This window comes from uncultured Bradyrhizobium sp., assembly GCF_947648125.1.
Classification (GTDB): Bacteria; Pseudomonadota; Alphaproteobacteria; order Rhizobiales; family Xanthobacteraceae; genus Bradyrhizobium.
Genome location: NZ_CANSMR010000015.1, coordinates 113,949 through 207,008, shown reverse-complemented (window position 1 = coordinate 207,008; position 93,060 = coordinate 113,949). Strand labels below are relative to the sequence as shown.

Below are 93,060 nucleotides of genomic sequence, written 5' to 3'. Positions count from 1 at the left end.
GGTGGTCGTCGCCGCGGATGATGTGGGTGACGCCCATGTCGTGGTCGTCGACCACGACCGCGAGCATGTAGGTCGGGTTGCCGTCGCCGCGGAGCAGGACGAGGTCGTCGAGGTTTTCGTTCTGCCATACCACGCGGCCCTGGACCTGATCCTCGATCACGGTCTCGCCGGTCTGTGGCGCCTTGAGGCGGATGGTCGGCTTGACGTCCGAAGGCGCGGTGGCCGGATCGCGGTCACGCCACATTCCGTCATAGAGGCGGGTGCGGCCCTCGGCGCGCGCCTTCTCGCGCATCGCGGTGAGCTCCTCCGGGGTGGCGTAGCAGTAATAGGCGCGTCCGGCGGCGAGCAGGCCCTCGGCGACCTCGCGATGGCGGGCGGCGCGGCTGAACTGGTAGATCACGTCGCCGTCCCAATCGAGCTCGAGCCATTTCAGGCCGTCCAGGATGGCGTCGATCGCCTCCGTGGTGGAACGCTCGCGGTCGGTGTCCTCGATCCGGAGCAGCATCTTGCCGCCGAGCTTCTTGGCATACAGCCAGTTGAACAGCGCGGTGCGGGCTCCCCCGATGTGGAGGAAGCCGGTCGGCGAGGGGGCGAAGCGGGTAACGACGGAATTGGTCATGATCGAACGCGTATGCTGGAATGGGCGGTGGTGTATATCAGGAACCGAACATAACTAAAGCCCCGGCTGACCTTTTGCCGGCCAAACCAGGCTCGTCGCCGGCTAAACCAGACTTGGCCGGACGGCGCGAATTTGGCAGAAGGTTGAGCTGACTCCTTCAGGGAACCCTTTGATGACGACTGACACGATGGCAGAGGCAGGGCGCGACTTCATCCGCGACATCGTCCAGGCCGATCTCTCCTCCCATAAGCACAATCGGATCGTGACCCGCTTTCCGCCGGAGCCGAACGGCTACCTGCATATCGGTCACGCCAAGTCGATTGCCCTGAATTTCGGCATCGCGCAGGAGTTCGGCGGCCAGTGCAACCTGCGCTTCGACGACACCAATCCGACCAAGGAGGAGCAGGAGTACATCGACTCGATCCAGGCCGACGTGCATTGGCTCGGCTACGATTGGGGCAACAACCTCTTCTTTGCATCGGACTATTTCGAGCGCCTGTACGACTGGGCCGAGGGCCTGATCAAGGCCGGCTACGCCTATGTTGACGATCAGTCGCAGGAGGAGATCCGCACTTCCCGCGGCTCGCTGACCGAGCCCGGCAAGAACTCGCCGTTCCGCGACCGTTCGGTGGAGGAAAACCTCGACCTGTTCCGCCGCATGAAGGCTGGCGAGTTCTCGAACGGCGCCCGCGTGCTGCGCGCCAAAATCGACATGGCCGCCGGCAACATCAACCTGCGCGATCCCGTGCTGTATCGCATCCTGCACGCCCACCATCCGCGCACCGGCGACAAATGGTCGATCTATCCGAGCTACGACTACGCGCACGGCCAGTCCGACGCCATCGAGGGCATCACCCATTCGATCTGTACGCTGGAGTTCGAGGATCACCGGCCGCTCTATGAGTGGCTGCTCGACAAGCTGCCGGTGCCCTCGAAGCCACGCCAGTACGAAATGGCGCGGCTCAATTTGACCTACACGCTGCTGTCCAAGCGCGTGCTGACGCAGCTCGTCCGCGACGGGCACGTCTCGGGCTGGGACGATCCGCGGATGCCGACCGTCGCCGGCCTGAAGCGGCGCGGCGTGCCGCCGGCTGCAGTGCGCGAATTCATCAAGCGCATCGGCGTTGCCAAGGCCAACAGCGTGGTCGATGTCGGCATGCTGGAATTCTGCATCCGCGAGGAGCTGAACCGCACGTCGCTGCGCCGGATGGCCGTGCTGCGGCCGCTCAAGGTGGTGATCGAGAACTATCCGGAAGGGCAGGTCGAGGAGATCGAGGCGATCAACCATCCCGACAATCCGGACGCCGGCACCCGCAAGATCGCGTTCGGGCGCGAGCTCTATATCGAGCGCGACGACTTCATGGAGAACCCGCCGAAGAAGTTCTTCCGCCTCTCGCCCGGCAATGAGGTGCGGCTGCGCTATGCCTATTTCATCAAGTGCACGGGCGTGATCAAGAACGATGCCGGCGAGATCGTCGAGCTTCGCGCCACTTACGATCCCGCGACCAAGGGCGGCAACGCACCCGACGGCCGCAAGGTGAAGGCGACGATGCACTGGTTGCCGGCGGCGCAGTCGAAGCCGGCGGAAATCCGCATCTACAATCAGCTGTTCGCCAACCCGAGCCCGAACGCAGCCGATTTCGCCGCCGATCTGAACCCGCAGTCGCTGGAAGTGCTCAGCGATGCGCGGGTCGAGCCAGCGATCGCCGAGGGCAATTCGCCTGACGCGATGCAGTTCGAGCGGCAGGGCTATTTCGTGCGCGACGCGGATTCGACGCCGGACCGGCTGGTGTTCAACCGCACCATCGGCCTGCGCGACACCTTCGCCAAGGAAGTCGGCGGCAAGGGTTAGCGCAATCCGGCGCGGACAACGGACGGAGGCGATCGATGCCCGATAAAGCCGGCGATATCGCCTCCGCCATCATCGCGCGATGGTCCGCGGGTTTCAGCAAACTTGATGCGGAGGCGCTTGCTGCGCTCTACTCGCAGCACGCGTTCTTCTTCGGCTCGAACCCGACGCTCTATCGCGGTCGCGACGGGGTGAAGGCCTATTTCAACGGCCTGCCGCGCTGGCACGCGCCGCGCGTTCAGTTCAGCGACGTCAGGACCGCGCAAGTGAATGCGGATCTCGTCAATATGGCTGCTATCGCGTCCTTCTTCCTCGACGGCGATGCGCCCTCGCTCGCCGTCAAGATCACCTGGGTGATCGCGCGCGAGGACGGTGACTGGAAGATCGCCTGCCATCACGTCTCGTCGCAAACGCCATTGATCTAGGCTTCGCGCTGGAACGTGACACAAAAGTCGAGGGCCGGCGGGCCCTCGTAGTCAAAGGAGGGACCATGGTCGTAGGCTGTGGAGAGCGGCTTCCGGGTGTTGGACCGCCCCGACCGCACGGGCGACTCCGGCATCCGACGCCGTGGTGGCGGGAGGCGAGCCCCCTGATTGAGCACTAGGTTGGTCCGCACAGAGCGAGCGGTCGCCGCTAGCTAGATGTCGTAGTACAAATGGAACTCGTAGGGATGAGGTCGCAATCTGATGGGATCGACCTCCTTTTTCCGCTTGTAGTCGAGCCAGGTTTCGATCACGTCGGCGGTGAAGACATCGTTGCGCAGCAGGAATGCGTGATCGCGTTCGAGCGCGTCCAGCGCTTGGTCCAGCGACCCCGGCGTCGACTTCACCTCCTTCGCCTCGGCGGGCGGCAGGTCGTAGAGGTTCTTGTCGATCGGGCTACCCGGGTCGATCTTGTAATGGATGCCGTCGAGACCTGCCATCAGCATCGCGGCAAACGCCAGATAGGGATTGCAGGAGGGATCTGGCGAGCGAAATTCGACGCGCTTGGCCTTCGGGTTCGGCGAATACATCGGAATGCGGCAGCAGGCTGAGCGGTTGCGCTGGGAATAAACCAGGTTGATCGGAGCCTCATAGCCCGGCACCAGACGCCGATAGGAGTTCGTGGTGGGAGCGCAAAGCCCGCACAACGCCCAGGCGTGGGTCAGCAGGCCGCCGATATAGTGGCGGGCGAGCTGGCTCAGTTCGGCATAGTCGCCCCTGTCGTAGAACAGGTTGGTCTCACCCTTCCACAGCGACTGATGAACGTGCATTCCCGACGCGTTGTCCTCGAACAGCGGCTTTGGCATGAACGTTGCGGTCATACCATTCCGGCGAGCGGTGTTCTTCACCACGTATTTGTAGATCATCAGATTGTCCGCCATGCGCGTGAGCGTGGTGAAGCGCATGTCGATTTCGTTCTGCCCACCGGTCGCGACTTCATGGTGATGGGCTTCGATCTGGATGCCCAGCTGTTCCATGGTCAACACCATTTCGGTGCGGAGCGCCTGCATGCTGTCCGTCGGGGGCACCGGAAAGTATCCCTCTTTCGGGCGTGGCTTGTGTCCCAGATTGGGCACTTCATCTGTGCCCGTGTTCCAGCTGCCTTCACTGGAATCGATTTCGTGGAAAGCGTAATTGATGTCCTGTCCGTAGCGCACGCTGTCGAACACGAAGAATTCCGCCTCCGGACCGAAGTAGCTGATATCGGCGTGGCCCGTGGCTTTCAGGTGGGTTTCGGCTTTCTGGGCGATGTAGCGGGCATCACGGCTATAGGATTGACCGGTCACGGGGTCGCGGATGTTGCAGATCAATACCAGGGTGGATGCAGGGGAATACGGGTCGAGGAAAGCGGTGGTCGGGTCCGGGACGACCAGCATGTCGCTTTCCTGAATTTCCTGAAAACCGCGGATCGATGAACCGTCGAATCCAATCCCTTCGCTGAGGGCGTCGATGCTCGCCGCGCTCGGAGGGACAGAAAAATGTTGCCATAGCCCCGGCAAATCAGTGAATCGCAGATCGATCATCTGCACTTTCTCGTCCTTGATCGCCTTCACGATATCTTGGGCTGTTGCGCACGTCGGAAACATAGCTTCACTCCTGTCATGGAGAGCCGCCTCGTTGAGATTGTGCTGCCGTTCAGCCGCCACAAAGCGGCTTGAGACGGATCCTGCTCCACGTTCTGCGCTGCGCGCTGGCGGCCTCAGCTTTGGTGCGGCCCGCGCATCAGCTTCATGGCGTCTTCGATATGCCGCCAGGTTCTGGCCAGTTCGGCCTCGCCTTTTGCTTCAAGTTCGATGGCGTTTTGGGCAGCTTCCGCAATGGCCCTGACGCCATGTGCCTCAAGCAACTGCCGCGCATAGTCGTGGATTTCGGTTTCTCGCATGGCGTCATACTCCTCTCGTCCTGAGCGCAACCGTGGGACACCGGTCGGGCCGCGAACCGCAGACGTTGACACCTGGTCAAGCGCGCACAGTGTGCATCTTGATGCCGCGCGATTGCAAGAGCGCTTTCCTGGTGGCGACACGCCGGAGGGACGTGGCTTTGCGGATCAGCAGCGGCAACACATCGCAGGTCGGACAGATGCTTTTTTGTCCCCGCCACACCATGTCTTCGGAAGAAGGAGGTGAGGATTATGCGCATTCAACACTGGCAGGATGCTGCCAGCCTGTTGGTGGGCGTCTGGCTGGTCGCGTCGCCGTTTGCACTGGGCTTCTCCGGGGCAGCGCTCTGGATCTCCATCGCGCTCGGATTGGGCGTCGTGCTGTTTGCCTTGGAGGCATTCATCATTCCGTCCTATCTGGAGGAATGGGGCGAGATGCTGATGGGGTTGGCTCTGGTGTTAGCACCTTGGACGTTTAGCTACCAACAGGGACCGGTCACGACGAGCAGCGTGCTCGCCGGCATCGTGGTGATCGTGCTCGCTGGCTGGGAGCTGGCGACGGATCGTGATTTCACCACCTGGTGGCACGATCGCTGGCATCACCGAGCTGGCTGAGAGAGAGCCGACTGAAACGCTGGTCTGACCGCCGACCACCGGCGGCCGGAGAGGTTGGAATTGTGTGGAGCAGGATCCCCTCCAGGCCGCGTTGACGTGACGCGGATGCAGATTCTGCGGAGAAATCACGCCAGAGACGGCGAGTACGGGACGATTCAGAAGCGTCGTCCCGCACTTGGCGGAAGGTGGCCATGACACTTGCCGCAGGGTTAGCCGCCCTCAGCAAGGTCACCCCGTCACGATGCGACTCTCGCCTCGATCTGCTCCCAAATCCTGGTCTTGCGTGTCTCCGGCATAATGAAGAGGGCGATCACGAAGCACACCGCGGGAACGGCAATTGGGTAGATCAGCGCGTAGCCGACGCTGCCGGTCGCTGCGAAGGCGGCTGACGTGATGAACGGCACCAATCCGCCGCCCCAACCGTTGCCGATATGATACGGCACCGAAACCGAGGTGTACCTGATCCTGGCCGGGAAGAACTCCGCCAGGAACGCGCCGACCGGCCCGTACACCATCCCGACGTAGCAGACGAGGATGAAGATGATGAAGACGGCGACCGGATAGTTGATGTGTCCCGGCTGCGTGACCATGCCGAGCCACAGATACAGTGGATAGTAGGTGATCGCAGCAAGCAGCATTCCTCCGAGGATCACGGATTTGCGGCCGATCTGATCCGACAGCCAACCAAAGAAGATCAGGCTCGGCGTTGCGATCAGCAGCGCGGTTCCCACGATGTAGGCCGAGGTAACCGGATCGACCTTGGAGACCTGCTGCAGGAAGTACAGTGCCCAGAATTGACCGCTGTACCAGACCACGCCCTGTCCGATCAGGACGACGATGGCGATCAAGATGTACTTGATGTTGGTGCTGAGGAAAGCTTCCCGCCAGGGATTCCTGGTCATCTGTCCGCGTGCCTTGATCTCCTGGAAAATCGGCGTCTCCTGGAGCTGGAGGCGGATGTAAATGGCGATGGCCACCAGCAGGAACGAGACCAGGAACGGAACGCGCCACGCCCATTCGTCGAAGGCCTGATTGCCGGCCCAGGTCCGGGTCAGAACGATCACGGCCAGCGACACCACGATCCCGAGCGTCGGCGAGGTTTGTAGCCAGCCTGTGTAGTAGCCCCGGCTGTCGTCCGGAACATGCTCGGCGACATAGGTGATGGCGCCGCCATATTCGCCGCCCAGGCATAGACCCTGGATCATCCGCAAGCCGAACAGGATGAATGCGGCCGCCAGGCCGATCGACTGATAAGTTGGGATCAGTCCGATCGCTCCCGTTCCCAGGCCCATTCCGCTCAGCGTAATGAGGAATGTATATTTGCGGCCGACCCGATCGCCCATCCATCCGAACAGGAAGGCCCCCATCGGACGGATCAGGAATCCAGCAGTGAACAGTGCGATTGTGCTCAGCAGGGCTGCAAGGGGGTGGGATTGCTCAAAGAACTTGACCGACAGAACTGCGGCCAGGCTGCCAAAGATATAGAAGTCGTACCACTCAATGATGTTTCCCACTGACGCAGCGACAATCACGCGACGAAAATCGCTCGGTACTTGAATTGCCATGTGCTGCTCCTATCAATTGCAAACGCTACGCCTCGCGTTTTTTCAGCGATCTATCCGCTCGCGGCGTACGCGTGGTGCGCGGCGTTGCAGGCGAGATTTGCGAGTTCGTCCGCAACGCCTGGTCTCAGGGGAGTTGTGATCCACCTGAGAAGAGCTCCAGCGGTCTTCAGGTTGCCGCGAGCCGTCACTGCCTCATCCCCCGTCTGTCCGGGAGTGGAGGCATCAGGGTAGTCTAATCCCAATGGCATCGGTACCTAATGAGACTTTCGGCTCGATCGGTTTGACGCAGGCCGCAGCTGTGGCTCGGCGCGAGAAGCCGCGGCGCAGGTCGATCCTGGTATGCCCGCCTTGCCGGTCCGTATTCTGCATCCGTTCCGCTAGCGGTGAGGTCACAGCTTCCGGTAGCTTCGCGTCCCGGCAGGGATCGCGAGCGGAATGGCGGAGCAGGGCACGACGCCGGGCGGCAGACGCGGCTACGCGGGGACGTGGCCGCCGCGCGCGGCTGCGCCGGTCGGCGGCTATATTCCGGTGCGCGCCAGCATCTGGCGGCCTCTCGTCGACACATTGCGGCAATGGGCGCGTTCGGAGACGGGGGCCGGGCGGCTGTTGCCGTGGGTGCCGGTAGCGTTCGGGACCGGTATCGCGTTCTATTTCGCGGCCGAGCACGAGCCGGTGCTATCGGTCGCGGTCATCGTCGCGATCGCGCTCTGCATGCTGGCGCTGCTGCTGCGGCGGCGCCGGGTGTTTCCCGCTGTCGTGATGCTGGCTGCGGTCGCGGCCGGCTTTGCGACGGCGACATGGAGGACCGCGCGGATCGCCCATGGCGTGCTGGCGCGGCCGATATTTTCCGTGGCGCTGACCGGCTTTGTCGAGGCACGCGACGTCAGAGAGAAGACCGACCGCTTCGTGCTGCGCGTCGCGTCGATGGAAAGCCAGCGCGAGGTGCCGAAACTCGAGCGCGTCAGACTGTCGGTGAAGAAGGGCACCGCGCCCGAGGTCGGCAGCTTTGTCGAATTGAAGGCGCGGCTGATGCCGCCGCTCGGGCCGCAGCGTCCGGGCTCCTATGATTTCGGCCGCGACCTCTATTTCCAGGGCATCGGCGCATCCGGCTTCGTGATGGGCGCGGTCAGGACAAAGGAGCCGCCGGCGACCGGCGGCCTCGCGTTGCGTTATGCCGCATTCATGCAGTGGCTGCGCGACGCCATCGACGCACGGATCCGCACCACGCTCGACGGCGACCAGCGCGCGATCGCAACGGCACTGCTCACCGGCCGGCGCGATGCGATCACGACGCCGGTCAACGACGCGATGTTCATCTCGGGGCTCGGCCATGTGCTGTCGATCTCCGGCTACCACATGGCCGTGGTCGCGGGCGTCGTGTTCTTCACCATCCGTGCGCTGCTTGCGCTGTTTCCGGCGCTGACGGCGGGACACCCGATCAAGAAATGGGCGGCGGCGGCCGCGCTCGTTGCGGCGGCGTTCTACCTCCTGCTGTCGGGGGCGGAGGTCGCGACCCAGCGATCGTTCTTCATGACGGCCGTGGTGCTGATCGCGGTGATCGTCGACCGCCGCGCGATCACCTTCCGCACGTTGGCGGTGGCGGCGCTGATCGTGCTCGCGATCGCGCCGGAAGCGCTGGTGCATCCGAGCTTCCAGAGCTTCGATGCGATCAGAGCATGTGCACGTTGTTTCGGATAAATATCTAGTAGTCTCAATGGCCTGACGGTCTTGTGCCATTGACGGACCCAGAACGAAAACCGCTCAAAACTCGGCAAAATCCCAGGATTAGCGGCGTAGAGTCCCGGACAAAGTCCCGGAATGCCTAGCGGCGTTCCTCATGCGTTCAGATTGGTGCGCCAAGGCCCTAGAACCGGCCTTCCATGCGGTGGCTGGCCCAAGGGGCCCGCCTGCTGGTCTTGATGCCGCGCGCGGCGTCGATGGCCTGCTGCCGCTGCTCGTCGGTCATGAGTGCGCGTTCGGGCGCCGTGCCCATGTGTTTCTCGATAAAGGCAAGCTGGCTGTCATCAAGAGCCCAGACATACTCCTGAGCCTGAACGACCACGGCCTTGTTGATGGCCTTGACCACCGCCGTCTCCTGGCCGGGCCTGAGCTGTTTGAACCGGTCAGTATGGGCGGCAATGAACAGCTTGGTCGGCGAGATCGGCAGCGCGATGTGGCAGTCCGGGTGACCCAGCCCGAGCGGCATCACCACGGGGCGGTCCGAGGTCATCAGCGGGATCTTCGACGCGGTGACATCGACGACCACCCACTTCATGTCGAAGATGGTCGGCCCGACGCGGGTGTTGTCGATGATGTCGGTCAGCATGTTGGAGGCCGCGATGCTGGTGTAGGCCGGGTCCAAGGTGATGACCGTGCCCGGGTTCTCGGCCTGAACGCCTTCCACGGCGATGCCGTGCATCTCGCCGAAATGCGCCTTCAGGGTCTCGACGGCCGCAGGATGACGGAAGAGCAGGGAGATGACAAACCGGGTCCAGGCGCTGCGCTCCTCCGAGGTGCGGATGCGCGGGTCGCCAGCCAGCATGCGCCGCAGCTCACGGGCCGCGTCATTGTCCAGCGGGGACATGAAGGCGGTCTCGACGCGGTGGGCATCGGCCTCGGGGATGTGGTCGGTCTTGTAGCCGTCGTGAACGTAGCCGGTGCCACCCGGCGCCCTGCGCTTGGCGACGATCTTGCCGTGGACCTTGCGGATGCAGCAGAGCTGGCCATCGCGGCCGACCCAGCCGCTCAAATAGAACTCGGGACTAAAATGGTGCTTCATCTAGGCCTCTGACGCCATGGTGGCACATCATATAGGGGTGTCGCGTCACCTAAGCAAGCTCTCCTTGACTCGATGTTCTTCATTCGTTCTTATAGTGCTTGCCGCCAATTCAGAGCAAACCATGCCAACACTCGATTATCTCCGTTCGGAGATTGAGCGCATGCGCGTCCAGGTCGGACGCCAGAGAAAGGAAATACTGACCCTCCAGCGGGCAGGTATTCCAACGGCCTCGGCCGAAGCCCTGCTTCAGCGGATGCGCGACAAGATTGACGCCCTCTGTGCCCAGCGGGATGCGCTGAAAAAGGATCTGCCCAAGAAATCCAAAGTTCTGGGAGGCCGTTCTTGGTGAGGTACTTCGCCGACGAGAAGGAACTGTCACCATTCCTCGCCGCGCTGAATGAAGTGCGGCACCGGGCGCCACGGGAGGGATACTGCTATCAGCACGTCCAAGCCATCATCGTATCCATCGACCAGTACGCCGAAGCCGCAACAGGTAATCGGGAGTACTTTCTGAATAGGCCGGTTTCGATCGGTGAGCCTCGCAACGACAAGCGATCTTAGTCCAAGCGCAAGCCCGCTCCCACGCAGTCACGAATTGTTAAAAATCGACTGCAAGTGGCTCAATTGCTGAAAATCAGCACGATAGTCGCTGTATAATTTAGGTCGCGATGCTGAGTCACCGATTTGGAGACGGCCCCAGCTCGCACCCGGCACGATCGGCCCTTTAGCCGAGTGCACCGCCCGGTAGGGCAACCCCAAATATATTCGCCACCGCCTTTTAGCGAGTGTGCCGCAAACTCGTACTAGTCCATTACGGCAGTGGGGGGAGAACATGGTTTTTCGCGATGGCAGCCATATCGACGACGTCTATTACACAGGCGGACGCGACATCACCATCAAGACCTATTTCGGTCGCGACGATGAGCCGGATTGGCGCAGAGTGCCGGTTGCCGAAATGCCGAAAGAGTGGCTGCTGGAAGTAAAGGCCGCAGTAGACGGAGCGCTGCGCGTTGGCTGAGGAAAGAAAGCCAGAGCGAAAGACCGAACCCGGAAGTCTCCTATCTCAATGGTGGACCGTACTTCGCGTTCTCTACGACAGGCGGACGAAGTCACGACACGCGACAGTGACGATGGTCGTGGTTGAGGCATTCAGGCGGGATTTTGGAAACGGCCGCGCCAGCATCAGCTACATCAAACGCGCAACCCGCCTGGACGACAAGACCATCATCAAGACGTGCCGCGAGTTGGCCGATTGGGGATTTGTGGTGCGGCACGTCGTCAGCGGAAGGGCGACGGAGTACGTGCCGGCCTGGGCAACAACTAAACCGTACCCGATGAGCGCCTCTGGTGATTTTGCCACTAGCGAAAACACCTCTGGTGATTTTACGGGAGGTGCCTCTGGGATTTTTACCGGAGGTGCAGCCCAAACCTCCCCCGTTTTTTCCAGAGAATCCTACTTACTATTACCGGCTGACTCTAAGACAGACGGTAATAGTAATGTATCCGCTTCCGCGTCGGGCGTGGCCATGCCGGCCAGCCCTAGCGGCGCGGGTAGTAAGGCTCCTGGGGACGACTTCGAACGCGTCTGGAAGGCCTATGGCAAGCTGGGCAACAAGCAGGCCAGCAAACGCGCCTTCGCAACCCTTCAGAATCCGGACGTTGAGCACATTGCAGAGCGTGCCGCGTCATGGGCGGCTAGCGCGAAAGGGAAGCGCATGCCGCTCGAGAAATGGCTTGCCGAGGAGCGCTATGACGAGGCCGACAGGCGCGCGGCAAAGCCCCATGCAAGCGATCACGATGACGAGGAGGGCGATGACATGGCTAAGACCACCAGGGCCGACAGGCACAGGGCTGAGATTGACGCTGCCAAACGGGCAGATGCTCTCGCTGAGCAGAAACGGCGTGAGAGCATTCGCTGTCAGGTGCCATTCGGCACCACCTTCGTGGCAAATGCCAGCGAGTTTGTCCAAGAGGACGGCACCTCGCGCCTCATCCTGCATACCAGTCACGGCGAGGTGAGCGTCATCTTAGAGTCGCCCAACTCGGAACTACAGGATGCCGGGCAACGTCATTTGTCGCAACTGACTACAGCAGCCGGCCTTGGCGAAATCGACGACAGCGCGGAGCTGCACGGCATTCCCATCGTCTGGACCAAAAAAGGGTTCGCCTCGGCGAGAGAAGTAGCGGCATGACCAACTCAGCGAGCGCTAACGACAATAGCCCATCAGCCGATACACCCGCCTGGGACTCGGTGATGCGGATCCGGCCCAGCCCGACAGAGCTTGTTGACTTGCTTCGGCACGTCGCTGGCGTTCCAATTGGCCCGTTGCGGCCCGAAGCGCTGGATGCATTCGTGCCTGAAGTGCTGCGCGGCAACGAATGGCGAGGCCGCGATGGCCGGTGGCGTCCTTGCGAGAGCTATGAGCAACCTCGCGGCTCAAGACGGGCAGGCACGTCCAGCAAGCCCACCAGGCCGGTGCTGCTGGATCGGCTGCAGGACGTGGGTGCGCCTTGGTCGCGGTGGTCCCCTGCGGTTGCGGATGGGGCGGAGTTCATGGCCGGCCGTACTGTCCCTGCGCTCGGTGGGCGACAGATCAGATTCGGGGCGGTCGAGGATGCCATGATTGCATTGATCGATGCCCAGCGAGCGCCGCCTGGCGCGGCCAATGACAACGAGCCTTCCGCAGGGCGACGTCGCAGATCAAGGCGCAAGCCATCATGGTCGGCAGCCAAGGCTGCCTGAACACAATCTAATCACATTCCGGGACGGATAGAGGACGTGGGCATCAGCGATGCCCGACGTGACTTCGGCGCGCCGGTTTCGGCCGGTGTCCCCTTTTTGCCAACCATCTCAAAATTTCAGGAATACAAAATGCGCAAATCCGAGTGCGTGAACATGCTTGCGCGTCACTTGGGCGTGCGATCCACCCGCCTTACTTCACTTACGCAGCGCCTCGCTGAGGCGGGACAGCTGCCCGTGTCGTCCGGACCGCCGTATCCGGACCTTGCGCCAGTCGAGGTCGCCAGGATGTTGCTCATCGGTATCTGCGATGAGGGGATTGGCGCTGCACCGAAGACGATTGAGCGCTACTGCGGACTCCGTTGCGGCGCAATCGATTTAGAAACCGCGCTCGCTCACGCGCTCAGCCGGCCTGAGAGCGTATTGGCTGCCCATGCCAGCTTGAGGATCAGTACAGGCGACCATCCGCAGGCGATTCTTATCACCGTCTCGCCAGATGGATTGCGGGAACAGGTGTTCGGAGAGCCATCGTTCGGCAGCGTTGAGCGCATCGTTACTGTGTCGGGCAGTGCGCTCGCTGCCATAGCCGACGAGATCAACCAACCCGCGCAGGCGGCGCAATCAGGAGACTAAAGAATTTGCCAACCGGCAGAATTGAAAGTTGGATTCACGGGAAGGGTTACGGATTTGTTCGCTCCGACGAGCCAGACGGCGGCGTCACATTCATTCACGTTTCCAGGCTCGATAAAGCCGGAATTCCGTTTCCGGAGATCGGGATGCGCCTAAGCTACGCTACCGAATTGCACGAAGGCCGCCGTCGCGTGACGCACTGTTGGCTGCTCAACGACTAGCCACAATCATCACCACCCGCGCCACCACGGCGCATCCATGGAGTCATACTTGGCTAAACAAACCAAACCAACCACGCAACTCGACCGCATCCGCGAGGTCAGTCCGCGCTACGCGGATTTGCTCGAGGCCTGCGAGAAGTACACAGCGCGCTTTGACGAAATCAAGCGCGAAGTCGGCGGCAACGCTTCCACCTGGCTAACCCAACTAGATTCCGCGAACAATATCGTGTCCCAAGGCTGGGAGGAGAGTCTCGGCGCGCGAGCCGTACGAAACCGAAGTTGGGTCGATGAAACGCCACGACAAAACCAGCCGAAGCCGAGGCCTGTCGTGCGTCACGCGGGCGCCGTCGAACTGTTGGGCGACTTGTTGCCGCCGCAGCCGGATAGCGAAGTTAATCCGCCGCCGTTGCCGCAGGCATGGCCCGAACGAGATCGATATCAATCGCTCGCTGCGGAACAAGAGTCGATAAATGAGGCGCTGAAGCTGCTCTCGATTGAGATCGAGCATGAGAGGAAGTCATACAGCAAACAGGTCGCAGAGCAACGCCTCGCTGCGTACTCCGAGCGCGTTGAGCGGGCAGTTGATGCCGCGCGATCGCTGGGAGATGCGATCGTTGAGATTTATGCTTACCTCAACCAAGCGAGGTTTGACGGGGTCGAGCTCCGTCACTTCAAGCCGGTGAACCTGGAACAGTTCGGAGACCTTCGAGGTGGCTCACCGTTGTACGAGATGATCGCCAACGCCGTCCAGAACGGCCACGTTGGTGGCGGAAAGCTGCCGAGTTGGAAGGTTCCCGGGCCGCTGGCGCTTTTGAATTGAGGAAATCTACATGACGAACAAATCTAAAACCGACGCTATGCGCCAGCGATACGAAATGAAGGGCATGCTCGCGGAGCTTGAGCAAAACGCGAATGCCGAGGCCGAGCAGCACAGGGCCAAGACTCGCGGCAAGCGCTTGCTCGCGGCCGAGGCCGAAGTCGAGGCACAGACGAGAAAGGATGCCCATCTGCCGTGGCGCGAGATGCAGCCTGCGAAACCGCGCGCAGCTAAGCCCACCGCGAAGAAGGCGGAGCCAAAACCGCAGCGCGCACGCATGAACCGCGCAGCGCTGCGCAGCAAGTAAAGCCGCACGGTGGGCACCGTCCGGGAACGCAGTGTCCACCACCATTCATCATCATAAGGAATCATTTCACTTGAGAGACATTACCCAAAACATCGGCACCGTCCTGGCCATTGCGCCGGCTGTGCAGACCGCGACCGTAAACGGTGCACCGATCGATACTACCAATTTTGAATCAGCCGCGATCGTAATCAGCACCGGAGCTATCGTTGGTGCTGGTAACTTCACCGCAAAGATTCAAGATAGCCAAGATGGCACCAACTTCGCCGATGTTGCTGCGCAGTTCTTGGTCGGATCGCTGCCCGCTGCACTCGCGGCATCTAGCACTTACAAACAGGGCTACCTAGGTGCCGCACGTTACATCCGTGCGGTGTTGACGCTGAACAGCGGTACGTCGATTGCGGCAGGAGCGGTCGCCGTGCTTGGCAATCCAAAGGTCGCGCCCGTCGCATAGCGCGGCGCGCATGTTGATGGGTCGGCGTGGCGGGAACAGTGCGCCGGCCCATCAACAGCCGCTGACCCCCGGCACCCCCAAAAAGTGTAGCCGAGCCACCTTCAAACACCGCCGCCCAACCTAAACGCTCGCGCGCGTTGCCCCAGAGTTTAAAAAATTTTGAGATCACACTTTGACCACACCGCGACCACCCGGCCACCTGTCGCGCACCGCCAAGGCATGGTGGCGACAAGTCCACGATGGCTATGATCTGGACGAGCATCATAGGCATTTGCTCCGCCTCGCCTGCGAATCCCTTGACGAGGCCGAAAAGGCCCGCGCCGCGCTGGCGGAGCAGGGTCACGTAGTGCTCGACCGGTTTGGCTGCCAGAAATCCTCGCCGTGGTGCGACATTGAGCACAAGGCGCAAAACAGGTTCCGGATCCTCTGCCGCGAACTCGGTTTGGATGTGCAGCCGGGCGAAGGACCGCGAATGCCGCGAGATACGACGTATGGGAGCCGCAGGTAATGCCGGTTCGAAAGCGTAACAACAAGCGCCGTAGAGCGGACACCCTCGATGACTGGGAGTGGACGTTCGATATGGGCTGGCCGTGTACCGGCGAACTGTGGGGCATTGTCGAACTAGACGAAAGCGGCCAGCCTCCACGAGATGCGGTTGAGGGTGCCTGGCGACGGTTCGGCAAGCAGTTCATGGAAGAATTCGAGGCGCGCAATGAACCGTTCACGCCGTGGGCACTTGAGCAATTCGGCGATCCGCGATGCCCGCCCGCCTGAAGCGCAACAAGCGCCGCCATTCTGTGCACGTGACGCCAGAGGCAGTCGCTCTGTTCTGGCAGGGTCTGCGCGACCCGAGCAATCAGAGTATCCGAATTAAGCTCGCCGCCGCGCTTGGCCGGTCGAAGTTCGCCGCCAGTCCGCTAGACCTTGAGCCAAGGTCGTTAGTGGGGTGCGACACGGAACCGGTTGAGGCGGTGCTGGAGCTTCGGGAGCAACTGCTCAACGCTGTTGAGGCTGATCACCGACCTAGATCGGTGAGGGCATCTTTCAGCAGTAGGGCGAGCCGGCTCTCGCACTCCGAAATAGCTGCGGGATCGGATGTATCATCGACAACTATTTGTCCGCTGACATAGCCATCACGCGACCTGACGTCGAAGTTCCGGCAGATCACGCGTTGGCTTGCAGCGTTGGTCGCTCTCTGGAGCGGTCCCCATTCGATAATTGAAGCCATCTTAGATATCCCCGACTCAAGTCTAGCCGGCAAATTCTAGCACCGTTTGGCTTGCCGTGGCGGGGATCAGTCTCGCGTATCCAAGGAGATCTGCAGCAGCGACGCTTTGACCATCACCGCCGCAGGAGTGCGCTTCAACTTCTTGGCGATCTTCGCTACACCAGCCTTTTGCCTGGCGAGCGCCTTCAAAGTTTTCACGTCGTCCTGCGTCCACTCGCGACGCTTGACGCTCTTCTTCTTGGCCTTCTTCGCCATGTTGGCTCCTTTGAATTAGGAGCGGCTTTTAGCACGTGTTCGTAGCGAAACAATGATCGCGTCGTACTCAAATAAGGAAGTAAATTGTCCAACGATCTCGTCGTCCAACTCGGCGCCAAACTCGACCAATTCCAAAGCGATATGAATCAGGCTGGGAACATCGCGGACAACGCGGTAGCTCGCATCGAGCAATCATTCGCCAACCTCAACCCAACTGCTGGCGGCTTCGCGTCGCTTGGTGTTGCCGCCGCTGGCGTGACCGGCCTGGTTGGCGGGCTCTTGGCCGCTCTTACCAACGTGAACAGCCAGCTTGCAGAACTGCAGAGGAACGCTGAATTCACTGGCGTGACTGCCGAGCGATTTCAGCGGATCCAATTTGCGGCTGGGCAGGGCGGCGTTTCCACCACGGACTCGGCTACCGATCTCCAGAAGGTCGCCTCGCTGCTGGCTGACGCCAAGGAAAACGAGAATTCGTTGACGCGTCTGCTTGATGCTAACAACATCAAGTATAAGGACCGCAACGGCCAGATTATCAGCATGAACCAGCTGCTTGCGATTGCTGGCGATCTGCTGAACAAGTTCGACTCTATACCCGAGAAGACAAAGGCCGCGCAGATGCTCGGCCTGTCTCAGGGCTGGGTTGAGGCGCTTCGCAACGGCAGTCGGTCGTTCGAAGAACTCGCGCAGAGCGCGGACGCTGCAGGTGCCGTGATTGATGGCGCGACGGTCGCGAAAGCGGCTGCATTTGATCGCGCCTGGAAAGCATCGTCAGCTCAGCTGGCTGCTCAGTTCAAGTCTGTAACTGCGGACATTGCTGGCTGGCTTGATGGGTTGATTGATAAAGCCAACGATCTGGTGAAGAAGGCGCTCGAGTCGCAGAACATCCAGCCTGGTAGTGGTCAGCAGAAGTTCAATGCTATAGCGGATGCTTCTGCGATTTTTGCCAAGGACGCGGTTGGGGCTGCGCAAGACGTTGACCAGCTTACGCGCGCAATTGAAAATTTGAACGCTTCGGGGAAGCCAGAGAATCTTCAAATTGCCGCTGGACTTGAGCTTATCCGTGCCAAAGCGCAACTCGCCGCAGACATGGTCAAGTCTGTCGCCGAGCAACAGTCAAGGGCCGATTTTCCAAACGGCGTGCCCACTCCTCAGGCGCGCCCGGCCGCGGCGAACAATGCCGACCCGAATGCCGCACATCTTCCAAAGCGCAAGGACGGAGAAGAGGCGGCAGACGCGTACGATCGCGCAACGGAGTCGCTGACCAAGTACATCGCAACGACCAATGCCGCTGCGGAATCTGAGGGTAAGGGCGCTGCTGCTACGGAGGAGGCGAAGGCCGAGGCTCAGCTTCTGAACGCTGCCCGCCTGGCTGGCATTCCAATCACGGATAAGGTGCGCAATCAAATTCAGGATCTTGCGCAGGATGCTGGCGCCGCTGCCGAGGCCCTGGCCAAAGCCAAGGCTGCATCTGATATTCAGTTTGGCGGCAAGTCCGCGTTTCTATCCCCGCAAGACCTGGCGATTGCCCAGCAGCTGAAGAGCATTTACGGCAACGACATTCCAGAGGCGTTGCGCAGTGCCGAGGCGGCTGGACTGCGTTATAATGCCACCATCAAAGAGCTTGCAACCCTTGGCCAGCAGGTCAACAGCGGCTTCTTGGTAGATTTTGAAACCCAGATCCGCAACGGCGCATCCGCCATGGACGCGCTAAAGACCGCTGGCCTCAATGCGCTCGGAAAGATTGCGGACAAACTTGCCCAGATGGCGGCCGATAACCTGTGGTCGTCAGCCTTCGGCGGCTCGTCTGGCGGCGGGTTCAATCTGTTCAGCCTGTTCGGCGGTGGCAGCAAGGGCATCAATGCGACGGATGGGATAGGTGGGTTCGGTCCAACGGTGCCGGCATTCGCAACCGGTACCGACTTCGCGCCTGGCGGCATGTCGCTGGTTGGCGAGAACGGTCCTGAATTGGTCAACCTTCCTCGCGGTTCTCAGGTCGTTCCAAATGACGTGCTGCGGAATGGTGGTGGGGCGGTCACCGTGAACGCTGGCAGCAGCATCGTGGTTCAGGGAAGCGCCGACGCAAAAACGCTGGAACTGATGCGGGCCGAATTGGCGAGGCGGGACGCTCAGTTACCCATGCGGGTTGTTGCCGCCGTTCAGGACGCTAAGGCGCGTCGTGTTTTAGCATAGGGCGCGCGTATAGTGGCAATCACCTACCCCATAGACATCCTGCAGAATGGCGAGTTCTGGACCACGGAATTCGATTTTCTGTGGGCGCAATGAATGTCGATCGGTCCTAGGGCGGTCAGCGCCCCCTGTCACTCGAGCCTATACTTCCTGCCGTTGGTGTTTGGGTCGGTGTTGTCGCTCGATGAAAACATCAGGATCGGCGCTGTCTCATCGGCTTCTTTGTAGAGCCGATAGAGGCCACGGCCTTTCGCGGAGATATCTTGCGGATCGCTGTTCGCTGGTCCGACCAGCACGTCGTCTTCATAAAGCTTTGCCTCCCGCAGCTGCCGTTGCGGGTACTTGATGACAATGACCCACGCTTCGCCCTGCCAGCGACGGAACACACCGTGCAGGCTGTGATCGACCGGCTTTGCAGGTATCATGTAAAGGAATGCGCTCGACGCTAGAGCAAGGAGCGTCGAGCCAATCGCGACATGCGTGCTAGAGACATCTCGCGTGATCTTCGATCGAGCGTTGTCCTTGATGGCGCCGGCCGACACATAGAGGTTGTAGGCCTCCGACATGCCCCGTTGCCGACCTTCTTCAAGGCCAAGCCGATAGGCGATGTAGGCGCAGGCGCAAAGGAGCGCCGCACAAGCAAGCGGAACAAGAATGGAAATCAGCACCGCCACAATACTTTAAATTGTCGCCCAATCGTCGGGCAACCGTACAGTCTTTACGAATAGAAAGAAATCACTCGCGTTATTGTTTTGTGCAGATTTCTTTTCATACTTTCGGATGGCCGATTGCCGCATATAGCCCCCGACTCCTGGCCTCCGCCATAAGGCGAGTGAACCGGGGAGGGCAACTAGGATTTGGGAAATCTTGAGATCGCGCAGCGATTGTCGGGCAGGCTAGTCTGGCTTTGGGGGCCGACCTTTCCGTGGCCTTGAATCGAGTAGATCGGGCAGCGGTGCCATCCTTGGACGTGGCGCGCTTTCCAGATCGTCCTCGGCCTCATCATCCGATTGCCTCCGACTGATCACACGTCCGATTACCCCGACGACAACTAGCAACGAGCCTGCCGCAATGAGCCAGTGCGGCAATTGCATTGAGCCTATCGCTGTGTTGATGAAATCCACTTATTTCTTCGCCTTAAGTCCGAGTTCGACGAGGCGGCGGATTGCTTCCGACCGCCTAGCCACGTTGTCGTCGCCGTGAAGGACGCCGAGGCGCGTCGGGTTCTTGCTTAGTACAGGAGCGGCGAAAAATCATGGAACCAACCGTCCGGTGGGTAGTTTATCAGGTCATCCACAACCGGGGAAATCCATCATGACTGACGCCCATCCAACGTCTGCGGATGCACGGCCGCGATCGGCGCTGCTGCTGCTAGTCGCTCTACTCGCTCTCGTCGTCGCTGGCGCTGCGCTTTGGGCGAGCTACAGTAACACAGCAAGGCCTGCCCCACGGGAACATGCTGCGGCGACTCCACAGCAGGACCCTGCCATTGCCCAGATCAAGGAAACTTTAGCGTCCGTCCAGCAGGCCGTGCAGGGGATTCAGTCGGATCAGCAGAAGCTCGCCGCCCAATTGAATGACGTCCAGCAAAAGTCATCTACACAGCATAGCGAACAAAAGCTAGTATCTGATCAGCTCGGCACGCTCAGCGCGCGAGTCAATTCGTTGGAATCTGCGAGGGCTGAGAGCCCCGCTGCGGCGCCCCAGGTCGCTCCAGACGCGCCAAGGGCCAAGCGCACCAAGCGATAGTTGCTTTTAGGTAATCGGCGCGAGAAGGGCACGCCGCGCACCAAGGAAGGTGCGCGGTCCGTGATCTCCGGGGCTGGCGGATGAACCATCACGGACCGCGCACCGCGCCGCTGGCGGGTGTTTCATAAGTAGCGAACAGGCTGAAAGGTTCCAGCCGAATTGAAAATCGTCGCCGCATAAAGATTTAGCAGTTGATCCTTAGTTGGTTCCGGCCTGCCGCTTTATCTCGTCCACGCTCCGATAGTCCGCAGGAAAAACGCTATTCACCGCCAGATTTCGAAGTGTCAACGATATGTCTGCCGACTCGCCATATGCGAATTCCTTGAACCAGGTAATTTCGGTGAGACCCGGATCCGGGTTGTCCCCAGAGGTCGAACAAACCAGATTGAAGGGCGGAAATGATATCTCTGAAAAAAGTTGAATGCCATGACCATTGATTCTGCCGGTCAAGCCAGATTGCCGAGTGGCTTTGGAATTCCTCAGATCGTAGAGCCCTAGATATATCCGCTCTTGTCCGGAATCTCGCGATTCCGGGTTCAGAAGATAGCGCACTAATTCGGGATTCTTCTGCGTAACAGCTGGCGGGGAAGCGCTGCAGAACATCACCAATATCTGCTTATAAACGTTGAGCGGCTTTATCGTGCACGGGATAATCCCGACACGGTCGGGCGGCATCCAGCAATAAGGAAACAGCTGTCGGGCGAATGCCACATAAGGTTTGCCGTACCAGCCACCTGTTTTGCTATTGCACTGCTCGCAAAGAGTATACGCGCCAGCCCCGCGTTGCTGTGTCCTGCCCTTCGGATTGTCGAGATGCTCGAGCATGTCTCCAGCTAGAACTTTTTCGATGTCCGACAGCAGAACCTTCTGATCATTAAATGCGGCCTCAGGCGGGATATGCTCAAAGCTGAGCGGACCGCTGCACCCGCACAGGTGACATTGTCCGTAACGCCTCAGTTTCGCCATAGCCTCTTCCGCGAATCGATTGACTACCTCGCCACCCGAACGTCGCCGTAATCTGCTTCCATCGGCCGCTCACCGTCAAAATCGGTATGAGCGAGCAGGGCGCCTATACCAAACAGCACCATTCCGCCAATCCAGACGAGACACGTTGCTGTCAGATAGGCTGACGTTCCGACGCCAATATTGCCGGTGAGACCGAACAGCGTGCCCGCGTTGAACAGCAGTCCGATGACGCCCCAGAGCCAAAACAGTACGGCAAGAAATCCTTTTGAAGCGCCGTGGTTGCTTCTGAGCCGAAAAGTTCGTTCCCACGCATCTTTGCGTTTAAACAGTTTCATTAAATCCCCCAAGCCAGTCGCAACTGTAGATCGATGGGATTGGGTGGAGCAACTAGTCTTTGGAGTGGATCGGGGGCTATTAACGGGATTACTGAATTGTCTTTCCGGTCGTCCATTGTGGCGGATTAGTTTTTGTATTCAGTGAGAATGGATCGGATTCTGATTGGGTATGCACCCAGAGAGTGTCGTAGTTCGTGATGAAGATGATTGTCGCTGCCGTCAGTTTGCTCCCTTCGGGGAACTTGAACATATTTGGAAAGGGGCAGCCGTAGCTCGCCGACTGCAGGGGCCGTAGCGAAGCTTCGCCGTCCGATGCTGTTATCGGAAGTTGCGCAATTTTGACATTGGTATCGGTGCTGACATTCTCCAGTCTGCAGGTGATTTTCAAATGATCGAGTGAAAAGAGCGCGCTCTTGTTGGTTACGGAGAAAGGCACGTCAAACGCATTGCCGGAAGAAGGGAAGCCGGGGACGAAAGTCGGGGCGACGGGCCACGGTGGTCCACCTGCGATCTGGTACACAGACGCAACAAATCCGATCGTTCCAACGATTGCTGTCCCGACAATAAACTTGATTGCCCGCCGTCTCCAGGGCGCGCGTTCTTTTGCCATGCTTTCTGACGAGGCTGGCAATTGTGCGCGTTTTGCTTGAGCTGCTTTACGCCTCTCAGCTCTTTTAGAGAGGTATCGTTCGCTTCTCTTGTTCACGGAAATCGCCACGGTCTAGCTGGTCTAACGCTGCCCGAAATTGAGCGGCGAAATCGCGGATGCCGTCTGTATCAAGCACCTGCACCGTCATAGCGCATCGTCGTCCACGGTGGAGGAAAGTCTGTAGTTTTCAACTTGTGCCCTTCCAGTACCACTCTTCAGAACCCGCATTGTTAGATATCTATATTTTCCCGCGATCAGCATTTGGAGTAACGGCGAGATAGCGTCGGGCGCCACGTCAAGATAGGCCGTATAGTCCTTGCCGCGATAGAGAACGCCACCAACGTTCTTGACCCTCTTCTTCCAACTGGGCCTGATCACTGGATGGAGAAGAGCCCGCACCGAAGTCGCCTTGATGTTGGCGGGGAGCATGAGCTTTCCTTTGATCTCTATAGGGCGGTACTCGTGGTGATCACCTGCCTCGACCGATAGACTGTAATTCCAATCCCAGTCTTCTATCTGAATGAGGTGATTAATTTTCTCGCCGACGATGACGCGTTTCGCTGCTGCCATCCTTTCATAACCTCAACCTTTGGTCTTGCTGCGCAGCGCCTGCCGCATCAGCGTCCGGATTGCTTCCGGCCTCGTTTGAGCGGTGTCTTGCTTTGCTATCCAGTCATCGACCGCCGTCAGATCGTCGGGCTGCAGACGCACCTGAATCTGGGTGCCTTGGCCGGTGGCCGGTGGCCCGCGTTTTTTCTTTGGTACCAAGGTTTGACGTTTCATGGAATCTCTGGTACCACAGTTTTGGGGCCGGTCAAATGAGCCGGTTCGACAGGGGAATAGCAATGTCTCATCTGAATCTTAATGCTAGCGCGGGCGTTGATCCATCCACGCCTTTTTTCGCGGGCACCTACTATACCGGCCTGCGTGCCGAGGGCTGCGACCCGGTTATCCGTGACGGCGGCCTCCACATGCTTCTCAATGGGGCCTCCGAGTTTGGCGCGTGGGCCGCGCTCCACGACCCTGACGGCTCGGCACGACTCGAATACGCACGCGCCGCATGGGCCGCGCGGACTTCGAATGACGAGATCATCCTGCTGGGCGCCGGCTAGCGGGTTGGCCCGAGCGGGTACGGTATAATTCGCTACGGTGATTTGAGTCGCCTCAGCGACCAACCATCCGCCTCGGAGCGTCGGCTGCCAGCCGGCGAGGTACGAAGAGCAATTTTCTTAGGGGCACGCTCTTGCCCGATCCCGCCAACGACAACAGCCGCTTGCTCACGCCCGAGCAGGCGGCTTTGAGGCTCAACATCACCAACGACCAATTGAGCGCGCTCACCAAGGATGGTGAGATCGCTTACATCAACGTCGGCCGAGGCAAGAAGCGTCCGCGACGCCGCTACAAGGAAGAATTTATCAACGAGTTTGAAGCGCGTCGCACCAGGAGAGAAGTACCGTGTCAGTATACCGGGACAAGCGTTCGCCGTACTATCAGTACGACTTCCAACACGCCGGCAATCGGTTTTCTGGCAGCACGAAATGCACGACGCGACGCGATGCTGAAAGGTTCGAAGCTGCAGAACTAGAGAAGGCCAAGGCGCTGATGAAGGCAACGGCGCGCGCCAAGGCGTCGTTGGCTATCGACGACGTCGCCGCCCGTCTCTGGAACCATAGCGCTCAATACGATTCGGAGCCGAAGGCCACTGAGACCAACCTGGCGCGTCTGGTCGAATACTTCGGGCCATCGAAGCCGCTGACCGAGATCGACAACCAGGCCGCCAAAGACATGGTGGCGTGGCGGCGCGGGCAGCGCGTCAAGCGGCGCGGCAAGCGGACCAAGGAAGCGGAGCGGGCATTACCACTGGTCTCCAACGCCACCGTGAACCGGTCGGCTACTAAGGTGCTACAGCGACTGTTCGCCTTCGCTAAGTCCGAGAAGGCGGTATTCGAGAACGAGCCGGATTGGGAAGACCTGTTGCTGGACGAGCCAGAGGAGCGTGTACGCGAACTAAAGCTCGAGGAAGCCGACGCACTCGACCAGGCCATGCGCGACGATTACGGCCCGTTCTTCGACTTCGTGCGGGCTAGCGGCATGCGGCTGAAGGAGTGCGTCACCCTGCGTTGGGAGGAAGTGGACTTCGGCGCTAAGCAGATTGTGCGCCTCGGCAAGGGCCGCAGGCGGGTGGTGTTTCCGATCACGGCGGCGGTGCGTGAGATCCTGTACCCGTTGCAGGGACAACACCCGGAGTTCTGCTTCACCTACGTGGCAGTTTACGGCAATAAGAAGCTGGGTCGGGTGAGGGGGCAGCGCTACGCTCTGTCTTATAACGGAGCCAAATCAGCTTGGCAGCGGATGCGGGCGCTCTCTGGGCTCGCAAACTTCCGCTTCCATGACTTCAGGCACGATTTCGGCAGTAAGCTTCTACGCGACAGCGGAAACCTCAAGCTGGTTCAAAAGGCGCTCAATCACCGGGACATCAAAAGCACGCTGCGCTATGCGCATGTGCTGGATGAGGATGTTGCTGTAGCCGTCGAGCGGCTTGCAAAGTCCCGGAGGAAGTCCCGGAGTGGTATTAAGAAAGCTATCTAAGCTGTTGAATTAACGAACGATATTTGACTTCGAAAACGAGCTTCCAGATGTCGTTTGCGGCGACGCTCGGGCTGGTGGCGCTGGTGCAGATCGGGCTGCCGAACCTGCTGGCGTCGCCCGATCATTCGGCGACCGCGCGGGTCGCGCTGTGGGGCGGGCGTGAGCTCACGATGCTGATGTTGGCCTCGCTGGTGGCGGGGCTCGCGACGACGCCCTACGCCGCGTTCCATTTCCACCGCGTCACGCCCTACGGGCTGCTGGCGAACCTCGCGGCGATGCCCGTGGTGTCGGCGGTCGTGATGCCGGCCGGCCTGCTCGGGCTCCTCGCCATGCCGTTCGGCTTCGACGGCGTGTTCTGGGCGATCATGGGGTTTGGCATCGACTGGATGATCCTGGTGACACAATGGGTCGCGGCGCTACCCGGCGCGGTCGGCCGGATGGCGGCGTTCGGGGTCGGGCCGATGATCGTGGCAAGCGCCGGCCTCATCCTGCTCGGGCTGTTGCGCACGCCGCTGCGCTGGTCGGGTGCGGTGCTACTGGTGGTCGCCTCGGTCTGGGCGATCCTAGTGCCGCAGCCGGACGTGCTGGTCTCCGCCGACGGCCGCAACGTCGCGGTACGGGGCGGCGACGGGCGGCTGCATCTGATGCACAGTGCGAAGGACGCCTTCCTCGTCAAGGAGTGGCTGGCGGCCGACGCCGATGCGCGGACCGCCACGGACGCGTCGCTCGGCGAGGGCGTCTCCTGCGATCCGAGCGGCTGCGTGACGCAAGGTCCCGGCGGCGCCTTCGTCGCGCTGGCGACAAGGCCCGAGGCGCTGACTGATGATTGCGAGCGGGCGGCGCTGATCGTGACCGCGCGGCCGGCGCCGCGGGGCTGCGCGGCCTCGGTGATCGATGCGGAGCGGTTGCGGCGCCACGGCGCGCTGGTGCTGCGGCGCATCAGGGACGGCTACGCCATCGATGCGGTCAAGCCCGGCGGGATCGACCGGCCGTGGTCGCCGGCGGTTCCCGGCGATCGCGAGAGCGAGACCACGCTACGCACGCCCGCGACGGCGCAGCGGCCCGCGGTCGACGCGACGCCGGCCGAGACCGATCTGCAGGGCGAGGATTAGCGGTTGTCGGGCGAGGGGCCGGTCGGCAATTCAAACAGGCCGAGATGGTATTCGTCGGAGTCGGGGCCGGCGTCGGGCTTCTTGACGAGGGTGAAGGAAGCCTCGGGAAACTGCTCCCAGACCTTCAGGTCGTCAGCCGTCACCGTCAGCCAGCCGAACCGGAACATGTAGCGGCCCGGCTCCGTGACGCGTCCAGCCTTTTGCCATGTGACCTTGTCGACCACCACGCACGTCCTCCGTGCCCGATGATGCGCCAAGGCGCGCGCCGACGCAATTCTCCAGCTGCGCCCCGGAACCCTGCGTCCGGGGTCGCTCGAAATCGCTTAGGTCACTCGCCGCCGGACAGCTCATTCCGCGGCGACGATGCGTTCAACCCAAAAACAGCGACGCAAATGCGGATGGCCGCCGCTCCACAACCTTCGGCTTCTGCTCGACCGGCGGATGTAGTGCCGGCAATTGCAGCACGCTGACGCGTTGTCCCTCGACGAGCTGGGTCACCAGCACATGGCTGCCGTCGGGGAATTCGACCGCGTCATGATGGCGATCGGGAACGTCGGGCTCGACTTCGTTGAACACGCCGACGCGGAAGTTCATCGTCTTGGTCCAGATCCAGCGGCTGTCGTAGCGAACGTTCTCGGTGAAGGCGAGCTCGGTGCCCGGCAGCATGCAGACCGCGACAGTGGGATCGTTCTCCGAAGCAAAGCCGCGGGTCGACGTGCCGCGGAAAGTCGTGGTGATCAGCGTCTCTCCAACAATGGCGGGGCGCGACGCCACGGCGTGCAGACTATAGTCACACATCGGATGGCTCCTCTGTTCGAGGGTAGCGACCCGTGCCTCTCCTTGAGGCATAGGGCCTCTACCAGAGTGGACGATAGCGAACGAGTGTCTCCTCGTTTCTGGGCGATTGTACGACTGGCGGCCGAACGCCCCAATCACAAACACGCGACGCTGCGTGAGAGGTATCGGAGCGCATCGGGCAAACAGCACGTTACGCTATCATTCAAGGAACGATCCGATGTGTTGCTCGTTCCCTGCCGCCGCAAGTATTTGAAATTCAGTATTTGCGGTAGAGGCCGATCAGCTTGCCCTGGATGCGGACCCGGTTCGGCGGCAGGATGCGCACTTCATAGGCGGTGTTGGCCGGCTCCAGCGCGATCGACGCGCCGCGGCGGCGGAAGCGCTTCAGGGTGGCTTCCTCCTCGTCGATCAGCGCCACCACGATGTCGCCGGTGTTGGCGACGTCGTTGCGCTGGATCAGCGCCATGTCGCCGTCGAGGATGCCGGCGTCGACCATCGAGTCGCCGCGCACTTCCAGCGCATAGTGCTCGCCGGCGCCGAGCATGTCGGGCGGCACGCTGATGGTGTGGCTGCGGGTCTGGAGCGCCTCGATCGGCGTACCGGCGGCGATCCGGCCCATCACGGGGACCGCGACCGGACGGTTGCCGTCGTCCTCGGCGATCGGCGGTGTGCTGGTGCGCTTGCCGAGGGTGCCTTCGATGACGCTCGGCGTGAAGCCGCGGCGGCCGTTGCCGCCGCCGGCCGAGAGCTCGGGCAGCTTGATGACCTCGATGGCGCGGGCGCGGTTGGGCAGGCGGCGGATGAAGCCGCGCTCCTCCAGCGCAGTGATCAGGCGGTGGATACCGGACTTCGAGCGCAGGTCGAGCGCATCCTTCATCTCGTCGAAGGAGGGCGGTACGCCGGCCTCTTTCAGGCGTTCATTGATGAAACGCAGAAGTTCGTACTGTTTGCGCGTGAGCATCTCGAGTATTCCCCCGGTTGATAGCGTCGTTCGATTCCGAGACTTTCAGGCGGGGCCTGACCTCAGGAGCACGGTGCTCATGACGAGCGCTCCCTCGCGGCCTCCCAATTGTAGACACCAGTACTCGAAACAAATCATGAACGGACACTATATGTTCGATATGTGTTCCGCAACCACTTAATTTCCGGTGAATGTAACCGGCAACGCGCAGTCGGCGGGCCGTGAGAGCCTCACTCGGGCAGCGTCAGGATCTCGCATTCGCTGCCTTTGACGGCGGCAGGCGCAAACGGCGGACGCACGAGAAGTGCCCGTGCCGCAGCGAGATTCCCGAGCAACGACGAGTCCTGCTGCATGACAGGCGTTGCGATCAGCGTGCCGTCCTCGCGCTCTTCGAGGCGTGCGCGCAGATAGTCCTCGCGCTGGTCGTTGGCGGCGAGGTCGCGGCCGAGCAGGGCGCTCGCGCGGACATGATGGACGGCTTTTCGGCCGCTCAGCGCCCGAATCAACGGCACCAGAAACAGGAAGGCGCAGATATAGGAGGATACCGGATTACCGGGCAGGCCGATCACCCGCATCGCGCCGAGCCGGCCATGCATCATCGGCTTGCCGGGCCGCATCGCGATCCGCCAGAACGTCATCTCGACGCCCTCGGCCTCCAGCGACTGCTTGACCAGGTCGTGGTCGCCGACCGAGGCGCCGCCGGTCGTGATCAGGATGTCGGCGCCGGTCTCGCGGGCCCGGCGGATGCCGGCGGTGGTCGCTTCCACCGTGTCGGCGGCAACCCCGAGATCGACGGTCTCGGCGCCCTCGGCGCGCACCAGCGCCCCCAGCGCGTAGCCGTTGGAATAGACGATCTGGCCCGGGCCGGGCTGCGAGCCCGGCATCACCAGCTCGTCGCCAGTCGCCAGCACCGCGACCTTCGGGCGGCGGTGCACCGCGAGGTCCGGATAGTTCATGGCGGCCGCCAGCGACAGCGCGCGGTCGGAGAGGCGGCTGCCGGCGGCGAGCAGCACGTCGCCCTCACGGAAATCGACGCCGGCGGGGCGGATGTGCCGTCCGGCGGCAGCTGGCTCGGTGATCGTGATGTGGTCGCCGTCGACCGCGGTGTCTTCCTGGATGATGACGGCGTCGGCGCCGTGGGGGATCACACCGCCGGTGAAGATCCGCACCGCTTCGCCGGCGCCGACCGGGCGCTCGAACGGCCGGCCGGCGGCGACTTCGCCGATCACTTTGAGCCGGGCCTTCAGATCACCAGCGTCGGCCGCGCGCACGGCGTAGCCGTCCATCGCCGACATCGGCTGCGGCGGCTGGGTGCGCCGGGCGGCGAGGTCGCGCGCCAGGGTGCGGTGGTAGGCGGCATCGAGCGCGACCATCTCCTCCGGCAGCGGGTCGGCATCGGCGAGGACGGCGGACAGGGCATCGGCAACCGGCATCAGGGCCACGCTCAGAGCTCCTCAATTCCTAATCACATACCAAGTGCGGTCAGAGCCCTCGCCACGTCATCCGTCGATGTCACGTGGATGGCATGAAGGCCGCGCGCCCGCGCGCCTTCGATATTAGCGGCCAGGTCGTCGAAGAACAGGATCCGCGACGCCGGCACGCCGATGGCTTTTACCACATGATCGTAGGCTTCGGCGTCGGGTTTCCGAAAGCCGATCGTCGAGGACAGGAAGACGTTGCGGAAATGGCTCAGCAGCTCGGCATGGATGACCGAGAAATGCGCGACATGGGCCGGATTGGTGTTGGAGAAGGCGTAGAGCGGCATCCGCTTCGCGGCGGTCGCGAGCAGGGGGGCGATCCCCGGCATCTCGCCGGTGAAGATCGCATTCCAGCCTTCGAGGAACTGCGCATCGGTGATGTCGATGCCGAGCGTCCGGCGCAGGTTTGCGAAGAACGCCGCGTCGTCGATCCGGCCGATCTCGTGATGCTTGAAGCTGTCGTCGACGACAAAGCGCGTGGCGAGGTCGGCCGGAGCGCAGCCGGCATGCTGCGCCCAGTGCGCCATCACCTTCTCGAAGTTGATGTCGAGCACGACGCGGCCGATATCGAACAGCAGCACGTCGACGGAATCGGGAGAGAGTTGCGAGGTCATTGCGTGAAACCGTGTACGAGAATTGCGGGCGGGCGGCAATGTCCTCGATTTGTGCGGCAGGCATGCGACGATGGCGGCGGGGTGTCGTCCCTGCGAAAGCAGGCTCACGGCCACGGCCAAACTTTCAATTCCGCGCTCCTCCGGGTGACGGTGATAGAGACGAACTCGAGATCTCCCCAATAGTCGTCCTGGCGAAAGCCAGGACCCATAACCACCGCGTTCGGTGATGAACGGGATCGCGGCCCCAGCGTCGCGCAACAATGGGCACTTGGGGTAATGGGTCCTGGCTTTCGCCAGGACGACGATGAGGACGGTTCTCGCGCGATGCGACGCGCCGTCACTGCGTGGTGTCATCGCCCATGGGCCCTGAGCGATGAGTTTGACTTCCGATAAAGCGAAATATTTTTGCGGTGGAGGTTTGCACCGGCGGGCAAATCAGTGATTGGGCCTTACGGGCTTTCGATGCGCAGCGACTTGGCCGCCGGGCAGACCTCTCATATCCTGGAAAGCGCTAGGCCGAGGTAGGCGATCAGCGCGCCGGTGCTGAGGATGACGACGACGAGCGCCTGCTCTGAACGTGCCTGCAGGGTTTTTCGGCTCACTGTGATGACGCTCCATCCTTCAAGATCATGCTGTCCAACTCACGTCGGCTGATATCCGTTCCGGTTCCTGTCGGGAACTCTCATCAATATCCAGCTGCGTCGGCACGCCAGGGTCGCGTCTCGTTGCAGGCCGGAAACGCACAACGCCGCCCGCATTGAAATACGACGGGCGGCGTTGGTTCTAGCCCCAGGAAGAATGGCAAAATCCTGACGTCATGGATACGCGCGAGAGAGCAATAAGGTTCAGTCTTCGGCTCCGTATGAGTCCGGTACTCCGAAGGAGCAAAGCAAAGTGCCGTGGCGAGGTCTAGGATCGCGTGACCAAGTTGCTCTGGCCTCAGCGTGTACCCCCTCGCTGGGGCCCTTTGTTTGGGCCGCGGAGCTCCCGGCACAGCGGACAACGCGCAGCGAGTTCACTCGGCGTTCTGGCCCGGACGAGCACGCCGTCGAAGCGCCCGGACCGCGTCAGCCAACGGCAAAACAGAAACGGCCCCGACGCGCTCGCGGAGGCTCACGGTGCCCTGTTGCGCTTCACGCTGCCCGACGACGGCCACCACAGGAATACTCGCCTCATGCGCGGCAACGATCCGTCGCGACAGCGTGTCGGCGCCGGCGAACAGAACGCCTCTGATGCCTTGAGCTTCGAGTGCATCGAGAACCTTGACCGCGTAATCGTAATGATCACGCGAGATCGGCGCGACCGCAACCTGGTCGGGCGACAGCCAGAACGGCAGCGCGCCGGCGTGATGTTCAAGCAGCATCGCGATGAAGCGACCGATCGAACCGAACACTGCATGGTGGATCATTACCGGGATCGCGCGATTGCCGTCCGGTCCGACATACGACGCGTCGAGACAGCCCGGCAGAACGCTGTCGAGCTGAACCGTTCCGCATTGCCAGGATCGGCCCAGCCGATCGCGCAGCGCAAACTCCAGCTTGGGCCCGTAGAAGGCGCCTTCGCCGGGCTGGATCGTGTACGACAGGCCGCATGGGCGCGCGGCCGCGGCAAGGGTCGTTTCCGCCCAATCCCATAATTCGTCTGAACCTGCGCGCGCAGCCGGCCGGGTGGAGAGCGACACCTCAGGCGCCGGGAAGCCGAACTCGGCATAGACTTCCGACAGCAGCGCAACGAAGCGGGCGACTTCATTGGGCACGTCCTGCTCGCGGCAGAACACATGGGCGTCGTCCTGCTCGAAGCCGCGCGTGCGCATCAGCCCGTGCAGGGAGCCTGACGGCTCATCGCGGTGGCAGATGCCGAACTCGGCGTAGCGCAGCGGCAGGTCGCGCCAGGAGCGCAGGCGCTTGTTGAAGATCTGGACGTGGCAGGGACAGGACATCGGCTTGAGTGCCATTGCGCGCTCGCCGTCGGCAAAGCCGAACATGTGCGCGCCGAATTTCTCCCAATGGCCGCTTTGAATCCAAACCTCGCGGGGCAGCAGCTGGGGCGTTCGCACCTCTGCATAGCCCAACCGGCGCATTTTGCGGCGGATGTAGTCCTCCAGGACACGATAAAGCGTGTTGCCACGCGGATGCCAGAACACCATCCCTGGCGCATCCTCCTGGATGTGCCAAAGATCGAGACGCGTTCCGAGGCTTCTGTGATCGAGATCGTCCATAGCATGCTCTCCTGATTGGAAGCAGCGCGGACGAGTTTTGCGCATGAAAAAAGCCCCGTCCGTCGCCGGCGGGGCCTTGTCTGGTTGTGCAGTCTGTTACCGCATGCGACCAGGAGACGACCCGCCAAGGCTGGTCGTCGCGGTGGTCAAAGACATGGAACAGATGTTGCGCATGTTGCTATTCTGGATTGTCTGTCCGGTCTCGTCAACCTGCCCGCAAGGCGGGAACGGTCGTGGCGCAGCCTCAGTCGTTCGGCGATGCGGGCTCACCGTTCGCCCAGATCGATCTGCGTGAGGATGCCCTGCCGCAGCGCGAGGCGGACCAACTCGATGTCCGTGCCAACGCCGAGCTTGTCCTTGATCAGGGAATGCAAGTTCGCGACCGTCTTGGGGCTGAGGTGCAGCGTCTCGGCGATCTCGTCGGTGGTCTTCTCCGCGAGCAGCATGCGCAGCACCTCGAATTCCCGCGCAGTCAGGAGGTCGGCGGCTGCGCGCTCGCCGGCGAGGTGGCTGAGCGCGAGTTCGTGGTCGATATCCGGACTGATCGCGATCTTGCCGGACAGCGCATCCATCACGGCATGCACCAGCGTCTCCGGCGGGCTGGTCTTGGTGACATAGCCGCTCGCGCCGGCGCGGATCGCTTGCACGGCAAACGCCGCGTTCTGGTGCATGGTGAACACCAGGATCTTTGCGCGCTTGTCCCACTGCCTGAGGCGCCGGATGGCCTCGATGCCGCCGATGCCGGGCATCGACAGGTCCATGATGACGAGGTCGGGCCCGGTCTCCTTGTAAAGGCGGTAGGCCTCGACGCCGTCGGAGGCCTCGGCCACGACGGCGAGGCCCGGCTGCTTCTGCAGCATCGCCCGGTAGCCTTCCCGAACGACGGCGTGGTCGTCGACCAGCATGATGGTTCGCGCCGTATTGCTCATGCCGCGCGTTCCACAAATGCGGCCTCTCGGCCGGCCGCGGCGGGAACACTGACGCGGAGCGATGAGCCGCTGGACTGCCCCGCCTCGAAGCTCAGCTGCCCGCCGAGCGCGGCGACCCGCTCGCGCATGCCGAGCAGGCCCATGCCGGACTTCACTTGAGGATCGCCCTGGGGATCGCCGGGCCTGCCATCATCGTCGATCGCGAGCACGATTTCGCTGTCGCCGCCGGTCGAAGCCGCCTCGCGCATCTCAAGCCGCAGCATGACGCGCGTGGCGCCGGCGTGCTTGGCTGCGTTGGTGAGCGCCTCCTGCACGATGCGATAGAGATTGGCGCCGGTGGAGGCGGGGATGCGTTCGAACGATCCCGATATGGCGATCTCGAACCGCGGCTGCCCCCGGCTGCGGCCGTTCCAGCCGGCGACCAGGCCCTCCAAACTGGCGGCGAGTCCGAGTTCGTCGACATCGGGCGGCCGCAACCTGAAGAGGGCGCCGCGCAACGTCTCCATCATGTCGGTCGCGGTCCGTGCGATGCCGTCGCATTCGGCGAGCAAAGGCGGGCAATCTTGCGCCGCGGTGAGGCGCGCCGAGGCGGCCAGCGCGCGGATCGCGGCCAGCGATTGCCCGAACTCGTCATGCAGCTCGCGCGCCAGATGTCGGCGTTCCTCGTCCTGCACCACGATCAGTTTCTGCGTCAGCGCGTTGCGGTCGGCAAGCGCAGTAGCGAGGCGCTCGGCGAGCTGATTGAAGACGTCGCCGATCGCCGACAATTCGGCGAGATCGAACGGCGGCAGGCGCGCGGCGAGGTCGCCTGCAGCGATCCGCTCGAGCCCGTCGCGGATCAGCCGCGTCGGACGCAGCGCACGCGACAGCGCCGCATAGACCAGGGCGCAGAGCAGCGGCAGCGCGATCATGAGCACCGCCATCAGCCGGCCGGCGTCGTGCCAGGCCTCGGTCGTCAGCACCGCCGGATCGACCCAGACCACGGCCTCGCCGATCGCCTGGCCGCGCGCAATCACAGGGCGCACAGTCTCCCGGCCGGGATCGAACAGGCGGCGATAGAGCGCCGCGAAAGCCTGCGGCGGCGCGGCCGTATCGGTCTGCGTGCCGCCGCAGAAGCGCTGGCTGATCTCGCCGTTATTGTTGCGAAACGCGAGGCACAGGCCGGGCGCCATGACCGAGGCGGCAACGCTGTCGAGATCGGGGAAATCGGAGCGTGGATTGTTCAGCCACTGGATCTTGCTCTGCTGCAACTCCAGCGTCCTGGCGGCGACATCGGCAACGGCAGCGATCCTGGCGCGCACTGAACGGTCGGCCTCGATCAGGAAGTAGCCGGAGATCGCTGCAAAGCAGAGCATCGACACGGCCGCCACACGCAATGTCAACCGCAGCTTCAGATCGCTTCCGGACCAATTCCACATCGGCGTATCCTCAGAGGCTGCAGACGACCTTGGGCGCGTGGTTGCGGGCAGGGCCGTCATGCCCATTAAACGGCAGAACGGAAGCATCGAGAAGCGCCGCCTTTGGGGGCGGACCACGGTCGTGAAATTTTCCCGGCACCGGCCGGGAGGCGCTCCGCTGCGGCGCGGAGGCCAGCCGGCCTAGGCTGCGACCCAACCGACCGCAGCAGCACCTGAAAGGCCTCGATTATGCGCCAGTCCCGCCTCGTCGTGTACGCCCTCGCGTTGATCGGCCTTCTGGCCGGACCTTGTCCGCTGCGCGCCGAAACGGGCGCCGCCGTGGCATCCTCGCTTGGCGTCAGCATCGATGATTTCAGCTATATCGACACCTCGGGCGAGGTGATCGATCAGACCGCCGTGCATCAGAAGCGGCTGGATGCGTTCATGGCTGCACTGCGCGCCGATGTCGCCGCCGAGCCGCGCTATCGCTTGGTGCCGTCAGCGGCGCCCGCAGGCGAAGCCCAAATCAAGGTGGTCGGCGGCGTGCAGAAGATGAGCACGCTGGTGCAGTGGGCCAAGGTGGCCGTCATCGATGTCGGCGCGAGCCGTGTGCTGTACGAAAAGCTCTACACGTTCCGCGGCGACAATGACGAGGCATGGGACCATGCGCGGATGTTCGTGTCGCGCGAGGTGCGCGCCGCGCTCGCCGCGGCGCTGCCGACGGCGCAGACCGCCGCCGTGGCGGCGATCGGGCTCGCCGTGTTCGAGTTCGAGCTCGAGGATAATTCCGCGGCACCGTCGTCCGGCCTTGCCGGCTCGGATGCCGCCACTCTGGCCGACGTCACCCGGGGTGTCCGCGACCGGCTCGCGCAATCGGGCCGCTACCGCCTGGTCGATACCGCCGGCGCAACGGCCGAGCTCGTCAAGGCGCGGGCGCTGCGCGACTGTGACGGCTGCGAAGCGGCGATCGCGCAACAGCTCGGCGCCGATCAATCGCTGATCGGCGTGATCAGGCGGGTCAGCCGGACCGAATATACGGTCGGCTTCCAGGTGCGCGACGCCCGCAGCGGTGCGGTCGTCTCACGCGGCGACAGCGGCTTGCGGATGGGCGCAGATTATTCATGGACCCGCGGCGCGGTTCACCTGGTCGGCGACCGCCTGCTCGCGGGCGCGGCGCAGCAGTAGCGATCCGGACCATCGCAAAGCGCGATAGCTGATAGACACATCATCTTCTATCGCCGGGCTTGTGTGTGGGCTATCACCGCCATCCGATCACCGCACAGGAGCCGCCGATGCGTTTGCCCGCCGTCCTCTTCGCTCTCACGCTCGCCGCAAGCCCCGTGGCAGCCGAAGAGCTGTCGGGCACGCTGCAGAAGATCAAGGAGACCAGGAAGGTCACGCTGGGCTTTCAGGAGGCCTCCGTTCCCTTCAGCTATCTCGACGACAACCAGCGGCCGATCGGCTTCGCGCTCGATATCTGCCTCAAGATCGTCGATGCCGTGAAGAAGGAGCTGGGTATGCCCGACATCGCGGTCGACTATCTGCCGGTGACCTCGTCGAACCGCATCCCGCTGATGGTCAACGGCACGATCGACCTGCATTGCTCGGCGACCACCAACAGCGCCGAGCGCCAGAAGCAGGTGACCTTCACCAACTCGCACTTCCTGAGCGCGACGCGCTTTGCTGCCAAGAAATCGTCCGGCATCAACACCATCGACGACCTCAAGGGCAAATCGGTCACCGCCGTTGCGGGCTCGGTGAACCTCACGCAGCTCATCAAGGTCAACGCCGAACGCAAGCTCGGCATCAACGTTCAGCCGGCCAAGGATCAGGCCGAGGCGTTTTTGATGCTGGAGACCGATCGCGCCGAGGCCTACGCGCTCGACGATGTCCAGCTTGCGGTGGCGATCGCACGATCCAAGCAGCCCGCGCTCTACATGATCAGCGAGGAGGCCTTCTCGAAGGCCGAGCCCTTCGGAATCATGCTGCGCAGGGAGGACGCGCCGTTCAAGGCGCTCGCCGACCGCGCCACGGCCGAGCTCTACCGGAGCCCGGAGATCGATGTCATGTACAAGAAGTGGCTGGAGCAGCCGACTCCGCCGAACGGCATCAACTACAACGTCCCGATCTCGCCGGCGCTGCGCAATGCGTTCGCTCATCCGAGCTCGAGCTTCGATCCGGATGTGTACGAGGTTGCGAAGTAGCGCGGCTGTAGTAGCCCGCATGAGCCAACGGGTCGCGCGAACACGCGCCCGATCACAGGCTCCGCGACATGCGGGGACGTCACCGTGAACTGAGAGAACAGCCGTCGCGGCGCTCATCCGGGCTACGTTTCGTCGTCGGATATGGTTTTCCGCGCCAAGCCGTCAATCCTTGGAACGGCTTTTCGCGCGCGCGGCCAAAAACGAAATAGCGTCTCATATACATCGGCAGTTAAGCTTGCGGCAGTTGTGACAGCTGATCAGGAGCCTGCGCCGGTGACCACGCCATTCCTCTCTCGACGTTCTGCGCTCGGCGTTCTCGCCGGAGGTCTGGTTGCGGGCCGCGCGCGCGCAGAAACCGGGGCGGGTGGGGGCGCCGATCTCGGCGGTGTCACGCTGCGCGTCGCCTATTACAAGGGCGGCTGGCGTCCGCTGCTGCAGGCGGCCGGCGAGGACAAGACGCCCTACAGGATCGAATGGAAGGAGCTCAACAATGGCGTGCTCCACATCGAGGCATTGAACGGCGATGCGCTCGACGTCGGTTCGGGCAGCGAGATTCCGGCGATGTTTGCCGCGCGCCAGAACGCCAAGGTGCGCTTCATCGCCGTCACCCATGAGGATCTCAACATCCAGGTCACGGTGGCGGCGAAGGATGCGCCGATCCATTCGATCGTCGATCTCAAGGGAAAGCGCGTCGGCTATGTGCGCGCGACCACGGCACATTACTTCCTCGCCAAGCAGCTCGAGGAAGCCGGACTCGCGTTCAGCGATATCGAGGCGATCAATCTGACGCCGTCGGACGGCTACTCGGCGTTCGCCTCCGGCAAGCTCGATGCCTGGGCGATCTATGGCTACAACGGGCAGCTCGCCATCGCAAAGCAGGGCGCCCGGCTGCTCAAGACCGGCGTCGGCTATCTCTCGGGCAATTTCCCGATCTACGCCAATCCGAAGGTGGTCGACGATCCGCTGCGCCACGCGGCGTTGACCGATCTCTTGCTACGCATCCAGCGCGCCTATGCGTTCGCCAACAAGAGTTTTCCTCTCTATGCGGCTGCGCAGGTCGCTGAGACCCATCTGCCGTTGCAGGACATTCTCGACCAGTTCGCCCGCCGCAGCGACGACTTCTCGCTCGCCGGCGTGAGCCCTGACGTGCCGGAGACCCACCAGAAGGTCGCCGACACCTTCCTCAAGCTCGGCGTGCTTGACGCGCGCGCCGAGGTCGGAAAATTCTGGGACAGGAGCTTCAACGACGCAATCGCCGCCGGCGCAGCAAGGCTCGCGCGGAGTTGACGGTCGCCGTGAGGACGTAGCCCATATGGGCTAGGCGATGGACGGACAGATTCCCGGAGATCGCGGCATTCTTCGCGATAAAATTCCAGACCGCTTGGAACTGCAGAGATTTACGACCCCAGCGTGACGGCTGGGGCCGCGGAAGGTGTTGTGTGCCTCTGGGGCAATGATCAGAGCACAGCCACCGAACGGCACACAGACGAGAAAGTTCCAGCATGGCCGCGGCCGGCTGTGCCGTGCTGCCATGCAGAGCGGAATGCTTGCAGGTCGCGCCAGGTCCGTACGATGATGGTGACCAGATCGAATGCGGGGTCTGGTAGACGGGCCGGGCACGGCCTCCGATGGGCTGGACCACTTTTTGTTTGCAGTTGGTGATTGTCGCTTATGCGGATTGTTGCTCGGAGCTGAAATTGAATCACGACACGTTGGCCAAGCTCACCGTCACCATCATTGTCCTGGTCGCGCTGCTGGTCTGGCGCGTTGCCGACCAGAAAAAAGCGATCGCATGCGGGGCAGACTGCCCGACGGACGTGTCGGCGAACCGGAAGCCGGCGCAATAAGATCAGAGCAGCTCGTCGATCGATGTCGCGCGCCGCGTGCCTCTATCGGCCGTCGCGCGATGCGTATATCGTCGACACCAAATACAAGATCGATCCCGCGCGCCGGGTAACGACCTCTATGAGGAAGCGATGTCCGACACGCTGCTGTTTTCGCCGATGACCATCCGCGGCGTCACGTTGAAGAACCGCATCGTGGTGCCGCCGATGCATCAGTATTCAGCCGAGAAGGGCTTTCCGACCGACTGGCATCTGATGAACGCCGGCAAGTTCGCAGCCGGCGGCGCGGGCCTCGTGATCGTCGAATCGACCAAGGTCGAGCGGCGCGGCTGCGGGACGATCGGCGATCTCGGCATCTGGGACGACAAGTTCATCGCGCCGCTCAGCCGGCTGGTCGGCTTCATCAAGCAGCAGAACGCAGTCGCCGGTATCCAGCTCGGCCATTCCGGCCGCAAGGCGCGCGCGAGCCGTCCCTGGGAGGGCGACCGTCCGCTCGAACGCAGCGCCGCGATCGAGGATTGGGATGCCTGGACGCCGGTGGCGCCGAGCGCGATCGCCCATAGCGAGCGCTGGCCGGTGCCGCGCGCGCTGGAAACGCATGAGGTGAAGGACCTCGTCGCGGCCTGGGGGCAGGCGGCGCGGCGCGCGCATGAGGCCGGGTTCGAGGTGCTCGAGCTGCACGGCGCCCATGGCTATCTCGTGCACGAATTCCTCTCCGCGCGCGCGAACCAGCGCAGCGACGAATATGGCGGCTCGGAAGCCAACCGGATGCGCTTCCTGATCGAGGTGACGGAGGCGGTGCGCGCGCACTGGCCGGATCACAAGCCACTGTTCGTGCGGCTGTCGGTCGAGGACAATGCCGGCTGGGGTCCGGAGCAGAGCGCGCGGCTGGCGGCGATCCTGAAGGGGAAGGGCGTCGATGTGATCGACTGCTCGTCGGGGGGAATCAGCGAGATGGCGCCGATCCTCGGCAAGGAGATCAAATACAACTATCAGGTGCCGCTGGCGGAATATGTCCGCCGGAATGCCGATATCATGACCATGGCGGTCGGCCTGATCATCCATGGTGACCAAGCCGAGCAAATCCTGCGTGACAAACAAGCAGATTTGATCGCGGTCGGCCGGGAGATCCTCAATAACCCCAACTGGCCGATGGATGCCGCGCTGAAACTCGGGGTTGAAGGGCCATTTCGCCATGTTCCTCCACAGTTTGGCTATTGGTTGGGCACGCGGGCCAAGCGCGGATTCGGGACCCAGCCGTCGACCTGGCAGAACGGGTTGCGGGAGGCTGGGCCAGAGGCCGACCGGGAGCTGACTTGAGCCTGACGTGGTGCTGACTAAATGCTGATTTGGAGCTGACCAGGGCATCGTGACAGGACCGTAATGGTCCGGTGACAAGGCGGCCTTGATCCGACCAAAAAGCCGTTGTGTGGTGCCCCCGTCGGGGTGGGGCAGGCGAACGTTGCGGAACGTTGCCGGCCGATAGCGAAAAAGGATCGCGGATAATGCGCAAACATGTTGGCTTCTTCCTCGGGACGGTTGCGGGAGCGTGTCTCACCCTGCTCGTGGCCTCGCCGCAGGGGGCGCATTTGTTCGCCGTCGCCAATGCCGCCGCGCATGCCGACAACACCTATTCGCAGCTCAATCTGTTCGGCGAGGTGTTCGAGAAGATCAAGACCGACTACGTCGAGAAGCCCGAGGACTCCAAGCTCGTCGAAGGGGCGATCAACGGCATGATCTCCTCGCTCGATCCGCACTCCCGCTACATGAACGAGAAGGGCTGGGCGGAGATGCAAGAGACCACGCATGGCGAGTTCGGCGGGCTCGGCATCGAGGTCACGATGGAGGACGGCTTCGTCAAGGTGGTGGCGCCGATCGACGACACGCCGGCTTCACGCGCCGGCATCATGTCGGGCGACGTGATCACCTCGATCGACGATGAGCAGATCCAGGGCCTGACGCTCGACCAGGCCGTCAACAAGATGAAGGGCGCGCCCAACAGCTCGATCCGGCTGAAGATCGTCCGCAAGGACGCCGACAAGCCGATCGAGGTCTCGATTGTCAGAGAGATCATCCGCGTCCGCCCGGTGAAGTATCACGTCGAGGGCGGCGACATCGGTTATATCCGCATCACCTCGTTCAACGAGCAGACCACCGAGGGCCTGCGCAAGGCGATCGGCGAGATCCAGAAGGAAGTCCCGCAGGACAAGCTCGCCGGCTACGTCGTCGATCTCCGCAACAATCCGGGCGGCCTGCTCGACCAGGCGGTCTCGGTGACCTCGACGCTGATGCAGCGCGGCGAGGTGGTCTCGACCCGCGGCCGCAATCCGGAAGAAACCCAGCGCTTCACCGCCCATGGCGGCGACATGACCAAGGGCAAGCCGCTCGTGGTGCTGATCAATGGCGGCTCGGCCTCGGCCTCCGAGATCGTCGCCGGCGCGCTGCACGACCACAAGCGCGCGACCCTGATCGGCACCCGCTCGTTCGGTAAGGGCTCGGTGCAGACCATCATTCCGCTCGGCGCCGGCAATGGCGCGCTGGCGCTGACCACGGCGCGCTATTTCACCCCGTCAGGGCATTCGATCCAGGCGCTTGGCATCAAGCCCGACATCGAGGTGCTGCAGGACGTACCGGACGAATTCAAGACCCGCTCCGAGATCAAGGGCGAGGCCTCGATGCGCGGCCACCTCTCCGCCGAGGGCGCCGAGCAGACCGGCTCGCAATCCTACGTGCCGCCGGACGAGAAGAACGACAAGGCGCTGGCCGCGGCGTTCAATCAGCTGCGTGGCGTCACTGTGAACGCCGACGCCAAGAACGCGGACAAGGCCGCGCAGAAGCGGCCGGTGCCGAACTAGAACCTGAGCCATGTAGCCCGGATGGAGCCATCCGGGCTACGCCGCCGTCAAAATATCGAAAACAACCCCATGCAAAGTAGCCGGCGGTGGCTGGCGCTCGACCAGGCAATTTGACACGTCGGGCAATTTCAGGGTATTCTTCCAATATTCCGAAATTGTACAGGCGCCCGCTTCAGGCTTCCGACGTCTGAGAAGCCTTACGCCGCGCCGGCGACAGGCCTCCGCCGGCGCGTGGCGGTCGGACCTGCAGCGGGGCCGCGGCGATGCCCGGCCAAGAGCTCGCGGATCTGGGCGGCCGGCTTCGGTGGGCTGAACAGATAGCCCTGCATCTCCGAGCAGCCGAGCTCGCGTAGCAATTGCTGCTGCTGTGCGGTCTCGACGCCTTCCGCCGTCGTGGTCATGCTGCGCTCGGCGGCGATGTTGACGACGGCCTCGACGATGCCGGCCGAACCTTGCGGATCGGCGATGTCGGTGACGAAGCAGCGGTCGATCTTGATCTTGTCGAACGGGAAGCGCTTCAAATAGCTCAGCGACGAATAGCCGGTGCCGAAATCGTCGAGCGCGATCCTGATGCCGATGGCGCGGAGCTGGTGCAGCGCGGCCAAGGCCGTCTCGTCATCGCGGATCAGCACGGCCTCGGTGATCTCGAGCTCCAGCCGGCCCGCCGACAGGCCCGATGCCGCCAGCGCGGCGATCACCTTGAGCGCCAGCGTGCCGGTCCGGAACTGCACCGGTGAGACGTTGACTGCGAGCTTGACGTGGTCGGGCCAGTTCACGGCTTCCTTGCAGGCCGTCATCAGCACCCATTCGCCGAGCTGGTTGATCAGGCCGGTCTCCTCGGCGATCGGCACGAAGTCGGCCGGCGAAATCATGCCGCGCACCGGATGGCGCCAGCGCACCAGCGCCTCGCAGCCGGTGATCTCGTTGCTGCGTAGGTCGACGCAGGGCTGGTAATACACTTCGAGCCCGCTGCCCGCGGCGATGGTCTGCCGCAGCTCCATCTCGAGCTCGCGGCGGGCGCGCGCGTCGGCATCCATCGCCGGTTCGAAGAAGCGCGAGACGCGCCGGCCGGCCGACTTCGCCGCATACATCGCAAGGTCGGCGTTCTTCATGATCTGGTCGAGATCGGTGCCGTCCCTCGGCGCCAGCGCAATGCCGATGCTGGCGTCGGTCGTGACCTGGTGGCCGAGGCATTGATAGGGCGAGCGGATCACCTCGTAGATGCGCGCGACGAGGTCGGTGACCTCGACCTCGTTCTTCACGCCGGTCTGCACGATCGCAAATTCGTCGCCGCCGAGCCGCGCGACGAAATCGCCGTCGCCGATCACGCCGGATAGCGTCCGCGCAACGGACTTGAGCAGCTCGTCGCCGACCATGTGGCCGAGCGAGTCGTTGACGCCCTTGAATTCGTCGATGTCGATATAGAGCACCGCGAGCTGGCTGTCGGGGGTGACATGCGGCAGCTCGCGCTTGATCTCCTCGTGGAACAGTGCGCGGTTCGGGAGGTCGGTGAGCGCATCGTAGTGGGCAAGGTGCGTGATGCGCTCCTCGGCGCGGCGGCGCTCGGTGACGTCCTCGTGGGTCGCAAGCCAGCCGCCGTCGGCCAGCGGCTCGTTGACGACCTGGATCGAGCGCCCGTCGGGCGTCGCGATCACCATGGTGTTGCGGATGCCGACGTCGCGCAGCACGAGGTTGACGTAGCGCTCGACGTCGCCCTGGAACGAACCGGTCAGGTGGCGATGCACGATGACGTCGCGGAAGCTGCAGCCGGGCCGGATGACGTCGGCGGATAATCCGTACATCTCGATATAGCGCTTGTTGCAGATCACCAGCCGCTGCGCGGCATCGAACAGCAACAGCCCCTGCGTCATGTTGTTGACGGCGGTGTCGAGCCGGAGCTTCTCCAGCGTCAGGCGCTGCTGTTGGGTGCGGTGCTGCTGCAACAGCTTGCGCACCACGAGCGTCAGCAGGATCGCGATCGCCAGCACCGATGCTGCGGTCACTGCGATCAGCATGCCGATCTGCTCGCGCCAGTTGGCGAGCGCCGCTTCCGTGGTGGTCGTGGCGACGACGACGATCGGGAATTTGGTGAGCGCCCGCGACGACACCAGACGGTCCCTGCCGTCGACCGGGCTGGTCAATCGCGAGGTGCTCTGCGGCAGCTCGAACACCTGCTGCTGATTGGCGGGGCCGGTGCGGAAGTTCTTCCCGATCATCTCCTCGACATGGGGATAGCGCGCCAGCAGGGTGCCGTCGCGATGGTGCATCGAGATCGCGGCGCCTTCGCCGAGCGCAACGGTCGAGAGGAATTTCTCGAAGGTCGCCGGCTCGATGCCACGGCCGACCACGCCGAGGAATTCGCCATGCGCGCCGGTGACCTTGCGGACGATGACGGTGGTCCAGCCACCGTTGACGCGGCTGACCACCGGCGCGACCAGCATCTCGGGCGAGTAGGGGCTCGATTTGAAGATCTGGAAGTAGCTGCGGTCGGCGATGCTGACCTGCGGCAGCGGCCAGGCGCCCGAGCTGTTGATCAGCACGCCGTCGGCGTCGAACACGTTGAGGCTGCCGACATTGGACAGCGCGTCCATCTTGGACTTGAGCATCGCATGGATGTCGGCGGCCGACATCCGGCGCTTGTAGTTCTCCGGCGTCGCGATCCCGTTGTCACGCATGAACGCGATCAGGTCGCGCTGGACGACCTCGAGATCGTCGAGCTGCTGGTCGAAATGCCGCGCCAGCAGCAGCACGGTGTTTTCGAGCTCACGCTCGCTGTTGTGCAAGGCGCGCTCGCGGAAATTCCCGGCCATCAGGGTGGCGCCGATCGCGATCGCGGCCATTAGCGCGGCACCGCCAAGGATCAACCAGCGGATCGGACCGGTGCCGATCACCGAGTTGATGTTGAACGAGGTGCTGCCGTTTGGATTCATGTGTCGCTATCGCCCAGGCGTTTCACCCGGAAGTAGGTTTCGTGCACCTCCGGCCCGCGAAAGTCGTATCCAAACGAGATGGAGCGGCGGTTAGCGAGATTGGTTAACGAAAGGTTGTGCGTCTTCGCGAAAGCCGCTGCCGCGCAACGGTCTGCGACCTACCTACTGGCGCAGGACGACGCGTCGGGGTCGATCTCGACGTGCTCCACGAAGGTCTCGAGCGCCGGCCACATGTCCCAATAGAGACGATTGAGGACGGGATCGACGTGATCGTTGCCGGGGCGTGGCAGTCCCAGGACGGCTGCCATATCGATCTCGAACGCTGTCATGTCACCGAATGGGCGCTTGAAGTGGACCGCCGGCGCGGGATAGCCCGATCCGGCGATGATCCCCATGATATCGCCATCCGGCCACTCGAACCTCAATTGGTGCAGCAGCCGCAGGTGCTGGCTCGTGAAGTGGAAACTGCCGTCCGGCTCGAGCCGAGGCAGTTCGGCTACGACGGCTGCAACGCGCGCGTCGGGCAATCCGACGAGCTCCTGCCGGAGGCGCCGTTGCATCGTCGCATTGTCCAGATGACCGAGCTTGTACTGTCCGTCGGCGAGGTCGCAATTGTGCAGCGCCCGGATCAGCAGCGCCGAGACCTCGCGATGAAACCGCGCAACCGCCATGCGATCGCGCGTGCCGATGATCGGGCCGAGGTCGGCGACGATATCCGCGCTGCCATAGGGCGCCAGCGGATCCACGACCGGACCGCCGCTCTCGATCCGCGTATTCCAGGCGAACTGCAGTTTGCGCAACGCTTCGACATGCTTCGCCGTGATCGTCAGGGCAGGACTCTCCGAATCGGCATAGATTTGCCGCTCGGCCTGCCACCGCCACGCGATCCATGCCAGCCAGGCAAACGCCGCCAGGATCGGAACGAGCCAAATCAGGCGTCGGCTGCGCATCGGTCGCAATCACTCGCCCGCGCGATAGTGCCCGGACTTGCCGCCGATCTTCTCGACGAGGTGAATGCCTTCGATCCGGATGCCACGGTCGACCGCCTTGACCATGTCGTAGATCGTCAGGCAAGCGACCGAAACCGCGGTCAGCGCCTCCATCTCGACGCCGGTCGGCCCCGTCACCTTGACGCTGGCGCGGACGATGCAGCCGGGCAGCTTGTCGTCGGTTGCGATATCGATCGTGACCTTGGTCAGCGCCAGCGGATGGCAAAGCGGGATCAATTCCGAGGTTCGCTTCGCCGCCATGATGCCTGATATCCGCGCGGTCGCCAGCACGTCGCCTTTCTTTGCCTGGCCTTGCTCGATCAGCGCAAGCGTTGCCTTGCTCATCAGGACGCGGCCTTCGGCGACCGCGGTCCGTTCGGTCGCAGGCTTGGCCGAGACGTCGACCATCCGCGCATCGCCCTTGGCGTCGATATGGGTGAGGGCGGTGCCCGAGCCCGACGGTTCGGCCTTGGTGTTAGCCTTGCCCTTGGCTTTGGTCTTCCGCGCCATCGCGTCAGCGCGTGCCGGTAGCGCGCGGTGTGGCTTGCCGCGTCAGCAAGGCACGGGTCGCCGCGGTGACGTCCTGCTGGCGCATCAGGCTCTCGCCCACCAGGAAGGTCGACATTCCGACGCGCTCGAGGCGGGCGAGATCCTCCGGCGTGAAGATGCCGCTCTCGCCGACCATCAGGTGGTCGCCGGGGATCAGCGGCGCCAGCGCCTCGCTGGTCGCAAGCGTGGTCTCGAAGGTGCGCAGATTGCGGTTGTTGACGCCGATCATCGGCGAGCGAAGTTTTAGGGCACGGTCGAGCTCGGCGCGGTCGTGGATCTCGACCAGCACGTCCATGCCGTAGCCAAGCGCGGCGTCCTCGATCTCGCCGGCCGCGGTGTCGTCGAGTGCGGCCATGATGATCAGGATGCAGTCGGCGCCATGGGCGCGCGCCTCCGCCACCTGGTAGGTGTCGAACATGAAATCCTTGCGCAGCACCGGCAGATTGGTCGCCGCGCGCGCGGCGACCATGAAATCGAGATGGCCCTGGAACGAGGGCGCATCCGTCAGCACCGACAGGCACGCCGCGCCGCCGGCCTCATAGGCTTTCGCGAGCACGGGCGGATCGAAGTCGGCCCGGATCAGCCCCTTCGAGGGCGAGGCCTTCTTGACCTCTGCGATCAGAGCGTAGTCGCCGCGAGCATGCTTGTCCTTCAGCGCACGGACGAAGCCGCGCGGGGCTGGGCCCGCCTTCGCCCGCGCCTCGACGTCGGCGAGCGGACGCGCACGCTTCGCGGCGGCGATCTCCTCGCGCTTGTAAGCCTCGATCTTGGTCAGGATGTCGGACATCGCTTAATTCTCAACCGTTGGAAACCGCGACCAGATGCTTCAGCCGCGCAGCGGCCGCGCCGCTGTCGAGCGACTGGGTGCCGATCGCCACGCCTTCCTTCAAATCCTTGGCACGGCCGGCCACGATCAGCGCGGCGGCCGCGTTGAGCAGGGCGACGTCACGATAGGCGCTCGGCTTGCCGGCAAGCACGCCGGACAGCGCGATCGCATTGGCATCGGCATCGCCGCCCTTCAGCGCCTCGCCGCCGACGCGGCCGAGGCCCGCATCTTCCGGCGTCACCTCTGACGTCCTGATCTCGCCGTTCTCAAGGGTTGCAACGAAGGTCGGGCCGGTGAGGGTGATCTCGTCGAGGCCGTCGGAGCCGTGCACGACCCAGACCTTGTCGGAGCCGAGGTTCTTCAACACCTGCGCCAGCGGCTGCACCCATTGCCGCGAGAACACGCCGACCATCTGCCGCTTGACGCCGGCCGGGTTCGACAGCGGCCCGAGCAGGTTGAAGATGGTGCGGGTGGCGAGTTCGACCCGGGTCGGGCCGACATTCTTCATGGCCGGATGATGCGAAGGCGCGAACATGAAGCCGATGCCGGCTTCCTTGACGCAGCGCCCGACCTGCGCAGGCGTCAGGTCGAGTTTGACGCCGAGCGCGGCCAGCACATCGGCGGCGCCCGAGCGCGATGACAGCGCGCGGTTGCCATGCTTGGCAACGGGTACGCCGGCGCCGGCCACGATGAAGGCGGCGCAGGTCGAGACGTTGACCGAGCCCGAGCCGTCGCCGCCGGTGCCGACGATGTCGACGGCCTCCGCCGGTGCGGTGACCGGCAGCATCTTGCCGCGCATCGCGGTCACCGCGCCGGTGATCTCATCGACGGTCTCGCCGCGCACCCGCAGCGCCATCAACAGCCCCCCCATCTGCGAGGGCGTGGCCTCGCCCGACATCATGCTGTCGAAGGCGGACGCCGCTTCTTCACGCGTCAGCGTGGCGCCGGTGGCGACTTTTCCGATGATCGATTTCAGGTCGTCCATTCGCTGGCTCAGGGTCTGTTGTTGGAGCTTGATCGCCGCGCAGCGCGTCGTCGCGCTGTCCCGATCATGCTCAATTATTCGCGCCTGTCACCTGTGCGAAGGCTGCCTGGTTGACGGTCACACCGATGTCGGTCTCGATCTTCGCGACGTATTGCGCGACCTGCTCGTCGCTGAGCGAGCGCCGCAGCGCCTCGGAGAGCTGCTTGACCTCGTTGGAGGCGAAGTCGACCGGGGGCACCGTCACATCGGTGACGCGGAACACCACCCACTGGCTGCCGCCGGCCGCCGAGGTCTGTCCGTCGCCGTCCTTGGCGGTGCGGAATGCGGCCGCGATCACGCCGGCCGGCACGTTGGGCAGCGTGGCCTCGCGGCGGAAGTTCGCAGCGGTCTCGACCTTGACGCCGGCCGCGGTGGCCTCGTCGGCGAGCTTGGCGCCGCCGTCGAGCTTCTGGACGATCTCGGTCGCCTTGGCGCGCAGCTTGGCGGAGATCTGGTCCTCGCGCCACTTGGCCTCGACCTGGTCGCGGACCTCGTCGAGGGTGCGCTCGCGCGATGGCGTGATGCCTGTTACGTCGTACCAGACATAGCCGTTGTTGAACTGGATCGGGTCGTTGTCGACGCCGACGTCGCTGTTGAAGGCCTGCGACACCACGTCGAGGCCGCGCGGGATGTTCGACGCGACCTGGCCATTCGGCAGACGCCCCGAGCGATCGACGGCGTCGATGGTGACGGCGGTCAATTTCAGCTTCTGCGCCGCGTCGACGACGCTGGAGCCGCCGCCGCGCTCGTCTTCCATCTTGTCGCGGAGCTCGGCGACCTTGGCGCGGGCGCGCTCGGTCGCGATCTCGTTCTTCACCTGCTGCGCAAGGCTCTCATAGTTCGGGGTCACGCCGGGCTCGATCTTGCCGACCTTGACCAGCGCCACGCCGAAGCGGCCCTGGACCGGCTGGCTGACTTCGCCTGCGGGCAGGGAGAAGGCGGCGTCGCCGACGGCCGGATCGAGGATCGCAGACTTCGCGACCAGACCGAGATTGACGTCGGCGGGATTGAGCTTGCGCTCCTTGGCGATGTCGTCGAACGAGGCGCCCGAAGTGATGCGGGCGCGGGCGGCCTGCGCCTCACCGGCGTCCGGAAACACGATCTGCGAGACCTCGCGCTTCTCCGGCGTGCTGAGCCGGTCCTTGCGCTCCTCGAAGATCTTCTTGGCATCCTCGTCGGACACGGTTTCCCACTTGCCGATTTCTTCCGGCGTGATCGCGACGAAGGCGATCTTGCGGTACTCGGGCGCGCGGAACTGGACCTTGTGGTCCTCGAAATAGGCGGCGAGCGCCTCGGGCGAGGGCGGATCGATGGTGCCGGCTTGCGCGGCGCCGAGCGTGACGAAGTCGATCGAGCGTTGCTCGTTCTGGAAACGGGTCAGCGCCTCGACTATCGATTTGGTCGGCTCGATTCCGGACGAGATGGTGCCGGCGATCTGCCGCCGCAGGCCGACGCGGCGCTGCTCGGCGATGTAGCGGCCCTCGGTGTAGCCGAAGTTGCGGATCACGGACTGGAAGCGCTGCGGATCGAACTGGCCGTTGAGGCCCTTGAAGTTCGGATCGTTGTAGATCGTGCGCAGCACCTCGGCATCGGACTGGTTGAGGCCCATGCGGCGCGCTTCCTCGTCCAGTGCGGCTTCCGCGAGCGTCTGCTGCAGCACCTGGCGGTCAATCCCGAAGGCGCGCGCCTGGTCCGGGGTCAGCGGACGGCCGAACTGGCGGCCGAGCTGCTGCAGGCGGTCGGTGTAGATCTGGCGGAACTGCTCGGCCGAAATCTCGGTCCCGCCCACCTTGGCGAAGGTCGACTGGCCAAACCCCTTGAAGATGTCGGCAATGCCCCAAATTCCGAAACTGACGATCAAAACGCCCATCACCACGGCCATAATCGTCTTGCCGAGCCAATTTGATGAGGCTTTCCGCATTCCTCGAAGCATGGGTCCAACTTGTTTTACAGGAGGGGAACCGGATCGTGCCCAAGTGGGACCAAAAGTCGGGACTTTTTGTCCGGCAGCAGGGCGTCACCGAATTGAAAACGCTTATAAAGTGGCTCGTGTCCCCCCGCAACCTCGGGCGCGCGGGCGGAAGCGTCGCACGGCAAGCGCGAAGCCGCGCTCTGGAAGTCGCCGCCCGGCTCTGATAGCGCAGGGGCACGCTAGTATGATGGGAAATCCGACATGACCGACGCCATCCGGCCGCTGATCGCCGGCAACTGGAAAATGAACGGCCTGAAATCCTCTTTTGCCGAGTTCGAGGCGATGCTGGCCGGCGCCGGCGATGTCGCCGGGAAGGCCGATCTCCTGGTCTGTCCGCCGGCGACATTGGTCGGGGCTTTTGCCGACAAGGCGCGCGGCTCGAAGGTCGCCGTCGGCGCCCAGGATTGCCACCCGAAGGCTTCGGGCGCGCACACCGGCGACCTCTCGGCGGAAATGTTCAGGGATCTCGGCGCGGTCGCCATCATCGTCGGCCACTCCGAGCGGCGCGCCGATCATGGTGAGACCGACGCTCTGATTCGGCAGAAGGCGGAGGCCGTGTGGCGCGCCGGGCTGACCGCGATCGTCTGCATCGGCGAGACGCGCGAGCAGCGCGACGCCGGCAAGACGCTCAATGTCTGCGGCACCCAGCTTGCCGGCTCGCTGCCCGACGGCTCGACCGCGGCCAATCTGGTGGTGGCCTATGAGCCGGTCTGGGCGATCGGCACCGGCCTGACCCCGACCGCCAAGGATGTCGAGGAAGTTCACAGGTTTATCCGAGGTCAGCTCACCGATCGCTTCAAGGGCGAGGGAAACCGGATCAGGATCCTCTATGGCGGCTCGGTGAAGCCGTCGAACGCCGCCGAGCTGATGGCCGTCGCCAATGTCAACGGCGCGCTGGTCGGCGGCGCGAGCCTGAAGGCATCGGATTTCCTGGCGATCGCCGCGGGCTGTTAGGCGGCCTCGGCCCAAACCGCGTCATTGCGAGCGAAGCGAAGCAATCCATTCCACCGCATATGCGGATCGATGGATTGCTTCGTCGCTGTCGCTCCTCGCAATGACGGGTATAGACCGCAGCCGGTCATGAGAGGCAGAATCACGCGGCCGCAGCCGTCCCGATCCGTTTCCAATAAATCATCGTCCCGGTGAGGCCGCCATGCGGCTTCAGTGCGTAGTCCGGGATGATGCCGCTGAGCCGAAAGCCCTGCTTCTCGTACAGCGGCGCGGCGCCGTCATCGACGGCGGTGTCGAGCACCAGCAGCGTGCGTCCGTGCCCGATCGCGAGTGCTTCGGCGGCGCGTAGCAATGCGGTCGCCACCCCGCGGTTGCGGTGGCTGAGGCGCGTCATCATCTTGGCGATCTCCGCCCGATGCGGCTGGTTCGGCGGCAGCTTGAGCTGCAGCGTCACGGTGCTGATCAGCTTGTCGCCGTCGAACGCGCCGAGCACCACTCGCTCGCCGCGCGCGGCGGCACCGAGCGAATCCTGCCAGAATGCATCGGCGTCATCCGGCGACAGTGGATGCATGAAGCTCACGGAGCCGCCGCTGGCGACGGTCTCAATCAACAGATCGCCGAGCGCGCTGCGAATCTGAGGTTCGTCGGCGAGCGGCTTGATGGCGAACTGCGACATGCATCAGCTCCGGGCCAGGGCGACCACATAGGTGCAGCCGGCGTTGGTTTCGTTGGCGAAGGTGGTCTCAGCGGGCGGGCCGAAGCCGAGGCAATCGCCGCTCGCGAGCACGTAGCGCGCGCCGCCCTCGGTGATGACGAGGCTGCCGCTCAGCACCCAGACCAGTTGGCGGATATGGGCGTAGGACGAGGCGGGCAAGGTCACGGATTGCTTCGGCGGCATTTCCACCCGCACCAGCTCGACAGGATGATCGGGGCGGCTGAACACTTGGCGGCGCAGATAGCCGGTTTCCGGATCGCTCCAGATCGGCTGGGTGGCGGCGCGCGACAGCCGCTCGCCCTGGCCCTCGGCGCGCAACATCAGCCCGGCCAGCGTGAGGTCGAAGGCCGAGGCGAGGCGCACCAGCACCACCGCGGTGGGGCTGACCTCGGCGCGCTCGATCTTGCTGATCGTCGCCTTCGAGACGCCGGAGCGTTCGGCAAGCTCGGCCAGCGACCAGCCCCGGCCGTCCCGCTCGAGCCTGATCCGCTGCGCCAGGCGCTGGCTGAGGTCGTCTACCAAAGTATCCATATGTCTATTATAATGGAAAAGGCCGGTTCCGATCAAGGCGCGAACCGACGCAATCGCCGCCGCTTGAGATGTCAGCCATTGCGACTATCTCGGGGGTGACAATGCCCGGTCCAATCGTGTAACAGGGCGCGACTTCACGAAAAACCGCAAAGCCGATAGCGCCGTTTGTCTGGCCGCTTGGCGGCTTGTGACGGAAGGCTTGCGATGCAGACTGTCGTTATCATTATTCATCTCATGATCGTCGCCGTCATGATCGGCGCCGTGCTGTTGCAAAAATCCGAAGGCGGCGGCCTTGGTATGGGCGGCGGCGCCGGCTTCATGTCCAGCCGCGGCACCGCGAATCTGTTGTCGCGGACCACCGCGATCCTCGCGGCCGGCTTCTTCCTCACCAGCCTGTTCCTGTCCTGGTACGCAGGCTACGACCGCAAGCCGAGCTCGATCATCGGCACCGGCGCACCGGCGCAGACCCAGCCGGCCGGCGGCACGCCGATGAATGCACCGACCTCCGGCGGCATCCTCGATTCGCTGAAGAAGACCGACGAGCAGCAGGGGCAGCAGGCTCCGAGCGGCCCGCAGGCACCACGGTCGCAATAAAGCAGGGTGGCCATGCAGGATGCAGCGCTGGCATCCTGCATCAGAAACCCTCATTAATGCTCTGAAATCGCTCTCAGTTTAACGTAACCCACAGCCCGGTGGTTTGTTTGCCGGGAACGGCCGATTCGTTTTGCGAATCGCAGGAAGCGGATTAAAGGTAAAGTCCCATGGCGCGGTACATATTCATCACCGGCGGCGTGGTCTCCTCGCTCGGCAAGGGTCTGGCTTCAGCGGCGCTCGGCGCTTTGCTGCAGGCTAGGGGCTACAAAGTCCGCCTTCGCAAGCTCGATCCCTATCTCAACCTCGATCCCGGAACGATGTCGCCGTATCAGCACGGCGAAGTGTTCGTGACCGACGACGGCGCCGAGACCGATCTCGATCTCGGCCATTACGAGCGTTTCACTGGTCGTCCGGCCACCAAGGCCGACAACATCACGACCGGGCGAATCTACCAGGACATCATCACCAAGGAGCGCCGGGGCGACTATCTCGGCGCCACCATCCAGGTGGTCCCGCACGTCACCAACGCGATCAAGGAATTCGTGCTTTCGGGCAACGACGAGTACGATTTCGTGCTGGTCGAGATCGGCGGTACGGTGGGCGACATCGAGGGCCTGCCGTTCTTCGAGGCGATCCGCCAGCTCAAGAACGAGCTGCCGCGCGATCACGCCGTCTACATTCACCTGACGCTTTTGCCGTACATTCCAAGTGCCGGCGAACTCAAGACAAAGCCGACGCAGCATTCGGTGAAGGAGCTGCGCTCGATCGGCATCCAGCCGGACATCCTGCTGTGCCGTACCGACCGTGAAATCCCGAAGGAAGAGCGGCGCAAGCTCGGCCTGTTCTGTAATGTGCGCGAGAGCGCCGTGATCGAGGCGCGCGACGTCGACAACATCTACGCCGTGCCGGAGGCCTATCACGCCGCCGGCCTCGACGACGAGGTGCTGGCCGCGTTCGGCATCACGGCGAAGATTCCGCCGGCGCTGCAGAGCTGGAACGTCATCAACGAGCGCGTGCGCAATCCGGAAGGCGCGGTGACGATCGCGATCGTCGGCAAGTACACCGGCATGAAGGACGCCTACAAATCGCTGATCGAGGCGCTCTCGCACGGCGGCATCGCCAACAAGGTGAAGGTCAATCTCGACTGGATCGAGAGCGAGGTGTTCGAGAACGAGGACCCGGCGCCGTTCCTCGAGCACGTCAACGGCATCCTGGTGCCCGGCGGCTTCGGCCAGCGCGGCGCCGAGGGCAAGATCCGTGCGGCGCAGTTCGCGCGCGAGCGTGACGTGCCGTATTTCGGCATCTGCTTCGGCATGCAGATGGCCGTGATCGAGGCGGCGCGCAATCTGGTCGGCATCGAGGAGGCCAACTCGACCGAGTTCGGCCCGACCAAGGAGCCGCTGGTCGGCCTGATGACGGAGTGGCTGCGCGGTAACGAGCTCGAGAAGCGCTCGCAGAGCGGCGACCTCGGCGGCACCATGCGGCTCGGGGCCTATCCCGCGGCGCTGAACCGCGGCAGCCGCGTCTCGCAGGTCTATGGCGGCGCGACCGAGATCTCCGAGCGGCACCGCCATCGCTATGAGGTGAACACCGCTTACAAGGATCGCCTGGAGCAGCACGGCCTGCGTTTCTCCGGCATGTCGCCCGACGGCGTGCTGCCCGAGATCGTCGAATACGAGGACCATCCCTGGTTCATCGGCGTCCAGTTCCACCCCGAGCTGAAGTCGCGGCCCTTTGAGCCGCATCCGCTGTTTGCGTCGTTCATCGAGGCGGCAGCGAAGCAGAGCCGGCTGATGTAGGCGGCCGTCAGCTGCGCCGTTACACGACGGCGCAGTCCTCGCTGGCCCGGCGTTCCTTCTTGATCGGCGAGACACCTGCATCGGTCGCGGGGGTGACGTCGCGCGTGATCAGCTTGTATTGCGGGCGTCGCGTCAGCCGGTAAACCGCGGCGGGCGGCACGTTGAGGATGGCGCGATCGACCAGCGTGGCGCGCAGACTGAGCCGGTCGAGGATCGGCCGCGGCACCGGGCAGCGCATCCCATAGGTGAATTGATAGAACGCGCCGCCGGGACGCATGTAGCTGAATGCGCCGTTGACGATCGAGATCACCTTGCGCGGCGACATGTTGAGCAGCGGCAGTCCGCTGACGACAGCGCCGACCGGCGCGCCCTCGTACAGCCGTTCCGAGGCCAGCCGTGCGGCGTCCATCCACAGCACGCGCGCGCCGGGAAAGCGGAGCTGCAACAGCCGCATGAAATCCGAGCCGTATTCGATCAGCGTGAGATCCTGCTGGCGCACGCCGCGCTTCAGCAGCTGATAGGTGAAGGCGCCCGTTCCAGGACCGAGCTCCAGCACCGGGCCGGTCTTGGCGCTGATGTCGCGCGTGATCAGTTCGGCGAGCGCTGTGCCCGAGGGCGCGATGGCGCCGACGCGGCCGGGGGCCGCCATCCACGCCGTGAAGAAAGACAGGAGATCATGTGCCATTGGGATTCCCAGCAAGGTGTCGCAGCGCCTCGACTCGATAGCGCGGCGCGATCTCTTCTTTGCGGGGCCTGCATTGCGACAACATTGCGCGATGTTGCGTGTGTTACGACGCGAACGGCGCCGGCGGTAACGTGAGACGGAAGCTCGCGCCGCCCTTCGGGCCGTCCAGCACGGAGACGTGACCGCCATGCAGTCTTGCGATCTCGCGCACCATGTTGAGTCCGAGACCGGCGCCGCGGTCGAGCGGCGCAAGCCGATAGAACGGATCGAAGATCCGGGTGCGCTCATCCTTCGGAATGCCGTCGCCTTCATCGGTGACGTCGACGGTGGCGGCGCTGCCGACATGGATGGTGATGGTGCCGCGGCGGCCGCCATGCTGGATGGCGTTCTGCACGAGATTGGTCAGCGCGCGCTCGAGCGCAGCGCGGTCGCCCAGCGTTTCGACCCGGTCGGTTGCGGTATCGAGCGACAATTCGTATCCGGCCGCGATCGCGAGCGGCGCGAGGTCGGCGGCGACGCTGCGCGCGACGGCGACGAGATCGACGCGCCCGAACGGGTTGCGGCACTGGTCGAAGCGCTGGATGTCGAGCAACTGCTCGGCGAGCGTCGCAAGCCGCGCGGAATCCTCGAGCAGCCGGGTTTTCTCCGGCCCCGGCGGCAGCGACTCCAGCCGCGTGTTGAGGATCGCGATCGGCGTGCGCAATTCATGCGCGGCATCCGCGACGAAGCGCTGATGGCGCGAATAGCCGTCGTCGAGCCGCGTCAGCGCATCGTTGACGGCGTTCACCAGCGGGGCGACTTCGAGCGGCAAATGGTCGGCCGACAGCCGGCTTCCGCGCTGGCGGAAATCGATCCGGCGCGCCTGGTCGGCCGCGGTGTCGAGGCCGGCGAACGCGCGCTTCACCACCATCGGCGTCGCGATGAAAGTGGCGCACGCCATCAGCAACAGGCCGGGCAGGGCAATGGCAAGGAATGCCAGGGTCGTGGCGAGGGCTGTCTTGACGCTCGACGTCGGCCCTTGCGTGGCTGTGAGCACCTGCACCGGGCCAGCGTCGGAATTGACGCGCTTCAGTCGCGCCGGCGGCTTGCGCGGATCATCCTCGAACATCTGCCAGCCGAGCCTCGCCTGGCTGATCTGGTCGAGCGCATCGCCGATTCTCGTGAATTCGGGCGGCACCGCGCCTTCCGACAGCGAATGGCCTTGCCGGTCGCGCACCAGGAACCAGAGGTCCGGCGTGTTCTCGCGAAGCTGCTCGAGGTCGGCGGTCGAGCGCAACACCAGATTGCCCTGCGCATCGCGCGCAATCGCGTTCTGCACGATGGAGATGACGTGATCTTCGTCGCGCGGAACGATCAGGAAACCGGTGGCGCACAACGCACTGATCAAGCAGACGATCAGCATGGCAAGCAGCAGCGCCTGGAGCGTCACCAGCCGCCAGCTCAGTTGCGAGCGCAGGCAGTAGTGATCGGCGGGGTCACTCATGACACCTGCTTCAGCAGGTAGCCCACGCCCCGGATGCTGTGGATTTCGACACCGGCATCGGAGTCGGCGAGCTTGCGCCGCAATCGCGAGACGTGAGCATCGAGCGCGTTCGACTGAATCTCGTCCTCGAAATTGTAGACGGCTTCCTCGAGCGTCCCGCGCAGTACGGTGCGGCCCATCCGGCGCAGCAGCGTCTCCAGCACCAGCAGCTCGCGCCGCGGCAGGTCGAGCGGCCGGCCATTGACGCTGGCCTCGCGATGGCTGCAATCGAACGCCATGCGGCCGGCCTTGATGATTTCGAACTGCACGCCGGCGGGACGGCGCAGCACGGCGCGCAGCCGCGCCAACAGCTCCTCGACCGCGAACGGCTTGGCGAGATAATCGTCGGCGCCGCTGTCGAGGCCGGTGATGCGGTCGGCGAGGTCGCCGCGCGCGGTCAGCACGATGATCGGAACGCCGTCGGCCTTGGCACGCAGCTTCGGGATCAGCGTGAGGCCGTCGCCGTCGGGGAGCTGGCGGTCGAGCAGAACGGCGCCATGCACATCGGCGGAAATCGCTTCCTCGGCCTCGGCAAGGGTCGGCACATGATCGACGACCATGTCGTAGCCCTTTAGCGCCTGTGACAGCGCCGCCGCCATTTCGGCCTCGTCTTCAACCAGCAGTATCCGCATGTCGCCAAATCCGGGTTTCAAGCGCTGGTTCTAGGGGCAGCAACATTGCAGCAACATTGCGGGTGCCGCGCCACAGCCTGCAGTATCGGGGTATGGTTGGGGACGCTCTTCGGTCCCGAGATCAGTGGGCGACCGCACCTGGCTTGGCTGACGTCGTCGCGCCCAGCTTCTTCAGACGGTCGAGCTCGAACGCAGCGCAGTCATTTTCGACATACTCGATTACGCCGATATCGCGCGTCTTCTGGAAGAACACCTGCGCCTGCGTGGTGTCGCCGAGCGCGAGGTTGCGCAGGCCGATATAGAAATAGGCTTCCGCCAGCGCCATCTGGCGCTCGTCGCCGGCCTTTTTCTCGAGCGATTTGAGCACGTCGTCCGGCGATATCAGTCCCGCCAGCATGGCGAGGCCGGCACGCGGCCATTCACCTTGAACCTCAGTCGCGGCGCGCTTGACCATATCGGCGGGGACCGGCTTGCCGAGGCGGCCGTAGGTCGCAACCAGCCACATGTCGCTGTAGAGCCGGGCCTCGCGGTCGCCGAGTTCGCTCGCCTTGGCGAAATCCTCGATGGCCTCCTGCATCCGCCCGGCATAGACCCGCGACACGCCGCGCCAGCGGAACGCGAGGCCGTCGACGCCACCGCCCAGCGCGATCGCGTTGGAGTAGTCGGTTATGCTCTTGTCGAACTGTCCCGACTGAAAATAGACGCTGGCGCGGCACGTCAGGATGTTCGGGGCGGTCGGCGCGAGGCGCACGGCCGTGTTGGTATCCTGCAGAGCCTCGTCAACGCGGTCGAGGTCGGCCCTGGCATGGCCGCGCAGGCAATAACTGTTGGCCAGATCGCTGCCGGTGAGCTTGCCGCCATCGATGCTCTCGGTGGTCTTCTTGATGATCTCCTCGTGCTGCTCGTGCAGACGGTGCGCGATATCCGCCTCGGCGGCATTGTTGTTGAGCATCGCCTTGTTGACCGCAAAGGCGCCGCCGATCGCCTTGTTGAGCGAACGGAGGTCCTCGGCATAGCCAGGGTAATCCGCCGGCTCGACCGACGGCTGCAGCGTTTTCAGCTCGACGGTCTTCCTGGCATTGCTGCCGCGAAAATATTCGGTGACCGTGGCGTTGAAATACTTGTTGGAGATGGTGTGCTCGCGCGGGTCGATGCTGGCGCTGACCTGCTCGGGAAAGCTCATCTCGAAACTGTATTTGCCGTGGAACGGGAAGCCTGGAATCCGCAGCGGCATGGTGCGGTTTGCCGATTGCGAGGCGATCAGGACATTCTGCATGTTATCCAGCGCGTAGCTGACGACCCAGTTCGCTTCCACCTCCGTGGCGAGCTTCGGAATCCGGTAATGCGCCGTGATCGAGAGCTCGTTCTTCACGGTGTCGTTCTGCACGACCGGTTCGCCGACCAGCGTCGCGCCGGGATAGCGGCGTTCCAGGGCATCCCGGACGAACCTGGCGGTCTGCTCGCGCGATGCCCGTTCAAGCACGACACGGAGTTGCTCGGCGCCAAGCCCGCGCCAGACGCGCCGGACGTCGAGTTGACCCTCTTCGCCGAACTTGGCCAGCGTTGCGCGTTCGGTGATTTCATTGCCGACGACATCGCCGGTGTCGACGGGAACGCGCGAGACGGCATCGGTCTCGCGCGCCGCGACGAGGACCTGGACCCCGCTATGCGCTTGGCCCGCCCGGTCGAGCTCGCCATGCTGGCCCAGCCGCGTCGGGTCGAGGAAATAGGGCTTGCCGCCGACCGTGGCCTCGACGATGGCATGATCGAAGAACTGCGGGCTGGGCAGCATTTTCTCCAGTCCGCCATGGCGTCCGGCCTGCAGCAGCACGGGTCGGCTCGTGATGCCGAGCTCGCGGAGCAGGGTGACCAGCAACAGCGACTTGTCCTTGCAGTCGCCGTAGCGGCGGCGCAGCACCTCGTCGGGTTGGGTTGGCCGGTGCGAGCTTTCGCCGAGCGCGACCGAGAAATACCGGATCTGCGATTGCACGAACTCGAGCGCGGCCATGGCTCGGACCGGCTCGGACGGCAGCGCCTTGATCCGCTTCACGACATCCTGAAACTCACCGTCCTTTGGCGCGCTTGCCTCGAACAGGTTGCTCGCCCAGGCCGCGACATCGCTCCAGCTCGCAAACTCGGTGAATTGCACGAAGCGGAGCCCGAAGAAATCGGGCGGAGCCATCGTCTCTCCGGGAAATCCAGGCAATGGCTGCTGCTCGAAGCTGACGCGCCGAAATCCGTTGCGCACGGACTCGGCTGGAATGAGAGGAGGCAGCGGCCGGTCGCCGACCACGCGCCAGGCGATCGATCGGTCGGTTGGATAGTTCAGAATGACCCGCCGCCGCAACGTTGGTGCGTTCTGGTCCCACGGCGCCGCGCCGAAGGCCTTGCCGCCGAACACCGGATTTTGACCCGAGCTCGTATAGGCGATCTCGAGCGTGTCGCCGACGCGCAAATCGTCGATCAGGATGGAGGCGGTCACCCGGCCGCTATAGACGCCGCGCTCGAGATCCTGCTCGCGCTGCAGGAAGCGGATGTTGGATGTCAGCGTCCGATCGAACTGTTCCTGTCCGCGATAGATGCGGATCGTGTGAAGCTGGACATGCTCATATTCGGGGGCGAATGCGATCGAAAGGCGTCCGGCCGCTGTCAGCGCTGCGGCATCGTTGATCTGCATCGCGCGCCGGAAGTAGAGCTCGGAAGTTTTTCCAAGCCGGTATTGACTGTCAGCAAGACGGATGACCACCGGCAATGATGCGGTCTTGGGGACCTCCGGGATCGGTAGTTGCTCGACCCAGGCCGGCACCGGATCGCCCAGGGTAAACGCATCTTTGCCGAGTTGGACTTCCTTGAGCCCGTTATCGGTCGCCTGTTGGGCCGCGGCGCCATGACATCCCAAAAGACATCCGAGTGCAGCCACCAGCAACAAGCCAGCGCGCAACGATCTCATGAGATACATTCGCCACCTCTTTCACTTAAGGGTTGTATAGATGATGGCGGACGGGCGGGCAATTATTGCAAGCGCCCAAGTTTGTCGGCGAGGTGAAGCTGATGTGAAGGTGTGCGGCGCCTGCGGACGGGCCATGCTCGCGGCGAGGGGCTGAACCACGTCAATTTGACTTGGCGATTTTGACTTGACCCGGGTTTGTTGTCAGAACTCGCGCCTTTCGCGAACACGATCTGGGAGTATCGCCAATGATCTACGAGACCCGCGTCTATCGCTGCCTGCCGGGCCGCCTGCCGGCGCTGCTCAAGCGCTTCGAGACCATCACGCTGAAGCTCTGGGACAAGCATGGCATCAGGCAGGCCGGCTTCTTCACGACGCTGGTCGGCGAATCCAACCAGGACCTGACCTATCTGCTGGCCTGGGAATCGCTCGCCGAGCGCGAGAAGAAGTGGACTGCGTTCGCGACCGATCCGGAATGGATCGCCGCACGCGCCAAGACCGAGGAGGACGGCCAGATCGTTCTCACCATCGAAAACCAGCTTCTGGTGCCGACCGCGTTCTCGTCGGTGAAGTGACGCGGTTGAACCACGGCCCGTGCAATTGAGAAAACCTCCGGCGGTCTGCCGGAGGTTTTCTTTTCCTTAGGCCTTTTCTAACGGATCGACATCAAAGCGCCGCGGCTGCCTCCAGCACCGGATAATCGGTATAGCCGCGCGCCGTACCGCCGAAGAAGGTGGTGTGATCGGCTTCGTTCATCGGCGCGCCGGTCTTCAGCCGCGCGACGAAATCCGGGTTGGCGAGGACCAACCGTCCATAGGCTTCAAGATCCGCCAGGCCCGACGCGAGATCGGCGCCGATCTGCGCGGCGGGATGACCGGGACGGTTCAGGATCAGCGGCCGCTGCCACAGCGCCCGTAGGTCGGCCATCAGGCGCTCGTCGCCGTTGTAGAGGACATGAAGGTAGGCAAGGCCAAGCTTGTCGAGTTCCGCGACCAGGTGGCGATACAGGGCAGGGCCGTCAGGACCTTCGTCGATGCCGCCGAGCTCCGAGCCGGGCGACAAGCGGATCGCCGTCCTGTCCGCGCCGATCTCCGCAGCGATCGCGGTCGCGACTTCGATGGCAAAGCGCGCGCGGTTCTCGATCGAGCCGCCATATTGGTCGGTGCGCGTGTTGGCGCTTGGCGCGAGGAACTGCTGCACGAGATAACCATTCGCGCCGTGGATCTCGACGCCATCAGCACCAGCCTCGAGGGCGGCGCGCGCCGCATGACGGAAATCAGCGACTGTCTGGCGGATCTCTTCGATCGACAGCGCGCGCGGCACCGGAATGTCCTTCATGCCGGTCGCCGTGAACATCGGCGCTCCGGGGGCGATGGCGGACGGTGCAACGCCCTGACGATGATGCGGCGTATTGTCGGGGTGCGACATCCGTCCTGCATGCATCAGCTGGATGTAGATATGGCCACCTTTGTCGTGCACGGCTTTCGTCACCTTCTTCCAGCCGGCGACGTGCGCGGCGGTGTAGATGCCGGGCGTGGCGAGATAGCCCTGGCCGTCATCCGAGGGCTGCGTGCCTTCGGTGACGATCAGGCCGACGCTGGCGCGCTGGGCGTAGTATTCGGCCGCGAGGTCGCCCGGCGTGCCATCGAGTCCCGCGCGGCTTCGGGTCATCGGTGACATGACCAACCGGTTGGCGAGGGTGTTGCGTCCGACACGGACGGGCAGAAATCTTTGTGTGCCGAGTGCCATTTTGTAGGTTCCCTATCTTTGCTCCAGACGCCTCGCTGCGAGGAGGAGGTGCCTTTCAAGGGCAGAAGTAGGATTTGGTCATATCGGCGGTAGCCACTATATACTGATACTATCCATCGGATCAGCCGATATGAGGGCGCGATGCTTGAAAGCGTATCGTTCGATCAGCTGCGAATGTTCCTGGCCGCCACCGATGAAGGCAGCTTCTCGGCCGCCGCGCGCCGTGTGCACCGGACCCAATCGGCGGTCAGTGAGGCAATCCTGAACCTGGAGGCCCATCTCGGGGTCGTCTTGTTCGACCGCGCTGGCCGTTATCCGAAGCTGACGACGGAAGGCGTCATCCTGCTGGCGGACGCGCGGACGGTCATGAGCGGCGTCGACGCCATGAAGGCGCGCGCGAAGGGCATAGCCGGCGGGCTCGAGGCCGAGTTGACCGCGGTCGTGGACGTCTTTCTGCCGATCGAGGCCGTCGCCGAATTTGCCCGGCAATTTCGCGCCCAGTTTCCGGCGACGCCGCTGCGGCTCTATGTCGAGGCGCTCGGAGGCGCCGTGCAACCGGTGATCGACGGACGCGTGAGCGTCGGGATCGTGGGGTCGCTGCCGTCGCTTCCGCCCGACCTTGTCAAGGAGCGCGTGGCCAGCATCAAGTTCATGTTCGTGGCTGCTGCGAACCACCCGCTGGCTTCCTATCGGGGAGCCATTCCGAAAGAGGAGCTGGCGCGGCATGTGCAACTCGTCCTGACCGATCGCTCGACCCTTTCGCAGGGCCGCGAGATCGGCGTGATGTCCCCGTCGACGTGGCGCCTGGCGGATCTCTTCGCCAAGCATGCGTTTCTCCTCAATGGCCTCGGATGGGGAGGCATGCCCTATCACACCGTGGCAAACGACATCGCCGCGGGGCGGCTGGTCGAACTCGCGATCGAGGAAGCGCCACCCGGCGGACTGCCGCTACCGATGTTCGCGGCCTACCGGGCTGCCGAGCCGCCGGGACCCGCGGCACGATGGATGATCGAATTCTTCAAGAACTGCCGGGACGGCGAGTGCTCGCATGAGATAACGCCGGCTGCCGCAAGCCGGCGCGCTTGATCGGGCACTGCGGGCGAACCTCGCTGATCTGCCGCGCTGGCCGAATGCGCGCTATTGCGGGCAGCCCGACGTCTGATCGCCCTCGCGGACCATCGGCTTGCCGTTGATGAAGACGCCGTGGCTGCCAGAGGTTGTCTTGCCGCCGCAATGCGTGCGATCGCCCATCACCACCGCCGGCTTGCCGTTGATCAGCACGTTGGGCACGCCCTCGACCAGCGGGCCGCCATTGCTGGTGGTGTCGCCGCTGCGCGCGGCCGGCTTGCCGTTGACCGTGACGCCGGCGGCGCCGCCGGTGACGACGCCGGGCTGGCTGCTGGTCTGGCCGTGTGCCAGGCTCGACATCGCCGACAAGGCGGCCACAGCTCCAATCATCAGCGAAATGCGCATTTCGTTCCTCATGGGAATCCGTTCCGCGGCAACTTATAGGGGCGGTTGGGGCAGGATTGTGATAGCACGGCGCACCCACGGCGTCAGCGCAACCCCCTCATCGTGCCGGATGGCTTGATCCATCCGGCGCGGGATTGCATGGTCGCCGGCAAAAGGATGCATCATTTGACCAATCAGGTTTCCGCGGCCGCCGCCGCGCCGATCGTTGCCGTCGGATCGGCCAAATTCGGCAATGCCTTGCCCATCTCGATCATCGCCGGTCCCTGCCAGCTCGAGAGCCGCGCGCATGCGCTTGAAGTGGCGTCCGCGCTGAAGGAGATCGCGGCCCGGCTCAAGATCGGTCTGGTGTACAAGACCTCGTTCGACAAGGCGAACCGCACCAGCGCGTCGGCCGCGCGCGGCATCGGGCTGAAGCAGGCGCTGCCGATCTTCGCCGAAATCCGTTCTTCGCTCGGGCTGCCGGTGCTGACCGACGTGCATGAACCCGACCAGTGCGCTGAAGCGGCGCAAGCGGTCGACGTGCTGCAGATTCCGGCCTTCCTGTGTCGGCAGACTGATCTGCTGGTTGCGGCTGCTTCGACCGGCAAGGTCGTCAACGTCAAGAAGGGCCAGTTCCTGGCGCCATGGGACATGGCCAATGTGGTCAGCAAGATCACCGGCGCGGGCAATGCCAACGTGCTGGTCACCGAGCGCGGCGCGTCGTTCGGCTACAACACGCTGGTGTCGGACATGCGCGCGCTCCCGATCCTTTCGCGCACCACCGGCGCGCCTGTGATCTTCGATGCCACCCATTCCGTGCAGCAGCCGGGCGGTAAGGGGACCTCGTCGGGCGGCGAACGCGAATTCGTGCCGGTGCTGGCGCGCGCCGCGGTCGCGGTCGGCGTTGCCGGCGTGTTCATCGAGACCCATCCTGATCCGGATCACGCGCCGTCCGATGGCCCCAACATGGTGCCGCTCCGCGACTTCGAATCCCTCGTCAAGCGGCTGATGCAGTTCGACGCGCTCGCCAAGACGGCAGCCTGACCGGCGGATAGCGACGTGACCGCAACGAGCGGCATGCCGCCGGCCCTCAACGTCATCACACTGGCGACCTTCGCGGCGAGCCTGTCGGTGCGCGCGCTCGATCCGGTGTTGCCGCATGTCGCGGAGGATTTTGGCGTCAGCATCGCGACCGCAGCGAGCTTTGCCGCGGTGTTCGCCTTCACCTTTGCCGCGGTCCAGCCGGCGATCGGCGCCGCCGCCGATTTGTTCGGCAAGGCGCGGCTGATGACGATCTGCCTCGGCCTGCTCGGCGTCGCCAACATCCTCGGCGCGCTCTCGACCTCGTTTCCGATGCTGTTCGTGACCCGCATCCTCGCCGGCATCGGCTCGGGCGGCGTGTTTCCGGTGGCGTTGTCGCTGACCAGCGATCTCGTCGGCCCTGACAAGCGGCAGCTGGCGATCGGGCGAACGCTCGCGGGCTCGATGACCGGAAATCTGCTCGGCGCCACGGCCTCCGGCCTGATCGGCGATTTTCTCGGCTGGCGCGGCGTGCTCGCAGTGCTCGGCGGCCTCGTGATCATCGTCGCACTTGCGGTTGCGGCCGGCTTCCGCGGCGCCGCGCTGAACCGACCGCCGCGCACCAGCCTGAGGGCGCTTCGCCATGGCTATCGCACCATCTTCACCAATCCGAATGCGCGGATCTGTTATTCGGCGGTGTTCATCGAAGGCTGCTGCGTGCTCGGGCTGTTTCCCTTCATCGCTTCATTCCTGTTCGAGCTCGGCGAGACCTCGCTGTCGATCGCGGGCATCGTCATCGCGGGCTTTGCGATCGGCGGTTTGCTCTACACGCTGACGGTGGCGCGCCTGCTGCCGTTGATCGGGGTGAGGGGCATGATGATCGTTGGCGCCACGCTGGTCGGCATCCAACTCGTCGGCGTCGCCTTCGGCCCGCACTGGAAGCTGCAGATGGCTGGCCTCTTGGTGATGGGTCTTGGCTTCTACATGATCCACGGCTGCCTGCAGGTGTTCGCCAGCGAGCTGTCGGTCGAGGCGCGCGCCACCGCGCTGTCGCTGCACTCGTTCTTCTTCTTCATGGGCCAGACCGTCGGCCCGATCGCCTATGGCTTCGGCCTGCAACACGCCGGCAAGACCGCGACGCTGGTCTCCGCCGCCGCCGTGATGGTGGTGCTCGGCTTCATCTGCGCGAGGTTCTTGCGGCAGACGCGCCCGGCGGACGCGCTCGGAAGCCGTTCAGAGTGAGCGGGCTGCGAGAGGATCGTGACATCCCCTCGCAGCCCGTTATAGGTTTCCGACTGCTAGATCAGATGGAAGGTGTGCATGCCCATCGCGGCATAGACCGCCGAAACGTCGTGCTCCACCTCAGGGCCGGTATGCGTCGTTTGGGAGGCATCGGACGCAAGCTGCGCAAGCGTATCCGCGGTTGAGGGACCTCCGAAGAAGCCATGCGGGGCGTTGTTGGCCGCATTGTCGGTGTGGCCGCCGCTAGCAAATGCGAAGCCATCGCCAGCGGCGCTGACCCATGGGCCGCCATGGTCGACGGTCGCAACCGCCGGGGCCGGATCGGGCGTGAAGCTGACGCCATGCGGCGAACTGAAGTTGAATCCCGGCGCGTTGTCGGCGGACAGCAGCGGCGTGAAGGTGCCGGTGTGCGGATCAACCTGACCGAACGCCTTCAGGCTCCCAACCGAGGCATAGAAATCGTCGGGGTTCAGCCCTGTTGCGTGGAACGAAAAGACTTTGTTGGTCGCCGTATCGGTTAGGGTGAAGGTACCGGATTTGGCGCCCGGCTCGATGACGTCGTCGAGGCCGGCCTTGGCGCCGACTCCGGCTATCGGCGTGAATGACACCGATTGATGGGTGGTTCCGGGGGCCTTGATGTCGATGATGGTGCCGTCGTCGCCGCTCGAAAGCAGCAGGTCGCCATTTGGCGCGAGCTTCAGCGAGTCGGGATCGTTTTGCGGGACGACCTCCATCTTGCCGGTCACAGTGTCGAGCCCGGTCGCGCCAAATTCGAGGATCGGCTTGGTGGTCAGCGTGCCGGTTGGATGATCGCCGTTGAGGAGCTGCACCACGGTCGCATCGCCTGAATTGACCGGGTTGGTGAAGCTCAGGAACACTTGGTCGCCCTTGAACACGACGTCGTCATAGCCGCGGCTGGCCGACGAATCGGCATAGCTGAGCGGCGCCGAGACCGCGTGCGTCTCCGGGTTGATCAGCGTCAGGGTGGGATTGCCGTCCTGGTTTTGCAACGCCCAGATATCGCCCGTCACCGGGTTGTATTTCAGGCCGTCGACGGATCCTGACAGCGAGTAGCTGAACTCGATATCGCCGTGCTTGTCATACTGGACGATCGTGCTCGATCCGCCGGCGCCGGTCGAATCCGCGCCATTGCCGTACTCGACAAAGGTCGAGCCGTGCGCGGTGGTGACGGAATCCGGCTGGGTCGATCCGTCGGTGGGAGCCTGGAAGGTCTTGACGGTGTCGATATGCGGAAACGGCGCCGCGTTCTTGTCGGGGACGAACACCACGCCATGGGGCGAGCCGAAGCTGAAGCCCGGTGCATTATCCTGCGAGACCAGCGCGGTGAAGGCACCGGTGTTCTCGTCGACCTGACCGAAGGCACCGAGCGCGCCGACCGATGCATAGTAGGCGTTGGGGTCGAGGTCGCTGACATGCACCGACAGGACGTGGCCGTCCTTCGCGTCAGAGATGTAGAACGTGCCCGACGTCGCGTTCGGCTTGATGACGTCGTCGAGGCCGGCATTGCCGATCGAGCCTGCGGGAATTCCCTGGATCGGGGTGAAGGCAATCGCCTGTTTGGACGTGCCGGGATTCTGGATGTCGATGATCGCGCCGTCGGCGTTGCTGGAGAAGATCAGATCGCCGTTGGCGGCGAGCTTCAGCGAATCCGGATCGGTCTGCGGCACCAGCTCCATCTTGCCGGTAACGGTGTCATAGCCGAGCGCACCGTCGAGCAGCACGGGAGCGGTGGTGAGCAGGTCGCCGGGCTTCGGGCTGGTGCCGTTCAGCAATTTGACGATGGTCGGATCGCCGTTGCCGGTCGGGTTGGTGTAGCTCAGGAACACCTCGTTGCCCTTGAACACGACGTCGTCATAGCCGCGCGAGGTGGACGGATTGGCGTAGTTGAAGTGAGCCGTCACTGTTTGGGTGTTGGGATCGATCAGCGACAGCGAGGAACGGCCGTCCTGGTTTTGCAACGCCCACACCAGTCCGGTTTCGGGATTGTACTTCAGTCCGTCGACCGATCCCTCGATCGAATAGGCGTGCACGAAATGACCGGCGTGATCATACTGGATGATCGTGCTGTCGCCGGGCACCGCTCCAGTCGAGTCGACGCCGTTGCCATACTCCACGAACACGTACTTGCCGGCGATCGTGATGGAGTCGAGCCCGGTCACCCCGTTTGGGGCACTGGCGAAGGTATGGATCGAATCGACATGCGCCACCTGCGGCGCATTCTTGTCGGGGATGAAGAGCAGGCCGTGCGCGGCGGAAAAATTTGGCCCGGTAACGATCGGCGTGAAGGCACCGGTGGTCGGATCGACCTGGCCAAAGCCGCCGAGACTGGCAACCGCGGCGTAGTAGTCGTTGGTGTTGAGGCCGCTGGCGTGGAATGAGTAGACGTTCCCCGATTTCGTGTCGGTCATGTAGAACGTGCCCGCGGTTGCACTGGGCTTGATCACATCATCGAGGCCGGCATTGCCGACGGAGGCCGCCGGGATTCCGGCGATCGGCGTGAACGAAATCGCCTGGCTGGCCGTTCCGGGGTGTTGGATATCGATGATCGCGCCGTCGGCTGCGCTGGAGAAGATCAGATCGCCATTGGCGGCGAGCTTCAGCGAATCCGGATCGGACTGCGGAACGACCTCGGTCTTGCCGGTCACCGTGTCGAGGCCGGTGGCGCCGTCGGTCAGGATCGTCGTCGTCAGCAGCGTGCCGCTCGGATGGTCGCCGTTCAGCAACTCCACAAGCGTCGGATCGCCGGCGCCGTTCGGATTGGTGTAGCTCAGGAAGACCCTGTTGCCATCGAACACGACGTCATCGTAGCCGCTGGTCGCGAAGGGATTGGCAAAACTCAGCGGACCCGTCACCTTGTGCGTGACGGGATCGATCAGCGTCAGTGTGGAGTTTCCATCCTGGTTCTGCAGCGCCCAGATCTGCCCGGTGTAAGGGTTGTATTTCAGACCGTCGACGGACCCGGCGATCGTGTAGGTGCGTTCGACTTTGCCGCTGCTGTCGTATTGCACGATCGTGCTCGAGCCGCCGGCACCGGTCGAATCCGCGCCATTGCCGTATTCGACGAAGAACGTTCCGTGTGCCGTCGTGATGGAATCCGGAGCCGTCGCGCCAATCGAAGTCCCCGACGCGAACGTCTTCATCCCGCTGATCGTAACCATGTCGATCCTCCATGGATTTGCAATGTTTGGAAACCGGAGGAAACGCGAGGTGGACGACGTGTGTGTGACGATTGGCCGCGCGAATTTTTGCAACGATGGCGGAACCTTTTCGCGATTGCGAATCGTCCCGATAGCTCAAGCGCTTTCGCGCGTGTTCCGCGTGCATCACGAAAGTGTTGCTGTGAAAATCAGCGCGGCGGGCCGCGACGCTGGTCTCGGCCGCCGCGATGGTCGTGCTCGGCTTCAGCTGAGCGAGATTCCTCAAGCAGCGGCATCCGGCCGATGCCGACGCGCGGCCAGACGTCGAGCCCTGGCGATCCCTCAGGTCATCTCGGCCCGCCCATTCCCAAAATCGCTATTTCAAAGATAAGATGACTGGACCCGCAACCGGATCGGTAACGCCGAGACCGTTGCCGAGGTCTTCGAGCGTGTCGCGAAAAGAATTTAGAGTGGAAATCATGGCTGGTCGTGCCTCGATGCACGCGTCCATGTCTTGCCACTCGGCGATAATGCAGTAGGAACGGTCCCCGGTTTTGACGATGCTGGCATGCAATAGACCCGGCCAGGTTGCTCCAATTGTCTTGTGAGCGTCCAAGAACTCTTGATCGCGCCCCGGCTTCACTCGAAAACGCACAGCATTGAAAGCGGTCACCGTCTTCTCCCAAAGCACTGAGACGCTAGAGGAAGCGCGCTTACGTGGATCGCGCAAGTTGAGAGCGCATCCATTCACTTCCGCTTCGTGGCGGTTACAGACCGATTGGCCTGCCTACTGGGACTTTATCATCTTCGCCAATTCATGGCGCAATTCCGGGCTATCGTGATGCCCATGCACCGCGACAGCGTGTTGTACCGCCGCGTCCAGAAGTTCCTTTTGAGTATCAGCTGAAATCGCGATCGTGCAGTTCATCTCACTTGGGTAATCTCGGCAATCCAAAAACATTCTACCCAAATCTGCCTCCGTCAATACGAGTATACTATTCGCCGTGCTGAACTACTCCCACTCACGATAATGCCCGCGTCAGCTCACTATGCCTGACTTATTCAAATGATGGCCCATGACCGGCCAGCTTACGCGCCGCCTACAACGAGCGTGTCAATCGTCGTCGATCGTGGTCGCTTCAACCACACCGGAGCAGGCATGCTCGAACATATCATACATCGAAGGGAGCGCGATGTCAGTTCCTGGCCAAAGGCCGACATGCATGTCGGCTTCTGCGCCGGTTTCCGAGGCTCGGCGGGCGTGGCGAACGGAAGGAGGCCCGACCTAACCCCGCCCGCGATAAGTCGCGACGCCCTGATCGGGAACCCAGACGCCCTTCGGCAGCCGGCCGGTCTGGAAGAACACGTCGATCGGGATGCCGCCGCGCGGATACCAGTAGCCGCCGATGCGCAGCCATTTCGGCTTGATCTCGTCTGATATCCGCCGGCCGATCATGACCGTGCAGTCCTCATGGAATGCGCCGTGGTTGCGGAAGCTCGCGGCGAACAGTTTCAGCGATTTGGATTCGAGCAGCCAGCGGCCCGGCACATAGTCGATCACCAGATGCGCGAAATCCGGTTGGCCCGTCACCGGGCAGATCGAGGTGAACTCCGGCACCGTGAAGCGTACCAGATAATCGGTACCAGCCTGCGGATTGGGCACGCGGTCGAGTTGCGCCTTTTCCGGCGTGTCGGGCCATTCCACCGCACGGCCGAGTTGCAGGCCGGGGGAGGTCGTTGATTTGCTGGATTTCTTCGCCATTCGGGGTCTCCGTGGCGCTCTCTTAGCCAATGCCGGGGGGGCCGTCACGCGGCCTTTTCCCCCTCGATGCATTGCGCTAGAAGCACCGCCATCCGACCCCCTCACTGCCACAAGAGGTACTCATGACTGACATCGTCGACATCATCGGCCGCGAAATCCTGGATAGCCGCGGCAACCCCACGGTCGAGGTCGATGTGGTGCTGGAGGATGGGTCGATCGGCCGCGCGGCGGTGCCGTCGGGCGCCTCCACCGGCGCCCATGAGGCGGTGGAACTGCGCGATGGCGACAAGTCGCGCTATCTCGGCAAGGGCGTGGAAAAGGCGGTTGCCGCCGTCAACGGCGAGATCTTTGAGGCGCTCAGCGACCAGGCCGTCGAGGAGCAGGTCGCGATCGACCAGATCATGATCGAGCTCGACGGCACGCCGAACAAGAGCCGGCTTGGCGCCAACGCCATCCTCGGCGTCTCGCTGGCCTGCGCCAAGGCCGCAGCCGAGTCCTTCGACATGCCGCTGTACCGTTATGTCGGCGGCACCTCGGCGCGGACGCTGCCGGTGCCGATGATGAACATCATCAATGGCGGCGTGCATGCCGACAACCCGATCGACTTCCAGGAGTTCATGATCCTGCCGGTCGGTGCGTCGAGCTTCGCCGAAGCGCTGCGTTGCGGTTCGGAAATCTTCCATACACTGCGCGGCGAACTGAAGAAGGCCGGCCACAACACCAATGTCGGCGACGAGGGCGGCTTCGCGCCGAACCTGCCGTCGGCCGACGCCGCGCTCGAGTTCGTCATGAACGCCATCGGCAAGGCCGGCTACAAGGCGGGCGACGACGTCGTGCTCGGCCTCGACTGCGCCTCCACCGAATTCTTCAAGGAAGGCGCCTACGTCTATGGCGGCGAGAACAAGACCCGCTCGCGTTCGGAGCAGGTGAAGTATCTCGCCGACCTCGTCGGCCGCTATCCGATCGTCACCATCGAGGACGGCATGTCGGAAGACGACATGGACGGCTGGAAGGAATTGACGGACGCGATCGGCAAGAAGTGCCAGCTGGTCGGCGACGATTTGTTCGTCACCAACGTCACGCGGCTTGCCGACGGCATCAAGAACGGCCGCGGCAATTCGATCCTGGTCAAGGTCAACCAGATCGGCACGCTGACCGAGACGCTTGCGGCGATCGAGATGGCCTACAAGGCCGGCTACACCGCCGTGATGTCGCATCGCTCGGGCGAGACCGAGGATTCGACGATTGCCGACCTCGCGGTCGCCACCAATTGCGGGCAGATCAAGACCGGCTCGCTGGCGCGTTCCGACCGTACCGCCAAGTACAACCAGCTGCTGCGCATCGAGCAGCAGCTCGGCACGCAGGCGAAATACGCGGGCAGGGCGGCCTTGAAGGCGCTGGCCTAGCGCCCCAACTGATCGGGACTGCACAAAACGCAAAAAAGGGAGGTCGGGATGAGTGACGGCAAGAGCGGTCTGCAGCTGCGTTCGCTGCTCAAGAAGGATGGCGAACTGGAATTGTCGCTGGTCAATGTCCCGACCCCCGAGCCCGGCCCTGACGAGGTCGTGGTCCGGGTCGAGGCGACCCCGATCAATCCGTCCGATCTCGGGCTCCTGATCGGCCCGGCCAACATGGCGGCGGCAAAGGTCTCCGGCAGCAAGGAATTGCCCGTGGTGACCGCCCGCGTGCCGGAAGCGGCATTGCCTGGCCTCGCCGCGCGGCTCGACGAGTCGATGCCGGTCGGCAATGAAGGTGCCGGCGTCGTGATCAGGACCGGCTCGTCGGACGCGGCGAAAGCGCTGATGGGCCGCACGGTGGCGATGATCGGCGGCGCGATGTATGCGCAGTACCGCACGCTGCGCGTCAACGAATGCCTGCCGCTCCCCGACGGCATCACGCCGGCGGAAGGCGCGTCCTGCTTCGTCAATCCGCTGACCGCGCTCGGCATGACCGAAACGATGCGGCGCGAGGGCCACAAGGCGCTGGTGCACACGGCGGCGGCGTCGAACCTCGGCCAGATGCTCAACAGGATCTGTCTCAAGGACGGCATCGGCCTCGTCAACATCGTGCGCAACAAGGAGCAGGCCGACATCCTGCACAAGATCGGCGCCAGGCACATCGTCGATTCCAGCGCGCCCGATTTCATGGACAAGCTCACCAGCGCGCTGGTCGAGACCGGCGCGACCATCGCTTTCGATGCGATCGGCGGCGGCAAGCTCGCTGGCCAGATCCTGGTCGCGATGGAGACCGCGATCAACAAGACCGCCAAGGTCTACAGCCGCTACGGCTCGAATGTGCACAAGCAGGTCTACGTCTATGGCAGCCTCGATACTCGCGAGATCGAGCTCCCGCGCGGCTTCGGCATGGCCTGGGGCATCGGCGGCTGGCTGCTGTTCCCGTTCCTGATGAAGATCGGTCCGGAGGCCGGCAACAAGCTGCGCCAGCGCGTGGTGGCCGAGTTGAAGTCGACCTTCGCCAGCCACTACACCAAGGTGGTGTCGTTGCAGGAGACCCTGCAACTCGACAACATCGCGGTCTACGGCAAGCGCGCCACCGGCGAGAAATTCCTGATCAATCCGAACAAGGGCGCGTAACGCAGCTCGCTACTCGCGCTCGAATGCCAGCTTCCTGGAGCGTTTGTGACGCTCCAGGGCGTGGCCAATCAGGACATCCATCAGCTCGGATTGCGGCAGGCCGCTGGCCTCCCACAGCCGCGGATACATGCTGATATTGGTGAAGCCGGGTAGGGTGTTCGCCTCGTTCACGAATGCCTGCTCGCCGTGCAGGAAGAAGTCGATCCGCGCCATGCCTTCGCAGCCGAGCACGCCGAACGTCTTGATCGCGAGCTCCCTGATGGTGTCGGCGACGGCAGGCGGCACGTTGGCCGGCACCTGCAGCAACGCGCCGTCCGCATCGAGATACTTCGCATCGTAAGAATAGAAGCCGTGCTTGTCGGACGGAACGATCTCGCCGAGCTGGGAGGCACGGATGCGGCCCTCGGCATCCTCGAGCACGGAGCACTCGACCTCGCGGATCGGCGCGACACCGCGCTCGATCAGGATCTTGCTGTCGAAGCGGAACGCCAGTCTGCAGCCTGCCTCGAACTCCTCCGCGGTGCGCGCCTTCGACACGCCGACCGATGATCCCATGTTGGCGGGCTTGACGAAGACCTCCTGCGACCCGAGCGCGCTGACGGCGTCGTCGTAGCTGATGGGAGCCGCGGCCGACATCGCGACAAAGGGGACGATCGGCAATCCCGCCTCGCGCATCAGGCGCTTGGCGATGTCCTTGTCCATGCCGGCCGCCGAACCCATCACGCGCGAGCCGACATAGGCGACATCGGACAATTCCAGCGCACCCTGCACCGTGCCATCCTCGCCGTTCGGGCCATGCAGCACCGGGAAGACGACGTCGAACGCCGGCAATTCCGCCGGCCCCGCCGCCGGTCCCTGAAGCACCACGACGCGGCCCTGTCCGCCCGGCAGCAAGGCGAGTTGCGGCGCCTGGTCCGGAATGGTCAGCGCGCCGCTCCCGGTGCCGGCGCCGTTTCCCGCATCGGTCACAACCCAGCGGCCATCGCGGGTGATGCCGATCGCCGTGGCGTCGTAACGATCCGGGTCGAGTGAGCGAAGCACGTTGGCGGCCGACGCCCGCGAAACGTCGTGTTCCGCCGATCGCCCGCCGAACAGGATTGCAACCCGTATCTTACGCTCTGCCATCAACTGCTCTTCGGTCGGCTCGATGCTGCATTGAATCGTTACAGTATGTTGCGAGGAACGTGTCGACAATTTGCCGCCGGTTGCGCCCGACGCGGCTTTCGGGCGGAATGGCGTTGTCCGGCGGCGAGCAGGCGGCGCTTGAGCGGCGGAGCCTCAGGGCCGTTCGTCCAAGATTCGCGAACGCTGCGTTTCCGGAATTGGATGATCCATGCACTTGCATCTTTCTTGGCGTGCCGGTAGGTGAAGTGCACAGTCTCACGCGCAACCCGAGGGGAATTTGCAATGGCCTATAACATCGTCACCATCGTCGGCAGCATCCGCAAGCAGAGCTTCTCGCTCAAGATCGCCAATGCGCTCGCCAAGCTCGCACCGGCCTCGCTGAAGCTCGATGTGACGACCCTCGACGGCATTTCCTTCTTCAACCAGGACCTCGAGGCGGCGCCGCCTGCGGACTGGCTGGCCTTCCGCGAGAAGCTGCAGAAGTCGAACGGCGTGCTGTTCGTGACCCCCGAATACAACCGCTCGGTCCCGGGCGTGCTGAAGAACGCGATCGACGTCGCCTCGCGGCCCTACGGCAAGAGTTCGTTCCTGGGCAAGCCGGTCGGCATCGTCTCCAACTCGCCGGGCCCGCTCGGCGGCGTGAACGCGGCGAAGCACCTGCAGAACATCCTGCCGGGCATTTCCGGCCCGATCCTCGGTCAGCCGGAAGCCTATCTCAACGGCGTCGGCGATGCCTTCGACGACAAGGGCGAACTGACCAAGGAGTCGCTGAAGACGGTGTTGCAGCAGTATCTCGACGCGTTCGCCGTCTTCATTGAAAAGCAGAACCGCTGATCAAAATTTAGCTTTCCATTAACCCCATGGCCGCATCTTCGCGGCCATGGTTTCCCGCACACGCCTCAAATCGATTCTGACCGGGCTCGCCCTCTACACGCTGGCGGCGTTGATGGTCGGCTATTTCGGCGTCAACGCCTACACAGGCAAATACGGCCTGAACGCGCGGCAGGAGCTCGACCAGGAGATCATCGCGCTGACCTCGGAGCTGGCGCGGCTGAAGAAGGAGCGGGCCGAGGGCGAACAGCGGGTGTCGCTGCTGCGCTCGGATCGCGTCGATCCCGACATGCTCGACGAGCGTGCGCGCTTCCAGCTCGACTACGCCAATCCGCGGGATCTCGTTCGGATCAACAAGGCGAACTGACACCGGCAGTGATTTTCGGACAGGGCTTGTCCGAAAATAACTCGCGCCTGTTCTTCAAATTTCAAAATTGATCAATCAACATCACAAAAATGTCGCGCCGCGTTGCAGTGCGGCATAGCAAAATTCCACCGGGCGAATGCAATCCTTCCAAGGTGATTTGAGTTGGGTTAGAGAGGGTTCTTCGACTTCTCTCACCCGGAATTGCCATGGCCACACCCAAGAAAACCGTCGCAAAAGAATCAGGGCAGGAGAAGGCTGGCTCTCCGCCCGAATTCTCCAGGGACCAGGAGCTCAAGGCTCTGCGGGACATGCTCCTGATCCGGCGCTTCGAGGAGAAGGCCGGTCAGCTCTACGGCATGGGTGCGATCGGCGGCTTCTGCCATCTCTATATCGGCCAGGAAGCGGTCGTGGTCGGCATGCAGATGGCGCTGAAGCCGGGTGACGAGGTCATAACGGGCTACCGCGACCACGGCCACATGCTGGCTTGCGACATGGAAGCCAAGGGCGTGATGGCGGAATTGACCGGACGCCGCGGTGGCTATTCCCGCGGCAAGGGCGGCTCCATGCACATGTTCAGCAAGGAGAAGCATTTTTACGGCGGTCACGGAATCGTGGGCGCGCAGGTGTCGCTCGGCACCGGCCTTGCGTTCGCCAACCGCTATCGCGGCAATGATAACGTCAGCGTGACCTATTTCGGCGACGGCGCGGCCAACCAGGGCCAGGTCTACGAAAGCTTCAACATGGCGGAGCTGTGGAAGCTGCCGGTGATCTACGTCATCGAGAACAATCGCTATGCGATGGGTACCGCGGTGTCGCGCGCTTCAGCCCAGCAGGATTTCTCCAAGCGCGGCGTTTCGTTCAACATTCCCGGCAAGCAGGTCGACGGCATGGACGTGCGCGCGGTCAAGGCGGCCGCCGACGAGGCCACGAGCTGGTGCCGCGGCGGCAATGGTCCGATTATTCTGGAAATGCAGACCTATCGTTACCGCGGCCACTCGATGTCCGATCCCGCGAAGTACCGGACGCGCGAAGAGGTTGAGAAGGTTCGACATGATCAGGACCCGATCGAGCAGGTGCGCAATCGCTTGCTGGCGGCAGGCGTGAGTGAGCAGGACTTGAAGGCGATCGATGCCGAGGTGCGCGAGATCGTTAACGAAGCCGCCGACTTCGCGCAGCACGATCCCGAGCCCGATCCGTCCGAGCTCTATACCGACATCTACCGCTGACCCCACCCGCGCAGAAGAATCTCAAGACCGATTTCGGGAGCTGATATGCCCATTCAAGTGCTGATGCCTGCGCTGTCGCCCACCATGGAGAAGGGCAACCTCGCCAAATGGCTGAAAAAGGAAGGCGAGACCATCAAGTCCGGTGACGTCATCGCCGAGATCGAGACCGACAAGGCGACGATGGAGGTCGAGGCGACCGACGAGGGCACGCTCGGCAAGATCCTGATTCCGGAAGGCACCGCCGACGTTGCGGTGAACACGCCGATCGCCACCATCCTGGCCGATGGCGAAAGCGCCGCCGACCTTGCCAAGGCGCCTGTCGCACCAGTGCCGCAGCCGAAGGCCGCGGAGGCTCCTGCCGCAGAAGCCAAGGCGGAAGCGCCGCAGCCCGCGGCGAAGGTGCCGGCCGCGCCGGTCAGCGAAGCGTTGCCCGACCCGGAAATTCCAGCGGGTACCGAGATGGTCACCCAGACCATTCGCGAGGCGCTGCGCGATGCGATGGCCGAGGAGATGCGGCGCGACGGCGACGTCTTCATCATGGGCGAGGAGGTTGCCGAGTATCAGGGCGCCTACAAGGTGACGCAGGGCCTGTTGCAGGAATTCGGCGCCCGGCGCGTGATCGACACGCCGATCACCGAGCACGGCTTTGCCGGCGTCGGCGTCGGCGCAGCGATGGCCGGGCTGAAGCCGATCGTCGAGTTCATGACCTGGAACTTCGCGATGCAGGCCATCGACCAGATCATCAACTCCGCCGCCAAGACGCTGTATATGTCCGGCGGCCAGATGGGATGCTCGATCGTGTTCCGCGGCCCGAACGGCGCCGCCGCGCGCGTCGCCGCCCAGCACAGCCAGGACTACGCCGCCTGGTACTCGCAGATCCCGGGCCTCAAGGTGATCGCGCCGTACTCGGCCGCCGATTACAAGGGCCTGCTCAAGGCCGCGATCCGCGATCCCAATCCGGTGGTCTTCCTCGAGAACGAGATGCTGTACGGCCACACCGGCGAGGTGCCGAAGCTGCCCGATTTCGTGGTGCCGATCGGCAAGGCGCGGATTGCGCGCGCCGGCAAGGACGTCACCATCGTCTCGTGGGCGATGGGCATGTCCTATGCGCTGAAGGCCGCCGATGAACTCGCCAAGGAAGGCATCGAGGCCGAGGTGATCGATCTCCGCACCATCCGTCCGATGGACACCGAGACGATCATCAATTCGGTGAAGAAGACCGGCCGTGCGGTCACGGTGGAGGAGGGCTGGCAGCAGAGCGGCGTCGGTTCCGAGGTCGCTTCGCGCATCATGGAGCATGCCTTCGACTATCTCGATGCGCCGGTCGCGCGCGTCTCGGGCAAGGACGTGCCGATGCCCTATGCCGCGAACCTCGAAAAGCTCGCTCTGCCCTCCGTCGCCGAGGTGGTCGCAGCCGCCAAGGCCGTGTCGTACCGGTAACGCCGATGGCCGGTCCCAAGGAGCAGCCGCTGCCGCCTGATGTGATGGGCCGCGACGACGCCGTCGAGGTGCTGCGCGCCTTCGTCGTCGACGGCGGCCTGTCGATCGCGTTCCAGCGCGCCTTCGAGGAACCGGACATGTGGGGGCTGATGCTCGTCGACATCGCCCGCCACGCTGCACGCGCCTATTCACGCGAGAGCGAATACACCGAAGACGAGGCGCTCGCGCGCATCGTCGAGATGTTCGAAGCCGAAATCGCCCGGCCGACCGACATGGGCCAAACCAAACCGCGGTCGCAACAAGGTCACTGACAATGCCGATCAATATTCTCATGCCCGCGCTGTCGCCGACGATGGAAAAGGGCAACCTCGCCAAGTGGCTCAAGAAAGAGGGCGACAAGGTCAAGTCCGGCGACGTGATCGCGGAGATCGAGACCGACAAGGCGACGATGGAAGTCGAGGCGGTCGACGAAGGTACGATCGCCAAGATCCTGGTGCCCGAAGGCACGCAGGACGTGCCGGTCAACGACGTCATCGCCGTCATGGCCGGTGACGGCGAGGACGTGAAGGCGGCAGCCAGCGCCGGAGCGGGCGCCGCACCGGCCGCGAAACCCGCCGAGGCCCCGAAGCCCGCCGCCCAGGCCGCGCCTGCCGCGGCTCCCGCACCGGCGGCTGCGCCCGCACCGCAGCCTGCCGCAGCGCCCGCCGCCGCGCCGCAGGCTGCTGCGCCGGCCGCGCAAGCCAATGGCCACGCCCGCGTGTTCTCCTCGCCGCTGGCGCGCCGGCTTGCCAAGGAAGCCGGCATCGATCTCGGCCGCATCACCGGCACCGGTCCGCACGGCCGCGTTATCGCGCGCGACGTCGACGGCGCCAAGTCCGGCAAGGGCCTGAAGGCGCCGGCGGCTGCGCCCGCTGCCACAGGTCCCAGCATCGCGCCGTCGATGTCCGACAAGCAGATCCTGGCGCTATTCGAGCCGGGCTCCTACGAGGTCGTGCCGCATGACGGCATGCGCCGCACCATCGCGCAGCGTCTCACCGCCTCGGTGCAGAACGTCCCGCACTTCTACCTCACGATCGACTGCGACATCGGCAAGCTGCTCGCGGCGCGCGAGGAGATCAACGCCGCTGCGCCGAAGGACAAGGAGAAGAAGCCGCTCTACAAGATCTCGGTCAACGATTTCGTCATCAAGGCGATGGCGGTCGCGCTGCAGAAGATCCCGAACTGCAACGTCAGCTGGACCGAAGGCGGCATGCTCAAGCACAAGCATTCCGATGTCGGCGTCGCGGTGGCGATGCCGGGCGGCCTGATCACGCCGATCATCCGCAAGGCCGAGACCAAGACGCTCTCGACCATCTCCAACGAGATGAAGGATTTTGCCGCGCGCGCCCGTGCCCGCAAGCTGAAGCCTGAGGAATACCAGGGCGGCACCACTGCGGTCTCGAACCTCGGCATGTACGGCATCAACCACTTCACCGCCGTGATCAACCCGCCGCACGCCTCGATCCTCGCGGTCGGCACCTCGGAGGAGCGTGCGGTGGTGCGCGGCGGCAAGATCGAGATCGCCAACATGATGAGCGTGACACTGTCGTGCGATCACCGCGCGATCGACGGCGCGCTCGGCGCCGAGCTGATCGGCGCCTTCAAGCAGCTGATCGAAAACCCCGTGATGATGATGGTGTGACGGGCATCCGCCATGTACGCGATCTACGGTCCGTACGTCCTGCTCGCCGCCGTTGCCGTCGCGTTGCTGGTTGCGGTCAACCGCGACCTGATTTCGACGATCCAGTTCAGGATCATGATGATCGCCGCCGCCGTGCTGGCGCTGGCATGGACCGTGTTCCTCGGTGCGGTATGGCAGGAGTACGGATAGATGGCCGGCACGGCTCGCACGCGCTGGCCCTGGATCTCGCTGCTGCTGTCGGCCGCCCTGGTGTGCAATCCGGTCGGATTGGATTTTCTGCACTCCGCGTTCTTCGCCGGCGAACAGCTGGCGCGGAACATCGCCCAGCCGATCGTGCTGACGGCCCTGGCCATCATGGCCGTGGTGGTCGGGCTCGAATGGCTGGTCAGGTCGTTGATCGCAAGAAGCCGCGCGCGCGGCGTTACACGTTGAGTTGAACGGGAGCCGCCATGGCCGATACATCCTTTGACGTCATCATCATCGGCTCCGGGCCCGGCGGCTACGTGACCGCGATCCGCGCCGCGCAGCTCGGCTTCAAGACCGCGATCGTGGAGAAATCCTATCTCGGCGGCATCTGCCTGAACTGGGGCTGCATCCCGACCAAAGCGCTGCTGCGCTCCGCCGAGATCTATCACTACATGCAGCACGCCAAGGATTACGGGCTGTCGGCCGACAACGTCTCGTTCGATCCGAAGGCGGTGGTGCAGCGCTCGCGCGGGGTCTCGAAGCGCCTCAACGACGGCGTCGGCTTCCTGATGAAGAAGAACAAGGTCACGGTGATCTGGGGCGATGCCACGATCGACGCACCCGGCAAGATCACGGTGAAGAAGTCGGCGGTCGAGGCGCCGAAGGGCGCGAGCGGCGAGGGCTCCTACCAGGCCAAGCACATCATCGTCGCGACCGGCGCGCGGCCGCGTGTGCTGCCCGGGCTCGAGCCCGACAAGAAGCTGATTTGGACCTATTTCGAGGCGATGGTGCCGGAGCGGATGCCGAAATCGCTGCTCGTGGTCGGCTCGGGCGCGATCGGCATCGAGTTCGCCTCGTTCTTCCACACCATGGGCTCTGACGTCACCGTGGTCGAGGTGCTGCCGCAGATCTTGCCGGTCGAGGACGCCGAGATCGCGGGGCTGGCGCGCAAGCGGTTCGAGAAGATGGGCATCAAGATCATGTCCTCGACCAAGGTCACAAAGCTGGAGAAGAAGGCCGACAGCGTGGTCGCGACCATCGACGACGGCAAGGGCCAGCCGCAGACCAAGGAGTTCGAGCGCGTGATCTCGGCGGTCGGCGTGGTCGGCAACATCGAGAATCTCGGGCTGGAGAAGCTCGGCGTCAAAACCGACCGCGGCTGCATCGTGATCGACGGCCTCGGCAAGACCAACGTCCCCGGCATCTACGCGATCGGCGACGTCGCGGGACCGCCGATGCTCGCGCACAAGGCCGAGCATGAGGGCGTGATCTGCATCGAGGCGATCAAGGGCCTGCATCCGCATCCGATGGACAAGCTGCTGATCCCGGGCTGTACTTACTGCAACCCGCAGGTCGCCTCCGTCGGCCTCACCGAAGCCATGGCCAAGGAAGGCGGTCGCGAGATCCGCGTCGGCCGCTTCCCGTTCGTCGGCAACGGCAAGGCAATCGCGCTCGGCGAGGACCAGGGTCTTGTCAAAGTGGTGTTCGACAAGAAGACCGGGCAGTTGCTCGGCGCGCACATGATCGGCGCCGAAGTCACCGAGCTGATCCAGGGCTATGTGGTGGCGATGAATCTGGAGACCACGGAAGAGGAACTGATGCACACCGTATTCCCGCATCCGACCTTGTCGGAAATGATGAAGGAGGCGGTGCTCGACGCGTACGGGCGCGTGCTGAATATCTGACGTTCGGAGACGTCGCCAACAGAAGTCCCGTCATCCTGAGGTGCGAGCAGAGCGAGCCTCGAAGGATGTACGGCCCGGAACGAGCAACGGGGCCTGTCGCCCTTCGAGACGGCCGCTTTGCGGCCTCCTCAGGGTGACGGGTCAAACACCGGTCATAATGAACAGCAAGAAAGAACAGAGCCAGTGAAAGACAACGACAACCTTACCATCGAACGCCCGACCTTCGTGACCCATCTCGAATGCGCGATGGAGGGCGATCATTACGCGGCCGATCAGGTCCACAACCTCTCGAAGGCCGGCAAGCCGCTCCTGGTGCGTTACGATCTCGCCGGGGTGAAGAAGGCGCTGACCAAGGACGCGCTGGCCGAGCGCCCCGCCGACCTGTGGCGCTACCGCGAGCTGTTGCCGGTGCGCAAATGCAAGGACATCGTCAGCCTCGGCGAAGTCACGACGCCGCTGATCCGGCTGCCGAAGCTTTCCGCACGGCTTGGTGGTGGCGAGATCATCGTCAAGGACGAGGGCCGGCTGCCGACCGGCTCGTTCAAGGCGCGCGGCCTCGTCATGGCCGTGTCGATGGGCAAGGCGCTCGGCATCAAGCACATGGCGATGCCGACCAACGGCAACGCCGGCGCGGCGGTTGCAGCCTATGCGACCTCCTGCGGGATCAAGACGACGATCTTCTGCCCTGCCGATACGCCGGAGGTGAATGTCAGCGAGATCGAGTTGCAGGGCGCCACCGTCTATCGCGTCAACGGCTACATCGACGACTGTGGCAAGATCGTCGGCGAGGGCAAGGCCAAGGTCGGCTGGTTCGATACCTCGACCCTGAAGGAGCCGTACCGGATCGAGGGCAAGAAGACGATGGGCCTCGAACTCGCCGAGCAGCTCGGCTGGGACGTGCCCGATGTGATCTTCTATCCGACCGGTGGCGGCACCGGCCTGATCGGCATGTGGAAGGCGTTCGACGAGCTCGAGAAGATCGGTTTCATCGGTTCGAAGCGCCCGCGCATGGTCGCGGTGCAGGCCTCTGGTTGTGCGCCGATGGTGCGCGCCTACGAGGCCGGCACCGAGCATGCGGCGCGCTGGGAGGACGCTCACACCATCGCCTCCGGCATCCGCGTGCCGCAGGCGATCGGCGACTTTCTCATCCTGCGCGCGGTGCGCGAGAGCAAGGGATTTGCGATCGCGGTCGATGACGACAAGATCACCGCCGCGCTCGACGAGGTCGCGCGCGAGGAGGGGCTGTTGCTGTGCCCCGAGGGGGCTGCGACCTATGCCGCCTACAAGCAGAGCCTCGCTGACGGCCGCGTCACCAAGACCGACCGCGTGATGCTGTTTAATTGCGCCAGCGGCCTGAAATACCCGCTGCCGCCGGTGACCCGCGCGCTCGACAGGCACAAGCCGATCGACTTCTCGCAGTTCTGACGCTGCTACCGCGTCGTCATTGCGAGCGTAGCGAAGCAATCCATTGCACCGCTTCCGCTGAAGCATGGATTGCTTCGTCGCTTCGCTCCTCGCAATGACGGCCAGAAATCTTTGGAGAGGTGGGAATGATACGTAGAGCAATTGTGACTGTGTTGGCGATGCTGGCACTTACAGGTATTGCGCCTGCGGAAACCTGGCCCGCGCACCCGATCACCATCGTCGTGCCATTCGCCGCCGGCGGTCCGTCAGATGCGATGGCGCGCATCCTCGCCGAGCGCATGAAGCAGTCGCTGGGCGAAGTGGTTCTGATCGAGAACGTGACCGGAGCGGGCGGTTCGCTCGGCGTCGGCCGCGCGGTGCGCGCGGCGCCCGACGGCTACACCGTCTCGTTCGGCCATCTCGGAACTCATGTCGCGAACGGCGCGATCTACAAGCTCGGCTATGATCTCGTCGATGATCTCGAGCCGGTCGTGCTGCTGCCGAGCAATCCGATGATCATCGTCAGCAAGAACGCCGTGCCGGCGAAGTCGCTGAAGGAGCTGTTGGAGTGGCTGAAGTCGCGGCCGGCGCCGCCGACCGCGGGCACTGCGGGTGCCGGCAGCGGCAGCCACATCGCCGGGCTCTATTTCGAGAACGTCTCCGGCATCAAGCTGCAATACGTGCCGTATCGCGGTACCGGGCCGGCGCTGAACGACCTCGTCGCCGGCCAGATCGATATCATCGTCGATCAGACGTCGAACTCGATCAACCAGGTCCGCGCCGGCAACATCCGCGCCTATGCGGTCACCGATTCCAAGCGGGTCGCGAATGCGGCTGAGGTCCCGACCGTTGACGAGGCCGGCCTGCCGGGCTTCCACATGACGCTGTGGTCCGGCCTGTGGGTGCCGAAGGGCACGCCGAAGGAGATCGTGGACAAGCTCAACGTCGCGGCGATCCAGGCGATGAACGATCCTGCCGTGAAGAAGCAGCTCGAAAATCTCGGCTTGCAGATGCCGCCAAAGGACCAGTTGAAACCGGAAGCACTCGGCGCCTGGCAGAAGGCGGAGATTGCAAAATGGTGGCCGATGATCAAGGCCGCCAATGTGAAAGTGGAGTGAGGGCGGGTCCCTCCACGTCGTCCCGACGAAGGCCGGGACCCATCGCCACCGCTGTGGCCTGTTCGCAAATCGTCGAGCCGATTGCCCCTTACGTCGGCCACGGCGTATGGGTCCCGGCCTTCGCCGGGACGACGCAGCATTATTGCGACGGCATTGTCTGCGCCGGCGCCGCGTTGCTCTCCTGCGTTACCACGCGCTCGCCGCTCTTGGCCGCCAACGCCGTGCCCGCGTCCTCGAACCGCGCCTGATAGACCGCGAAATTCTCCATCACGCGCTGGACGTAGTTGCGCGTCTCCGAAATCGGAATTCGCTCGACCCAGTCGACCGGATCGACCTTGGGATCGCGCGGGTCGCCATAGGCCTTGATCCAGTCGCGGACGCGCCCGCGGCCGGCGTTGTAACCGGCAAACGTCATGATATGGCAGCCGCGATATTCCGCCAGCAGCGCGCTCAATTCGGCGGCCCCCATCTGGGTGTTGTAGACCGGATCGGAAACCATCCGGCTCCAGTCATAGCCGACGCCGAAACGCTTGGCGGTGTCGCGGCCGGCCTCGGGCGTCACCTGCATCAGGCCGACGGCGTTGGCCGCCGATTTGTCGCGCTGATCGAACGCGCTTTCGGTGCGCGCGATCGAGTAGGTCATGCTGCGCCCGATATCCGGGGCGATCGGGGTGTGCTTGGGAATGCCGATGACCGGGAACGCGTAGTGGTCGAAGGCAAAGCCCCGCGCCAGCGCGATCTTGCCGATCTGCAGCATGGCGCGGGCATCGTTGCGGCGGCCGGTGAGCTCGCCGAGCGCCTCGAGCATCCCGACGTCTGGGCTTTCCTCGGCGAGGTCGGCGGCGAAATAGAGCACGATGTCGGGCTCACCGATCGCATAGAGCATGTCGGCGGCACGCACGCGTTCGTCGGCCGCCATGCTGCCGGCGCTGGCCGCCGGCGAGGGCGCGCGCAGCTCGACGCCGTCACGGCCGAGCTTGGCCAGCGCGAGCTGACCGTAATAGGCGGTCGGGTAGCGCGCCGCGGCCTGGTAGTCGGCCCGCATCGCCACACTGTTGCCAAGCGCCTCGGCGGCACGGCCGCGCCAATAGGCGGCGCGCGCCAGCACGGTCGGGTTGGTCTGGCCTTCGTCGATGTGGGCGAAATGCGCTGCGGCGGTCCTGGCATCGTCGAGATAGCGCAGCGCGATCCAGCCGCGCATGAAGTGCATGTCGGAGCGGTAATACGGATTGTCCGGCGGCGCCGCGCCGCGGATGACGTCAAAGGCCGCCTGGTACTCACCCTGGTCGAGCAGCTTGCGGGAGAGGATGCGGCGCTCGCGCCACCACTGGTCGGTGTCCTGCTGCGCCATCGTCTCGGGCGCCGCCGCAATCGTCACGCGCGCCGCATCGTCGATCCTGTTCTTCGCGAGCAGCCACTGGATGCGGCACAGCGTGTAGCCGAGGTCGCCGCGGGCGTCCGCCGGCACATCGTTGAGCGTGTCCTCTGCCTTGCTGGATTGCCCGCGGACCGCGCCGCAGGCCTTGACGATCGCCAGCTCGTCGCTGCCGAGATGCTGTGCCGCGCGCCTGGCGCCGGCGAGATCCTTGGCGCCGATCCGCTTGTCCATGCGCGCGCGACGATCGTCGCGCGTCAGCAGGTCCTTGAACGCGTCGTAGGCGTCGCTCTCGGTACGGTCCAGTAATTCTTCCGAGCGCCAGGCCTCGCGCACCAGCCGCGTAGCGCCGTCGCGATCGCCTTCGGCGAGCAGCGTGCGGGCGAGCGCGAACTTGCCCTTGGCGCTGATCGGCTGATCGAGCGTGAAAGCGTGTACCGTGGCCGGATCGCTGCGCTCTTGCCAGATCCGCGCCTCAGCCCGTTTGCGCAACAGCGTGACGCTTGGCCAGTCCGGGTTGGCCGTGACGAATGCCGCATAACGGCTGAACGGCGCATTCGACTCGGAATGACGCAGCAGATACCACTCGACGAGCTTGCGCCCGACGGGATCGGTGATCTTTGCCTGGATGTCGGTCGCGTCGCTGGTCTTGCCCTGGCGTGCCGCGGTGATCGCGTCCCTGACCGCGGCGAGATCGCCCGACAGTTGCGGCCCGGCGGGCTTCTCCGGCTCGGGCGCCTTCGAGGTCTCAGCCGATTTGGACGGAGCGGATTTGGCCTTCGCGGATTTGCGTTTGTCGGCGCCGTGCCTGGCATGCCGGCGCTTGCCGGAGGCATTTTCGCGCGCGGACTTCGTGCTGGCTTTGGTGCCGGCCTTGGCGCCATGCGCCTTCTTGTCCCCGTGGCCGCTTTTGGCCTGGTGCTGGTGATGTAATTTAGCGACTGCCTGAACGGGAAGCAGCGCAAGCGCGGCGGCGGTGGCGAAACACGCCAGCGGACGTAGGCACCGGTTCATTCCCTGGTCCCCCCTGAGAAACCACGAGGCACAAACAGAACGCGTCATACGGCGGCACAATCGCCGCAGATTATCACTACCCTCGATTCTCGAGTGTTAATGCTGGCGCAACTCAACAGGGAAAACGCGGCAAAATAAGGCGTAAGGCGTGTGGAACCGACGGGAACCGGCGGTTTCGCGGGCATTTCTTGAAGGGCCGAGACGCCAGTTTGACCGGTCCCGGCGCCGATATATCCTCGTCGAAACGTGCGGCAGGGGCGCTCTCATGTCAGATCTGTTGTCTCAGGCCGGTGCGTCATGACGGCTCGGCTCAGAACCATTCTGGATGGCGGCCGCTATTTCGAGGGCCCGCGCTGGCATCGCGGGCGGCTCTGGTTCGTCGACTGCATGGCGCGGACGCTGCTCAGCATCAGCCCGTCGGGCGAACGCCAGGAGCATGCGGCGGTGACCGACGACACGCCGTGCGGCCTTGGCGTGCTGCCTGATGGCGACATCGTCGTGCTGACGATGTTCAGGAAGCGCCTGCTGCGGTTTTCCGGCGGAGCGCTGTCGTTGTATGCCGATCTCTCCGGGATTGCGACCGGCACGATCGACGACATGATCGTCGACGGGCAGGGCCGTGCCTATGTCGGCGATCTCGGCTTCAATCTGCCACCGCCGGAGGGCCGCGGCGCCGTCGGCCGCATTCTCCTGGTGATGCCCGACGGCAGCGCCCGCGTCGTCGCCGACGGCTTGCGCTTTCCGAACGGCATTGCCGTTTCCTCCGACCATCGCCGGCTCGTCGTCGCGGAAATGGATGGTGCCGGTCTCGCCGACTACGACATCGCGCCGGACGGCGGCCTGAGCCTTCGCGGGCGGTTCGGTCGCGTCAATGATCCCGACGGCATCTGCCTCGATGGCGACGGCGCGGTCTGGGTCGCCTCGTTCACCGAAGACGCGTTCGTCCGGATCGATCGCAATGGTGTGGAGCGGGCGCGGATCGCAGTCCCCGGCCGCCGCGCGCTCGCGTGTGCGCTCGGGGGCACGGACCGCAGGACGCTGTTCTGCCTGAGCGCGGAGACGTCCTACGAGGAGCTGCGGAAGGGCAAATCGGTGTCTCGGATCGACCTAGTCGAGGTCGATACACCGGGCGACGGCTATCCCTGACGGAGCCAATTTCGCTGTTCCAGCGCCACCGACACCATCCTGGGACTTGAGTTTTGTTCTTGTTTCGTTCATATTCGAGCGCCCGGGAGAATGCCGCCATGGACGCCGAGCGAGACCGCGAAATCATCAGGCTATGGAATGAGCTCCGCCGACTGCAGCGCGAGGGACGTCCGACGGCGTTGCTGGTTCGCCGGATCGAGCAGGCCCTCGCAGCACGCGAGCAGGAGGCGGCCTGAGGCTGCTGTTGACGCGATAGATTCAGGCGACCGGTCTAGCGTCCGCTGTCCGGCCCCATCACCAGGTTCGGCAGCCAGGTCGAGATCTCCGGGAAGAAGCACAGCATCAGCACGGCGAACATCATCAGCAGCACGAAGGGAAGCGTGCCCCAGATCACCTCGCTCAGGGGGATGTCGGGCGCGACGTTGCGGATGACGAAGATGTTGAGACCGACCGGCGGGTGGATCAGGCCCATCTCCATCACGATGGTCATGACGACGCCGAACCAGATGATGTCGAACTCAGCGGCACGGAGCGGCGGCAGGATGATCGGCGCGGTCATCAGGATGATCGAGACCGGCGGCAGGAAGAAGCCGAGCACGATCACCATCACGAGGATCGCAAACAACAGCTCCCAGCGCGGCAGGTGCATCGCGACGATCGCTTCCGCCGCCGACTGCGAGATGTGCAAATAGCTCATCACGTAGGAATACAGCAGCGACATGCCGATGATCAGCATCAGCATGGTCGACTCGCGGATGGTCGATTTCAGGATCGGCGACAGGTCGCTCGGTTTCCACACGCTGTAGATCACCGCGATCAGGCCGAGCGCCAGCAGGCCGCCGAGGCCGGCGGTTTCCGACGGCGTCGCGTAGCCGCCATAGAGCGCGATCATCACGCCGGTGAGCAGCAGCACGAACGGGATCACGCGCGGCAGCGCGCTGAAGCGCTCGGCCATGGTGAACTCGTCGCGCTGCAGGATCGCGGCATCCTTGCCGGTCGCGTCGTAGGCGGCTTTGGCCATCGCGTATTCCTTGCGGAAGCGGAACACGGCGTAGAAGCCGAACAGCGATACCAGCAGCAGTCCGGGGCCGATGCCGGCGAGGAACAGCCGACCCAGCGATTTCTCGGCCGCGACGGCGAACAGGATCATCGTGATCGAGGGCGGCAGCAGGATGCCGAGCGTGCCGCCGGCAGCGATGATCCCCGCGGCAAAGCCGCCGGAATAGCCGCGCTTGCGCATCTCCGGAATGCCGGCCGAGCCGATCGCCGAGCAGGTCGCGGGCGAGGAGCCGGCCATAGCCGCGAACAGGGCGCAGGCGAACACGTTGGCGACGCCGAGGCCGCCGGGCACGCGGTGCAGCCAGGCATGCAGCGCCGAGTAGAGGTCCTGGCCGGCGCGCGATTTGCCGATCGCCGCGCCCTTCAGGATGAACAGCGGGATCGACAGCAGCGTGATCGAGGCCATCTCCTCGTAGACGTTCTGGGTCACCGTATCGAGCGAGGCAGCCGGCATGTAGATCGCCATGAACACGACGGCGACCGCACCGAGCGCGAATGCGATCGGCATGCCGGAGAACATCGCAAACAGGGTGGCAAGCCCGTAGGAGATGCCAATACCAAACACGGTCATCGGCGCACGCCACCAGTCAGCGGAATGAGGATTTGCAGAAGCAGCTGCACGCAGAGCAGCGTCATGCCGAGCGCCATCAGCCCGTAGGGGACGGCGAGCGGCGGCGACCACATCGAGTTGGACACCTGGCCGTCGACATAGGCCTCGTGCGCCAGGGTCCAGGACTTCCAGGCGAAGAAGGTGCAGAACGCGAAGCTCGCGACATCGACCAGCCACAGCCTGATGCTGTTGGCGCGCGCCGAGAGCAGGCCGACGAACGCCTCGATGCTGACATGGCCGCGCTGGCTCTGCACATAGGCGGACGTCATGAAGGTGGCGCCGACCAGCAGGAACACGGCGGCCTCGTCCTGCCAGTAGTTGGGGCTGTGGCACAAAGCGCGGCCGAGCACGCTGTAGCTCAGGATCACGCAGGCCGCGATCAAGGCGAGCGCGGCGAACACCACGATGATGTTGTTGCAGACGGACAGCGCGCGCCCGAGCAAGGCCACCGGCGTATTGCCCGTGGCCATGCTTGGGGTTTCGGCTTGATCCGCGACCGGACCATGCATCATGCGGCGACGTCGCTTGCGAGCTTCAGCAGGTTGGCTGACGTCGCCGTCTTGGCGCCGTAGTCCTTCCAGGCGGTGTCGCGCGCGATGTCGCGCCACTTGCCGACAATGGCGGCGTCGAGCGCGCTGACCTTGGCGCCGGCCTTTTCATAAACCTTGGCGACTTCGGCATCGTCGTCCTGCGCACCCTTGCGGCCGAAGGCCTCGAGCTCAGCGCCGACGGCAAGGATGATGTCCTGCTGGTTCTTCGGCAGTTTGTCGAAGATCGCCTTCGACATCATCAGCGGCTCCAGCATGAACCAGTAGGAGGCGCCGGCGCCCGAGGTCAGCGACTTCGCAACTTCCTCGAGGCGGAACGAGATCAGGCTGGTTGAGGAGGTGATGCCGGCATCGCAGGCGCCGGTCTGCATCGCGGCGTAGATCTCGTTGGACGGCACCGACAGCACGGCAGCGCCGGCGGTCTGCAGCACCATGTCCATCTCGCGCGAGCCGCCGCGCACCTTGAGGCCCTTGGCGTCTTCGGGCGCCACGATCGCCTTGGAACGGCTGGCGACGCCGCCGGCCTGCCACACCCAGGAGATCAGCAGAATGCCCTTGTCGGCGAGGAAGTCGCTCAGCGCCTTGCCGACGGGCTCCTTCTTCCAGCGCAGGCCCTGGTCGTAGGTCGTCACCAGGCCCGGCATCAGGCCGATATTGGTCTCCGGCAACTCGCCGCCGGCATAGGGCATCGGATAGAGGCTGAGATCGAGCGCGCCCTTGCGCATCGCCGAGAACTGCGCGTTGGTCTTGATCAGCGAGGAGTTCGGATAGATCTCGGCGGTGAGGTCGCCGCCCGAGCGCTTGGCGACCTCGGCCGCGAACATCCGGCACAGCCTGTCGCGGAAGTCGCCCTTGTCGATGGTGCCGCCGGGGAACTGATGCGAGATCTTCAGCGTGGTTGCGGCATGCGCGGTCCCGATGCCCATCCGTAAGGCTGCGGGCGCGGCGAGGGCGGAAGCGAGGACGTGGCGGCGTGTGAGCATGGTTCTTCCCCTGAAGAGCTTCTTGAGTGGCTGTTAGGCCGGCGCGGAGCTTTAGCTTAGCCGGTCTTCGCGTGAAACTTCTCTAGTCTGATAGTTCGAGCTGTTAGTGCGGGCCGACAGGCGGTCGCAAGTCATGTCATTCAAGTCTTGCCGTTGCTGCGGCGCACACTGCATCGCCGCCCGCTCGTCGCGCGATGCGCGACGGGCGTGCGCGCCGGTGTGCTTCAAGAATTTGTTATTGGAGGTAACAAGCGGCCGCGCAAGTGCGTCGAGGAGAGAGCGGCAAGTCGTCGCGCTCACATTTGACCACATAAGGGATCATCATCATGACCACCAAGACCCGCCTCGGCGTTTCCGCCGCGCTGCTCTCGTTCAGCCTGGCGCTGGCGCCCGCCGCCTTCGCTCAGGACAAGATGGGCAAGGACGACGCGATGAAGAAGGAAGGCACGATGTCAAAGGATGCCATGAAGAAGGACGATGGCATGATGAAGAAGGACGACGCCATGAAGAAGGACGGCGGCGCGATGATGAAGAAAGACGACGGCATGAAGAAGAACTGACCGCCGCCACCGCTCATGCTTCACAGGCCCGCCCGTCGCGGCGGGCCTGGTTACGCCTCAGCGCTTCTTCTTGCCGCGCTCCTTGCGTGCCGCGTAGCGGGCGTCGCGCTTGGCCTTTTGCTCGGCCTCGAGCGCAGCCAGTCTTTCGGCTTCCTCTTCCTTCTCCCGCGCGATGCGGGCGGCCTCGGCTGCGGCGGCCTCTTCCTCGCGGCGCTTCCGCTCGGCCTTCTCGATTTCACGGGCTTCCTTGGCCTTGGCGCGGCGTTCGGCGATCGCCGCGCGCTCCTCGGCCCGTGCCTTCACGGTCGGATCGTCGGCGCCCGGCTGGGTACGAAACTTGTTGAGGAGGTTTTGCCGCGCCTGCAGGGCCGCTTTCTGGCGGTCGGCAAAACCCGGTTCCTTGAAGCCACTCATAGAGGAAGCCTGCTGCTTTCTGTTCGTTGATGGATATGGATGGGGTTCGGTTCGGCGTTCAATAAGTGAATGGCGGCGAAAAGGCCAGTGGCGAACGTGGGGTTGTGGAGCAAAGGAGATATGAGCGGACAGCAAATGGCCGACGGCGGTGTTTGCGCCCGGCTGGCGGCCGGCGTGGTGAGTGGTTGGTCACCGAACCTGCCGACAGACCTAGCCGCGCTGAAACTGCTCGCGCCGGCCGTCGCCGAGCACCTTGGCGACCGTCTCGGCGGTCATCGCGCTCCGGTCCGAGGCGCGCTGGGCTTCCAGCCTGTCGCGCGCCCTTTCGGTGATCAGGAGGCTGATCAGCCGCAGCCGGCTGGTCTCATCGACAGCTTCCGAGAGTAGCTGCCTGTAACGCTGATAATCGTAACTCGCTTCTTGTTCGCTCACCGGCACGCCCCGCACACGCGCTCCACTTCAGCGGGCAGTTTTTCGCGAGTCGCGCGAGCCTGCAACGGAATTGCAGGGCCGATCGCTGCCCGGCGTGCATTTCGTTGTGCGACTGTTGCAGAATTGATCGCACGCAACCGTGCAAACGGTCATGATGCGGGCGATGGCAAAAGGGAACCGAAGCGGCCATGAGCGAATCCGAGGACGGAGGCAATCGCCGCGGGGCGCTGATCGGACTGCTGGTTGCGGTGGTCATGCTCGCGGTCGGGCTCTGGCTTGCGCATGACCTGACGGCGGCGAGCAAGATGCAGGACTGCCTGATGTCGGGCCGGACCAACTGTAATGTGATCGAGCCGGCGCGCTGACCCTGCCTTGCGGCAGTGCAATATCGCTCCCACATCAAGCCCAAAGATTCGGGCTGAACTGCTTGGTCCAAGTTGTGATTCCGGTCACACGCAGACAGGCGGGCTGCCTCGACTCCCAGAGATCGGCGGGAACCAAGGCCATGATGTCCAAGCTGTGGTCCGGAACGGGCGCGGCACTGGCTGCCGCAGGCGCGGCGGGTGCCGTTTTGGTAGCGTATCTATCCCTGACGCTGGCGTCGCCAGAGCCGGTGTCCAGCGCGGCGCTCGGGCCGGCGTGGCAATGCAGCCGAGTGGCTTTCGTGCTGACCACCTGCACGCGGGCGGGCGAGGGTGAGCAAGAGGCCAAGGCTGAGCGCGAGGTCAAGGCTGAGCGCGAAGTCAAGACCGAGGGCGAGGTCAAGGCGATCCCGGTGCGGGCCAAGGACGATTGTCCACCGGAACCCTAGATTTCTTGTTTCTGAGGTATCGTCTTCACGCCGACGGCTGCTCGCTGCGGGCGAGAGCGCTCTGGCCGGCCGGGCTGAGG

General features: G+C 63.8%; 91 protein-coding genes and 3 pseudogenes. 49 read left to right on the top strand and 45 right to left on the bottom strand.

Translation table 11 applies throughout. From position 1 onward, the window contains the following. Positions 1 to 619, bottom strand: a 619-nt coding sequence (locus Q0030_RS25135; protein WP_298372933.1) for a glutamate--tRNA ligase, incomplete at its 3' end; no start/stop codon positions are given. 172 nt (positions 620 to 791) lie between these two features. On the opposite strand from Q0030_RS25135, the gene Q0030_RS25130 reads away from it, so the two are divergent. Together Q0030_RS25130 and Q0030_RS25125 are read left to right on the top strand one after the other, a co-directional pair. After that, positions 792 to 2,471 (top strand): glutamine--tRNA ligase/YqeY domain fusion protein, encoded by a 1,680-nt coding sequence (locus Q0030_RS25130; RefSeq protein ID WP_298372930.1) that lies wholly within the window; start codon positions 792 to 794, stop codon positions 2,469 to 2,471. Positions 2,472 to 2,506: 35 nt separating this feature from the next. Further along, complete coding sequence (locus Q0030_RS25125) at positions 2,507 to 2,893, top strand: nuclear transport factor 2 family protein (protein ID WP_298372928.1); 387 nt, start codon at positions 2,507 to 2,509, stop codon at positions 2,891 to 2,893. A gap of 212 nt (positions 2,894 to 3,105) precedes the next feature. On the opposite strand, the gene glnA is transcribed toward Q0030_RS25125, so the two are convergent. Then, the gene (gene glnA / locus Q0030_RS25120) at positions 3,106 to 4,536 is read right to left on the bottom strand and encodes a type I glutamate--ammonia ligase (protein ID WP_298372925.1); all 1,431 of its coding nucleotides are present in this window, start codon (positions 4,534 to 4,536) and stop codon (positions 3,106 to 3,108) included. A 113-nt stretch (positions 4,537 to 4,649) separates the two neighbouring features. Then, entirely contained in the window at positions 4,650 to 4,832 is a 183-nt protein-coding gene (locus Q0030_RS25115; protein ID WP_166295895.1) for a hypothetical protein, read from the bottom strand. 249 nt (positions 4,833 to 5,081) lie between these two features. Between Q0030_RS25115 and Q0030_RS25110 the strand changes: the two genes are divergently transcribed. After that, a complete protein-coding gene (locus Q0030_RS25110) occupies positions 5,082 to 5,444 on the top strand; it encodes an SPW repeat protein (protein WP_298372920.1) in 363 nt (120 codons plus the stop codon). 236 nt (positions 5,445 to 5,680) lie between these two features. On the opposite strand, the gene Q0030_RS25105 is transcribed toward Q0030_RS25110, so the two are convergent. Continuing rightward, complete coding sequence (locus Q0030_RS25105; protein ID WP_298372917.1) at positions 5,681 to 7,009, bottom strand: MFS transporter; 1,329 nt, start codon at positions 7,007 to 7,009, stop codon at positions 5,681 to 5,683. Positions 7,010 to 7,444: 435 nt separating this feature from the next. Here Q0030_RS25105 and Q0030_RS25100 point away from each other — a divergent pair. Next, positions 7,445 to 8,665, top strand: a pseudogene (locus tag Q0030_RS25100) (ComEC/Rec2 family competence protein); the annotation flags it as partial. A gap of 208 nt (positions 8,666 to 8,873) precedes the next feature. On the opposite strand, the gene Q0030_RS25095 reads toward Q0030_RS25100, so the two are convergent. After that, the gene (locus Q0030_RS25095; RefSeq protein ID WP_298372914.1) at positions 8,874 to 9,788 is read right to left on the bottom strand and encodes a DUF4238 domain-containing protein; all 915 of its coding nucleotides are present in this window, start codon (positions 9,786 to 9,788) and stop codon (positions 8,874 to 8,876) included. A 121-nt stretch (positions 9,789 to 9,909) separates the two neighbouring features. On the opposite strand from Q0030_RS25095, the gene Q0030_RS25090 reads away from it, so the two are divergent. The 9 genes from Q0030_RS25090 (at position 9,910) to Q0030_RS25050 (ending at position 15,728) form a co-directional block, all read left to right on the top strand. Further along, entirely contained in the window at positions 9,910 to 10,137 is a 228-nt protein-coding gene (locus Q0030_RS25090) for a hypothetical protein (RefSeq protein ID WP_298372911.1), read from the top strand. A 483-nt stretch (positions 10,138 to 10,620) separates the two neighbouring features. After that, entirely contained in the window at positions 10,621 to 10,806 is a 186-nt protein-coding gene (locus Q0030_RS25080; protein WP_298372905.1) for a hypothetical protein, read from the top strand. A 106-nt stretch (positions 10,807 to 10,912) separates the two neighbouring features. Continuing rightward, positions 10,913 to 11,980, top strand: a complete 1,068-nt coding sequence (locus Q0030_RS25075) for a hypothetical protein (protein ID WP_298372902.1) — start codon at positions 10,913 to 10,915, stop codon at positions 11,978 to 11,980. A gap of 587 nt (positions 11,981 to 12,567) precedes the next feature. After that, positions 12,568 to 13,161 carry a hypothetical protein gene (locus Q0030_RS25070; RefSeq protein ID WP_298372900.1) on the top strand — a complete coding sequence of 198 codons (594 nt, stop codon included), beginning with the start codon at positions 12,568 to 12,570 and terminating at the stop codon, positions 13,159 to 13,161. A 267-nt stretch (positions 13,162 to 13,428) separates the two neighbouring features. Continuing rightward, positions 13,429 to 14,199 carry a hypothetical protein gene (locus Q0030_RS25065; protein ID WP_298372897.1) on the top strand — a complete coding sequence of 257 codons (771 nt, stop codon included), beginning with the start codon at positions 13,429 to 13,431 and terminating at the stop codon, positions 14,197 to 14,199. A 55-nt stretch (positions 14,200 to 14,254) separates the two neighbouring features. Then, positions 14,255 to 14,503, top strand: coding sequence for a hypothetical protein (locus Q0030_RS25060; protein ID WP_298372894.1), 249 nt, complete (start codon positions 14,255 to 14,257; stop codon positions 14,501 to 14,503). Positions 14,504 to 14,534: 31 nt separating this feature from the next. Further along, positions 14,535 to 14,954: a hypothetical protein gene (locus Q0030_RS25055; RefSeq protein WP_298372891.1), complete on the top strand. Its 420-nt coding sequence runs from the start codon at positions 14,535 to 14,537 to the stop codon at positions 14,952 to 14,954. Positions 14,955 to 15,126: 172 nt separating this feature from the next. Then, entirely contained in the window at positions 15,127 to 15,462 is a 336-nt protein-coding gene (locus Q0030_RS40605) for a P27 family phage terminase small subunit (RefSeq protein WP_363323485.1), read from the top strand. Beyond that, positions 15,462 to 15,728 (top strand): hypothetical protein, encoded by a 267-nt coding sequence (locus Q0030_RS25050; RefSeq protein WP_298372888.1) that lies wholly within the window; start codon positions 15,462 to 15,464, stop codon positions 15,726 to 15,728. Before Q0030_RS40605 ends, Q0030_RS25050 begins: the two co-directional genes overlap by 1 nt. A gap of 520 nt (positions 15,729 to 16,248) precedes the next feature. Here Q0030_RS25050 and Q0030_RS25045 read toward each other — a convergent pair. Then, entirely contained in the window at positions 16,249 to 16,437 is a 189-nt protein-coding gene (locus Q0030_RS25045; RefSeq protein WP_298372885.1) for a hypothetical protein, read from the bottom strand. A gap of 84 nt (positions 16,438 to 16,521) precedes the next feature. Here Q0030_RS25045 and Q0030_RS25040 point away from each other — a divergent pair, with 84 nt between their 5' ends. Continuing rightward, a complete protein-coding gene (locus Q0030_RS25040; RefSeq protein WP_298372882.1) occupies positions 16,522 to 18,627 on the top strand; it encodes a hypothetical protein in 2,106 nt (701 codons plus the stop codon). 128 nt (positions 18,628 to 18,755) lie between these two features. Here the strand turns inward: Q0030_RS25040 and Q0030_RS25035 are convergent, their stop codons facing one another. The 6 genes from Q0030_RS25035 to Q0030_RS25010 all read right to left on the bottom strand — a co-directional run bounded on the left by Q0030_RS25035 (position 18,756) and on the right by Q0030_RS25010 (position 23,106). Continuing rightward, the gene (locus Q0030_RS25035) at positions 18,756 to 19,298 is read right to left on the bottom strand and encodes a hypothetical protein (protein WP_298372879.1); all 543 of its coding nucleotides are present in this window, start codon (positions 19,296 to 19,298) and stop codon (positions 18,756 to 18,758) included. A 1,273-nt stretch (positions 19,299 to 20,571) separates the two neighbouring features. Then, a complete protein-coding gene (locus tag Q0030_RS25030) occupies positions 20,572 to 21,339 on the bottom strand; it encodes a hypothetical protein (protein WP_298372877.1) in 768 nt (255 codons plus the stop codon). Positions 21,340 to 21,362: 23 nt separating this feature from the next. Further along, positions 21,363 to 21,674, bottom strand: a complete 312-nt coding sequence (locus Q0030_RS25025) for a hypothetical protein (RefSeq protein WP_298372876.1) — start codon at positions 21,672 to 21,674, stop codon at positions 21,363 to 21,365. An 88-nt stretch (positions 21,675 to 21,762) separates the two neighbouring features. Beyond that, positions 21,763 to 22,380, bottom strand: coding sequence for a hypothetical protein (locus Q0030_RS25020; protein ID WP_298372874.1), 618 nt, complete (start codon positions 22,378 to 22,380; stop codon positions 21,763 to 21,765). Between the two features lie 87 nt (positions 22,381 to 22,467). Further along, entirely contained in the window at positions 22,468 to 22,893 is a 426-nt protein-coding gene (locus Q0030_RS25015) for a hypothetical protein (RefSeq protein ID WP_298372871.1), read from the bottom strand. A gap of 12 nt (positions 22,894 to 22,905) precedes the next feature. Then, positions 22,906 to 23,106, bottom strand: coding sequence for a hypothetical protein (locus Q0030_RS25010; RefSeq protein ID WP_298372869.1), 201 nt, complete (start codon positions 23,104 to 23,106; stop codon positions 22,906 to 22,908). Between the two features lie 62 nt (positions 23,107 to 23,168). Between Q0030_RS25010 and Q0030_RS25005 the strand changes: the two genes are divergently transcribed. The 4 genes and pseudogenes from Q0030_RS25005 to Q0030_RS24990 form a co-directional block, all read left to right on the top strand. Beyond that, on the top strand, positions 23,169 to 23,435 hold the full coding sequence (locus tag Q0030_RS25005; protein ID WP_298372866.1) for a hypothetical protein: 267 nt from the start codon (positions 23,169 to 23,171) through the stop codon (positions 23,433 to 23,435). Between the two features lie 131 nt (positions 23,436 to 23,566). Continuing rightward, positions 23,567 to 23,908, top strand: a complete 342-nt coding sequence (locus Q0030_RS25000) for a hypothetical protein (RefSeq protein ID WP_298372863.1) — start codon at positions 23,567 to 23,569, stop codon at positions 23,906 to 23,908. 17 nt (positions 23,909 to 23,925) lie between these two features. Then, positions 23,926 to 24,912 (top strand): site-specific integrase, encoded by a 987-nt coding sequence (locus tag Q0030_RS24995; protein ID WP_298372861.1) that lies wholly within the window; start codon positions 23,926 to 23,928, stop codon positions 24,910 to 24,912. A 38-nt stretch (positions 24,913 to 24,950) separates the two neighbouring features. Continuing rightward, positions 24,951 to 26,024, top strand: a pseudogene (locus Q0030_RS24990) (ComEC/Rec2 family competence protein); the annotation flags it as partial. On the opposite strand, the gene Q0030_RS24985 reads toward Q0030_RS24990, so the two are convergent. The 8 genes from Q0030_RS24985 to Q0030_RS24950 all read right to left on the bottom strand — a co-directional run bounded on the left by Q0030_RS24985 (position 26,021) and on the right by Q0030_RS24950 (position 34,440). Continuing rightward, complete coding sequence (locus Q0030_RS24985) at positions 26,021 to 26,248, bottom strand: hypothetical protein (protein ID WP_298372968.1); 228 nt, start codon at positions 26,246 to 26,248, stop codon at positions 26,021 to 26,023. The pseudogene Q0030_RS24990 and the gene Q0030_RS24985 overlap by 4 nt on opposite strands. Before the next feature lie 145 nt (positions 26,249 to 26,393). Then, positions 26,394 to 26,822: a hypothetical protein gene (locus tag Q0030_RS24980; RefSeq protein ID WP_298372859.1), complete on the bottom strand. Its 429-nt coding sequence runs from the start codon at positions 26,820 to 26,822 to the stop codon at positions 26,394 to 26,396. A gap of 256 nt (positions 26,823 to 27,078) precedes the next feature. Continuing rightward, complete coding sequence (gene lexA, locus Q0030_RS24975) at positions 27,079 to 27,783, bottom strand: transcriptional repressor LexA (protein WP_021079225.1); 705 nt, start codon at positions 27,781 to 27,783, stop codon at positions 27,079 to 27,081. A gap of 230 nt (positions 27,784 to 28,013) precedes the next feature. Next, positions 28,014 to 29,225: a gephyrin-like molybdotransferase Glp gene (gene glp, locus Q0030_RS24970; RefSeq protein ID WP_298372855.1), complete on the bottom strand. Its 1,212-nt coding sequence runs from the start codon at positions 29,223 to 29,225 to the stop codon at positions 28,014 to 28,016. 23 nt (positions 29,226 to 29,248) lie between these two features. Continuing rightward, a complete protein-coding gene (locus tag Q0030_RS24965) occupies positions 29,249 to 29,875 on the bottom strand; it encodes an HAD family phosphatase (protein WP_298372852.1) in 627 nt (208 codons plus the stop codon). Positions 29,876 to 30,890: 1,015 nt separating this feature from the next. Next, complete coding sequence (thrS, locus tag Q0030_RS24960) at positions 30,891 to 32,093, bottom strand: threonine--tRNA ligase (protein WP_298372849.1); 1,203 nt, start codon at positions 32,091 to 32,093, stop codon at positions 30,891 to 30,893. 266 nt (positions 32,094 to 32,359) lie between these two features. After that, positions 32,360 to 33,022 (bottom strand): response regulator transcription factor, encoded by a 663-nt coding sequence (locus Q0030_RS24955; RefSeq protein WP_298372846.1) that lies wholly within the window; start codon positions 33,020 to 33,022, stop codon positions 32,360 to 32,362. Then, positions 33,019 to 34,440 carry a histidine kinase gene (locus Q0030_RS24950; protein WP_298372843.1) on the bottom strand — a complete coding sequence of 474 codons (1,422 nt, stop codon included), beginning with the start codon at positions 34,438 to 34,440 and terminating at the stop codon, positions 33,019 to 33,021. The genes Q0030_RS24955 and Q0030_RS24950 overlap by 4 nt, the downstream gene beginning before the upstream one ends. Before the next feature lie 228 nt (positions 34,441 to 34,668). Here Q0030_RS24950 and Q0030_RS24945 point away from each other — a divergent pair, with 228 nt between their 5' ends. From Q0030_RS24945 to Q0030_RS24920, 6 genes are all read left to right on the top strand, one after another. Next, positions 34,669 to 35,604 carry a DUF3280 domain-containing protein gene (locus Q0030_RS24945; RefSeq protein WP_298372840.1) on the top strand — a complete coding sequence of 312 codons (936 nt, stop codon included), beginning with the start codon at positions 34,669 to 34,671 and terminating at the stop codon, positions 35,602 to 35,604. 107 nt (positions 35,605 to 35,711) lie between these two features. Further along, on the top strand, positions 35,712 to 36,623 hold the full coding sequence (locus Q0030_RS24940) for an amino acid ABC transporter substrate-binding protein (protein ID WP_298372838.1): 912 nt from the start codon (positions 35,712 to 35,714) through the stop codon (positions 36,621 to 36,623). Between the two features lie 273 nt (positions 36,624 to 36,896). Then, positions 36,897 to 37,910: an ABC transporter substrate-binding protein gene (locus tag Q0030_RS24935; protein ID WP_298372836.1), complete on the top strand. Its 1,014-nt coding sequence runs from the start codon at positions 36,897 to 36,899 to the stop codon at positions 37,908 to 37,910. Between the two features lie 341 nt (positions 37,911 to 38,251). Next, positions 38,252 to 38,470: a hypothetical protein gene (locus Q0030_RS24930; protein WP_298372834.1), complete on the top strand. Its 219-nt coding sequence runs from the start codon at positions 38,252 to 38,254 to the stop codon at positions 38,468 to 38,470. Between the two features lie 129 nt (positions 38,471 to 38,599). Next, a complete protein-coding gene (locus Q0030_RS24925; RefSeq protein ID WP_298372831.1) occupies positions 38,600 to 39,787 on the top strand; it encodes an NADH:flavin oxidoreductase/NADH oxidase in 1,188 nt (395 codons plus the stop codon). A 185-nt stretch (positions 39,788 to 39,972) separates the two neighbouring features. Continuing rightward, positions 39,973 to 41,322, top strand: a complete 1,350-nt coding sequence (locus tag Q0030_RS24920) for a S41 family peptidase (RefSeq protein WP_298372828.1) — start codon at positions 39,973 to 39,975, stop codon at positions 41,320 to 41,322. Positions 41,323 to 41,519: 197 nt separating this feature from the next. Here the strand turns inward: Q0030_RS24920 and Q0030_RS24915 are convergent, their stop codons facing one another. The 6 genes from Q0030_RS24915 to Q0030_RS24890 all read right to left on the bottom strand — a co-directional run bounded on the left by Q0030_RS24915 (position 41,520) and on the right by Q0030_RS24890 (position 49,573). Then, positions 41,520 to 44,252: an EAL domain-containing protein gene (locus tag Q0030_RS24915; RefSeq protein ID WP_298372825.1), complete on the bottom strand. Its 2,733-nt coding sequence runs from the start codon at positions 44,250 to 44,252 to the stop codon at positions 41,520 to 41,522. Positions 44,253 to 44,410: 158 nt separating this feature from the next. Further along, positions 44,411 to 45,202, bottom strand: coding sequence for a hypothetical protein (locus Q0030_RS24910; protein WP_298372822.1), 792 nt, complete (start codon positions 45,200 to 45,202; stop codon positions 44,411 to 44,413). A gap of 9 nt (positions 45,203 to 45,211) precedes the next feature. Next, positions 45,212 to 45,751 (bottom strand): cyclic pyranopterin monophosphate synthase MoaC, encoded by a 540-nt coding sequence (gene moaC, locus Q0030_RS24905; protein ID WP_298372819.1) that lies wholly within the window; start codon positions 45,749 to 45,751, stop codon positions 45,212 to 45,214. A gap of 4 nt (positions 45,752 to 45,755) precedes the next feature. Next, positions 45,756 to 46,577, bottom strand: a complete 822-nt coding sequence (gene trpC / locus Q0030_RS24900) for an indole-3-glycerol phosphate synthase TrpC (protein ID WP_298372816.1) — start codon at positions 46,575 to 46,577, stop codon at positions 45,756 to 45,758. A 10-nt stretch (positions 46,578 to 46,587) separates the two neighbouring features. Next, the gene (gene trpD, locus Q0030_RS24895; protein ID WP_298372813.1) at positions 46,588 to 47,601 is read right to left on the bottom strand and encodes an anthranilate phosphoribosyltransferase; all 1,014 of its coding nucleotides are present in this window, start codon (positions 47,599 to 47,601) and stop codon (positions 46,588 to 46,590) included. 70 nt (positions 47,602 to 47,671) lie between these two features. After that, the gene (locus Q0030_RS24890; protein ID WP_298372810.1) at positions 47,672 to 49,573 is read right to left on the bottom strand and encodes a peptidylprolyl isomerase; all 1,902 of its coding nucleotides are present in this window, start codon (positions 49,571 to 49,573) and stop codon (positions 47,672 to 47,674) included. Between the two features lie 240 nt (positions 49,574 to 49,813). On the opposite strand from Q0030_RS24890, the gene tpiA reads away from it, so the two are divergent. Then, positions 49,814 to 50,566 carry a triose-phosphate isomerase gene (gene tpiA / locus Q0030_RS24885; RefSeq protein ID WP_298372808.1) on the top strand — a complete coding sequence of 251 codons (753 nt, stop codon included), beginning with the start codon at positions 49,814 to 49,816 and terminating at the stop codon, positions 50,564 to 50,566. A 139-nt stretch (positions 50,567 to 50,705) separates the two neighbouring features. Here the strand turns inward: tpiA and Q0030_RS24880 are convergent, their stop codons facing one another. Then, complete coding sequence (locus Q0030_RS24880; RefSeq protein ID WP_298372805.1) at positions 50,706 to 51,239, bottom strand: GNAT family N-acetyltransferase; 534 nt, start codon at positions 51,237 to 51,239, stop codon at positions 50,706 to 50,708. Positions 51,240 to 51,242: 3 nt separating this feature from the next. Then, complete coding sequence (locus Q0030_RS24875; RefSeq protein ID WP_298372803.1) at positions 51,243 to 51,809, bottom strand: XRE family transcriptional regulator; 567 nt, start codon at positions 51,807 to 51,809, stop codon at positions 51,243 to 51,245. Between the two features lie 204 nt (positions 51,810 to 52,013). On the opposite strand from Q0030_RS24875, the gene secG reads away from it, so the two are divergent. Beyond that, complete coding sequence (gene secG / locus Q0030_RS24870) at positions 52,014 to 52,403, top strand: preprotein translocase subunit SecG (protein ID WP_298372800.1); 390 nt, start codon at positions 52,014 to 52,016, stop codon at positions 52,401 to 52,403. Between the two features lie 167 nt (positions 52,404 to 52,570). Continuing rightward, positions 52,571 to 54,202, top strand: coding sequence for a CTP synthase (locus tag Q0030_RS24865; RefSeq protein WP_298372797.1), 1,632 nt, complete (start codon positions 52,571 to 52,573; stop codon positions 54,200 to 54,202). 19 nt (positions 54,203 to 54,221) lie between these two features. On the opposite strand, the gene Q0030_RS24860 is transcribed toward Q0030_RS24865, so the two are convergent. The 4 genes from Q0030_RS24860 to Q0030_RS24845 form a co-directional block, all read right to left on the bottom strand. Next, positions 54,222 to 54,887 (bottom strand): rRNA adenine N-6-methyltransferase family protein, encoded by a 666-nt coding sequence (locus Q0030_RS24860; protein ID WP_298372794.1) that lies wholly within the window; start codon positions 54,885 to 54,887, stop codon positions 54,222 to 54,224. 103 nt (positions 54,888 to 54,990) lie between these two features. Next, positions 54,991 to 56,370, bottom strand: coding sequence for a HAMP domain-containing sensor histidine kinase (locus Q0030_RS24855; RefSeq protein WP_298372793.1), 1,380 nt, complete (start codon positions 56,368 to 56,370; stop codon positions 54,991 to 54,993). Then, positions 56,367 to 57,041: a response regulator transcription factor gene (locus Q0030_RS24850; RefSeq protein ID WP_298372791.1), complete on the bottom strand. Its 675-nt coding sequence runs from the start codon at positions 57,039 to 57,041 to the stop codon at positions 56,367 to 56,369. Before Q0030_RS24850 ends, Q0030_RS24855 begins: the two co-directional genes overlap by 4 nt. Positions 57,042 to 57,162: 121 nt before the next feature. After that, a complete protein-coding gene (locus Q0030_RS24845; RefSeq protein WP_298372789.1) occupies positions 57,163 to 59,991 on the bottom strand; it encodes a DUF3857 domain-containing protein in 2,829 nt (942 codons plus the stop codon). 245 nt (positions 59,992 to 60,236) lie between these two features. Here Q0030_RS24845 and Q0030_RS24840 point away from each other — a divergent pair, with 245 nt between their 5' ends. Next, positions 60,237 to 60,563 (top strand): NIPSNAP family protein, encoded by a 327-nt coding sequence (locus Q0030_RS24840; RefSeq protein WP_253608508.1) that lies wholly within the window; start codon positions 60,237 to 60,239, stop codon positions 60,561 to 60,563. A gap of 91 nt (positions 60,564 to 60,654) precedes the next feature. Here the strand turns inward: Q0030_RS24840 and Q0030_RS24835 are convergent, their stop codons facing one another. Next, the gene (locus Q0030_RS24835; protein ID WP_298372783.1) at positions 60,655 to 61,737 is read right to left on the bottom strand and encodes an alkene reductase; all 1,083 of its coding nucleotides are present in this window, start codon (positions 61,735 to 61,737) and stop codon (positions 60,655 to 60,657) included. Between the two features lie 141 nt (positions 61,738 to 61,878). On the opposite strand from Q0030_RS24835, the gene Q0030_RS24830 reads away from it, so the two are divergent. Then, complete coding sequence (locus tag Q0030_RS24830; protein ID WP_298372781.1) at positions 61,879 to 62,823, top strand: LysR family transcriptional regulator; 945 nt, start codon at positions 61,879 to 61,881, stop codon at positions 62,821 to 62,823. Between the two features lie 51 nt (positions 62,824 to 62,874). On the opposite strand, the gene Q0030_RS24825 is transcribed toward Q0030_RS24830, so the two are convergent. Then, complete coding sequence (locus tag Q0030_RS24825; RefSeq protein WP_298372778.1) at positions 62,875 to 63,210, bottom strand: PAAR domain-containing protein; 336 nt, start codon at positions 63,208 to 63,210, stop codon at positions 62,875 to 62,877. A gap of 165 nt (positions 63,211 to 63,375) precedes the next feature. On the opposite strand from Q0030_RS24825, the gene kdsA reads away from it, so the two are divergent. Both kdsA and Q0030_RS24815 read left to right on the top strand, forming a co-directional pair. Next, positions 63,376 to 64,233, top strand: a complete 858-nt coding sequence (gene kdsA, locus Q0030_RS24820) for a 3-deoxy-8-phosphooctulonate synthase (protein ID WP_298372775.1) — start codon at positions 63,376 to 63,378, stop codon at positions 64,231 to 64,233. A 33-nt stretch (positions 64,234 to 64,266) separates the two neighbouring features. Beyond that, positions 64,267 to 65,451, top strand: a complete 1,185-nt coding sequence (locus tag Q0030_RS24815) for an MFS transporter (protein ID WP_298372966.1) — start codon at positions 64,267 to 64,269, stop codon at positions 65,449 to 65,451. Positions 65,452 to 65,507: 56 nt separating this feature from the next. On the opposite strand, the gene Q0030_RS24810 is transcribed toward Q0030_RS24815, so the two are convergent. From Q0030_RS24810 to queF, 4 genes are all read right to left on the bottom strand, one after another. Continuing rightward, entirely contained in the window at positions 65,508 to 68,630 is a 3,123-nt protein-coding gene (locus Q0030_RS24810) for a hypothetical protein (protein WP_298372773.1), read from the bottom strand. Positions 68,631 to 68,985: 355 nt separating this feature from the next. Further along, the gene (locus Q0030_RS24805) at positions 68,986 to 69,282 is read right to left on the bottom strand and encodes an antibiotic biosynthesis monooxygenase (RefSeq protein WP_298372770.1); all 297 of its coding nucleotides are present in this window, start codon (positions 69,280 to 69,282) and stop codon (positions 68,986 to 68,988) included. A gap of 114 nt (positions 69,283 to 69,396) precedes the next feature. Further along, the gene (locus tag Q0030_RS24800; RefSeq protein ID WP_298372768.1) at positions 69,397 to 69,579 is read right to left on the bottom strand and encodes a DUF1059 domain-containing protein; all 183 of its coding nucleotides are present in this window, start codon (positions 69,577 to 69,579) and stop codon (positions 69,397 to 69,399) included. A gap of 315 nt (positions 69,580 to 69,894) precedes the next feature. Beyond that, a complete protein-coding gene (gene queF / locus Q0030_RS24795) occupies positions 69,895 to 70,371 on the bottom strand; it encodes a preQ(1) synthase (protein WP_298372764.1) in 477 nt (158 codons plus the stop codon). Between the two features lie 122 nt (positions 70,372 to 70,493). Here queF and eno point away from each other — a divergent pair, with 122 nt between their 5' ends. Further along, positions 70,494 to 71,777 carry a phosphopyruvate hydratase gene (gene eno / locus Q0030_RS24790; protein ID WP_298372762.1) on the top strand — a complete coding sequence of 428 codons (1,284 nt, stop codon included), beginning with the start codon at positions 70,494 to 70,496 and terminating at the stop codon, positions 71,775 to 71,777. Between the two features lie 48 nt (positions 71,778 to 71,825). Beyond that, positions 71,826 to 72,965, top strand: coding sequence for a zinc-binding dehydrogenase (locus Q0030_RS24785; protein ID WP_298372759.1), 1,140 nt, complete (start codon positions 71,826 to 71,828; stop codon positions 72,963 to 72,965). A gap of 9 nt (positions 72,966 to 72,974) precedes the next feature. Here the strand turns inward: Q0030_RS24785 and Q0030_RS24780 are convergent, their stop codons facing one another. Then, positions 72,975 to 74,090, bottom strand: a complete 1,116-nt coding sequence (locus tag Q0030_RS24780) for a D-alanine--D-alanine ligase family protein (RefSeq protein ID WP_298372757.1) — start codon at positions 74,088 to 74,090, stop codon at positions 72,975 to 72,977. Between the two features lie 282 nt (positions 74,091 to 74,372). Here Q0030_RS24780 and Q0030_RS24775 point away from each other — a divergent pair, with 282 nt between their 5' ends. From Q0030_RS24775 to Q0030_RS24725, 11 genes are all read left to right on the top strand, one after another. Continuing rightward, positions 74,373 to 74,924 carry an NADPH-dependent FMN reductase gene (locus Q0030_RS24775; protein WP_298372754.1) on the top strand — a complete coding sequence of 184 codons (552 nt, stop codon included), beginning with the start codon at positions 74,373 to 74,375 and terminating at the stop codon, positions 74,922 to 74,924. Between the two features lie 46 nt (positions 74,925 to 74,970). Next, entirely contained in the window at positions 74,971 to 75,288 is a 318-nt protein-coding gene (locus Q0030_RS24770; protein ID WP_092114550.1) for a septum formation initiator family protein, read from the top strand. Positions 75,289 to 75,494: 206 nt separating this feature from the next. Further along, positions 75,495 to 76,514, top strand: a complete 1,020-nt coding sequence (gene pdhA / locus Q0030_RS24765; protein WP_298372750.1) for a pyruvate dehydrogenase (acetyl-transferring) E1 component subunit alpha — start codon at positions 75,495 to 75,497, stop codon at positions 76,512 to 76,514. Between the two features lie 45 nt (positions 76,515 to 76,559). Continuing rightward, positions 76,560 to 77,954, top strand: a complete 1,395-nt coding sequence (locus tag Q0030_RS24760) for a pyruvate dehydrogenase complex E1 component subunit beta (RefSeq protein WP_298372747.1) — start codon at positions 76,560 to 76,562, stop codon at positions 77,952 to 77,954. 5 nt (positions 77,955 to 77,959) lie between these two features. Next, complete coding sequence (locus tag Q0030_RS24755) at positions 77,960 to 78,265, top strand: DUF5076 domain-containing protein (protein ID WP_021079261.1); 306 nt, start codon at positions 77,960 to 77,962, stop codon at positions 78,263 to 78,265. Positions 78,266 to 78,267: 2 nt separating this feature from the next. After that, complete coding sequence (locus Q0030_RS24750) at positions 78,268 to 79,635, top strand: pyruvate dehydrogenase complex dihydrolipoamide acetyltransferase (protein WP_298372742.1); 1,368 nt, start codon at positions 78,268 to 78,270, stop codon at positions 79,633 to 79,635. Between the two features lie 12 nt (positions 79,636 to 79,647). After that, a complete protein-coding gene (locus tag Q0030_RS24745; protein WP_298372739.1) occupies positions 79,648 to 79,824 on the top strand; it encodes a hypothetical protein in 177 nt (58 codons plus the stop codon). Next, complete coding sequence (locus Q0030_RS24740) at positions 79,825 to 80,067, top strand: hypothetical protein (protein WP_298372736.1); 243 nt, start codon at positions 79,825 to 79,827, stop codon at positions 80,065 to 80,067. It begins immediately after the preceding gene. 17 nt (positions 80,068 to 80,084) lie between these two features. Continuing rightward, the gene (lpdA, locus tag Q0030_RS24735) at positions 80,085 to 81,506 is read left to right on the top strand and encodes a dihydrolipoyl dehydrogenase (RefSeq protein WP_298372733.1); all 1,422 of its coding nucleotides are present in this window, start codon (positions 80,085 to 80,087) and stop codon (positions 81,504 to 81,506) included. 183 nt (positions 81,507 to 81,689) lie between these two features. After that, positions 81,690 to 82,931, top strand: a complete 1,242-nt coding sequence (locus Q0030_RS24730; RefSeq protein ID WP_298372731.1) for a threonine synthase — start codon at positions 81,690 to 81,692, stop codon at positions 82,929 to 82,931. A gap of 128 nt (positions 82,932 to 83,059) precedes the next feature. Beyond that, positions 83,060 to 84,028, top strand: a complete 969-nt coding sequence (locus tag Q0030_RS24725) for a tripartite tricarboxylate transporter substrate binding protein BugD (protein ID WP_298372963.1) — start codon at positions 83,060 to 83,062, stop codon at positions 84,026 to 84,028. Positions 84,029 to 84,167: 139 nt separating this feature from the next. On the opposite strand, the gene Q0030_RS24720 is transcribed toward Q0030_RS24725, so the two are convergent. Further along, a complete protein-coding gene (locus Q0030_RS24720) occupies positions 84,168 to 86,417 on the bottom strand; it encodes a lytic transglycosylase domain-containing protein (protein ID WP_298372729.1) in 2,250 nt (749 codons plus the stop codon). 297 nt (positions 86,418 to 86,714) lie between these two features. On the opposite strand from Q0030_RS24720, the gene Q0030_RS24715 reads away from it, so the two are divergent. Then, on the top strand, positions 86,715 to 87,563 hold the full coding sequence (locus tag Q0030_RS24715) for an SMP-30/gluconolactonase/LRE family protein (protein ID WP_298372727.1): 849 nt from the start codon (positions 86,715 to 86,717) through the stop codon (positions 87,561 to 87,563). Between the two features lie 98 nt (positions 87,564 to 87,661). Next, positions 87,662 to 87,799, top strand: a complete 138-nt coding sequence (locus Q0030_RS24710) for a hypothetical protein (RefSeq protein ID WP_158231348.1) — start codon at positions 87,662 to 87,664, stop codon at positions 87,797 to 87,799. 35 nt (positions 87,800 to 87,834) lie between these two features. On the opposite strand, the gene Q0030_RS24705 is transcribed toward Q0030_RS24710, so the two are convergent. Genes Q0030_RS24705 through dctP form a run of 3 tightly spaced genes read right to left on the bottom strand, consistent with a single transcriptional unit; the run spans position 87,835 to position 90,763 of the window. After that, a complete protein-coding gene (locus tag Q0030_RS24705; protein ID WP_298372720.1) occupies positions 87,835 to 89,193 on the bottom strand; it encodes a TRAP transporter large permease in 1,359 nt (452 codons plus the stop codon). Then, positions 89,190 to 89,744, bottom strand: coding sequence for a TRAP transporter small permease (locus Q0030_RS24700; RefSeq protein WP_298372717.1), 555 nt, complete (start codon positions 89,742 to 89,744; stop codon positions 89,190 to 89,192). The genes Q0030_RS24705 and Q0030_RS24700 overlap by 4 nt, the downstream gene beginning before the upstream one ends. After that, positions 89,741 to 90,763: a TRAP transporter substrate-binding protein DctP gene (gene dctP, locus Q0030_RS24695; RefSeq protein WP_298372714.1), complete on the bottom strand. Its 1,023-nt coding sequence runs from the start codon at positions 90,761 to 90,763 to the stop codon at positions 89,741 to 89,743. The genes Q0030_RS24700 and dctP overlap by 4 nt, the downstream gene beginning before the upstream one ends. Before the next feature lie 326 nt (positions 90,764 to 91,089). On the opposite strand from dctP, the gene Q0030_RS24690 reads away from it, so the two are divergent. After that, positions 91,090 to 91,323 (top strand): pentapeptide MXKDX repeat protein, encoded by a 234-nt coding sequence (locus Q0030_RS24690; RefSeq protein WP_298372711.1) that lies wholly within the window; start codon positions 91,090 to 91,092, stop codon positions 91,321 to 91,323. Between the two features lie 57 nt (positions 91,324 to 91,380). On the opposite strand, the gene Q0030_RS24685 is transcribed toward Q0030_RS24690, so the two are convergent. Together Q0030_RS24685 and Q0030_RS24680 are read right to left on the bottom strand one after the other, a co-directional pair. Further along, the gene (locus tag Q0030_RS24685; RefSeq protein WP_298372709.1) at positions 91,381 to 91,737 is read right to left on the bottom strand and encodes a DUF6481 family protein; all 357 of its coding nucleotides are present in this window, start codon (positions 91,735 to 91,737) and stop codon (positions 91,381 to 91,383) included. Positions 91,738 to 91,947: 210 nt separating this feature from the next. Then, entirely contained in the window at positions 91,948 to 92,169 is a 222-nt protein-coding gene (locus tag Q0030_RS24680) for a hypothetical protein (RefSeq protein WP_298372706.1), read from the bottom strand. 123 nt (positions 92,170 to 92,292) lie between these two features. Between Q0030_RS24680 and Q0030_RS24675 the strand changes: the two are divergent. Together Q0030_RS24675 and Q0030_RS24670 are read left to right on the top strand one after the other, a co-directional pair. Beyond that, positions 92,293 to 92,534, top strand: a pseudogene (locus tag Q0030_RS24675) (hypothetical protein). Between the two features lie 140 nt (positions 92,535 to 92,674). Then, positions 92,675 to 92,980: a hypothetical protein gene (locus Q0030_RS24670; RefSeq protein WP_298372703.1), complete on the top strand. Its 306-nt coding sequence runs from the start codon at positions 92,675 to 92,677 to the stop codon at positions 92,978 to 92,980. The last annotated feature ends 80 nt before the right edge of the window (positions 92,981 to 93,060 follow it).

Coding starts and splice junctions, on each gene's coding strand:
- tpiA (WP_298372808.1), top strand. CDS start 49,814: ATGACCGACGCCATCCGGCCGCTGATCGCCGGCAACTGGAAAATGAAC.
- Q0030_RS25080 (WP_298372905.1), top strand. CDS start 10,621: ATGGTTTTTCGCGATGGCAGCCATATCGACGACGTCTATTACACAGGC.
- Q0030_RS24670 (WP_298372703.1), top strand. CDS start 92,675: ATGATGTCCAAGCTGTGGTCCGGAACGGGCGCGGCACTGGCTGCCGCA.
- trpC (WP_298372816.1), bottom strand. CDS start 46,577: ATGTCCGACATCCTGACCAAGATCGAGGCTTACAAGCGCGAGGAGATC.
- Q0030_RS25005 (WP_298372866.1), top strand. CDS start 23,169: ATGTCTCATCTGAATCTTAATGCTAGCGCGGGCGTTGATCCATCCACG.
- Q0030_RS24785 (WP_298372759.1), top strand. CDS start 71,826: ATGAGTGACGGCAAGAGCGGTCTGCAGCTGCGTTCGCTGCTCAAGAAG.
- Q0030_RS25130 (WP_298372930.1), top strand. CDS start 792: ATGACGACTGACACGATGGCAGAGGCAGGGCGCGACTTCATCCGCGAC.
- secG (WP_298372800.1), top strand. CDS start 52,014: ATGCAGACTGTCGTTATCATTATTCATCTCATGATCGTCGCCGTCATG.
- Q0030_RS24865 (WP_298372797.1), top strand. CDS start 52,571: ATGGCGCGGTACATATTCATCACCGGCGGCGTGGTCTCCTCGCTCGGC.
- Q0030_RS24825 (WP_298372778.1), bottom strand. CDS start 63,210: ATGCGCATTTCGCTGATGATTGGAGCTGTGGCCGCCTTGTCGGCGATG.
- Q0030_RS24945 (WP_298372840.1), top strand. CDS start 34,669: ATGCGCCAGTCCCGCCTCGTCGTGTACGCCCTCGCGTTGATCGGCCTT.
- Q0030_RS24720 (WP_298372729.1), bottom strand. CDS start 86,417: ATGAACCGGTGCCTACGTCCGCTGGCGTGTTTCGCCACCGCCGCCGCG.
- Q0030_RS24835 (WP_298372783.1), bottom strand. CDS start 61,737: ATGGCACTCGGCACACAAAGATTTCTGCCCGTCCGTGTCGGACGCAAC.
- Q0030_RS24700 (WP_298372717.1), bottom strand. CDS start 89,744: ATGATGCATGGTCCGGTCGCGGATCAAGCCGAAACCCCAAGCATGGCC.
- Q0030_RS24780 (WP_298372757.1), bottom strand. CDS start 74,090: ATGGCAGAGCGTAAGATACGGGTTGCAATCCTGTTCGGCGGGCGATCG.
- Q0030_RS24690 (WP_298372711.1), top strand. CDS start 91,090: ATGACCACCAAGACCCGCCTCGGCGTTTCCGCCGCGCTGCTCTCGTTC.
- Q0030_RS25060 (WP_298372894.1), top strand. CDS start 14,255: ATGAAGGGCATGCTCGCGGAGCTTGAGCAAAACGCGAATGCCGAGGCC.
- Q0030_RS24965 (WP_298372852.1), bottom strand. CDS start 29,875: ATGACCTCGCAACTCTCTCCCGATTCCGTCGACGTGCTGCTGTTCGAT.
- Q0030_RS24855 (WP_298372793.1), bottom strand. CDS start 56,370: ATGAGTGACCCCGCCGATCACTACTGCCTGCGCTCGCAACTGAGCTGG.
- Q0030_RS24705 (WP_298372720.1), bottom strand. CDS start 89,193: ATGACCGTGTTTGGTATTGGCATCTCCTACGGGCTTGCCACCCTGTTT.
- Q0030_RS24760 (WP_298372747.1), top strand. CDS start 76,560: ATGCCCATTCAAGTGCTGATGCCTGCGCTGTCGCCCACCATGGAGAAG.
- Q0030_RS24980 (WP_298372859.1), bottom strand. CDS start 26,822: ATGTGTGACTATAGTCTGCACGCCGTGGCGTCGCGCCCCGCCATTGTT.
- Q0030_RS24750 (WP_298372742.1), top strand. CDS start 78,268: ATGCCGATCAATATTCTCATGCCCGCGCTGTCGCCGACGATGGAAAAG.
- Q0030_RS24890 (WP_298372810.1), bottom strand. CDS start 49,573: ATGCTTCGAGGAATGCGGAAAGCCTCATCAAATTGGCTCGGCAAGACG.
- Q0030_RS24920 (WP_298372828.1), top strand. CDS start 39,973: ATGCGCAAACATGTTGGCTTCTTCCTCGGGACGGTTGCGGGAGCGTGT.
- Q0030_RS25015 (WP_298372871.1), bottom strand. CDS start 22,893: ATGGCAGCAGCGAAACGCGTCATCGTCGGCGAGAAAATTAATCACCTC.
- Q0030_RS24930 (WP_298372834.1), top strand. CDS start 38,252: ATGGGCTGGACCACTTTTTGTTTGCAGTTGGTGATTGTCGCTTATGCG.
- Q0030_RS24745 (WP_298372739.1), top strand. CDS start 79,648: ATGTACGCGATCTACGGTCCGTACGTCCTGCTCGCCGCCGTTGCCGTC.
- Q0030_RS25045 (WP_298372885.1), bottom strand. CDS start 16,437: ATGGCGAAGAAGGCCAAGAAGAAGAGCGTCAAGCGTCGCGAGTGGACG.
- eno (WP_298372762.1), top strand. CDS start 70,494: ATGACTGACATCGTCGACATCATCGGCCGCGAAATCCTGGATAGCCGC.
- Q0030_RS25110 (WP_298372920.1), top strand. CDS start 5,082: ATGCGCATTCAACACTGGCAGGATGCTGCCAGCCTGTTGGTGGGCGTC.
- Q0030_RS24830 (WP_298372781.1), top strand. CDS start 61,879: ATGCTTGAAAGCGTATCGTTCGATCAGCTGCGAATGTTCCTGGCCGCC.
- thrS (WP_298372849.1), bottom strand. CDS start 32,093: ATGGACGATCTCGATCACAGAAGCCTCGGAACGCGTCTCGATCTTTGG.
- Q0030_RS24940 (WP_298372838.1), top strand. CDS start 35,712: ATGCGTTTGCCCGCCGTCCTCTTCGCTCTCACGCTCGCCGCAAGCCCC.
- Q0030_RS24755 (WP_021079261.1), top strand. CDS start 77,960: ATGGCCGGTCCCAAGGAGCAGCCGCTGCCGCCTGATGTGATGGGCCGC.
- Q0030_RS24710 (WP_158231348.1), top strand. CDS start 87,662: ATGGACGCCGAGCGAGACCGCGAAATCATCAGGCTATGGAATGAGCTC.
- queF (WP_298372764.1), bottom strand. CDS start 70,371: ATGGCGAAGAAATCCAGCAAATCAACGACCTCCCCCGGCCTGCAACTC.
- Q0030_RS24775 (WP_298372754.1), top strand. CDS start 74,373: ATGGCCTATAACATCGTCACCATCGTCGGCAGCATCCGCAAGCAGAGC.
- Q0030_RS24875 (WP_298372803.1), bottom strand. CDS start 51,809: ATGGATACTTTGGTAGACGACCTCAGCCAGCGCCTGGCGCAGCGGATC.
- Q0030_RS25090 (WP_298372911.1), top strand. CDS start 9,910: ATGCCAACACTCGATTATCTCCGTTCGGAGATTGAGCGCATGCGCGTC.
- Q0030_RS24685 (WP_298372709.1), bottom strand. CDS start 91,737: ATGAGTGGCTTCAAGGAACCGGGTTTTGCCGACCGCCAGAAAGCGGCC.
- Q0030_RS25010 (WP_298372869.1), bottom strand. CDS start 23,106: ATGAAACGTCAAACCTTGGTACCAAAGAAAAAACGCGGGCCACCGGCC.
- Q0030_RS24810 (WP_298372773.1), bottom strand. CDS start 68,630: ATGGTTACGATCAGCGGGATGAAGACGTTCGCGTCGGGGACTTCGATT.
- Q0030_RS24950 (WP_298372843.1), bottom strand. CDS start 34,440: ATGTGGAATTGGTCCGGAAGCGATCTGAAGCTGCGGTTGACATTGCGT.
- Q0030_RS24925 (WP_298372831.1), top strand. CDS start 38,600: ATGTCCGACACGCTGCTGTTTTCGCCGATGACCATCCGCGGCGTCACG.
- glnA (WP_298372925.1), bottom strand. CDS start 4,536: ATGTTTCCGACGTGCGCAACAGCCCAAGATATCGTGAAGGCGATCAAG.
- Q0030_RS24715 (WP_298372727.1), top strand. CDS start 86,715: ATGACGGCTCGGCTCAGAACCATTCTGGATGGCGGCCGCTATTTCGAG.
- pdhA (WP_298372750.1), top strand. CDS start 75,495: ATGGCCACACCCAAGAAAACCGTCGCAAAAGAATCAGGGCAGGAGAAG.
- Q0030_RS24995 (WP_298372861.1), top strand. CDS start 23,926: ATGAAGGCAACGGCGCGCGCCAAGGCGTCGTTGGCTATCGACGACGTC.
- Q0030_RS24845 (WP_298372789.1), bottom strand. CDS start 59,991: ATGAGATCGTTGCGCGCTGGCTTGTTGCTGGTGGCTGCACTCGGATGT.
- Q0030_RS24915 (WP_298372825.1), bottom strand. CDS start 44,252: ATGAATCCAAACGGCAGCACCTCGTTCAACATCAACTCGGTGATCGGC.
- Q0030_RS24840 (WP_253608508.1), top strand. CDS start 60,237: ATGATCTACGAGACCCGCGTCTATCGCTGCCTGCCGGGCCGCCTGCCG.
- moaC (WP_298372819.1), bottom strand. CDS start 45,751: ATGGCGCGGAAGACCAAAGCCAAGGGCAAGGCTAACACCAAGGCCGAA.
- Q0030_RS24955 (WP_298372846.1), bottom strand. CDS start 33,022: ATGAGCAATACGGCGCGAACCATCATGCTGGTCGACGACCACGCCGTC.
- trpD (WP_298372813.1), bottom strand. CDS start 47,601: ATGGACGACCTGAAATCGATCATCGGAAAAGTCGCCACCGGCGCCACG.
- Q0030_RS24860 (WP_298372794.1), bottom strand. CDS start 54,887: ATGGCACATGATCTCCTGTCTTTCTTCACGGCGTGGATGGCGGCCCCC.
- Q0030_RS24880 (WP_298372805.1), bottom strand. CDS start 51,239: ATGTCGCAGTTCGCCATCAAGCCGCTCGCCGACGAACCTCAGATTCGC.
- lpdA (WP_298372733.1), top strand. CDS start 80,085: ATGGCCGATACATCCTTTGACGTCATCATCATCGGCTCCGGGCCCGGC.
- Q0030_RS24910 (WP_298372822.1), bottom strand. CDS start 45,202: ATGCGCAGCCGACGCCTGATTTGGCTCGTTCCGATCCTGGCGGCGTTT.
- lexA (WP_021079225.1), bottom strand. CDS start 27,783: ATGCTCACGCGCAAACAGTACGAACTTCTGCGTTTCATCAATGAACGC.
- Q0030_RS24815 (WP_298372966.1), top strand. CDS start 64,267: ATGCCGCCGGCCCTCAACGTCATCACACTGGCGACCTTCGCGGCGAGC.
- Q0030_RS24850 (WP_298372791.1), bottom strand. CDS start 57,041: ATGCGGATACTGCTGGTTGAAGACGAGGCCGAAATGGCGGCGGCGCTG.
- Q0030_RS25050 (WP_298372888.1), top strand. CDS start 15,462: ATGCCGGTTCGAAAGCGTAACAACAAGCGCCGTAGAGCGGACACCCTC.
- Q0030_RS25095 (WP_298372914.1), bottom strand. CDS start 9,788: ATGAAGCACCATTTTAGTCCCGAGTTCTATTTGAGCGGCTGGGTCGGC.
- Q0030_RS25025 (WP_298372876.1), bottom strand. CDS start 21,674: ATGAAACTGTTTAAACGCAAAGATGCGTGGGAACGAACTTTTCGGCTC.
- dctP (WP_298372714.1), bottom strand. CDS start 90,763: ATGCTCACACGCCGCCACGTCCTCGCTTCCGCCCTCGCCGCGCCCGCA.
- Q0030_RS24770 (WP_092114550.1), top strand. CDS start 74,971: ATGGTTTCCCGCACACGCCTCAAATCGATTCTGACCGGGCTCGCCCTC.
- Q0030_RS25125 (WP_298372928.1), top strand. CDS start 2,507: ATGCCCGATAAAGCCGGCGATATCGCCTCCGCCATCATCGCGCGATGG.
- Q0030_RS25030 (WP_298372877.1), bottom strand. CDS start 21,339: ATGGCGAAACTGAGGCGTTACGGACAATGTCACCTGTGCGGGTGCAGC.
- Q0030_RS25105 (WP_298372917.1), bottom strand. CDS start 7,009: ATGGCAATTCAAGTACCGAGCGATTTTCGTCGCGTGATTGTCGCTGCG.
- Q0030_RS25115 (WP_166295895.1), bottom strand. CDS start 4,832: ATGCGAGAAACCGAAATCCACGACTATGCGCGGCAGTTGCTTGAGGCA.
- Q0030_RS24740 (WP_298372736.1), top strand. CDS start 79,825: ATGGCCGGCACGGCTCGCACGCGCTGGCCCTGGATCTCGCTGCTGCTG.